Genomic DNA, 86,211 nt, shown 5'->3' on the forward strand with positions numbered 1-86,211 from the left:
AGGTATAACTACCGTAAATACCATGCCATTGCGCTTTAGCAGGCCAAACACCGGCACTTTACCTCCAGCCCCTCGGCCTCGCTTACCTTTGCGACTGCCACCGAAATAACTTTCATCAGCTTCGATCTCACCTTCTAATAATTCAAGGTGTTCACTATGCTCATAAATCAACGTCCTTAAACGTTGAAAATAGCCAATGGCTGTTTTCACATTCACACCAACTAAAGATGCTGCGGTGCGGGCTGTTACTCCCCCTACAAATAACTCAATTAATCGCTGTTGCTTGTACCAGCTCAATCGGCTTTTTCTCATGCTCAGATAATACCTTTTTAAGTATTATCTGGATCAGCCCCTTTTGTTTTTATCTGATCAATGGGGTTTCAGAATTGGGATCATCTTGATGGTGATGATTACCGCAATAGCTACATTGTCATCCATCGTTGGTATTAACCAAAAACGTCTTTTATTTAAAAGTGTCTTGTTCTTATCAATTCTGCGTTTGCTGATTCCTGTTTCCGTTATGTTCAGCGCAACACTTCAGGGACTGATGCAGTCTCAAAGAGATGAAGCGGTAATGGTATTGGAAAGTACCCAGAATGAAGTGGAGACGTTAACCAACCGTGAACAGGAACAATCCAAAGGCTGGTTTGATAACTTAAAGGGTAAACTGAATATAGAAGCGAAGCTTCAGCAGATAAGACAGCAAGCAGACCGTGCCGTGCATGCAGCAGTTTATCTACTTGCTGAATTTGTTTTATTGATGTTACTAATGCCAGTATTAACGCTTTGGTTACTCTTTAAAATAACAACGGCTTTATATCAAATAAAAGGTTAAAGCATTTTCTCTATAGCTTCTTCACGTTTATTCAGACTGTTAGTTAATTCGTTAAGCGTACCCAGTAACTCAAAAAATTCAGATGATGAAAGGTTTGTCTGGCAGGCAACTTTTGTCTGAACCTCTGCAATAAGTGGTTCAAGCTGTTTAGCTTTATCCGTTAGAAATAGGCGTACAACTCGTTCATCTTCATCTGTGCGAACTTTCTCTACTAATTCTGCTGCCTGAAGGCGCTTAATGATAGGAGATAATGTTCCCGAGTCTAATTTGAGCTGCCGCATAACATCTTTAATGGCGATGCCATCTTTTTCCCATAATACGACAAGAACAAGGTATTGGGGATAAGTCAGATCATACTCGTTCAATAAACTGCGATAAAAACGTGTGATGCTATTCGTAGCAGTGTATAAAGCAAAACACAGCTGATTATCGAGTCTCAAGTTATCAAAATTTGACATTCGTTGATTCCTTAATTTTTTGCTTATTACCATTGCTACGATGCAATAGAGGTACATTCGCAGGACGGTTAAATTGTTTATCGTACCAGTAAGTGCGTTAATTATAGAGTGTAACTCGAGCAACGCAAATCGGATTTATTCTCAGTTCTATAGTCATTTATAGAAAATTAAAAAACTGAATAAATGATATATAGTATCTTAGACTAATTATATTAATCGGAGTTGCGGGAGATTGATACGGATTTGTGCCTTGATATCTTCAACATTGGGTCGAAATACCAGAGGGAAAATTTCATGTTGTGCACCAGCAGAGATAAAGGGTTGTATTTCATAGCCTTCAAAAAAAAGTTCTGCTCTGGCCTGACAGACCTTTTTTATGCCGTCTCTGAAGGACTTATTATTGCTGGCTAACATCTCTGTATTAGCCAGTTTCCAGTTTAATGTCAGCCAATGTTGGTAACAACTCTCAGCTAATTTTTCTGCTGGTGCTGATAAATTCATTGCGCTGTGTGATTCTTTCTCTTTAGCAAAGGTTTGATTCAACACAATAACAGCAATAACGATTAAGGGAGCAAGGATAGCTGTATATCTCATAAATACCTCCCAAAAAATGATAAATGAGCGATGAGATAGTCAATAGCGAAATAGTAACACTAAAATGCTTGTGCGCAAGCATTTTAGTGTTGAAGTCGTTATGGATTGTTAGTTATTAATGATTTTAATTTCACGCTGAGGGAATGGAATTTCTATGTCGTTTTGTCTTAGTGTGTCCCAAATCATTAATAGTAGATCTGCACCGACACGGTTTGGTCCATCATCAATGCCTTCCATCCAGAACTCAACCAGAATATCGATACCTGAGTCAGCAAACCCTTTAATTTCAGCATCAGGCTTTTCTTCCAAAGGGATATCTTCACCACTGATGACTTGTGGATGACTGGCAACAGTGCGGCGAACTAAATCAAATAAAAGGTGTAGATCAGTCTTATAGGCGACCTGAAATTCTAAAGAGTAGCGTTGCTTGGTATTTTTATGGATCCAGTTGGTAAAACTTGTAGTGATGAATTGTTCATTTGGCACCATGATATCTTTGCCATCATAAGTTTCCAATGTAGTTGACCGCATATTGAGCTCACGAATAATGCCACGACGACCATCTTCCATTTCAACAAAGTCACCGACACTAAGAGAGCGATCTAGCAGGAGAATAATTCCGGAAATAAAATTTGATGCGATCGCCTGCAAGCCAAAGCCAAGTCCGACACCAAGCGCACCACCGAAAACAGCCAGTGCAGTGAGATTAATGCCCATTATCTGAAGTAATAATAAGAAAACAACAAAGAATAGAGCGACCTGAAAAAGTTTGGCAAAGACTTCTCTTGTACCTATATCCAAATCATGTTGATTTCGAATGATTTGTTGACCTGCATTATTTGAAAGTCGTCCCAACCAGAACAGGACAGACCCAAAAATCAGCACCCTGGCTACACCATAAGCTGAGATCTCGAAGTTACCAATTTGTAATGAGATGGTTTCAAGATAAGCCACCACTTCATCTAACCAGCCAAATATATGTAAGACTGCAATAGGTAAAATAAACCACAGTGCTAATTTTCTGAAAAGTTGTTTTTCTACGAATCGGGTAATGATGGTATAGAGCATAAATATGACTGCTAAACTCAAGCTGAGCTTCACGAGCCAGGCCTGACCAATAATAGCCATACTGATATCGGCTGCTATTGATAGTGAAAGGACCAGCATTAGCGGTAAGATCAATTCTCTCAGTCTATAAATTCCTTGCCGTACTTGGAGAATAGGTCCTTCAGTGGGCATTTGTCTGAGTAGGGGGGACAGGCTACGTAAAAACCGATTAATGGATAATCCGATGAGTATCGCCAATAGGATTAGGCCGATTTGTGAATAAAATTTTGGACTGCTTAACCAATGCATTAATTGTGTTAGAAATTGTTCAATGACAGTTTGGTAATGCTCGATATCCATGTGACGTTTTTCTTAATTATCTCGGACACAATGTATTTGACTGCTTCTGATAAGGCAAATTTAGCTACTGAACTTTCATACTTCATATCAGTCAGCAAAGTGAATAATTCACTCTAGGAACGCATTATGAATAGCGCATTTTCACTGAAGAATCGGATTGTCTTTATTACTGGAGCAAATAGAGGAATTGGTAAAGCCATCGCTGAAAGCTTACTCAATTATGGCGTAGAGAAAGTTTATCTTGCTGTCAGAGATCTGAGTTCAGTGGCTGATTTTGAAACTCGGTTTGTTGATCGTGTAACGCCTATATATCTCGATTTAAATGAACCTAATTCTATTTTTGCCGCTGCAGCCAATGCTCAGGATGTTGATGTTGTTATTAATAACGCTGGGATTTTGAATGGTTCAGATTCCTTGGCCACGTCAGCTATTGATTCTCTTCAGCATGAGTTTGATATTAATGTGTTTGGCTTAGTCAGAATGGCTCAGGCATTTGCGCCATTACTTAAGCAAAATGGTGGGGGAGCATTTGTACAATTAAATTCTGTTGCATCAATAAGAAGTGTCCCCGAGTTTGCGACTTATGCTGCATCAAAAGCAGCAGCTTATTCATTAACTCAAGCTATCAGACATGACTTGGGTAAACAACACACAGTTGTATTAAGTGTTCATCCCGGGCCTGTAGCAACTGATATGGCAAAGTCGATAGGTCTCGTTGATGCCGAACCTGCTACAGTCGTTGCTGAGGCTATTATCAGTGCATTAGAGGCGGGGGAACCTCATGTTTTTCCCGACAGTAAGGCAAAACAACTCTGGGCAGAGTATGAAAGTTTTGCCAGAAATGTGATTGAGAATATTTAATTACAGACAAAAAAAAGCCCCGTAAAACGAGGCTTTTTTTCTTTTCTGTAAACAAATGTCTTACAGAGCAGTAATGTTTTCTGCTTGAGGGCCTTTAGCACCTTGAGTTACAGTGAACTCAACACGTTGACCTTCATTCAGGGTTCTGAAACCGTCACCTTTGATTTGGCTGAAATGAGCAAAAACGTCTGGGCCAGACTCTTGTTCAATAAAACCAAAACCTTTAGCTTCGTTAAACCATTTAACAGTACCAGTAGTTGTAGACATAAATAATCCTAATTTCTTAATAAATAATTGAAGTCTCAAAAGGAGACTTTTGGTATAGCTGGAAGTGTGCAGAGTACTTATTAACAAACAGGACGAGCTACTGATGGTAATGCTTCGAAATGAAAAATAAATATTCAGATCAACTTTCAAGCTATGTTCAATGTATAGACAATATAGAGCGGTGTCAAAAATATTTTCATCTGTCAAGACAATCAGTGGATACTAATGATCTCAACGGTAGAACAAAAGGCACGGTCATATGCTGTCATTAGTAGTTTATGCTGCTATATATGACAGAATCATGAAAATGTTGAGCCTATTTCAGGGAGTGTAATTGATCACTAAGTTGTGTGTTATTATCAATTAGCTTGGAAGCTATAAGTTAATGTATTAACGTGACTTTTGTAGGAACGAAGCTCGACTTTATATGTTTCACATAAGGAGTTGGCTCACGGCAATGGAAATATTTCTTTCCAAATACCTAAAAAAACATCCATTATCAGCATGGGTGGCATTATTCTTGTGGCTTATTATTAGTGTCTGTGCCAGCTATCTTTTATTTTCTTTCTTTCATCACCAGGCAATTCAACGTTTTAGTTATGAATCACGTGATGTAGCCAATGCGATTACAGAGCGCATGCATGACTATGAGTTAGCACTACAAAGTGGTAAAGCATTATTTGATGCTAGTGATCAAGTGACAAGAAATGACTGGCGACAATTTGCTGATACGATTCAGTTACAAAAATACTTTCCTGGGATTCAAGCGCTTGGTTATTGTGAGATAGTGTCTTCTGAGTCTGTTGCTAAACATATTCAAATAATTCGTTCACAAGGTTTTCCTAATTACACTGTTAAAAGAACAGGGAAACATAAGCAATATAGTCCCATTATCTATATCGAACCTTTCGACTTGCGCAATAAACTTGCTTTAGGTTTTGATATGTTTTCTGACTCCGTGCGTCAAAAAGCCATGGATTTAGCCGTAGAGACTAATCAGGCCGCAACTACGGGAAGAGTTGCTTTGGCACAACAGGCAGAGCAAGCCGTTCAGTACGGGTTTCTAATGTATATACCTGTTTACCGTCACAATAAAGCGCTTAGTTCTGTAGATGATCGTGAGCGGGCATTGAAAGGATTTGTTTTCGGTAGTTTTAGAGTTGACGATCTGATGCAGGGTATTCTGGACTTTGGACAGGAGCAATTAGGTTTTGAAATCTATGATGTGGGTGAAAATGATGGAGGTTTACTTTATAACAATTCAGCTAGCGAACAGTCAGTGCTTTCAGATGGTGCTGACTACAAAAGATTCAAACAGACGTATGATTTAAATGTGGCGGGCAGACCCTGGCAGCTTATTGTTTATAGTCATCCCGATTTTTTGACTTTATCAGAACGTTATCTTCCTATTTTTATTGTCATTATCTTTAGCCTCTTTGGTGGATTTCTTTTCTATTTCATCTCTTTTTTATCAAGAGAGCGTGGTTATGCTCACCGAGAAGCTGTTAAAGCAAACCAACAAAAGAAAGCAATAACACAACATTTACAATTAGCAGCTAATGCAGCCAATCTGGGGTTGATGGAGTGGGACTTACATACGGACAAAGTGTATCTGGATAAAAGAATGCTCTCTATTTATGGATTGAAGCCGGATAAATTTCATGGATCTTATACAGAATGGCAGCAGACATTGCATCCAGATGATCGTGAGCGGGTATTGATGTCATTAGCCAAGGCTTCCCAGTTTGAAGAAAGGTTTGAACTCGCATTCAGAATCATTGTAAATAATGATATTCGTTATATTCATTCCAGTTTCTCCGTTGAACGTGATGCAATAGATAATCCTCTGAGTATTATTGGCTTTTCGGCTGATGTTACTGAAAGACATGATGTTGATGTTCAATTACGAGAAAAAAACTGGCGTATAGAAAGTCTATTAGAAGGGGCTAACTTAGGCAGTTGGGAGTGGAATATACAAACAGGTGATGCGATATATAACGAGCGCTGGGCAGAGATGATTGGTTATAAATTATCAGAGTTAATGCCTACCACGATTGATACCTGGAAAAAATACTGCCATCCAGATGATAGTCTTGCTGCAGAAGAACAGTTGCAACAACACTTTAAAGGTGAGACAGATTATTTTGAAATGACAATACGGATGCGTCGCAGAAATGGTTCCTGGAAATATATCTTTAGCAGAGGAAAGTTATTTTCCAGAACGGATGAAGGTTTGCCTCTCCTGATGTTTGGTACATCTCAGGATATCACTGAACAATGAACGACCATTAATTGATAGTGTTAGCATCATTTTCACCCGCCGAAAGCTATTGAGCAATGCGTCTCGACCCTTTATGTTGAATATAAAATATGTATTTTTATTGATGCTGGTTTTTCTACTGACTTCATGTGATCCATTCAGTCAACCGGAATCAATGATGGATGAATATCTGATTCGCCTCGCCAGAGTATTGGAGCAGGGCGTGCCTGTTTCAACATTGCCGACATTAACAAAATTACCGAGTAAAAAAGAGCGGACACTAAATATTCCAGAGATAGATGTAAATATGCTGGAATTTTTATCTTTATATGGCTGTGAGTTACAGGTCGTGGTGGCTGAACGCAACTCAATTTTAGGCCGTGTGATGTTACCTATAAACAGGCTTCGTTATGAGATTCGGTTTATACAGTCTGCCAAGCTATGTTTGGCGACTATTGATGACAGCAAAACAGCCGATATTCTTCAAAAAGCAATAGCGCAAAAAATAACTACTCTCCCGGCTGTTTTTTGGAATGCAATATGGTCAACGGAAGAAATAGAGCAACTGCTGACCTATTCAAAAGGCTATGTACCCGTTGATGCTACTTCGACTAATACAATAAAAACAGGTCTGCAGGATCTGCTTGAGTTAAAAAATCAGATCGACAATAAAACATTCGATATCAGTCTGGAGCAATTAGGGATAATACAACAGCAGTGGTTATATTCGCATGTAGCAGGGAAATTATTAAAAAGTGCCCAGTTACTAACGCTAAGACTAAATGAGGCAACAAGCATCATAGATGAAAGACTGAAGGCTAAACCTCTCTGTTACAAACAGCGTGTTACTCCTCAAGCCGAGATCGTACGATCATTTTTCTTTAATATTTATATCGCAAAAGTCCAACCTTACCTGGCGAAAGTGAGTCAGCAGGGGGAATCTATTTTCCCTCTTTTGAATAAGTTGGCTGCTCTACAAGGTGATAATGTGATATCTGATGAATTTCAACGCTACCAGCAACGATATTTAGATACTCAGTCACGCTTCAGTATCTGGCAAAAACTACATCAGGCAATTCAATTACACACTAAAGCCTGGCAACGATTATTAGAACAATGTGGAATGAGGCCTAGCGCTGGTTCATAGTGAATGAGCCATTACGATATTTTTACCAGCATGTTTGGCGGCGTACAGTAATTTATCTGCTTTACCGAGAGCCGTTAAAATACTAGTTTCTTCATTTTCTAGTTGGTAGACACCAATACTCACCGTAATATTAATGGAACGGCCATTGGTGAAATAGAAAATTTCAGATACTTTTTGACGTAATCGCTCAGCCAAAATACTTGCCTGTTTTAGTGTGGTTTCAGGAAGTAAAATGGCAAATTCTTCGCCGCCAATACGGCCAAAAATATCATAAGGACGTTTTGTTGCCTGGATACAGTGACTGAATAGCTTCAACACCTCATCGCCAACTTCATGACCATAAGCGTCATTAATATCTTTAAAATCATCAATATCCATCATCAGTAAACAGACATCGTGATTACTTCTTAAAGTACGTTGCAGTTCTTTATTACTTTCATTAATAAATGCCCGACGGTTCCAGGTTCCTGTTAAATCATCGGTATTGGCCAGGTGTTGCAGGTTTTTTGAGAGAATTTCAAGCTGTTGATTTTTCTCGAGTAGCTCTAAGTTTGATTCGACAATATTCTTAATCTGCAGCATTAACTTTTGTTGCTTTTCAGTATAAGTCGAGGTATCCGTATTCATGACACAAATTGTTCCGAACAACTCGCCATCCGACCAATGTAATGGATACCCCAGATAACTGATTAGTCCGTACTTAACTTCATAACTTTTGTTCCATAACGCATTCTTTCCAATATCAGTGATGTTCAATTTCTGATCTGTTTCCAGGACTATTTCGTTAAATATGCTTGTGCCTGGGGGGAGAAGTTCTCCTTGAGAAAAAGGGTTCTCCTTATTTTGATTTGTGGCATAGATTCGGAGTTGATTTTTTTCTGTATGGACTATGAGTGCAGCAGGAACGTGCATTAACTCTGCGAGAATATCCAGAATAGCCTGCCAATCTTTGAGCAAGTCTGATTCAACTGTTGGGTGCAAAGTTAATTTATTTGTCACGATAAGTCCTTGTGTTAATAACTAAATATTACAGCAGAAGTTATGTCTTCTGGAAATAAAAAACTTGATTTAATACTGATTGTCATGAGTGTCTGCTACTTAGCAGGCACTCTTCTTCATCATACATTCTTGACCTCCATCAATTTTATCCTTATTCCTCTTTATGACGACCAGCAATAAGAGTACGCTGATAGAAACTATCATTTTTATCAAATGTCAGGTCTAGTAAGTCAAACTAATGTCATCTAACTTAGCTAGTCTGCACTGATATACAAAGCAAGGAGTACTCTATGAATAACACATTGCCGGCTTCACCTCTTGATGTAAACGAACTGACTAATATTGATGCTTACTGGCGAGCCTGCAACTACCTTGCTGCCGGCATGATTTATCTACAAGATAATCCGCTACTGCGGGAACCACTCAAAGCTGAACATATTAAAAATCGACTGTTAGGACACTGGGGTGCTAGTCCGGCACTGAGTTTTACCTATGTACATCTGAATAGATTGATTAATAAATATGATCTGGATGCGATTTTTCTAGCAGGTCCTGGTCACGGTGCACCTGGTGTATTAGCCCCTGTATATCTGGAAGGCACCTATTCAGAGGTTTATCCCAATAAAAGTGAAGACATTGACGGTCTGAAACACTTTTTTAAATCATTCTCTTTTCCTGGTGGAATAGGTAGCCACTGCACACCAGAAACACCGGGCTCGATCCACGAAGGCGGAGAGCTGGGGTATAGCGTTTCTCATGCGTTTGGTGCGGCTTATGATAATCCGGATTTAGTTGTGGCAGTCATGGTCGGGGACGGTGAATCTGAAACAGGCCCGCTTGCGACGTCATGGCACTCAAATAAATTTCTTAATCCTAAGACGGATGGCGCTGTTTTACCTATCCTGAATTTAAATGGCTACAAAATAAATAATCCGACCATTTTGTCTCGTATTTCACATGAGGAAATTGAGCAGTTATTTCGTGGCTATGGCTGGACGCCACATTTTGTCGAAGGTGATGACCCTGAACTTATGCATCAAACCATGGCAAAAGTGATGGAAGAATGTGTGGTAGATATTCGCGAGACGCAACAACGAATCAGAGAGTCCGGTAGCGATGAAAGACCACGCTGGCCGATGATTATTCTACGGACACCTAAAGGCTGGACGGGGCCAAAAGAAGTTGATGGCCATAAGGTAGAAGGTTTCTGGCGTGCTCATCAAGTGCCATTAGGCGGTGTTAAAGAGAATCCTGAACATCTTGCCTTGTTAGAAAACTGGCTCAGAAGTTATGAACCTGAAAAATTGTTTACCGAAGATGGACAGCTACAGCCCGAGTTGAAAGCTTTGGCGCCAAAGGGCAATAAACGTATGAGTGCCAGCCGGCATACAAATGGTGGATTGATTAGAAAATCCCTGAAGATGCCTGACTTTCATGATTATGCGGTTTCTATTGATAAACCAGGCCAAAGTCTAGTCGAGAATACCCGGCCTCTTGGCCAGTTTCTTCGCGATATCATGAAGAAAAATATGACTAATTTTCGGGTATTTGGTCCAGATGAGAATAGCTCGAATAAGCTTGATAATATTTATGAAGTGAGCAAAAAAACATGGATGGCCGAATTATTACCTGAAGATCAGGATGGTGGTGAGCTCGCACGTGATGGGCGGGTTATGGAAATGTTATCCGAACACACACTCGAAGGTTGGCTGGAAGGCTATTTATTAACAGGTAGACACGGCTTTTTTGCCAGTTATGAAGCCTTTATTCATGTGATTGATTCAATGTTTAACCAGCATGCGAAATGGTTAGATATCTGTAATAACGTTGCTTGGCGAGCACCGATATCCTCTCTCAACTTATTAATTACATCTACTGTGTGGCGTCAGGATCATAATGGCTTTACTCATCAGGACCCGGGCTTTTTAGATGTTGTCCTGAATAAAAGTCCGAATGTTTGTCGCATTTACCTGCCGCCAGATGTGAATACCTTACTATCGGTAGCAGATCACTGTTTGAAAGCGAAAAATTATGTGAATGTGATTGTGGCCGATAAACAAAAGCATTTCCAATATCTGGATGTCGATGCGGCTATCAAACACTGTACGAAAGGTGTTGGCATCTGGGAGTGGGCAAGTTCAGATGACGGTGTTGAACCTGATGCCGTTGTCGTTGGCTGTGGTGATATTCCGACTCAAGAGGCATTGGCTGCCATCGATCTGATTCACCAATATTTTGATGATTTGAAGATTCGCTTTATCAATGTCGTCGACTTATTCAAACTCATCTCGGATAGTGAGCATCCTCATGGTCTGAGTGACAAAGACTTTGATAGCTTATTTACGAAAGATAAACCGGTGATCTTTAACTTCCACGGCTATCCATGGTTGATTCATCGTCTGATTTATCGTCGTACCAACCATACCAATTTCCATGTTCATGGTTACAACGAAAAAGGCAATATCAATACACCGCTTGAGTTAGCCATCCGTAATCAGATTGATCGCTTTACTATTGCCATGGATATCATTGATAGAGTGGATCGTCTGCAAAGCATCGGCGCTCATGCAAAACAACAACTACGCGATCATCAGATAAGCTGTAGCTTATATGCTTATGAACATGGCGTTGATAAGCCAGAGTTTGGTGATTGGAAGTGGGGTGATTTGTCAGCGATAAAAGAATAAAGTCATGACAAACCAACATGTCATTCTGGTACTTAACAGTGGTAGTTCGTCTGTTAAATATAAATTAATACAGCTTAATGATAAGGCTATTTTATTAGAAGGCCAGATCCAAGGAATTGGTGACTCTTCAGCCTTACACAGTGTTTATGTGGCGGATGAGTTGAATGATAACGTCAATCAGGCTGAGTCTGAGAAAGTAATAGCTGATCATCAAGCTGCTTTCGAAGCGGTTGCGGAAGATATGCAACGCTTTTTTCAGAAGTTTTCAACTATACAGTTAAAGGTGATAGCTCATCGGGTTGTTCATGGTGGTGCCATTTTTTTCGCGCCTGTTGAATTGAGTCGTGATGTTTTAAATAGCATCGAATCCTATCAACATCTGGCACCACAGCATTTACCCGGCAATATTGCAGGCATAAAAACCTGTCAGGAAATATTTTTTGATGTCAGGCAGTTTGCTGTTTTTGATACCGATTTTCATCAGACTATTCCCGAGCATATTTATCGTTATGCTGTACCAGATGACTGGTATAAAAACTATGGTGTGCGTCGTTATGGCTTTCATGGTTTGTCACATCAATATGTGGCTCAGCAGGCAGCACATTATCTGGACAAGCCTCTGAATGGACTTAATTTAATTTCCTTACACCTAGGAAATGGCGCTAGCGCCTGTGCCATAAAAAATGGTCAGAGTTTTGATACGTCTATGGGATTTACGCCTTTGCAGGGCTTGATGATGGGAAACCGCAGTGGCGATCTTGATGCTGCCGTTCCCTTATATATACAAGAGCAGACAGGTATTTCGGCTGAAGACTTAGAGCATCAGCTTAATTTTGAATCTGGTTTAGTGGCTATTACCGGCACACATGATATGGCTGTGATTCAACAACGAGCTGAGCAGGGTGATAAACAAGCAAGTTTGGCGATTCAAATGTATGTTCACCAACTTCGCCGTTATATCGGTGCTTATCTGCTGAGTTTGGGGAGAGTAGATGCTCTGATATTTACTGGTGGTATTGGTGAAAATGCATCGATGATTCGTGAACTGGCCTGTGATGAATTAGGCCGATATGGAGTAGTGATTAACTCAGAAGAGAATAAGCAAATTAAAAACGCGGTTTCAGCGATTCATCACCTGAGGAGTGATGTGCCTATTTTGGTGATAAAAACCGATGAAGAAAAACAGATCGCGACTAACGTTGCTGAACGCTTAGAGCGTTAAAAAGAAAAGGCATCCGTGGATGCCTTTATCAGAAAAACTAGTCGTAGCTGTAATGTTTACGCAGTGTTTTTGTGACTTTCCAGAAGCTTTTCAAACCAGCCGGAAATTCAACATAGTCACCAGCAACAACGGTAACAGGTGCTTCGCCATCTGGTGTAACAACGATTTCGCCTTCTAAAATATAGGCTTTTTCAGTTTCATCGAAGTCTAATCTGAACTCAGTAACAGGACAGTCCCAGATTTCCCAACCAGAAACACCTAATTCCTGCAAACGTGCTTCACTTGGGTTTTTTTCAATTATAATTTCAGGCATAGTGATCTCTAAAATATCAATGTTGATAGCTCAATCTCACAATTGAGTAAGCCGTTTTGCCACAAAGGCAGGCGAATAATAACAGAAAGCAACTAACAAGAAGGATTCTTGTCGCACTCATTAATAGGTTGATAACACTGTTCTTAATGGAAAGTGCAGTGCTCAGGAGGCGTGAAATGGATGCAAAAGTAATATCGCTTCTGGCGAATAAACCCGATACGCTGAATGGTCGCTTACAAGTTCTTCATGAATGTTTGCGACAGAGTTTGCCCCAGACAAAGCAGTCATCTTGCCTGCTTTATGATGAGAAAACAGATTTACTTAAGAAATTTTTGAGTAGTCATCATTTCACTAATGGCGGCTACGACGAATGTATTCATCTCAAATCCAATCAGGCTCTCTTTACATTATGTCAGCAAGAAGAGGGTAAGCTAGTCTCCTTTGATACTGACGACTCTATTTGGCGACATTTTCAACAAGACCCTGACAGTGTGACGGCATTTATCATTCCCATAAAACAAGCACAACGATTCATTGGTTTTGTTTGTTTTGAGACTGAGTTTCTAGCTGAAAACCTGAACGACACAGCAATAAATACTTTGATTTTATATGCTCAGTTTATATCCATGATGATCAATGAAGAATTCTCACTGGTTAATACTCTTCTGGCGACAGTGAGGGCTGCCAGAGATTTCACTGACTTCAGAGATTTTGAAACAGGATTACATCTTGATCGTATGGCCTGTTATGCCAGAATTATTGCCACTCATCTGGCTAAAAAGCATCGCTTGAGTGATGAATTTATTGAACATATGTATTTATTTGCCCGCTTGCATGATATAGGCAAGATTGGAATTTCAGACAGCATACTCAACAAACCGGGTCGTTTAGATGATGCTGAACGCAGCATTATGAAAACGCATGTTAGTAAGGGCGTTGATATGCTTGAGCAAGTGTTGCAGGACTACAATCTGGTTGATATGCGTGATACGGATATGATGCGCAATATTGTTGCTTGCCATCATGAGTATATTGATGGCTCGGGATATCCCAAAGGCTTGAAAGGGGATGATATTCCTCTTGAAGCCAGAATTGCGACTGTGGCAGATATCTTCGATGCTTTGACCTGTCATCGGCCATACAAAAAACCGTGGCCGCTGGAGGATGCAATTGCTGAACTGGAAAAAATGCAACAGGCGAACAAATTGGATGCTGAATGCGTTGCTGCTGTTAGAGAAAACAAAGCCGAGTTTGAAAAGATAATGAAGGAACTCTCTGATGACAAAAAGTAGTTATCACTTGAGAAAACTCTCAAGTGATAACTACTCAATACGATCTAAAATGTTAGCGTGGCTGCCATTTCATCATTGATTTTAACTAAGCAGATCAAATCTTTCTTCAACTTCCATTTACAATCAGACGTTACTGTCATGCCATCATATTGACCTGAAAAATGTCCGTCATCGTAGTTATAAGATAACTGGCCATCAATCACCACATTGCCGTTAATTAATACTTGGTGCTCAAAACTGATTTGATCAAAGCGGCCATAGACTTCCACTTGTTGTTCAGCACCAGCCGGACGATAGTACTGTTTGGGTGATGCAGAGGTGCAACCGAGTAATGTGGCGACAAGTGCTGCAATGATGATCTTTTTCATAAGTGATTCCAGTAAAAAGTAAATAAGCTTATTTATACTACAAAAAACTATTTTGTACGCCTAATGCCATTTACATCAGACTCAATAATAGCGTCAGAGTGAATAGAGAAATAACGGTAGAGAACATAATGGTTTGTGCTGTAATAAATGCATCCCGACGATAAAATTCTGCAAGCATAAAAGGCCCGGTACCTGTCGGTAATGCGGCCAGCAAGACGGCCATCATCGCTAAAGTCCTATCCATATCAAATACCCAGAATGCTAATACGGCGACAAGTAGTGGCTGGATGGCGAGTTTTGTAAATGTTAATACCCAGGCAATATATTTTTCATTGTCATTATCTTTTGCAGACTGAGAATGACTACTTGCCAGAAATAAACCTAAACTTACTAATGCGCATGGACTGGCGGAGTCAGAAAGCAGATTCAGGAAGGTTTCGACACTATTAGGTAAGATAAAACCTGAAGCTGCAATCATTACACCTGCGATAGGAGAGACAACCAAGGGATTGCGGAAAACAGCTAATAACACGCTTTTTAACCGTAAATGTAGCGCTTTCTCGGCTTGTAAACCAGTTTCGATTAACATGATAGCGATAGAAAATAAGATACAAACAACAATAATCGATGCGATAGTCGTGGGCACTTGGCTGGACGAACCAAACACCAAAAATAATAAGGGAAAACCAACATAGCCAGTATTAGAATAGGCTGCTGCCACACCATCGACACTGGCATCAGCTAAATGTTTACCCTGATGTAAGCGCCACAACAGAATAAGTATAAAAATGACCCCAGTACCAAGCAGGTAAACATTGATAAAAGCAGGGAGAAATAAAGCCTGCCAATGGCTATGTGCCATAATGTCAAATAATAAGGCAGGTAAGGCAAGCCAAACGACATAACGATTTAATTCACTGGCTGCAGTAGGGCCAAGCACACCGGTTTTTCTACTGATAAAACCTGCCGCAATCAGCCCGAAAATGGGTAACAGAATAGAAAGTGTATTGAGCATGAGAGATATAGCTTTGTATCGCAATACTCAATGATATCAGGATGATCGTTAGGTGCCTAATTAATAAGGCATAAGGAAAAGACAAAGGCAGATATGCTGAATAAAATCAGACGTTTTTTTATAAAGTTAATACTCTACGGTATGTTGGGCTGGTTGGTGTTAAGCCTACTTATCGTACTGCCTTTTCGTTGGCTAAATCCGCCAGTCAGTATGGTCATGTTGGAGCGTTGGCTGACTCATGATAACTACACGATTCAGCAAACCTGGCTGAATTGGGATCAGATTCCTAAAAAAGTGGCACTTGCGGTGATTACTTCCGAAGATCAGCGTTTCCCTTTGCATCAGGGCTTTGATGTTGATGCGATTATGAAAGCGCTTAATGAAGCTGAGGACGGCGGTCGATTACGCGGTGCAAGTACCATCAGTCAGCAAGTCGCTAAAAATATGTTTCTGTGGACTGGCAGAAGTTGGGTAAGAAAAGGTTTGGAAGTCTGGTTTACTTTTTTAATTGAGTTGACCTGGGGGAAACAACGCATCCTTGAGGTGTATTTGAATATTGCTGAGTGGGGCAAAGGTGTTTTCGGTATTGAGGCGGCCAGTGAATATCACTTTGGTAAACATGCATCACAACTGACAGATATGCAGGCGGCGTTATTAGCCTCCACTTTACCTAGCCCGTTGAAATATGATCCGGCGAGGCCAGCACGACATCTTATCGATAGAGCACATTGGAATTTAGCTCAGCAACGTAAATTAGGTGGTACAAACTGGTTAGCACCGATTTCAGAATAAAAAAAACCGCCAGTACTAGAAGGGGTACTGGCGGTACCGAGGACGAGAGAGTTATTTAAGCCAGACTTTCCAGCCTTTCTCTGCCATACACTCAATAAAGCCAACGGTAACCTGACTAAAATTACCGTTGATTGGGTGCTCTTTACTTAAACCATCTTTGCATACCCGACCTTCTGCGAATAATTGATCCGGACCTGCACCGGCTTTCCACCATGAACTCACACTGACTGCTTGTAATGGATCGGCAGGTAATGGGGCGGGCTCAATTTCAGTTTCTATTGTCTTTTCAGCGATAAACTGATCGGGAGTGCTTTTTGTATAGCTGCCATGGATAACAGCTTTATTTGCTGGGCTTCCTGTCTTGGCAGCTTCTTCATTCGCTTTATTATCTAAATCTAAAACAATCCAGCCATTTTCTTTTAAGCATTTTTTGGTTTGTGCTTCCGTATTGGTACTGGCTGCACACACATTTTTTTCTTGCTGAAAATCATGAGCTGTTGCACCGCGTTTATAACTGAACTTACCACAAGCAGTGAGTGACAGTCCCACTATAGAGAGTGAAACGATAGCAATAACCTTACTAATTTTTCGCTTTTGAAACATCGGTCTTCCCTTGATGACTCTTCAACATGGCTACAGGTTACCTGAACACGTCTGATCTGTTTCTACGCAATTTGACGTATTCAAGCTTCTAGGCCAGCTCACTAGTATTGCTCCTGACGCGAACATCACGTTTGCGACTTTTTCTTTTCTCGGATGGCTAACAGGGGCAATTAGAATGAAAATGAAACTCAACTCTCTCACCTACGCAGTGGCGCTTGCCAGTTCTGCATTGATGGCACCAAGCGTGTCACAAGCAGCCGGCACAATCACTTTTGGTGAAGATCAATATGTCAGCGTCGGTTTTGGCATGCGTGGCAGCTACACCAGTGCAGAAGATGGCGCTGATGATGGTGGTCGTTCAAATGACTTCAATCTGGACAGTGCCAGACTTTATGTTTCAGGTTCGTTGAACAAATACATCAAAGGTATGTTTAACACTGAAATGAACAGCGATGAATCAATGAAAATCATCGATGCTGCTGGTATTTTTCAATTTACGCCTGATGTAGCCATCTGGGCTGGTCGTTTCCTTTCTCCAAGTAGCCGCGCCAATATGGCTGGTCCTTATTACACCTCAGGTGATGGTTACTGGCAAAACATTGCAGCACGTTATGGTTGGAATGGCGGCACCATCGGTCGTGACGAAGGTGTGGCTCTAGTAGGTACTACTTTAGACCAGCGTCTTGCCTATTCATTTGGTGCTTTTGAAGCAGACAAAATCTTTTATTACAGCCTAGGTGAAGGTGCAGCAACTAAAACCGCTTTCAATGAAGGCGATGCAGCAGTCAAAGGCTTAAAAGCAAGTGATGACTTAATGTATGCCGGTCGCTTGCAATATAGCTTCTGGGATAAAGAGCCTGGTTATTACGGTACGGGTAACTACCTGGGACAAAAAGATATTTTCACCATTGGTATCTTTGGCCGCTCAAAACAAGACGGTGCCATTTCAACAACTGAAGTTGGTGACTACAGCCAATACGGTGCGGATTTGTTAATTGAGAAAAAACTGGCTGCTGGCGCCGTATCTTTTGAAGCCGCTTATTACGATTACGACACTGATGACGTGTTCAAGTCTGAGCAAGGCGATGCTTACGCGGTAGGTGCTGGTTATATCTTCAACCAAAAAGTCGGTTGGGGACAGTTCATGCCTTTTGTTCATTACCAAGACTTCGATGCAGATAACAAGGTTGAAACCAAGCGTACTGTGGATTCAACAATTAAGTGAAGGTGGTAAAAAACGGTTACGACCGCTGATGATTAATCATCCCACCGGACGTTTAATTTTTACCCCAGCCGATATTCGTAATGATGAACAATGGCTAATCTTGTTGCGTGAGGAGTCAGAAGCGGCACAGGTGGAAGCCTTGAAAGCCGTATTTAATCTCACCAAGCGTGAAGCAGAGGTATTGCACTGGGTCATTTTAGGTAAAACCGATAAGAGTATTGGCGAAATCCTTGGCACCAGTCCCAGAACGGTGAATAAACATATGGAACATGTGTTTGTTAAATTAGGCGTTGAGACCCGAACGGCTGCTGCTTCATTGGCTGTGACCAAGCTACATACCTTAAGCGGCCATGGTGAGAATAGCTAAAAGCCTAATGATTGCCTGTTCTGCTGTTGCGGCTGACCATTTTTGTCTCGCTTAGTTAGAAATGAAGCACAATCATACCAACTAAAAAAACGCGTTTTTTGCCTGGCTTAAAGTTAAATAAAATAGACTTGATCCATGTCATAACACAGTAACTTTCATAGTGTTATCGTAATACTTACTAGATGACTTTACAGTAGTTATTGCAAGGAGCGTTGACATGACAGGTATGATGAAAGCCGCCACCTTTATTGAAAAAGGTCGTATTGAAATTGTTGAGAAACCCATTCCTGATATTGGTGATAATGATGCCTTGCTTCGTATCACCACAACGACAATTTGTGGCACAGATATACACATTCTCAAAGGTGAATATCCCGTTGAGCAGGGATTAACGATTGGTCATGAACCGGTCGGTGTCATCGAAAAATTAGGTAAAAATGTCCAAGGTTATAAAGAAGGTCAACGTGTTATTGCCGGGGCAATTTGTCCCAGTTTTCAGTCTTATGCCTGCCAAGATGGTCTGCCATCACAAGATGGTGGTTGTCATAGCCATGGTTATAAGCCTATGGGCGGCTGGCGTTTTGGCAATACCATCGATGGCGCACAAGCTGAGTTTTTAGTCGTGCCGGATGCACAGGCCAATTTAGCCCCGGTGCCCTATGGTTTAACGGATGAACAAGTGTTGATGTGTCCCGACATTATGTCTACCGGCTTTGCTGGAGCAGAATCAGCAAATATAAAGATTGGTGATATTGTTGCAGTGTTTGCCCAAGGACCGATTGGTTTGTGTGCGACAGCAGGAGCCAGATTAAAAGGTGCCAGTCTGATAATTGCGATTGATGGCATTGATGAACGTTTATCTTATGCCCGACAGTTAGGGGCGGATATCACCTTGGATTATCGTAAAGTCGATATCATCTCTGAAATCATGAAAATCACTGGTGGCCGTGGTGTTGATGCGGTGATTGAAGCTTTGGGTACACAACAAACCTTTGAGTCAGCCTTACGTGTATTAAAACCGGGCGGGACTTTATCCAGTTTAGGTGTCTACTCAACTGATTTAACAATTCCACTAGATGCCTTCAGTGCCGGCCTCGGTGATCACAAAATCATCACTAGCTTATGTCCTGGTGGTAAAGAGCGTATGCGGCGATTGATGAACGTCATTGAATCCGATCGTGTTAACTTGCAGGATATGGTGACTCATCGCTATAAACTGGATGATATTGTGGATGCTTATGACCTATTTTCTCATCAACGTGATGGGGTACTAAAAGTAGCGATAACAATGTGATTTTTCGTTAATTCAGACACAGTTTCTACTATTCAAAACAAGCGTTTCAGCGTAGAGTACGCCTAACTTTTTTGAGGGTAGTATGATGACGCAATTTGCCACAGCCTTGATTGAATCGTTAGCGACTGGTCGGTCATTTTTATTACCTGATTTAGAAAACTTTCTTAACGATAATTACCGCTGCATCCGGTTACATGACGCGATGCAACTTGAGCTTGATTCGGGAGAGGCGTTCTTATTCGATTACGGTGTTGTCGTGTTCTGGGGTGTGACTGAAAACACCAAACAATCGTTAATGACAAAAATTCAGTCATTTATTGTCGATTTAAAAATGATACCTGACTTCGAACAGTACGCTTTTGATAGCAACACCGACACTATCAAAATGCATGCTGATAAAATCAGTTTTGCTAATGAAGACAGTATGGAACGCCTGGCGGTATCACATGCACTGGCACAATCAGTAAAACTGGCCGAATTTGAACGACTGGCGCAGGAAGTAATCCAGGCCCACGCACATATTCCAGTCTCATTGGCAAAAACAGGCAAAGTAGCAATGAGCAGAAAAGCTATTGCAAAATCACGTGGTGTATTGTTTGGTGCTCGGGGCGATATCCTATTGAACTACAGCTTGTTGGATACACCTGAATTTTTCTGGGATTATCCTGATCTTGAACCTTTATATACCATGGTTTCACGCTATTTGGATGTGGTTGCACGGATCAATGTATTAAATAAAAAGCTGGAAAGTATTCATGAATTATTGGATATGCTGGCCAATGAGCAGAATCACAAACATTCCTCAACCTTAGAGTGGATAATCATTATCCTCATCGCGCTGGAAATCGTACTATTCCTGCATTAAAAAAAGAGCCAGATCACTAACGATCTGGCTCTTTTAAGTATGGCTAGACTTTAAATCGGCCCATAAGAGCCATCATATTTTCAGAGAAGTTATTAATTTTTCTCGAAATTTCATCACCTGTTTTTGAGACCTGTTGAGCTGATTCAGTTTGTTCATTTAAGCCATGCAGGTTTTTACTGATATCTTCGGCAACGGCTGTTTGTTCTTCAGTCGCGGCTGCGGTTTGTATCGCCATATCGTTCACACGACGAGAGGAAGACCTGATTTCATTAAATACGGTAGACGCTTGTTGGAAAGTATTAGCCGTTTTATCAACATCAGTTTTACCTTGAGTAATGGCTGTTGAAAACTGATTAACCGAGTTTTGCAGCTGCGTAATAATCTGACTGATATCATCAGTGCTTTGTTGAGTTCTTGTTGCTAAAGAACGTACTTCATCAGCAACCACAGCAAAACCGCGACCATGATCACCTGCACGAGCGGCTTCAATAGCGGCGTTAAGCGCCAACAGGTTAGTCTGTTCCGCCACAGAACTAATCACTTCTAAAACCGACAGAATGCTGGTGGAATTTTGTTCCAGTTGCTGTGAGCAAGACAGAACCGTATCCATATCTTTAATCAGTTCTGATATACATTTGTTCGATTCTTCAACCACATGTATGCCCTTTATCGCCAGCTGTGAAGTTTGATCTGCTTCTGAGGCGGAGTTGGTTGCGACATTGGACATTTCTTTGTTGGCCAAGGTCATTTCATGTACAGCGCTGACGATGGATTCGGTAGATAAATTCAAGGTTTCGTTAATGCTTTTCGTTTTATTAGAGGAATCAGCCAATTGAATAGTGAGTGAACTGAGGCCCTTGACGTTATCCAGTATTGTTTTAATTAAGTCCTGTAATTTTTCAACAAAGCGATTAAAGGACTGCGACAAGTCTCCAAACTCATCTTTTGAGCTGGCATCCAGACGGGCAGTTAAATCGCCATCACCTGATGCAATCTCATCTATTCGTTTGACGAGAGCATTAATATCGTCAGTGAGTTTTTTCGGTACGATGTAACTGAAATACAATGCAACAATAATAATCGCCAGTACAACAATAATAGTGACAGTCATACTGCGTTTTAGATCGCTTTTTAATTGGGCGTCTAATACATGAAATTTATTGAGCAGGATTTCGCCTTTTTTATCCAGAATGGAACGGAGACTCTGAAATGCTTCTTCTTCCTGTTTCGCCAGTTCCTGCTGATTAGAGCTGTTGGACTCATTCACCATACGTTCCGTGGCGATATTCCAGTTTTTAAAGGCTGCTTCAAACGCCTCTTTACCATCAGAGACATCCGGATAGATTTTTGTATATTCTAAAAACTGTGAATATCGGTCATAAGCTTGCTGAATATTTTCTTGCCAGGCTTTGGTTTCTTCGGCTTTATCACCACGATGGGTAAGAAGGTTGATCGATGCGATTTTTGCCTGATGTAAATCTCTGTCAGCATTGAGAATTTTCTCATTGGCTGGCATAAATAATTCAGACTGTACCTCGATGGCGTGGTTTTGTTTACTCATCATCCATAAAAACATCGCAATAACGACGATAATGGTTAACCCCATGACAACAACAGGTATTGAACTTTTCGTTCTGATGCTTTGCAGGTTTATGTTCATTATTTTTATACCTAATTTGTGATTGAGCCATACATGCTATCGGCCTATACACCTTCAGGTTTAACGTAAATTAATAAATTCACATCCCGTATGCTAATGACCACTAATAAGATTTGCCATTTTGAGATAAGTGACGGCTATCTTTACTTCTAGAATACTTTTAGTTTGTTTAATTTCTGAGTAAAGGACAGATAATGATTAATGCATATGCTGCTATGAGTCCGGGGGAGGCACTCACGCCTTATTCGTTTGACCCAGGTACTTTAGGGGAGAATGAAGTAGAAATTACAGTTAAGTATTGTGGTATTTGTCACAGTGATATCAGCATGATTGATAATGACTGGGAGCTATCCAGTTACCCTCTTGTTGCTGGTCATGAAGTGGTGGGGGAAATTGCACAAATAGGTTCTGCAGTGAGTGGGTTTAAAGTAGGGCAGAAGGTGGGACTTGGTTGGATTTCCGACTTTTGTGAACAGTGTGATGAATGTCATACGGGTGATGAAAATTTATGTGCTGACTTAACTGGCACCATCGTCGGTCATCATGGTGGGTTTGCAGATAAAGTGAGAGCCAATGCGAATAGTGTCATTGCATTGCCTGAGGGCATAGATCTAAAAACCGCTGGACCATTACTTTGTGGCGGTATTACCGTTTTTAATCCACTAGTGCAATTTGGTATCAAACCTACAGATAAAGTCGCTGTTATCGGTATTGGCGGTCTGGGTCATATGGCATTGCAGTTTCTGAATGCATGGGGATGTGAGATCACGGCTTTTACCAGCGAGTCAAAAAAACAAGAAGCTATAGATATGGGGGCTCATTATGCGGTTAATTCACGTGATGAGGCTGAGTTATCTTCGCTTGCTGGGAAGTTTGATCTGATTTTATCGACAGTAAATGTCAAACTTGATTGGAATCTGTTTTTGAGTAAGTTGAAACCACGAGGACGCTTAGTTTTTGTAGGTGCAACTCTCGATCCATTAGATGTAATGGTGCCTAATCTCATTGAGGGACAAAAAACTATCTCAGGTTCTGACACAGGCAGTATCAAAACGATTTCTACGATGCTTAATTTTGCTCAGCGCCATGGCGTAAAACCAGTGATTGAACGTTATCCATTTGAAAAAATTAATGAAGCAATCGACAAGCTTCGTGAGGGTGATGTGCGTTATCGGATTGTGTTGGAATATTAAGTTAGTCGCATAATTCATAGCGGTTGAAGTAAGCCTGTTCAGATGGTTTTTGAGCAGGCTTATTATTTTATATTATCCAAGCGGTAAAAAACGCTTGTGGCTTGTTCTGGCATCAGCCTAAAATGGCGCACAATTTATCATCAACGGAGTTAATAATATGTCAGAACCAGTTTGGTTTAAAACCGCAGAAGCCACCGTCTTTGCCAGTGAAGATCAAGGTACGGATGCGATGCCTGAAATTTTGATTGGTAGCGTCAAAGGTCCAGCAGGTCATGCGTTTGCAAATTTAATGGGGCAAACAGAAGGGCATACACGTATGTTTGCGATTCGTGCGACCAATCAACAAGTAAAACCAGCAACAATGATTGTGCCTAAAGTTACTATTAAATCAAGTGCTTATGTTGAGTTGTTTGGTGGCCCAGTTCAATCAGCGGTGGCTGATGCGGTATTGGATAGCGTGATCGAAGGTGTTATTCCAAAAGAGCATGCAGAAGAATTATGTATTGTTGCTATGATCTGGATTGCTCCAGATGCGGCTGCGAATCCAGATGTGGATCGTAAAGATTTATACCGCACTAATTATGAAGCGATGAAGTTAGCGATTAAACGTGCGATGTCAGGTTCACCGACAATTGATGAATTGATTGCTAACCGCAACAGCATTCATCATGAAATGTATGACCCTGAAACCGGCGAGTCTCAGTGGTAATCGAACAGAGTTCATAATAAAAAAGCCAGACTTAAGTCTGGCTTTTTTATTTGTCTTCAATCAACAGGTAGTAAACCCAGCTTATTTCTATCCGGTAACCTTATATGATGTTCTTTACAGTGAACGATAAGCTTTTGTTCATATAATGGTGACCATCCCGCCTTATTACAGTCATAACAACGTTGGCATACAGATAAATGATAGTGGGGAATATAGATTCCTTCATTACGTTGTCTGCCCACCTGAAATTCAGCATCACACATCTGACAATGAGTGATTTCTTCAAATTCTTCGGCCATTGCGTCATCCTCTATTTTAGATCGTGCCTGTTTATTGACCAGAAAGCCGACGGCCATAGCTAATGGCGTAAGCTGAAGGCCGGGCAAGCAAAATAGGGTCTTCACTGGCTTCAATACCGTCAGTTAGCGCCAGTGGGTTGAACATGTTTTGTTTTGCAAACTGCTCATCGTTAGGGTCGATTGAGTCTATGGTTATTGTGCCTAATCTAACGGTTTGACGTGTTTCTGGCCAAACCACGGTCGGATCAGTCAGGTCATCGCCTTTTTCTGCTATTTGCAGTGCCAATGTTAACTCTACCTTGCCTTGTTGCAGACGTTTAGGCAATTCTTCAAATAAGTAGTTATTACCAGCTGCAGCGCGTTGTTCATCCGTTAAATATTCTGGGCCATTTAAAGGAATAATTTGATATCGACCATACTTAACCTCACCGTCTTTATTGGTGAATTTAAATGCATTTACCCCATAAAACGGTTGTGTTGCAAAGCTTACTGGGGCTGGTTTTGGGGGTTCTACGAACGTTTTAGCTGCAGGGTGGCTGGCAAGAAATTGCGTTATAGGTTTGGGTGTAGCGGCATCTGGTCCTGAAGTGGCTACCGCATTAATCAGGCCTAAAAAGTCTTCCGGTGTGGCAGCTGGAAAACGATTGACGGAGATGCTGACAATGTCGGTATAGCTATCATCGGCAAGTTGAAAGCGTATGGCGATACCTTTTGGGAATGAGCTTGGATTGGTATCGGCTATATCAGGAATGCCTGTTGTGTTAGAAAACCGTATGGTCACTGGTGTGGAAGCTGATTGCAAATGTTGAGCCATTGAGACAGATGATGCTTCTGAGCTGGGTGTAAACTCGCCCAAAACGACAACCCCCTTAGCATGATTCTTTCTGATACCAGGGTGTGGCCCTGCGATGGTAGTTAATGTATCAACCAGCTGTTCAACGACGGGTTTGTCAGTGTCATCACCTGCAACGGCTGAGGATAAAGGAAAAAAGACGAGGGAGGACATAAGGAAAGCATGTTTTAACATGTTGGATGAGATAGACATGAGCGTATTTCCATATATAAGTAAAACCGAAGAAGTTAAGTAAGTATGACTACAAAAACATAACAATAATTCTGATAAGCATAGATATCATGCACTAATAAGTCATAGAATAGGGCGTAGATAACATTGGATGTATGCCCGTGACTCAGAAACGTCAAGATCACAATATCAGCTTGTTTAAAGAAAATATTTATCAATCTATTATTGATTCAAGTTTTGATGCCATTATTTGTAAGACCTTGGATGGTACTATTCTTAGCTGGAACCCAGCCGCAGAAAGAATTTTTGGTTATACCGCCGATGAAATGATAGGCGAGTACATGATCAAAGTTTTTCCAGAAAATAAACTTCATGAAGAAGCCGAGATATTAAAAAAATTAGGTCGAGGTGAAGTAGTTGAGCATTTCCAGACAATTCGCAAGCATAAGTCTGGACGATTGATTGATGTCTCTGTCACAATTTCGCCGGTATTTGATGCGTTGGGCACTATTGTTGCTGCATCTCAGGTGGCCAGAGATATTACTGAGCAGGTGAAAGCGATTCGCCTCAGTCAGGAATGCCGTGCAATTGTCGAAACATCCGAAGACGCGATTTACAGTATTTCACTCGATGGTACGCTGACAAGCTGGAATATTGGTGCTGAACATATCTTTGGCTATACCGCTAAACAGATTCTCGGAAAGTCGATATCGATCCTTCACGATGACGACGATGAGCAGGCAGACTTCGTACTTGAGAACATTAAAGCGGGCAAAAGCCTGGAGCATTACAAGACCACCCGAAAAAATAAAGAAGGGAAAATCATTAACGTGTCTGAAACCGCTTCACCATTATTCGACCAAAATCATAATGTCATCGGTGGTTCTATCATTGCCAGAGATATCACGCATGATATCGAGACGCAGCAACTTATATGGAAACAAGCGAATTACGACAATCTGACAGGACTTGCCAACCGGGATTTATTTTTAAAATCATTGTCACATGAAATGGAAATGGTTCAAGACTCTATTTCACGCGATAACCTGGTGTTGTTATTCCTCGATTTAGATAATTTTAAAGACTTTAATGATAATTATGGTCATGATTTTGGTGATGAAGTACTGCGTCATGCAGCTGAAGTACTGACAAAAACCTGTCGTAATGCTGATTTGATTGCTCGCTACGCCGGCGATGAGTTTATTATTTTGTTGTCCGGTGAGTTTCCACAAAAAGATTTGAAACGCTTCCTCGACAGATTAATCAGTAAACTAAATGTGCCATATCCTATAAATGGTATCGATTGTCGTTTATCAGTAAGTATCGGCATTGTGCAGTATCCAAATGATGCCGATGCGATTTCAGATTTACTGAAAAAAGCAGATCAGGCGATGTATGCAGCAAAAGCCGCAGGTCGGAACCAATATCAGTATTATGTCGACGGTCATTCTACTAATGTGGTGCTTGATTAACCACGAAAGCGGCTATCTTGCTTTGCTTAAGTTTCAGAGCAGCGAATTGATTTAGACATTCCACACCGTTATTTCTATCGTCATGGTGCTGTCCGGCACTGTGGTGAAATATCGATTGTCATAACCTATAAATTAAATCTCACATAAGGGTTTTAATGAAACAAAAACAACTTATTATTGGTGGCGTGCTTGGCCTTGCCGTTGTCTCTGGCTATTTTTATGCCAATCATGCCAAACATGAGTTAGTGAAAGAACGCATTGATACAGAGCTAACCATGATGGATGGAACAAGTCCGGTGAAATATGGAGCACTACAAACCTCTTTGTTTTCAAATGCGGTGACATTAAAAAATGTCACGATAGATATGTCTGGTTTGCAAAACATGGCGGGTAATAATGCACCTAATGTGGTCAGTATTGAATCAGTCACTGTCGATAGTAAGGTCGGATTATCCTCACTGGAATCCTCCAAATTACCCGATCAGCTTGAAGTAAGTTTAAGCGGTATAGCAACAGAAGTGGATTTTAAGCTCTTAGCTGAGAGTAGTGTCAAACCAGTTGAGAAAGCGGTTTATCGAACCATAGATACCTTAACAGAAGGCAAACCGACAACGGATTTCTATCTGGAGTATGACTATTCCCCAGCAAAAGGTAATACACGACCATTTGTCGACATCAAGTTAAAATCCGAATTGAACAAAGTGGTGGGCATGGAAGTGAAGGCGGAAATAGAAAATATGCCGCTGGATCCTGTTGTATTGATGTTCGGCGGTATGCAAAGAGCACTGATACATCACTTTGAGCTGGTAATAAAAGACGAAGGTAAGACAACGGATCTGCTGATAGAAAATATGGCAAAGCAGATGAATATGAGCGAAGAGCAGTTTGAAGATGAGCTGACTAAGGAGCTGAAGAAAGACATCGAATATAGCCATCAATCCATCGAGAAAATGTTTTACAGTGCCGTTGAAGACTTTATCGATGATCGCCATGAATTCAAGATAGAGCTGACACCAAAAACGCCAATGACGATTGAAGATATTCAGCAAGTCGCTTTATTTGCAGCTGATAAAGACGAAATTGAGCGTGAGTTAAATCTTAAAATTAAGGGCAAATAAGTCTGGTTGTAAACGTCGTGGTCAAAATTGACCACGATGTTTATTGTTTTTTATCCATAGATGGACTTAGATGATCGGCAATAACAGGATCCAGTCCTGACATAAATTTCTCAATGCTCTGTGTGTAGGCATTGTCTCTGCCGATTTCTTCTAAGGTCTCATTATGAGTCATGTCCAGCTTAAGCAATTCAGCTTTACTGCCAGTATCATTCACTTTATCAACAAAGCGCGTTGAATTATCGCAGGCATAGGGTCGCTGAAGCGAACATACAACAAACATAGGCACTTCATCACCATCTACATAATTTATCGGTGATGCCTGTTGCCAGTATGTTGGTTGGTTGCCAAACGCTTTATCATAAAATTCAACGTGCTTATGCTGCATTAGCGAGACTAAATCCAATACCTGACTATCGATAATTAAACTGCCTAACCAGGGACGAAGTGAGTTCTGTTCGCTGAAGGTTTGCTTAGTTGTCAGCAATGCGAGCAAATGTGCGCCAGCTGAATGACCGAGCAAGATGGCTTTATCCGCATCGCCGCCCCATGACTCAGCCTGTTGTTGCACGGTTTTTAATGCCAAAGCCAGATCGTTAGCCTGGGTCACTGGATCGACCTCAGGGACTAAACGGTAATTGGCTGAAACAATAATAAATCCACGATTGAGCCAGCGATCAATCTTACTTTTGATTAAACCGGTAGCCCGTTTATCGCCAAACTGCCAGGCACCACCGTGAATTAAAAATAAAATGGGTGCATTGTCAGCATTGCCAGGTAAATAGACATCCATGGTTTGGAGTGGCGAGTCACCATAAGCCAGGTCACGAATCATATCGACGTGATTCTCTGCTGATAACAAAGGACGGGCCATCAGTAACAGCAATAATCCAGCGAAGATATTCAATTTCATCAGCTTATCCTTTATCAAATTGTTCAGCGGTTTATCCGGTAAATTTGTTTTATCTGAATCTGAGTTTCAGTTATCCTAGCAGCCATGATGAACATCAGAATTTTTTTATACAGCTTAATTATGATGATGGTGCTGCAGTCCAGCATTGTCGCTGCTGATGTGCATCATATTATTTTTGACGAACAAGATAATCATAGTCTTATCGATCCTATCGCTGATGATAGTCCGGATGCTGTGCATATCGATGCCGACCATCATCAATGTGGTCATAGTCACTGTGTACATTTTGTTGCTGTGCCGCATGTAGTCAATTTATCGCTGTCTTCATTCAAAGACGCTTTTTTCAGTCGTTACCAATACACGGCAAGATCGGGTTCTATCAGCTCGATGTACCGTCCTCCAAAAGCCTGATTCTGATCTAACACTTCCGCTCATCACCTATGCGTGATGAAAGAGTATTTATTTCAGGATTCATATCATGAAACCCATCTATACCTATGGGCAAACGCCTTTACTGCGTATGTGCCTTTATTGTGCTTTCAGTTTGTTTATTGTGTCGTTTCAGGCACATGCCGCAACAGACACCACATTGACATTAGCTGAAGCCATTAAAAAAACGCTGAATCAAAATCCCTCACTTAATGTCTTTCCAGTTCGTGAACAAGGCCTGCAAGCTGAGCGTGAAACAGCGCAGCTATCACCGGCTTATCGCGTTGGTGCTGAACTGGAAAACGTGGCTGGTACAGGTCAACTCAGCGGTACTAAGTCGGCAGAGCTCACGGTGTCTTTATCTTCTGTGCTGGAGCTTGGTGGCAAAAAACAAGCCAGGGTCACTGTGGTTGATCAAAAGCTGGCACTGACTCAAATTAAAAAACAGATTGCTTCGCTTGATTTATTAAGTACGGTCACCAAAAACTATATTCAGTTATTGATTGATAAGCAGCGAATACAGCTTGCTAAAGAAGAAGTCTCTCTTGCCCAAGCTACGGCTGATGAAGTGAATAAACGGGTCAGGGCAGCGATTGCGCCTAAGGCTGATTATGCCCGTGCGGTGGCTGCCGTTGAGCAGGCCAGATTAAATGTCTCACGTGTCGAGCAGCGAATGCATGCCCATAAAATGGCCTTAGCTAATTTATGGGGGGAGATGCAACCGCAATTTAATAAGGTAGCTGGTTCCTTGTTTGATTACGGCAGCAGCAGATCGTTTGAGTCACTGTTCGAACGAGTCAAAAATAATCCGTCGTTGGAATTTTTTGCTGCTGAAACACGTTTAAAAGAATCCGAAATTCGTTTGGCAAAAACTCAACAGCAGGCCGATATCGATTGGTCGGTTGGTATTCGGCGAAGTGCTGATATTGATGAATCTGCGTTGGTAGCAGGGTTTTCTGTGCCGTTATTTGCAGAAAAACGTGCTGAGTCAGCGGTGAAATCAGCATTGGCAGCAAGAAATGAAATAACGTTTCGCCAACAAGACTTCCTGCTGCGTATACATACGCAACTGTATCAGGCATACACCGCAAGGGAGCAGGCAATTACCTCGGCCACGACCTTGCGACAATCCATCATTCCACAGTTGGCCGACGCCTTAACTCAAACCAAAACAGCTTACCAACGGGGCCTGTATAGCTATCTCGATTTTCTCACAGCAAGACAAGAGCTGCTTAATGCCAAGCGTGCTCTGATAGAGGCGTCAGCTGATGCTTTATTGCTCGCGGCGGAAATTGAACAGCTGACAGCAGAACCGTTATTAATCGAACAAAATAATGTGGGTATAAGTAATGATTAAGCGATATCTAACCCTTCCTAACTTTTTAATGTTAATCGTGTTTTTTATGTGTGCGATGCTATCTGTTAAGGCTGTTTTTGCCGATGAAGATAAGCATGAACACGAACACGCTGGCCATCATGATGAAGAAGTCGCTCATATTGACGAGGACATGGCGTCATTAAATGCCATCTCCACAGCCATTGTCAGTAGTGGTGATATCAGCAAAACAATTACCTTATATGGTGATGTGACGTTGTCCCCTGAGCATACCAGCCATGTGACGGCACGTTTTGCTGGTCGTATAACCCGTGTGTATGTTGAGTATGGTGATACGGTCAAAAAAGGTCAGGTATTAGCCAGCATAGAATCAAATAGCAGTTTGCAGACCTACAATGTTACCGCGCCATTGTCAGGCAGTGTGATAGCCAAACATGCCAATGCCGGTGAAGTCGTCTCTGAGCAGACTCTGTTTACTATTACCGATACCTCCACTTTATGGGCTGAACTTAAGGTGTTTCCTTCTCAGGCGAGTCTGATTAAAGCAAAACAAACGGTGATTTTACAAAGTGATGATATGCAAACCCGTTCTGTTATTTCCCAGCTTCTGCCAAATACCAGTGGTGAGCCATTTAGGATTGCCAGAGTGAAATTCAAAAATCCTGATGATGATTGGTTTCCCGGCTTGTTAGTTAGTGCTCAGACCCTCGTCGATAAACGTGAAGTTAATGTACGGGTGCCGTTATCTGCACTGCAGCAATATGAAAACAAAACAGTCGTCTTTATCAAGGAGGGGGGCGTTTATAAATCTCAGCCAGTGGAACTGGGGCTTCAGGATAATCAATTTGTTGAAGTACTGTCAGGTCTGAATGCTGGTCAGCAAATAGTGACTGAAAACAGTTACCTGATAAAAGCGGATATTGAAAAAGACGGCGCTGAGCACAGCCACTAAACTCAAGGAGACGTTATGATTACTTCACTATTACGTTTCTCCATTGAGCGACGTGGTTTTATATTGTCATTAATTATCGTGCTGATGGCGGCGGGTGTCTGGAGTTATCAACACTTGCCCATTGATGCGGTACCAGATATCACCAATGTGCAGGTACAGATTAATACCAAAGCAGAAGGTTATTCGCCGTTAGAAACCGAACAGCGTATTACCTATCCCGTTGAACGTGCGTTGGCAGGTATTCCTCAACTGTCGTATACACGATCGATTTCTCGTTATGGTTTATCTCAGGTCACCGTGATCTTCAAAGAGGGCACAGATTTATATTTTGCCCGAAACCTGCTGAATAACCGCCTGGCCAGTATCAAAAATGAACTGCCCGATGGGCTGGAACCAGAAATGGGGCCAATTGCTTCCGGACTCGGTGAGATTTTTGTTTATACCGTTTCTGCTCAGCCAGAAGCACGACAAGAGAATGGCCAAGCTTATGATATGACCGCATTACGTGAAATACAGGACTGGATAATTCAGCCTCGTTTAATGCGAGTGCCGGGGATTACGGAGGTGAATACAGTAGGCGGTTATGCTAAGCAGTATCACATCCAGCCTGAGCCACAAAAAATGCTGGAGTTCGGTATCAGTTTTGGCGACATCCAGCAGGCATTAAAGGCAAATAATAGTAATCGTGGTGCTGGTTATATCGAGCGTTACGGGCAGCAATTGCTGGTACGTTCTCCGGGCCAGTTAAAAACCATCGACGATATTCAACAAGTGGTGGTAAAGCAGATGTCAGGCACACCCATCAAGATCATGGATATCGCTGATGTTGCCATTGGTAAAACCCTGAGAACCGGTGCCGCCACCCAGAATGGTCAGGAAACGGTGATGGGAACGGCAATGATGCTGATAGGGGAGAACTCACGTGAGGTTGCCAAACGGGTTGCTGCGGAGCTAAGCAAGATTCAAGCGACGCTACCCGACGGCGTTATTGCTGAAGCGGTATATGACAGAACCACCTTGGTCGATAAAGCCATTGCTACAGTGCAGAAAAACTTGCTGGAAGGCGCATTATTAGTCGTTGTGGTGTTGTTTTTATTACTGGGTAATATCCGCGCCGCACTCATCACTGCTGCCGTGATACCACTTGCCATGTTAGCAACCATTACCGGTATGGTTCAGGCCGGAATTTCAGCGAACCTGATGAGTCTTGGCGCATTGGATTTTGGCCTGATTGTCGATGGTGCAGTGATTATTGTGGAAAACAGCGTGCGGCGTTTATCGCTGGCCCAGTCTGGTCGTGATTCAGCCTTACCATTAAATGAACGCTTGGCTGTGGTATTTGATGCGACCAATGAGGTGATTCGGCCCAGCCTGTTTGGGGTATTGATTATTACATTGGTGTATATCCCCTTATTCACCTTGACTGGGGTAGAAGGCAAGATGTTTGAACCGATGGCATCAACAGTGGTGCTGGCCTTACTAGCAGCGATGCTGATGTCACTGACTCTCGTACCTGCAGCCGTGGCTGTGTTCATGAAAGGTAAAATCAAAGAAACTGAAATTCTGATTATTTCAGCAAGCAAATCGATTTACAGGCCGGTATTGATATGGAGTCTTAAGTTACGTTGGTTGCTGGTGGTTGCTGCACTTGTTTTGGTGGCTTGGTCGCTACTGCTGGCATCAAAGATGGGCACGGAGTTTATTCCTCAGCTCAATGAAGGCGATATCGCCTTACATGCATTACGCACCACAGGCACTAGTCTGCAGCAATCGATAGACATGCAGGAAGTTCTGGAAAAGCGGCTGAAACAGTTTCCACAGGTGGACAGAGTCTTTGCCAAAATCGGCACGCCAGAAGTGGCGACCGACCCGATGCCGCCGAATGTGGCTGACACTTTTCTGATACTAAAGCCAAGAAAAGACTGGCCCAATCCGTCATTGCCAAAGTCTGAACTCATCAAACAAATCGAGACAGCTGCAAAGGCCTTACCTGGCAATAACTATGAATTCACGCAACCGATCGAGATGCGCTTTAACGAGCTTATCTCAGGTGTCAGGGCGGATGTGGCCATTAAAGTATTTGGTGATGATTTGGAGAAACTCAAAACTTCAGCACAATCCATTTTAACTATTATCAGAGATATACCCGGCCAAGCAGATGCCAGACTGGAACAAGTCAGTGGTTTACCGATGGTGTCAGTGGAACCCAAACGCTTGGCACTTTCCCGTTATGGCCTCAGTGTAGATATCTTACAGACGATGTTAGCTACAGCTATTGGTGGTCAAGATGCGGGCTTAATCTATGGGGGGGATCGCCGTTTTAAACTGGTTATACGCTTAGCTGATGACCGGCGTCAGGACATTGCTAAACTTTCCGAGCTACCTGTGTCTTTGCCTTCAGGTACTTATGTGCCGTTATCCGAGGTGGCAACGATTAAACTTGTCGATGTGCCAAGTCAGATCTCGCGTGAAAATGCCAAACGACGTGTTGTGGTCACAGCTAATGTCAGAGATCGTGATCTGGGATCCTTTGTGCAGGAAGCTCAGCAAAAGCTCGATCAACAGCTGACATTGCCTGACGGATACTGGCTGGAGTTTGGTGGTACCTTTGAACAGTTAGCCTCGGCCAGTCAGCGTTTAGCCATTGTGGTTCCGGTGACTTTATTTGGCATTTTGTTATTACTGGTGACTATGCTGGGATCAATAAAGGATGCCGCTATTATCTTTACCGGTGTGCCGTTGGCATTAACGGGTGGCATTATGGCTTTACTGCTTAGGGATATGCCACTGTCTATTTCTGCGGCTGTTGGTTTTATTGCACTGTCTGGTATTGCTGTATTGAATGGTCTGGTGATGTTGTCATTTATTCGTGATCATTGGCAGCAAAACGGCGATCTCTATAAAGCAATTGTGGATGGGGCGATGTTACGTTTACGTCCGGTAATGATGACCGCTTTAGTGGCCAGTCTTGGTTTTGTTCCTATGGCACTCAATACGGGTACCGGCGCAGAGATACAACGGCCCCTAGCAACGGTGGTTATCGGCGGTATTGCGTCATCCACCATACTTACCCTTATTGTGTTACCGGCTTTATACCTATTGGTACATCACCGTAACCGCTAGATAAAAATACAATCAGGGCTGCATTGCTAGCCCTGATTGTATTATGGGAAAAAGTCCCGGTTTTACGCAGGCAAATATCGCTGGCGTAGTGTTTGTTCTCATCGTTAGAGTTGTTGTATGTCACTGACATATAACTAAAAAGGAGAGGGAAATGCAGCTACACCAATTTAATGATGAAAATATACACTGGCAGCGACTTGAGGTGTTCGACAACTTTCAATATTCGGTATTGGATATTGACCGCGACAACAAAGTGGTAGAGGTGCTATTTAAATTCGCAGCCAATGATCCCATCGTGTTACATCGTCACTGTGCGGTTAATCACACCTTTGTTATTCAGGGTGAGCACTGTCTGTATTCTGCTGATGGTACGTTGAAAGAAAAACGCCCAACGGGCTCATATAGCATAAGCCAACCTGATCCTGAACCACATAGAGAATGTGGTGGCGATGAAGATACAATAGTTTTATTCAGTATTCGTGGCACAGAAGGACCGACGTATGAAATCCTTGATGATGAGCAAAATATCCTGGCTGTTTTTACGATGAATGAATTTGAAGGACTCTATCAGGCACAACAATCTGCCTTATCAGTGTAATCTTTTTATGCCTCAATGAGGATTGTGATAAAAGGGCTGTTGTCATTGACGATAAATTGCTTTATTTCGCCAGCACAGTTTTATCCATCCATAGAGGAACAGAATATGAAAACGTTTATCCCATATTTTGCAGCTATGTTATTTAGCTGTTCAGTATTGGCAGATGATGTGGATATGGCCGGCCTGCAGCTTGGCATGAGCATTGACGAAGCTAAAGCTGCTTTACTGGATCACGGTGTTAATGCCAGTGTGATTGAGGAAGAAAAGCAATATTACACCTACAGTGATGGTGCAAAAACATATAAAACGCCAAGTTTTATTCATAGCCTTTCAGCTAATATTGTGGAGACTGAACACGGTGAGGCAAGAGCAGAAAGCTTTGAGTTGATATTCATGCCATTACCCAAAGCAGGCCGCTTAGTCGCCATTCATCGTGTAACTGAAAACCATATTAATCCCGTCACGGTAGCCGATTACCGTCAATCGCTTATCGAGCAATATGGGCAACCCTTTGATAATACCGGACCAATGGACTGGATTTTTCCACAAGGCAAACTTAACTGTTTGGGTGCCTCCAGCTCACAAATCACACCACCACGCACATTAAATGCCGATACCATCATGGGGCTGGTATTCAAAAAAGACGGTAATCGTTATCAAATCAATGATTTCCGCAATCCAGAAGTAAAAAGCCTGGATGAATGTGCAAATTGGATGAGTTTCCAATTTGGCACTATGGACGAACAGCCTGCTAGCAATATCACTGCGACCATGATCGACGTACCAGGCTGGATCAATGCATATGAAGCTGCTATGCAGTGGGTTGGTGAGTTAAAGCAGGAAGCCATCGATAGACGTAATAGTGGGAAGACCGGTCCACAATTATAGACGTGGTGGGGGGATTTCCTCTTTATAAGAGGATATTTGTCTGTTGAATTATTAAATAATAATGAATATCATTTGCATTTGTTAATTAAATGCAAATAGGTGAGTAATGATTGCAGTTATTTATGGTTCAACTACGGGTAATACTTCAGATGCAGCAGTAAAAATAGCAAAAATCTTTGGTGAAGATCAGGTTGAGTTATTTGATGTAAAAGATGTTGGGCTGGCGGCACTGGAGTTTTTTGACAATATCATTTTTGCTATCCCAACCTGGGATTACGGAGAAGTGCAAGCAGACTGGCAGGATGTATGGGACGAAATTGATGAAGTGGATTTCTCCAATAAAACGGTCGCTTTTTTGGGGATGGGCGATCAATTTGCTTATGCCGAGTGGTTTCAGGACGCAATGGGTATGTTGCATGACAAAGTGGTGGCTAGAGGCGCTAAAGTCATTGGTCACTGGCCCGTTGATGGCTATGAGTTTGATGCCTCAAAAGCCTTAACTGCAGACAAACAGTTTTTTGTCGGTTTGGCGCTGGATGAAGACTGCCAGCCCGAGTTGACTGAAAGCAGACTCAAGCAATGGTGTGAGCAACTCAAGTCAAGCTTGTTAAAAGCAGCATAATCTTGTTTCTGGACGGCTCTGGCTAAGAGCCGTCATTTAATTTACCTGAAGTTCGCAATCTCTGGCGAGTTCATCAGGCAAATTGTCTCGTAAAAAGTCGACCCAGCTACTGGTTTTTGCATCAAGATAAGCCCGTGATGGATAAAGGGCATAAACATTAAATAGCGTGCCACGATAATCGGGTAATACCCGTATCAAGGTGCCTGATGTTAATTCATCCGTCACATTAAATATAGGAACCATGCCTATTCCCATCCCATGCAGGATGGCTTCTTTCACGGTACTGCTGACGTTGACCTGAAACGGTGAGTTTTTGATCTCAATAATGGCATCACCCTGGTCTGAGCTCATCTCCCAGTGGTCTAATGGCATGACAGTAGACGCCATTTTTATACATTGGTGATTTTCGACCTCTGCAGGTGTTGTTGGCATACCATATTCCGCCAGGTAATCGGGCGACACACATAAAATACTATAGGTCTGACCAATGACCTTTGATATCAGACTGGAGTCAGATAGTTGTGGTGCCATGATGATCGAGACATCAATACCTTCCTCAATCAAATCAGGAATACGGTTTGCCAGTGTGATATCAAAAGAAACTGCTGGGTAAATCTCTCTGTAGGCAGTGACGGCTTTAACAATATATTTGTTTGCCAATGCTGGCATCGTGTGAAGTCTGAGCCGACCTACCGGATTCATCTGGGCATCACGTGCTTCCGCTTCTGCTTCTTCCACATTCGCTAATATCTGTTCACATCGCAGCAGGTAGCGTTGACCCGCTTCAGTTAGTGCTATCCGACGTGTGGTTCTGTGTAATAAACGGGTGCTAAGGTGTTGTTCTAATGCCGATATTGCACGCGAGACATTGGCAGAACTGGTTTCCAGTCTTTCTGCTGCTTTAGTAAAGCTGCCACTTTCAATAACCTGTAAAAAGGTTTTCATTGAATCAATCGTATCCATCTGTCACCTATTGTTACGAATTTTGTAACAATTATTAACATTAATTGCTGTTTATTGATAGATTGAACGCAAATAAAATAGCCTGCCATTTAACTTATAAAGCGTGTTTTGAGCAGACTGTGAAAACGTTATATCTCTTCTTCCCTTATATAGGATTGTTGCTGTTGTCAGCATGCATCAGCTCTGAAGGCATAGTGCCGCAGAGTGATGTGCCTGCAGATAGCTCGTATCAATTAAGTGAACATGTGCAAGAAATACAAGAAGATGCGGCGTGGCCAACAGATCAGTGGTGGCAATGTTTTCAGGATGAACAACTGAATCAATTAATGCAGATTGCCGTCAGCCAGAGTCCATCAGTGCAGGAAGCACAGGCGAGAATAAGAGTAGCTACGTCATTAGCGGCGCAGACAGACGCTGCTTTATCGCCAACAATTGATGCTGAGGGCCAAATCAATCGCAAACGCTGGCCGACAGATTATTTCTATGGGCCAGGTGAGTTGGGCGGTACAACCAGCTGGAATAATACGGGATTACTCAGCCTGCACTATGATCCGGATATCTGGCATAAAAATGCCATGCAAAGTGATGTGGCATTAAGTGAGATTAAAAAACAAACAGCAAAAAGCCAGATAGCGAAACTGAATATCGAATCGGCACTGATCTCATCGTATATTCAACTGTCTCTGAATAACGCCGAGCTGGATCTGGCTAAACAGGCTGTGAACAGCTATCAAGAGAAACTTGATGTAATAAAAGCCCAGTTAACCATGGGCCTGAATACAGAAGTGGCTGTGTATCAGGCTGAAACTCAGCTTGCCGATGCTGAAGCTAAATTCGAAGCTGTTAAGGATCATATCGTGACAGCGAAATATGCTATTGCAGCCTTATTAGGTAAAGGTCCGGCTTTCGCTGACAGCCTTAAACCACCGCACTTACAGCGAACAGAAGATGTGTCTTTACCCAGCCATATTCCAGCTGAATTACTTGGGCATCGCCCAGATGTGGTGGCGAGCCGTTGGTTAGTATTCAGTGCCAATAAACACATTAATATTGCCCATACTGCTTTTTATCCTAATATTAATCTGTCGGCCGCTATAGGTTTTATGGCCGTCAATGGCAGCATGTTAAGCGTCTTTAGTCATGACAAACTGACCTATGATGCGGGTCCAGCGATATCACTGCCGATTTTTGACGCAGGCAGAATTCGTGGTGAGTTATCCGAAGCGACAGCCAATTATGATATGGCAGTGGCTTTATACAAAAAAACCTTGAGTGAAGCGATGCAACAAATTGCAGACAGTGCTGTGTCATTAAAAAGTACATTGACACAATCAATGACATTGGCGTCTGCTATCAAGGCATCACATCAAGCCTATATGCATGCGAATGATGCCTATGACGTCGGGCTGACTGATTATTTACCTGTACTGGATGCCAGATTGGCCTGGTTACAACAACAGCTTTTTTCACAACAGCTTAATGCTCAGGCACTGCAATTCCGGGCTGATCTTATCATTGCATTGGGTGGTGGTCTGACGGCAGCTAATGATAGCCCACAGCAGGCTGCACTACAGTATCCGGCGACACCGTAAATGGCTTCCAACCTGACGTTGAGTCTAAAACAGGCAGCAAGGCAATGGCTGAATGAGGATGGCCTGACCTGGAATTTTATTATTCAGGGGCTGGTCGCTGTGTTTCTGACCTTATGGCTTGCCATGCGACTGGAATTACCACAACCCGCCGTAGCCTGTATAACGGTGATTATTGTGATACAGCCACAGAGTGGGCAGGTGCTGGTCAAAGGTTTATTCCGTTTTTTAGGTACCTTGATTGGCTGTGTTGCGATGCTCATTCTGGTCGCATTGATGGCGCAGGAACGCGTATTGTTTCTGTTAGCAGTGGCGATCTGGATTGGTCTTTGTGCTGCAGGGGCGATGGCATTTCGGGATTATCGTTCCTATGCTTTTGTACTGGCTGGTTATACAGCCACATTAATCGGCATTCCTGCTATACAAAACCCGGATATGGCATTTATGTTAGCGGTGTGGCGAGTACTGGAAATTAGTCTTGGTATCTTCGTTGCCACGATGATCAGTGCCACCTTATTTCCACAAACATCTGGTCAGGCCATTCAAAAAGCGGTTAGCCAACGCTTTGGTGATTTTGCTGATTTCATCATTAATAGTCTCGATAACCCTGATCAGCAAACACAATATGAAACGAAAATGATGACGTTTGCGACCCAGTCTGTTGGTCTAGAAAACCTTAGGTATGTCAGTAGTATAGAAGACTATTCTATTAAGTTACGTAAACAAAGGCTGGCACGGTTAAACCAGGAGTTTATGCAGTTAACGACACGTTATGCTGGTTTACATACGCTATTAAACCGCGTCAGACAGGATGCACCGACTTCTGTCATGGTGGCGATTGAACGCTGTTTAAAGATTGTTAAACAGACATTGGCGCCTGTGCGTCTGGCAACACTGACTTCACAACAGGCTTTAGATCTAGCAAAGCAGATTGGCTTCGCACAAACACAATTAAGACAGAAAATTCGTGAGGAGCGTGAGTTTCTACCTGGCCATATCAGTGAAGCTAATAAGCTTGATTTTGATACTGCTTGTGAGTTGATTTTTCGTCTGTTTGATGAAATGCGGGTGTATTGTGAAACGCAGTCAACGCTGGCTGCTGAACAACACCATTATGAACGACAGCGTATTACATTCAGCACTAAAGTGAATCCGGTTGGGGCGTTGATAACCGGATTAAGAACCAGTCTTATCGTACTGTTATTTGGTACATTTTGGATCGAAACGGCCTGGCCTAGTGGCAATACATTTGCCATGGTAGCTGTTGCGATTTCTGCTATTGTGACCACAACACCGAATCCGGCTAGATCAGCAAAACAAATTACCGTTGGAACTGTCGCAGCTGCCTTGGCTGGCTTTATTGTTAATCTTCTGCTCTTACCACATTTGGATGGCTTTGCCTTATTATGTTTTGCTTTGTTGCTGCCTTTGACCGTGGGGCTCTATCTTTCTACGAAACCAAAATATACTGGCTATGGTATGGGATTGCTTATCTTCTTTTGCTTGGGCGCTATTCCATTAAATCAAGCGGTTTATAATTCGTCAGCGACCTTAAATAATTATATTGCCTTAATACTGGCTCAGGGCATGGTTGCTGTTATTTTGACCGTGATTATTCCTGCTGATAATCGTTTTGTCTGGCAACGTCTTAATACGGAAATGCGTCATCAGATAAGTACTTTATTCCGTCGTCAGCGATCACAAAGACGCCATCAGTTTGAGAGTCAGACCCGGGACTTATTAAGTCAGTCCTATGGTTTTGCTGGTGATTCACCACTGCAATATAAAAAACTATTAAAAACCTGCTTCTCAGTTCAGATTGTCGGGCATGCATTGATGGAAATAGATGATGTTGAACAACGACTTTCAGTAGTAGGTGGTCTGAATGATGATTGGAAGTGGTATAAACAGAATTTGAATAAGGCATTGATTAGCGTGTTTGAAAAACCTACTGCAAATCATAGGGTGAGTGCATTAGGACAACTGGATAAAATGATAGGGTGGTTACAGCCTTATACCTCAGACATCGTGCATTTTGATGAATCCATTCCTAAGCAGATATTGAGTTATCTACACTTTATTCGAAATGTCTTGCTGGATAAAAACCTGTTTGCTCAGTCATTGGCTGCTGGAGTGGAGTCATGATGGATGTGATGCGTGAGTGGACTGTCTCAGGTGTGAGCTTTCCTGCCATGACTGGCCTGTTTGTTTTATGTTTAATCGTGATGTGGTTACTGGATATGTTGTTTGCCCGACTCGGTGTCTATCGCTATGTCTGGCACCCGGCAATGTTTAAACTGAGCGTGTTTGTCTGTTTATTTTGTTTCACTGCTTTTATGGTCTATCAATAGCATGAAGAAGTTTATAAGTTACCTCATCACCTTGTGTTTTTTTCTGGCTGCCGGTTTCCTGGCATACACCTTATGGCAGAAATATATGCATTCACCCTGGACAAGGGACGGCCGCGTGCGAGCCGAGATTATTAATGTCGCACCAGACGTGTCAGGTATCGTTACTGAAGTTGCTGTCAAAGATAATCAGGAAGTAAAAAAAGGCGATTTGCTGATGGCAGTCGATGCTGAGCGTTATGCCTTAGCGGTCAAAAATGCAGAAGCTGTCGTGGCTAACAAAAAGACACTTCTGGAAATGTATCAGGCGCAGGCCAAACGCCGACAAGCCATGGATAAACGTACTGTTTCCCGGGAAAGTAAGATTGATGCGGATCATCAATCCACTGCAGCATTGGCAGATTATCATTCGGCACTGGCTAAGTTAAACACCGCCAAACTGGATTTAAAAAGAACAAAAGTATATGCAAAAACAGATGGTTATGTGACAAACTTAAATGTATATGTAGGTGATTATGCGCATACCGGACAGGCGATGATGGCATTAATTGATAAACATTCGTTCTGGGTATATGGCTATTTTGAAGAGACAAAACTGGCTTTATTGAAAGTAAACGATCCTGTCGATATTGAGCTGTTGAATGGGCAAATACTGAAGGGGCACGTCGACAGTATTGCCAGAGGTATTTATGACAGTGATAACCCGGAGAGTCGTGACTTGGTGGCTAATGTGAACCCTACGTTTAACTGGGTCCGCCTTGAGCAGCGTATACCGGTGCGGATTGCTTTAGATGAGATTCCTGAGCAGACGCTGCTTGCTGCTGGTATGACCTGTACAGTGATTGTAAGAAATAATAAAGCGGATAAAGAGCCTGCTGTTACAGGCTCGATGTCGACGAATTAACTTAGAGACCGATAGAAAACATCGAGTCCAGATCATGTTTGCTATACACACGGAATGCCAACATGGTTTCTGTTTTTGTAATTGCTTCGATGTCTACAATTTTGTTTGTAACTAGTGTTGCCAGTTCATCATTATCTTTGACTCGGGCAATGGCTACCAAGTCATAATTACCACTGACAGAGTAGACTTCACTAATACCATCTACATCAGCCAGTGTTTCAGCGACGTCAGTGATTTTCGTTCGTTCGGTTTGAATTAAAATAAATGAGGTAATCATTAGGTTCTCCAGAGAATTATTGTTAGCTCTCGTTTATAAATAGGGGGATAACAGCCCCATCAGCGAATCACGTAGTCTAACAGGGACACTGCGGTTCGCTATCTCTTCATAACTGACAGCCTCACTTTTAGCAATGATGTCATCGAAGTGTTGGGTTAATTCTTTATTTAGGCTGTGCGAGAAAATCTCAATACCCAACTCATAATTCAGACGCAGACTTCGTGGATCAAGATTGGCTGATCCTACCAGTGAATAATGATCATCGATACACAATAACTTACTGTGGCAGAACGGCGCGGGTTGATAAAAGATTTCTACATTCCATGACAATAGCTCAGCCAGCATATTGCGATTGGCCCAATGCACGTATATAAGATTATTTTTGGCTGGTAATACAATGCGAATCCGAACTCCACGCATCGAGGCTGATTGTAATGATGTAATCATTTCCCGACTGGGAATAAAGTAGGGCGTCATAATATCCACGGTGTTTTTTGCCGCAGAAATAACGCTTTGCAGAGTTAATGATAAAGCATCCATGGCTTCATCAGGTGCTTCCGGAATCACCCGACAATGATAGCCACCCGGTTCTGGATCAGCTGCCGGGAAAGGACAATCCATTTTTGTTTGACTGGCAATCAACCAGTCATCATAAAAAATGTGGATTAAATCCTTAACAATGGGGCCCTTGAAGCTGAAATGAACATCGGTGATGCATCGGGCTTGCATAACAAGCTGACGATTCTCGTCGCTGATATTCATACCACCAGCAAAGGCCTGAGTATTATCAATAATCATCAGTTTGCGGTGGTTACGCATATTGATATAAATATTAGGTGGCAGAAGACGTGGTGGGGTGAACTTGACGACATCTATGCCCAGAGCTTTTAGACGTTTAGATGGTTTGTGCCAGGAATATAATTCGCCAATACCATCGATGATGACTTTGACTTCAACGCCACGTTTGACGGCGTCACTGAGCGCGTCAATAAACTCATTACCGGTTTTATCCGTCTTCAGAATATAGGTAGTCAGCAAAATGCGCTTTTCAGCTGACTTTATCGCGTTAATCATCATGGGATAGGCTTCATCACCATTATGAAGAATATTGATGGTATTACCTGCGGTAAGTTTGGTACCCGTAATCCTTTCACCAATACTATCCAAACCATGACCATTGATATGACTTATTGAACGTTTAGCAGAACCGGATTCAAAAGGAATTTTGAATAAACGACGTTTAAGATTGGTCGCCCGACTGCGAACCCGGTTAACACCGAATAAAAAGTAGGCTATTGGACCGCCATAGGGAATAAACAAACATGAGATGATCCATGCCAGGGCAGCACGATGATCACGCTTGTAGAGTAAAATATGGTAAACACTATAGGTCGCTGGGCCAGCATGTAGCAGAACTAACAATAAAATGTAGACGATATTCATGTTGATTACCTAATGATGACAGCAGTCATAGTAACGAACTCTTACTGAGAAAACGATTCACTTTGTTATGAAATACGTCATATGCTGATGATGTAAAGTGAATCAACACATTAGGGATGCTTTCTTGCAGGTAGATTCTGCTATGATGGTGCTATATCAGTTTTTATACCCAATTGATTTTACTGTAGTAATTCAGTAGAAGCGGGTATTGAGATGGAAGGGGGCACAGATAATGGAAGCACCGAAAATACCCAGTGATGAACAAGAACGTTTAGCTGCACTATTTTCGCTTGAACTGCTGGACTCAGAACCTGAAGCTGTTTTTGATAATCTCACTCAACTGGTCGCTGATATTTTTGATATACCTATCGTAGCGATTTCCTTGATTGATGAATCCCGTCAGTGGTTTAAATCGGTACAGGGCTTAGATGTTTGTGAAACCGAGCGTGATATCTCTTTTTGTGGCCATGCTATTTATCATAAAACACCATTGGTGATTGAGAATACAGCTGAGGATGAGCGGTTCAAAGATAATCCATTGGTAACAGGGCCACCACATATTGTTTTTTATGCTGGTGTGCCACTGCGTTACCGCTTCAATAACCATGAATTTCTGTTAGGCACTTTATGTATCATTGATCATAAGGTCAGAACATTAAGTGAACTCGAACTAAAACGCCTGCAGATGTTTGCTTATCAGGTGGAATCACTGATTGGACTTCGGTTGTCCAGTCGGCGGTTAGAACAGGCCAATAAAGTTAAATCAGCGTTTATGGCTAATATGACACACGAATTACGCAGCCCGATAGCCGGCGTCATTGGTATGTTGGATATCTTAAACCTCAGTGAGCTGACAACAACACAGCAACGGCATCTTGAATTAGCCAGTAAAAGCGCCAAATTACTGCTTAATATCATCAATGATATTCTCGACTTTTCCAAGCTTGAAGCTAATAAAGTTGAAGCTCGTGAAGACAAATTTGATCTGACAAAGTTGTTTGAAGACGTGTTTGAAACCTTCAGTTTGCGTGGTAAGGAAACTGATAAAAACTATCATCTGTCGCTAGACTGGAACACGGATTTAATGGTCGTCGGCGATGCTACCCGTTTAGAGCAAATCCTGCTAAATCTATTAAGCAATGCTGATAAATTTACACAACATGGTCATATCCAGCTTAAAGCCAGCCTTGTTGAACAGTCAGAAAAAGATATCACGCTGTCGTGTCAGGTGATTGATAGTGGTATCGGGATTAATGCCAATCAAATAGGTCGCTTATTTGAACCTTTAGAACAGCTGGATAACAGTTCATCAAAAAGTTATGGAGGCACAGGTTTAGGCTTAGCGATTGCAAAAAAACTTTGTGAGTTAATGGGGGGAGATATCAGCGTTAAAAGCGAGAGCGGTAAAGGCTCTTGTTTTAGCTTCACCATTAAGCTTAAACGTATCAGAGATACAGAATCTGAATTGACTAATACCAAACCTGACAGACAAACATCCAATAAATCGAGTTTGTCAGACATTCATGTTTTAATTGCTGATGATGACTTAACCAATCGCTCAGTAATAGAGTTTTTTCTCACAAGGTTAAATGTTCATTTTACGTCAGCTGAGAATGGTGTTCAGGTAAGCCAGTTGCTAACAGAGTTCGACTCTTATGAGCCAATAAAGCTGATTCTCATGGACTGTCAGATGCCGATGATGGATGGTTATGCTACCAGCCGACAAATCCGTGAAGGTAAACTAGGCAAGCAATATCAGGATATTCCCATTATTGCCCTAACTGCTAATGCCATGAAAGGTGACGAAGAAAAATGTTTATTAGCTGGTATGAGTGACTATATGACGAAACCGATTCAGTTTGATCAGTTATTCGACAAAATGGTGTATTGGTCGACACGAAAACATAAAATGTGATTTATATAAGTGGCTCAGTACCTCGCTGGCGTTCAACACAAGCCTGGAAAATATCGTCATGTACTTCATCAAGAGGGGTATCTACGGGATAAATATAAACACGATGGCCGATCGTTAATATATCTTTGCGTCCTTGTGTATCTTTGTAGATCGATTTTATTTTTTCCTCAAATGTGGTCCAGTCATCGCCTTCAGTTTGTCTGATTTTTTGTATCTCATAGGCTGTTCCAGCCTGGTACGCACAACTAGTTATGGTATTTCGCTCAAGATCATCTGCTATGGCTAATGATGACATCAGGCACAACATCATCAGGCAATAAAGGTATTTCATTTGTGACCTCCAAATGCGTTATCAGCATAGTGAGTAATTGATTCTAATAGAAAAGCAGAGAAGTTTGCTGTTTTTCCTCACTAAAAAATACGATCAGTGTTTGTCATAGATGGCTCTTATGTGATAACAAAGGAAGTGTGTTTTGACTCGGAGCGATTAGCATGAGTAGAGAAACAGAAAAAAGCATGGTTGTTCTCGCACGGCATCGTCTGAAATGGTTAAAAGTAGCCTTGGCCGGAAGGAATGCCGATTTAAATCTTGTTCAAAATACATTTCATCAGCTGACAGGCTTAACCAGCCTGCGATTTGTTCAGGATAATGGCCTCAGCGATGAAACGATAAGAGAGTTAGCCATCATTGATAATCTCGCTACGCTGAATGTGCAACAGCAGCATCCTGAAGTACTGGATAAGCTCTCTAAAGAAGCCCAGGAATTATCTAAATACTTGGATATGCCTGCGCGTGACTTATTAGATTTACTGTTTAAACATGGCGCACGCTTTCATAATCAGGATGCCATCTCGGTCGCGCTACATCGTGGTCTGATTAGTGATATTCATCATGAAGCTGAAGCTTATGCACGTTTGCAAGCCAGGGAGTGTCGGGGGGAAGTTTAAATTTCTGCTATTAATGATTGACAAGCAAAGACGACCGGTCGCATTATGCAGTCATGAGCACTCAAAAAGACATTAAAAAAGAACAAATCCTTAATCATGGCATTCAGTTGCTGATGCGTAATGGCTATCACGGTACGGGTATCAAATTAATATTAGATACCGTGCAGGTGCCTAAAGGCTCGTTCTATAGCTATTTTGAAAGTAAAGAAAATTTTACTTCAGAAGCTATCAGTCATTACATCGCACCATTTATTTCGCGACTGCAATTTTTTCTAAATAAAACAGAATTAAATGGGCATCAGGCAGTCAAAGCCTACTTTGAATCACTTATCAAAGATCTGGAACAGTCAGATTACAGCGGTGGTTGTTTATTAGGCGATATGATGGGTGAAATCAGCAGTGCAAGTGAGTTATGTCGGCAGACATTGTTAGCTTCTGTGAATGACTATTGCCAACTCATTGCACAAGGGCTGAATGAAGCTCAGCAACAAGGCATTGTTCGACAGGATATGACAGCGGATGTAATGGCAAAACTGTTATTTGATCACTGGCAAGGCGCGTTACTACATATGAAAATTGAAAAGTCGACACAGCCATTAAAACGCTGCATGTCGCAATTGCTTGATGATTATTTTGTTCAACACTAAGTGTTGATTTTTTTGGGCGTCTATTAAAGACGATCGGTCATTTTTAACGAGGTAAAGAACCATGAATAAATATATTATTGAACGTGAAATTCCAGGTGCAGGTGAATTAAGTGATAATGAACTTGACCAGATAAGTGACAAATCCTGTTCTATTCTGAAAGATATGGGAACTGGCATTGAGTGGGTAGAAAGCTATGTCACCGATAATAAAGTGTATTGTGTTTACAAAGCTGAAAATAAAGATTTAATTATGCGTCATGCTGAACAAGGTGGTTTTCCAGCGAATGCAATCTCAGAAGTTAAAAATATGATAAGACCAAAATTCTGAGATAAGAAGACCCCTGATTGAAGGGAGAGAGAAATGAAAAACAAAACAAAAGCCTATATAACGGGCATCAGCGTTCTGTTCAGTGCCATTATGGCACTGAACGTATATGCAGATGACTATCCGTTAAAACAAGTCTCAGAAGGCATTTATTACCATCAAGGTGCACAAGAGGATGCCGATCAACATAATAAAGGCGAAATAGCGAATACGGGTTTTATTATGGGCGACAAGTGTATTGCTGTCGTGGATAGCGGGGGTAGCTATCTTGAGGGCAAAGCCTTACTTGGAGCCATTCGTGAAAAAAGTGACTTACCTATTTGTTATGTGATTAACACTCACGCACATCCGGATCATTTTTTAGGTAATGCTGCATTTAAAGATACCGGAGCTACGTTTATTGGTAACGCTAAAATGCCAGCAGCTATCGAAGCCCGAAAATCATTTTATGAAACACGTTTTCAAGAGATTCTTGGTAAGTATTTCAAAGGTACAGAGTTTATTGAACCGACGCTTCTAGTCAGTGTGGATAAGCCCATCACCATTGATTTAGGTGATCGTGAGTTAGTGCTAAACAGTTATCCCACCTCACATACCGATAATGATCTGACTGTTTTGGATAAAAAGACTAAGACCTTATGGGCGGGGGATTTATTATTTGTTAAACGTATTCCAGCACTTGATGGCAGTATCAATGGCTGGCTGGCGACGATTAAAAAATTAGAAGCCATGAAGTTAAACGCCGTTATTCCTGGTCACGGTCCTGCCCAATATAAGGACTGGCACCAAGCTTTTGATGCTGAAGAGCATTATTTTTTGACTATTCGTGAGCAAATCAGAGCCATTATTAATGATATGGGGACGATTACAGAAGCTACAGACTCTGTTGGCTTGAGTGAGAAAGGTAAATGGCTACTGTTTGATGATTACAACAAACGCAATGTGACTGCGGCGTTTACAGAATTGGAATGGGAATAAACAATGAAAAATTTATTTAATATTATCGCGATCAGCGGCTTGATGTTCTCTTTTATGATGCCGTCGATAACGCGAGCTGATGACCAACCTGAAGAACAATGGGAAACATTAAAAGAGATTTATTTTGAAAATAAAACGATTTTAGAAGATGCCGATGACTGGTTAGTGATAGAAGCGCCAAAGAGAGCAGAAGACGCGGCTATTGTTCCCGTTCATTTTTATTCGAAACGTCCACAAACAGATTCATCCTATATCAAAAGCCTGCAGATTTTTATTGATAATAACCCAATGCCATATTCGGCTAACTTTCATTTGTCACCGACATTGGAAAGCGTTGACATTTCCACTCGTATGCGTATCGATCAATACACGTATATTCGTGCTGTAGCAGAAATGAATGACGGCAGTTTGCACATGGTGAAACGCTTTGTGAAAGCCTCGGGTGGCTGTAGTGCACCAGCGGGAAAAGATCAGGCTGCTGCGATGGCGAGATTGGGTAAAATGCAGATTCGTTATCGTGATGGTGGCTCTGATGAAGCTAATCCTGTTCAGATTGTGATAAGTCACCCTAACAATAGTGGTTTGCAGATGGACTTAAAAACCCGTGGTTATATTCCAGCACATTATGTGGAGAAAATGGTTATTACACTTGATGATAAAGTGTTAATGGACGTTGATACCGGCATATCAATTAGCGAAGATCCCAGTATTCGTTTCGTTTTGCCCAAAGGAAAAGCTGGACACGGTTTGCTAAAAGCAGTCGTGACTGACAATCAAAAACAGATCTATACGATAGAAAAACAAATTTAGTTCCCTCCTGACTGACAAGGACGTCAATCACTAAATGGGTATTTCCAGTTGATTTGTTCTGTAGGCAGCATTTGCGTCACGCTTAAGCAAATCAACTAAGTATTCGTTTTGTATTTATTACCTAAAGGAAAAGCTGGACACGGTTTGCTAAAAGCAGTCGTGACTGACAATCAAAAACAGATCTATACGATAGAAAAACAAATTTAGTTCCCTCCTGACTGACAAGGACGTCAATCACTAAATGGGTATTTCCAGTTGATTTGCTCTGTAGGCATCATTTGCGTCACGTTTAAGCAAATCAACCCAATATTCGTTTTGTTTTGCCCAAAGGAAAAGCTGGACACGGTTTGCTAAAAGCGGTCGTGACTGACAATCAAAAACAGATCTATACGATAGAAAAACAATTTTAGTTCCCTCCTGACTGACAAGGACGTCAATCACTAAATGGATATTTCCAGTTGATTTGCTCTGTGGGCATCATTTGCGTCACGCTTAAGCGAATCAATCCAGTTGGATCACTGGGTTGCCCGATAACTACATAACGCCTGCCCGATTCGGTATAGCCTATCCCTTGCGTTTGTTTAAACTCAGTAATCGGACTGCTATTACGTAGTGTAAATGGAAGAAGCTCATCTTCCTCATCAGCAGGCTTAAAAGGCGGCACTGTTTCCGGACGTTGCCGGAGGCCTACAAAAATTTCTTCACCACTTGGCAGAATGAGTATATTCCAGTGGTACAAGGTCATAACAGTATTAGCAGCACGAGTCATTTTTTAGCAAGTTAGCGGCAGTGAGATAAAAAATAGACCTGACAGTCTTCAGGCTTGAGTGGGGGACTATGATAATAGCCCTGAAATATATCACAGCCCATTTCAGCTAACGCTTCGCGTTGTTCTATAGTTTCTACATACTCGGCCACAACAGAGACTTGCTGAGCCTTTCCCAAGTTGCTGATAGTGCGAATGATATCGGCATTGGTTGTATTAGTCAGCACATCACGTGTGATGGAGCCATCAATCTTAATTGCATTGACTTTAAAACGACGCATATACAGAAGAGATGAATAACCCATGCCAAAGTCATCCATCGCTAAATGAATGCCTATATCACTGATTTCTTGTAATATTTTTTCGACTTGCTTGGAATCAGAAATCTCAGATGATTCGGTGATTTCCAGTTCAATGTCTTGAGGATTAAGTCCGTACTTAGCAACACAGTTCGCTAAAAAAAACGGTAATGCATCATCATTTAATTGCAGGGGGGAGATGTTGATGGCCATAGTTAGATCCTGATGGCCCATAGCATTCCATTTTGCTTTAGTGATGCAACATTGTTCAAATACCCACTGATCTAATTGAGAAATATCTCCGCTATCTTCAGCCAACATAACCAGCATAGCAGGTGAGACAAACCCATATCTTGGATGTGTCCAGCGCACCAGTGCTTCCACGCCAATAATGTGGCCTACACGATTGTGCTTTGGCTGGTAAACAACAGTTAATTCATTATGATAAATAGCCTGACGTAAGTCATACATTAGATCTCTGGCAATCATGCCGACTTTATCTTGTCTGCTGATAATCTGTTGTTTGGCATGACCGCTATTAATGATTGTGTGAGTAGCTTCTTCGAAAGCCAGACGCTCTTGTTGTTGCCTATAAAGTTCTGCTTTACGAACAAAGGGGAGATAAAGCAGGGTACTAATCACAATTTCCAGTAATTGCAAAGCAACACCGTACCATGACCCTGTGAGTAACCATGCAGATAAAAGCGGTGGCGTTGTCCATGTCACACTGGATGGGTTCACCACACTAATGAAGCCTGATTGAAAAGCCAATAATGAGATGCCCATTAATAATAACGGCACCATCAAAAAAGGAATTAAATAGCGTGGATTGAGAACAATGGGTAAACCATAAATTAAAATATCGTTGATATTAAACAGGCTGGGAATCAAGGAAATTTTAGCTACTTTGTTTTGCACCCCTTGGCGGATAGTGAGCAAAATAGCAATAATTAAACCTAAGGTTGCACCAGACCCACCTATCAAAACAAAATTTTGGAAAATGGGGCGACTAACCCAATCTGCACTGAACACTGTAGAGGCACTAATAAAAAATGGGCCTTGTTGATTTGGGTCAATAGCGAGACCGCCATGAATACCAATAAACCACAAGCCTTGATTCACCAGTACTGCCAGTGTGCTTAATATCCAGGCACCATAACCATCTTTCTGTGCCCAGTGCGTAATTACACTGTATACACTAGGAAAATCGGGCAGTGCAGCAATAAACGCTGCTAATAAAAAAAAGAAAACCCCGACCAGAACTATGGTCGGAGTTAAGCGCATGGCATTATAAAATGCAGTATCAGATTCGACAGATAGGTGTAGTAAGTCCAGTAAACGTTTATGGGTTAACCAGGAAATTAATTCAGCCGTCGCAATACCTAAAATAATAGCAAGCACCATGGCTTCCAGACTAAAGGCGATAGCGGAATAACCAAGTAATGAAATGAATATAATAAAGTTAATAGCGGCACTAATGGCGACCATTAATGGGGTAGGTGCATCACTTTTAGTGGCGTTATTGCTATTTAATCGGTAGACCAGCTGCACAGAAATAATGGCTGTTAGAGCCAACGCATAAAAGTTAAATGTTGCCTCACCTATCTGGCCTAGTGGAGCTTTCCAGTTATCACCCAGCCAGTCATTCATAAAGCCTTGAAAAAAAGTGCTAGGGAAATTAACCAATAAGTCTATGGTGACACGGAGAAATATTAATGGAAGCAACGAAACAAAACTATTTCGCGTTGCTACTATCCATAACAGCATTCGATGCTTCAATATGTATCTCCTAAAGCTAGTTTTAAAATTTGCCAAATTAAAACATAGTCACAGAAACGAAGCTGTGCACGTGCTCATAAATTTATAAAAATCATTACTTAAACACGAAAACTTAATCTTGTGGTTAATCTTTAGATAAATGTATCACAAGTGTCTACATTACCGCTGTCATAACCTGTTTTAAACCATTTAACCCGTTGCGCTGAGCTGCCATGAGTAAATGCATCCGGCCTGACAACGCCTGTTGCCTGTTTTTGTAAAGTATCATCCCCGATAGCACTTGCTGCGGTTAAGCCTTCTTCCAGATCACCAGCTTCCAGCAAGTGTCTTGATTTATTCGCATAATGTGCCCAAATACCAGCAAAGCAATCGGCTTGTAACTCTTGCTTAACTGAGAGTTTATTCCATTGCACCTGACTCATTTTATTTCGTGCTGCGTTGACTTGTTGTGAGATGCCCAATAAGTTTTGGATATGATGACCAACCTCATGAGCAATGACATAAGCCTGAGCAAAATCACCAGGCGCTTTGAATTGATTTTGTAGCTGGTCATAAAAACTCAGGTCTATGTAAACCTGTTGATCAGCAGGGCAGTAAAATGGACCCATTGCGGCCTGTGCTGTACCACAAGCCGAGTTCACTACGCCACGAAATAAAACCAGTTTGGGAGGGGTGTAACGTTGACCATTCTCTTTAAAAATCGCTGACCAGGTATCTTCGGTATCGGCGAGGATGACGGAGACAAAATCGACACGCTCTTTTTCTTCAGCACTTTCCTGTAGAGGTTCAGATGATGTGACGGTTGGTGCCGAAGAGGGCATACCCAGAAGCGATAGTAGTGCAGGTAAATTCCCTGTTAATGTAGCAAAGACAACAATACCTATCACCAAAATAGCTGTGCCTTTAAAACCAAGTAACCGAAACACGGCTGGCAACAAACGGATTATGCCGCCTGAGCCACCACGAATCCCTGAAACACGCTGATTACGACGATCATCAATATTGCTACTTCTTCGGTTACCACGCCATTTCATTTTGTGTCCTCAGCAAAAGGGAACAGAGCTTAGATAGTGTCGATATTACGGCATTTCGGATATTGACTACAGCCCCAGAAAAACTGACCTGCATTGTCACCTTTTCTGCTTTGGCGTTTTACCATTTTATGACCACAGCGCGAGCACAGCGTCACGTCCATATTTTTACGTTCAACGAGCTGTTTTACATGAGCCACGTGTTCTCTGTTTGTTTTTAGACTACGTGAAAGACGGCCTGATTCAATTTGAGAAATAACGGATTCTTTCTCTCTCAATGTCAGCACAGGATTCGTTTTAGACTTGATATAGCGGACATAGCCAAGACCATAAGTGACATTGTCCGGCATGGCTGTTTTAAAGTGACTATCACCGATGAAGACGATAACGGAAAACACCTGTTCGTCTGCTAAGTTGAGCAATGTCTGAAGTGTTTTAAGATGTTTATGATTTTGATGCAGTGGGTTCTGAAAGCGGTATTTATGTTTGTAGAGTTGCTGGGTCCAGTTTTTCTGTGCAGGGTTGCCAAATATCCAGCCACGGATGTTTTTGGTCTCAACCACAAAAACGCCATAGACCGAGACGATAATGTGATCAATCTGAGTAGTGCCATCTTCGCTGGGCAGAGTGACATTTTTGATTAAATGATAATGCTCTTTGTCTAATTGCCATCGGGCGATAACATTAACCATAAATTCACCCATGATGCTTTTAAACCAGGCTGAGCGAAAAATAGCCAGACATAAAACTAACGGGATGAAATACCAGAAAGACAGTAAAGACGAGAAGAGCGGAGTGAAGTCCATTTCAGCACCTTGGGTTGAGTCGCCAAGATCATACAATGCACAACAATTTAACGGGAAACAAGTACTGAAAATAAAAAGAGGAGTTTTTCTTGGTGGGTGCTGAGGGGTTCGAACCCCCGACCCTCGCCTTGTAAGGGCGATGCTCTCCCAGCTGAGCTAAGCACCCCAAGAAAGCGTGGCATTCTACAACATCTTTTTCATATTTGCTCGAAAAAAATGAAGAAATTTTTATCTTTGTTTTGGATGCTTTTTAAGCAGATTAACTAAGTTATTGATTCACCATTTAAAGCCTGATTAAAACCATTTTTTCCAACGAAACAAAAACAATAATAAAACGGCCACCACACAGAGAATAACGATGACATCCGTAAAGGCATGACTGTCATTGGCACCGGGAATACCACCCACATTAATACCCAATAACCCTGTGACAAACCCTAAAGGCAGAAAGACGGCTGCAATCACCGATAACACATACATACGGGAATTAAGTTGCTCAGAGGTTTTGCTATGCAGTTCTTCCTGAACCAGCACAGCACGCTCACGAACCGCGTCCAGGTTCTCAATATAACGGATGAGATTGTCACTGATTTCATGGATCTGGATACGATCATAATCAGATAACCAGGAGATCTTTTCCAGCGTCAGACGAGCCAGGGCATCTCGTTCCGGTGCTAAATAGCGACGCATTTTAATCACTTGACGTCGTAAATGTGCAATATCGTTGTGTAAGTTTTCCGTATCGTCTACTAAAACGGCATCTTCGTAGTCGGCGATAACATCTTCGAAACCGGCAACCGTATCAGACATACCATCCACCGTCAGATCCACTAACGAAATGAGAAACTCAGCACTGTTTTTAGGGCCATTACCTTTGCTCAGTAATTTATCCAGTTCTGCAGCAGAGTAGGACATTTCACGTCTGGTAGTGACGATAATACGAGTATCAATCCACATGCGAATTGAAATCAAATCGTCGGAACGGGCATCCTCATAATGATTAATACCCCGTAAAGACATCAGCAAACCATCATTAATGGAGGTCGTACGAGGTCGCGTTTCTTCCTCTAATAAGGCATTAGCGATCACATTATCCAGACCAGACTGCTCAAGTAACCAACGTTCAGCATCAGGGTGGGTATAGTCAAAATGTAGCCAGAGAAGGCCATCTTCAGCCTGCCATTGCGGCAGATCACTCTCACTGATACGGACACTTCCACCCTTACCATTGAGTAAATGGGCATAGGCTAAACCTGATGGATTGGACATGACAATAACGTTCCCATGCAATTAAAAAATTTTGAGCTTAGCATAACAGGAGTAAGGCATTGCCAGTATTTCAGATAGATAAATGACTCATCCGATCTCAATAGGAATCGTCACTCAAGCGCAAACTGGTATCCAGTCCGAGCCTTGAAAAATAAGCCGTTTAATTCTCAAGAAACAGTTATTGCTCGAAGGCCCGAGCTGGATGCCAGAACAACTCTGGCATGACAGAGCGTATTTAGCGTAGTGTTCTGCTGAACAGATTTAATGCCAGTTGGTAGCCAATTTGTGCCGTTTGAGCATCGTAACGACCACCATCACCTTCATCACGCATAAATGCATGTTCGGCATTAAACTCATGCCAGGTGAAGCTAATATCGGTTGCTCTTAATTCTTGATAGATTTTTAATAAACCATCAGCAGGCACATGGTTATCCTGTTTACCCCAAATCATTAATAACTCGCCTTTGATGTCATCCAGACGTTCCATACTGTGTTGGCCTGGTTTGTTTGGGATTTTCTGAATGTGTAAATCAGTCGCGTAGAAACAAGCTGTGCCTTTGACTTCAGGTTGTAAAGCAGCACGGAATGCTAAGTGGCCACCAATACAGTAGCCCATGGCACCAATATGACCGTTACACCAAGGTTGGGTTTTTACAAACTCAATCATTGCAGCATTATCAGAGTCATAACCCTGAACATCTTTAGCTTCTTTATCAGCATTACCTTTGTCACGGCCAGCATCGTCATAACCTAATACTGTGCCAATAGGGTTCAGCTCATGAAAGACTTCAGGCACCAATACGGCATAACCATGGCTTGCCATTAGTCTGGCAGCACGTTCAATGGGGCCGGTTTGTTGGAAGATTTCAGAATAGAACAAAATGACTGGGTAACTACCTTCACCAACAGGGCGGTGGATGTATGTACGCATAACGCCAGTGGGAGTATCAAGGTCGACAAAGTGGCTTTGAATTTTCATATTAGGCTCGCTAGATTGCTTGAATGTCTGAAGAATGAAAGGACGCTATTGTACAAGAACTCACTTGGTTCATCATGGCTGTATTTATCCGTAAATTTTAAAGGGGTATTTATTACCTGAATAATAATGCTGTATTCAGACTGAAAAAATGGAAAATAGTTAATATTTAAAAAAAACAGGGTAAAAACCTCCCAAAGCGGCTAAGCAGGGATTCATTTTTTATAAATGGTTTAATCTTCGTAATTTTAGGATTTTTTCCTATATTTACTCAATACGATGCGTAGTAAATTTACCTTACCTTATGTGAATTTTTGTGAAGATGCTCGCAGAGTTTACCCAGAACATGTGACTAGCAATCTTACTGCAAACCATCAATAAACATAAGGTATGCACCGTTTGGCAACTTATGTAGTAAGGGGAGCAGGCAATTGAGTAATATAGCTCTATATCATGAATCAGAAGTCAATATTCTGGGTAATCTCAATGCAAAACGAGATTCAATCGTCACCGATCTTTATCGTGCACACAATAGCTGGTTATTAGGCTGGTTACGTAAGAAACTTGGTTGCAGTTTCGATGCAGCTGATTTAATGCAAGATACCTTTTCTAAAATTCTGCAAAAAGACGATCTATCGGGTATCAAAGAACCCCGAGCCTATCTCACCACGGTAGCCCATGGCTTAATGGTTAATCATGTCCGTCGTCGAGATATTGAAAGAGCCTATCTCGATGCCTTAGAAAATATGCCTGAAGTCGACGTACCTTCCCCTGAATCAGTCAATATTATGGTGGAGACCTTAGCCAAAATAGATGAAATGCTCGATGGCTTACCTGCTCGGGTTCGTAGCGCCTTTCTATGGTGTCAGCTCGAAGGACTTTCACACGCAGAAATTGCATCGAGATTATCAGTTTCAGTCAGCTCAGTTAGACAGTACATTGCTAAGGCATTGCTACATTGTTTAAACATGAATAGTTAAAACTTTTTTTCATGGCCCGTTCTAATAAAGATGCTATCTATGAAGCGACCAACTGGTTTGTTGAGCTGACTTCTGGTGAAACCACAGATGCAGACCGGAAAGAATGGCAAAGATGGCTAAATGCCTCCTCAGAAAACAGGCACGCATGGGAACAAGTTGAAGCTATCACCAACTGTTTTATGGGGCTGGATTCAAAAACCAGTATCACCGTATTAAATCGTCCGATTGATACCAAAGACATCAAATCACAGGAACGTCGCCAAGTCATTAAAACCCTCAGTCTCATGCTGGCTGCTGGATCGGCAGGGTGGTATGGCTATAAACAAAAGCCCTGGTATCTATTAATGTCAGATTATTCAACGGCAGTAGGTGAAATTAAACGTCTCACCTTAGCCGATGGCAGTCTACTTGTTTTAAATACTGACACCAAGGTAGCTATTGATTTTAGTGACCAAGCTAGAACAATCAGGTTACTGCAGGGTGAAATCTACATTGAAACGGCACAGGAGCAAGACCGGAATTATCGTCCTTTCAATGTAATTACTGATCACGGTACTGTCACCGCATTAGGCACTAAATTTAGCACTCGACTTAAGTCTAAACACAGCTCTGTCCAAGCCCAAACCAGAGAAACCTAAAAAGGTTGAGAAGCCAAAGCAAGAGAAACTCGTGGTGAAACCTAAGGTTGCTGAGAAGGTTGAAGTGGTTGAAACTCCGACTGAAGTAGTAGACGCTCCCAGCGCCGAGGTGTCAGAAAACCCATCGACAAGTTCTGCGGAAAGCAGTGAGACAGCATCCAATACCAATGCCACAGGTTCAGGCACCAATCCTGATGAAAAAAATCAGGGTGGTACCGCTGAAGTGGATCGCAATATGGCATGGAAAGGCTATGGACAACTGCTTTATGCGATGGTCTCTAAAAATAAAAACTATCCGCAACTAGCGATTCGCCGTCACCTTGAAGGGACTGTGATGGTGAGTGTGCGTTTTGAAAAAGGCCGGATGGTTGGCATTAGTGTGGTCGGTCAGGGAAGTGGCCATACAGTATTAGATAGAGCAGCGCATGAAATGGTGGAAAAGGCCGTAAACGCCTTGCCTGTGCGTGGTAACTTATCAGGTAAATCCTTCAGCGTTGTTGTCCCTGTTAACTTTCGTTTAACAGATTAAAGCACTTGCTAAAACTGACACCCTAAAATTAGACGGTTTTTATCATGGCTATAGTGATGTATAGCGCCATTGAAGATATGATAAAGTGTGTCACACCTGTTATGGAAACCCAGCGTTACAGAATCTCTGAATCAACATGACCATTGAGGGTCGTTGATTAACGCAATAGTCGAAATTATTCATATTTCATACTACCTATTGTCACCAGCCTGACGCGGGTTATGCGAGCACTTTTGATAGTGATCTTGCAATTCAAAATCATGTATTTTTAAGGGTTTAGAATGTCGAAAATTATTTATACCAAAGTAGATGAATCACCTGCGTCAGCAACATACTCCTTGTTGCCTATTATTCGTGCTTTTACTGCCGATGCGAATATTGATATTGAAAGCCGGGATATTTCACTCGCAGGACGTATCATTGCTAACTTTCCAGATAATCTAAGCGACGAACAAAAAATTCCTGACCATTTAGCACAATTGGGCGCTTTAACTCAGGACCCGGCCACCAACATCATCAAGCTGCCAAACATCTCTGCCTCTATACCGCAGTTGAAAAATGCGATTAAAGAATTACAATCAAAAGGTTACGACCTGCCTGATTATCCGGAAGTACCTAAAAATCCAGCCGAACAAGCGATTAAAGATCGTTATGCCAAAGTGTTAGGTTCTGCTGTGAACCCGGTGTTACGTGAAGGTAATTCCGATCGTCGGGCACCGGCAGCAGTCAAAAATTATGCACGTAAAAACCCGCATAGCATGGGGGAGTGGAAAGCAACTTCAGCTACTGATATTGCACATATGGATGCGGATGATTTTTATGGTAGTGAATTATCAGTGACATCGCTACAGGCAGATGACTTTAAAGTCAGCTTTATCGATAAAGCTGGCAATGAAACGGTGCTGAAAAAATCGATTCCGGTGTTGGCTGGCGAAGTGGTCGATGCCACACGTATGCGTGCAAAAAGTCTGCAAGCGTTTTATGCCAATGCTATAGCTAAAGCAAAACAAGAAAACGTATTACTTTCTCTACACTTAAAAGCCACCATGATGAAGGTGTCAGATCCTTTGATGTTTGGTTTTGCCGTCAAAGTCTTTTTCAAAGACTTAATCGAAAAACACAGTGCCTTATTTGATGAGCTGGGTGTCGACTTTAATAATGGTTTAGGTGATTTATACAGCCGACTTGCCAAGGTCGACGATGCTACCAGACAAGCTGTCGAAGCTGATATTGAAGCGGTCTATGCCAGCCAGCCAGATGTGGCAATGGTGGACTCGAATAAAGGTATTACTAACTTCCATGTCCCGTCTGATGTGATTGTGGATGCCTCCATCCCGGCGATGATTCGCGCCGGTGGCAAAATGTGGAATAAAAAAGGCGAGCAGCAAGATACTCTGGCGATGATTCCAGATCGCTGTTATGCCGGTGTTTACAAAACAGTGGTTGATGACTGTAAACAAAAAGGTGCTTTGGATCCGGTGACTATGGGAACGGTGCCAAATGTCGGCCTGATGGCACAAAAAGCTGAAGAATATGGCTCACATGATAAAACCTTCCAGGCGAAAGCAGATGGCAAAATTATTGTCACCAACCAACAGGCTGAAACGGTATTTGAGTTTGATGTGGAAGCAGGCGATATCTTCCGTATGTGTCAGACCAAAGATGAGCCGATTCGTGACTGGGTTAAATTAGCCGTTAGCCGTGCGCGTTTATCAGACACACCGGCCATTTTCTGGTTGGATGAAAAGCGGGCACATGATGCTGAGTTGATTAAAAAAGTGAATGCGTATTTACCTGAACACGATACCAGCGGCCTGGATATTCGAATTCTGAATCCAGAAGTTGCCACCCAACTTTCTCTAGACAGAATCCGTGCTGGTAAAGATACGATCTCTGTGACCGGTAACGTATTACGTGATTACAACACCGATTTATTCCCGATTCTGGAATTAGGCACTTCGGCGAAAATGTTATCGGTAGTGCCATTAATGCAAGGTGGCGGTTTATTTGAAACCGGTGCCGGCGGTACAGCACCGAAACTATTGGACCAACTGATTGATGAAAATCACCTGAGCTGGGATTCCTTAGGGGAATTAATGGCACTGGCGGCCTCGCTGGAACATCTTGCCAATACGCAAGACAATGCAAAAGCTAAAGTGTTAGCCGATACGCTGGATGCTGCGACAGGTAAATTGCTGCAGGAAAATAAATCACCAAAAGATAAAACTGGTGAATTAGATAACCGTGGTAGTCATTTCTATTTAGCGATGTATTGGGCTGAGGCATTAGCTGAACAGACAGATAATGCCGAGTTAAAAGCCGTATTTACGCCGATTGCTGAAGCTCTGATAGAAAATGAAATCAAGATTGTGGGTGAATTAAATACTGTGCAGGGCAAAGCCGTTGATATGGGCGGTTACTATATGCCTGATGACGATAGGATGAACGCGATTATGCGCCCAAGTGCAACATTAAATACGATTTTGTCTCAGCTTGTTTAAGTCAGGTTCTTCAATAAAAAAAAGCCCCAGTTTTGGGGCTTTTTTTGTTTTATAGAATAGATGACCTCGTCATTCCAGCGTAGGCTGCAATCGAATCTGGGCTTAATTGGAACCGTCATTCCAGCGCAGGCTGGAGTCCAGTCCGGGCCATGAAAAAATAAGCCGTTTTAGTTTCAAAAAACAGCTATTGTTCGAAGGCCCGAACTGGATGCCAGAAGAGCTCTGGCATGACGCTGAAGTCGCGGATCTATGACTATTCAAAACAGGTGACCCTGTCATTACAACAGATGCTGGAATCCATTCCGAGTTTAATAGGAACCGTCATTCCAGCGCAGGCTGGAATCTAGTCCGCGCTATAAAAAAATAAACTGTTTTAAACGTCAAAAAGCAGCTATTGTTTGAAGGCCCGAACTGGATGCAGCATCCCTGCATGGCAGTAATTTTGCCGCTTGAGGTTATTAATAACGGCGATAATAATAGTGATGGTTGTCGTATTGATGTTTTCTGTGATCGTGCTCTATGGCTCTGCGATATTGTCGATATGCACGTGCTTGTTGCTCACGGTATCTGGCCTCTATACGTGCCATTTTTTGTTTGTATTTCCAGTACTTTTTATTGTAGTGCTTATCATGATGATAATGGTGGGAGTTATCATGGTACCGGTTTGACGTGACCTTGGTGTTTACAGCATAACCCAAGGCACCGCCGAGCGCCGCGCCCACAATAGCGCCATTTTTACCACCTACCTGGTGACCGACGACCGCTCCTATAGTGCCGCCGATGACGGCTTTGACGGCATTGTTATCTGCCATGGCTGTTCCTGACATCAGTGTTAATGTCAGCAGTAAAACTATTAAGCTCTTCATATCTACCTCCTGATTATTGGTATTCACTTTGGTAAATAAAGTGAAAAAAGCCAGATATCAGTATTGTTGTTTAACAACGTTGTATTACTGTGATGTCAGGATGAGTTATAACAATCAGGAAGTTAAGCCATGGTTAACAAATGTAAATTTCTATTAACTCATATTGTGAAGGAAGTGGCTGTCGATTTGTTGTTGGATAGTAAACCATTCTTGCTCAAGGTGTTTTTCACCCATAACGCTGCCTTGAATAACAAAAAATTTCAGCGAGCTGATGCCGATGGTTTCAAATATTGTTTTAGATAATTTTGTAAAAAATCTGGTTGATTGCCATCAAGCAAGCCGCCTGCTGATATAGCGATATAAACGGGGCGATCAGCCAGCGTTCCTATTTTTCCTTCCGATGTGGCGGTAAAAGTTTTTCCTATTCTGACCACATGATCTACCCAGGCTTTCAGGCAGGAAGGAATGGTAAAGTTATGCATCGGCGTTGCGATGATAAGGACATCAGCTGATCGTAACTGCTCAATAAGCGTGTCGGATAAAACCAGACTGGCAGACATTGCATCATCATTATGACGAGACCGCAGACTTTCGGCATAATCTGTATCAATATGTGGCAAGTCATAGGCATTTAAGATTTGCACATTGGTTTCAGCGTGATAAGTCTTCTGATACGTTTGTAAAATCATATCTGCCAGTTGATTGCTGATGGATAATTCTCTATTGCTGGCTCTGATAAGTAAGATATTCATACAAGTTGGCTCAGTCTGTTTCTAAAACGTATGGCTTGCGTCAGTAGACCCTGCCGAAAATAAAATTTCTGGGCGAGGGCCATGGATAAACCGGTATCTAAAACAAATTCATCACATTCATGATGTTTGGCTATTTCCATTACTGCCCGTAATAAACGTGCACCGTAGCCAGCAGATCGTTGGGATTCACTGATGACTAAGTCATCGACATAAAGATACCGGCCATAAAGCAGGTTTTCTTGTATTCGGTATCCTGCCAAGCCAATGATGTCGTCTGCTTCTATCATGGCTAATAAGACATAGTTCTGCAGCTGCTGACGTTGTATTTGTTCAATAAACTGTTTTTCATCAAGTAAGTGTGGTCTTAACTGTTTCATGACTGGATAGGCCATGTGAAAGTCATGTTTATCTGTTAATGGCTTTATCTGCATAACTAATTTAATCCAGCTTTGTTTAGGCCATAAATGACATCTGCAGAACCCGGTTCTACTTGAAACGCTACGCCTAAGCGATTCCAACCATTAATTAAAATAATGAGAAAGCTGAGATCTGATATCTCTTTGTCGGGAAGCACCTCCTGGACTTGTTGATAGATTTGGTCAGAGACACCTTTTGCAGCAAGATGAGTGAGTGTTTCAGTCCATAATAAGGCGGCTTTTTCGCGTTCACTGAATAATGGTGATTCATGCCAAATAGCAATGTGATGAAGTCTTAACTCTCGCTCACCTGTTATTTTGGCTTGTTTAATATGCATATCCAGACAAAAGGCACAGCCATTGAGTTGTGATGCTCTGATAGTAACAATGTCATTGAATTCTTTTGCTGTTTTATTCTTTTTTAGAAACAAATTGAAATTCATATATTTAGAATATAAATCAGCTGATAATTCAGGATAGTTCAGTCGTTGTGACATAAGGTTTCTCTCTGTTGTAAAGTGCAGAGAAATAATCGCAATATATGGCGTTGGCATACAGAGCCATATTTGACGTTTTAACCTAGGCCATAAATCAGCAACTTTATCAGAGCGTAAGTATCAAGCCGATAACAAATGACTCAACAAGCAAAACCACTACTAACTCTCGACAAGATAACGTCTGAACCCATTCATCTTCAGATATCTCAACGTCTTAAACAAGCTATTGCCGATGGTAAGTTAGAACATGGCGAACGCTTGCCATCGACGCGAGTGTTAGCCAGTCAGCTGAATGTCGCCAGAGGGACAGTGGAAAATGCTTACGCTTTGTTAATGGGAGAAGGCTTACTTATTACAAAGGGACAGGCGGGCACGTTTATCAATGTTTCTTTTAATAACTCAGCTAAGACAAAACCCGCTCGAGCAAAGCAAACGAAATTTATTAATAACTCTAAAAGAGCGGTTACAAAACAAGAAAACACTTTTTTGTTTCAGCCAGGCTGTCCGGCATATGATGCTTTTCCCAGAAAGACCTGGGCAAGGTTGGTGTCATCTCAGGTCAGACAGCAGTCATACAAAGAGTTATCGCATTCTGATGCAATGGGGTATTTACCACTCCGGCAAGCTTTAGCCAACTATCTGCGTTTGTCACGTGGCGTCAACTGTGAAGCAGAACAAATCATTATCACGGCAGGCTATCAAGGTGCTTTAGATTTACTGATAAAAAGTTTGTCACTGGCTGGACATGATGTCTGTATGGAAGATCCGGGATACTTGTTTGCCTCCAGGTTATTACGTGCTTCTGGTGTCAATATTATTCCAGTGCCTGTTGATAATGATGGGCTGGATATCAATAAAGCCAGGCTGTTAACAGAGAATCCTAATCTAATTATTGTGACGCCATCTCACCAAAGTCCGCTTGGCATGTCTCTATCACCAGAGAGGCGGGTCGGGTTATTAGAGTGGGCTAAACAAAGCGGTTCGTGGATTTTGGAAGATGATTATGATGGTGAATTTCGTTATTCAGGCTATCCATTACCGGCATTAAAAAGCCTGGATGATGCCGAGCAAGTCATTTATGCCGGTAGTTTTAGTAAAACGTTATTTCCTGCCCTTAGACTGGGGTATATGGTGTTACCTACACCATTGGTTGAGATTGCCGAAAAATATGCATCACTGTCTTATCAATCTTTACCACTGCTATCACAGCAAGTTGTGACAGCCTTTATGGCAGAAGGGCATTTTGCTATGCATTTAAAGAAAATGCGTGAGTTATATGCTGAGCGATGTGAGCTGACAGCCAATGCACTGACTACTATCTTAGGTGATTATCTGCAGGTCAGTACTTATAAAAATGGTATGCATTTTGTGACTGATGTGCATACTCAGCAAAATGATAAACAGATTGCAGAGCAATTCAATGCCCGGGGATTTGCTATCCAGGCCTTATCAAACTGGACGACTGAAGTGATATACAACGGTCTTATCATTGGTTTTACCAATGTCAGTAATAAAACCGTAGCAGAGCAAACGGCAGTAAAGTTAAGGCAATGTTTTACTCGCTAAAAAGCTGTTGTATCAAAACTATTGCTAACACTTAATCCACAATATTCTTTTGTAGCAGATCGGTGACTATTTCAGGGACAAATGTGCGTTTAATAGTGATGGCATAAAAGTGTTCATAGACATTAGGTAATATTTGGTATTCGGACAAATTACCACTGGATATTTCATCTTTAACGACGACGGCGGGTAGGGCAGTGATGGCGCCTGTATCACGAACCAGAAGTCTTAACATCGCCATATCATCCGCTTCAGCAATAATATCGGGCTCATAACCAAGCGTTGCACAATAGGCATCAAAAGCCGAACGAATTTCGGTGATTTTGGTGGGCAGAACCCATTTCAGTTTTTCATAACCTTGTGGAAAGGTTTTTTGGGGATTTTGTTGTGCTGGTCCGATAATCGATACCGATTGTCTCGATACCAACTGACTCTGCCATATCGCATCATCATTTTGTTGACTGACAGAACGATTAGTCAGTACCAGATCCAGTTCATGACTGGTGAGGCCGTTTAATAAATTGGTCATACCACGGGTGGTCAGCGTGAAACTGACATTAGGCTGTTGTAGTAACGGGCTGATGAAGCTTTCCGTGAAGTTTCTGGATAAGGTTGTCAACACACCAATATTAATGTGTTTTTGGGTGGCAGTGCCGCCTTTATTAATAAATGACTGTAGTTCTTCACCTGTCGTAAAAATTTCATCGGCATAAGTCAGCACTTTTTTGCCTATATCGGTTAATAACAATTGTCTGCCGGCACGTTCAAACAATCTGACGTCCATTGTGGTTTCCAGCTGTTTGATTTGTTGTGACAGTGCGGACTGTGAGACATGGCATTCTTCAGCCGTTTTAGTGATACTGCCAGACAGGGCTACACGCCAGAAGTAATAGAGATGATGATAGTTGATTTTTGCCATGGTTAAGTAAAACTTATCTATTTGTTAATAAATATCTATTTTATTTATATTAAAGCATTTGCCATACTTTCACCATCTTAAGGAGGAATGTGTGTGAATCTTGATCTGACAACCGTTTTCCCATTACTTATTCCATTAACTTTGTCCATAGCTGGTCTATTCACTGGCTTGAGTCGTATCAGTGATAACACTCGTCAGACTATGCTGAAATTTATTTCACTGGCGGTGATTATCTCTGCAGTCATTATTAGCTTTGGTCATATTGAGGTAACTGAAAATCCACAAGCCTTATTAGCTATGAGTAATGTGAACCTGATGGTGTTATTGCTGGTGTGTTTTATGACGATTGTGCTGGTGAAGTTTTCCCAGCGTTATCTATTTGCCGAAAAAAATACCCACCGTTACTGGCGTTGGTTGTTTCTGAGTCTGACTTCTGTGTCAGTGGTGATTGTCAGTAATCATTTATTGATCTTCTGGTTAGGCTGGGTATCAATCAGTTTATGTTTTCACCGTCTATTATTGTTTTATCCAGATAGACCCCGTGCTGTCCTTGCTGCCCATAAAAAATTCATTCTGGCCAGAGTGGCTGAACTAGCTCTGCTGGTAGCGATTGTTCTGTTATATACACAACTGGGTACTTTTTACCTGAGTGACATAACGCACTATTACCTGACATCTGCGTCAGCTTCTGAGCTTAGTTTGGCAGAAAAAGTAGCGGCGATAATGCTTGCTATCACAGCATTAATTAAATGTGCCCAATTACCGCTTCATGGCTGGTTAATCCAGGTGGTAGAAGCGCCGACACCCATCAGTGCTTTATTACATGCTGGTATTATCAATCTGGGTGGTTTTTTATTACTTAGTTTTGCACCATTATTTACATTCAGTATCGCTGCTCAGTGGCTGATTTTGATTGTTGCTGGTTTGAGCACATTGCTCAGTGCCTTAGTGATGATGACTCGCATCAGCGTCAAAGTGAAACTGGCCTGGTCGACTTGTGCTCAGATGGGATTAATGCTTATTGAATGTGCTTTGGGTCTATACGAGTTGGCAATGCTCCACTTGATTTCTCACTCACTCTATAAAGCGTATATGTTCCTCGGTGCCGGTGATGTGCTTCAGGAATATAGTCTTAAGCAATTAGCACCTCAGAAAAACGTTACCTTTATTTCTGCGTTGTCGAGTTTGTTACTGGTGATTCTAAGTACCGCCAGTATTGTCTATTTCACCAGTTATAGCGGCCCTTTAAGTGTCTGGTTATTAGTGAATACCGCCTTGGCTTTATATCTGGTGTCTGCTGTCAGAAATGGCACTATCCTGCAGTTTTTAACATCGTGCCTGACAGTGTTATTACTGATTGGCTTTTATATGGGGGGAAAAATCATGCTGAGCTGGGTGATGCCAACATTGCCTGCAAGTGTGATGTTTGATGCCATGGATATTTGGCTGTCTATTTTATTTCTTGCCTTATTTGTTTTAGCTGTGCAGGTGCGTGTATTCCCACAAGCTAAAGCGACACAAATCTTATATCGATGGTTATTTTCAGGTCTGTATTTAGATGAGTTAATGACCCGACTGACATTGTTTCTGTGGCCTATTACCTTACGACCCGAACCCTACTTTGAAAACAATAAGCAGACGCTTACTAAGGAGTCCACGCCATGAATAAGGTCGATGCCAAATTAACCGAACTGAGTGCTGATCATGCTGCTGCTATCAACAAGGCAAGCTCACTGATTGCTCCAAGCTGGCCACTAGATCGTTTTATTGCTGTGAATGCATTATGGGAGTTTCGTGATCAGCCTATTGAAACTGCTTCAGCCAGAGTAGGGGCATTACAAGGTGTGAAAGCCACCATGTCAGCCGAGTATTATTTAGACTTATTTAAGCAGGGTGAAATAACTGAAGCAGCATTACAAAAGTCGGCAAAATCTTATGGTGTCGATCTCTCAGTCGATCAGTTAAAAGCCACATTACTTCAAGCAGAGCCTGAAGCGGCTTTAAGTATTGCTGAAATTGCTGATTTGAGTCGTGATCATCACAGAATGCGCTGGCAGGACGAGATTGTGCATCAAGTCAGTCAGTTTTGTGGTGAGTATGTTAATCAGGAGCCAGAGAGTTTAGATGCACTTTACTCAGCATGGCTCGAATTTACACGCCATGATTATGGTATGTCATTGCTGATGGGCGAGAAAAAGCTGCGTCATGCTTTTACTGAATTACCCGATAATATTGAAAGTCTGTTCGCTGAAGCGGTCATTGAATTGGAACTCTCGCCTGAGGCTCTGGAGTTATACGCGCATAAATTATTAATGTGTATTAATGGCTGGGCTAGTTACTTTGCATGGCAACGTTGGGAAAGCCAACTCAATAACCAACAGACGGCTTGCGTTGAAGCTTTACTCGCTATCAGAATTGCATGGGACTTAATTATCTGGCGTCAACTGAAAAGTAAGGCTGGTCAAGTTGAATTCAAGGCTTTGAAACAGCAGTGGTCCTTGCAAAAAGAGGCGTTAAACTCTTGTATTGCCGAGCACCATGACTATGCACGTCATTATTGGATTTGGGCGTATGCCGCAGAGCTGACTTATCAACAAGATTTACAAACAACCTTAATTAAACCTGCCCAACCGCTCAGTAAGTCGCCATCCTTACAAGCTGTATTCTGCATTGATGTACGTTCGGAACGTATGAGAAGATCATTGGAATTACAAAGCGAGGGCATTCAGACAATCGGCTTTGCTGGCTTTTTTGGATTACCTATTAGTTACCAACCCGCCAACACTCAGGCGAGTCGTCCACAACTGCCGGGTTTAATCGCGCCATCAGTGCAGGTTAGTGAAAAGACAGCAGATCAGAAGAAGCTGACAAAAGTCAGTAATGCAAGTACCTGGAAAAACTGGGCAAGTTCACCTGTTTCATCATTCACGATGGTGGAAACCATGGGCTGGAGCTATGCCTATAAACTAATTAAAGATAATTTCTTTAGTAAAAAGAAAGAAAAATTACTTAATGAGTTCAGCCACCATCAGGATTGGCAATTAAGCAGAAATCGCGCTGAATTAAGCCTGGATGAAAAAGTGTCGATGGCGTCTGGTGTGCTGACCGGAATGGGGCTGACCAAGGTTTTTGCGCCAACCGTTTTATTATTAGGCCATGGTAGTGAAACACGGAATAACCTACATGCATCAGGTCTTGACTGTGGTGCTTGTGGCGGTCAAAGCGGCGAAGTCAATGTCCGTGTCTTATCTGGTTTATTGAATGATCCCGCGGTGAGGCAGGGACTTAAACAATCAGGTATTGATATTCCAGAAACAACACGATTTATTGCTGGGCTACATAACACTACTACCGATGAGATTGTCTGTTTTGAGCCGTTAAATAATGACAATATTGAAAGCTGGTTAAAGCAGGCAGCGAAGCATACTCGTCGTGAACGTGCTCAAACAATGGATGCGGCTTTAAAACAACTTGATGATAACGCCTTAGAGCAATCACTTAAAGATAGAGCAAAAGACTGGTCAGAAGTACGTCCTGAATGGGGCTTAGCCAATAATGCGGCATTTATCGTGGCGCCTCGTCAATATACACGGGCACTTGATTTAGATGGTCGTACTTTTTTACATGATTATGACTGGCAGACGGATACTGACTTTGCCTTATTAGAGCAAATCATGACGGCACCTATGATTGTGACGCAATGGATTAATATGCAATACAACTTGTCAGTTACTGACAACACCTTCTTTGGTAGTGGTAATAAGTTATTACACAATGCCGTGAATCAGCATGTCGGTGTGTTTGAGGGAAATGGCGGTGACTTGCGTATTGGTTTACCGATGCAGTCAATTCATGACGGTGAAAACTGGCGTCATCATCCGGTTAGATTGAGTGTATATATTGCTGCTCCCAAACAAGCGATTGAAAAGGTGATGGCTAAACATAAAGCAGTACGTGATCTTGTCGACAACGGTTGGTTATTTATATTGCAGTGGTCCGATAATGATGAAATAACATGCTATCAGAACGGTCATTGGCATAACTAGATCTTTCAAACGGCGATTATTTTTGACGCATTACGGCTAACTTGAGTAGTGCAGCCACTGACATCGCATCAATGATGTCGCCGTTCATTGCCATATCTATGGCTGTGTCGACAGGGACTTTTATCAACTCGATATCTTCTGTTTCTTCAAGATCTTGCTTACCAGCGGTCAGCTCAGTTGCCAGAAAAATATAGGCTTTTTCATCTGTCACAGAGTTAGATGTTCGTAGTTCCATTAATGGCTGCCAGTGAGCGGCAGTGAATCCTGTTTCTTCCTTGAGTTCACGTTTAGCCGCTTCAAGCGGAGGCTCGTCTAACGGACCACCTCCTTCGGGAATTTCGATAGTGGTTTCATTGTTCGGGTAGCGACTTTGTTTTACTAGCCAGGTGTTATCGTCTTCATCAATGGCGACGACACCAATTGCCCGGGATTTGAAATGAACAACGCCATAGATGCCTTCTGAGCCATTGGGTCTGATGACTTCTTCATGACGAATTTGAATCCACGGATTGTCATAGACTATCTGTTGTGATTTTTGTCTCCAGCCACCAATTTTTGTTTTTGTCATATTTTGGGAATTTAATTTATAAAAAATGTAAAAATAGTACTTTAGTACAATAGTTTTTTACTTGCAGAGAGAATAAAATTTAGATAATCATATATAAGGAAGGCTTAAATGCGTATATCTAAACTTGCCATGGTCGGAGTGGCCGCTCTAAGTGTTAATCAGTTAGCTTATGCTGATGCTGTTGAAATAGACGCAATGTCTCTTCTTAATCAATACAACCTTATTACCAGTGGTAATGTCATCAGTACCTCTGAAATAGATGGTAACGCATTAATCGGTGGTAATGTCACTGGAGGCATGTATAACATGCATGCAACCTCCAATGCAGTCGTTCCTTCTCTGACTGTTGGTGGTGACCTTAATGGTGGTGTGCAAACAAAAGGCAAGGGCGTTAACATCGGTGGCAATGTATCAGGCTCGCTTAATATTAACGATGGTGGCGATGTTTATGTGCAGTCTGTCTCCGGCACGGTGCAAAATAGCGCTAACGGCCATGGCTCAACCTCAGTCGTTGGCAATATTTCAGGCACGGTAAGTACTAATGGTGGTAACACTACTTATGGTGGTGTTAATACAGGCACTGCTGCTGCTAACGGTGGTGGTAATGTTTATAACCAACCTGTGTCAGTGCCATTTGACCCAGCTGCTGCAGCGGCAAATGCGGTTAATACATTAGGCCAGTTTTCAAACCAGTTAGCAGGTACTGATTTCAATAGTGACTACACTATCTCTCCTAGTGGCAAAGTGACTTTTACTGCCACACCAAATACAGATGGACTGGCTGTGTTTAATATTAACGATGGCGAGAGCTTTTTCGATAGTGTTAAAGAGTTTTCATTTAATCTAGGCAGTGCTACCAGTATTTTGTTTAATGTCTTTGATGACGCGCTTTCTGAATACGATATTAGTGTGAATTTCCTGGCAAACTCAGCAGTTGATTTAGCCGATATGATGTTATGGAATTTTGTTGATGCAGACAGTCTTCATATCACATCACAATTCGGCGGTAGTATTTTAGCACTGGGTACGGATGTCGTTACTCATGGCAATATTGAAGGTACATTAGCTGCTAGAAGCCTGAACCAAAATGCTGAAATTCACTCACAACCTTCTGGTTTTATACCTCCATCAGCCGTGCCAGTCCCGGCAGCTGCATTTTTGTTTGCGCCAGCTTTACTTGGTTTCTTAGGTCTGCGCCGCAAAGCTAACGCATTGAAAGCAGCTGCTTAAGTAAGCAACGTAGTTCATATTAAAAAAGCCACCTTAACGGTGGCTTTTTTTATCAAGCATTTTTCTCAATGTTTATTTTTGTCTGCTTAATGTGGCACAGCCTGCGGTTGCATGTTCCCATGTTTCCACATAACAAGTGCCAATGGTGTTGTCATCAAGAATACGACCATGCACAAACCCATGGCTTGGTGTTGAAACCCAGGTGAATGATTTGTTATCTGGATAGATAACGCCAAAAAAGTTTTTAGTCCCGTCAGCATAAGTAAATGTGCCGCGAAAACGGCGATCCTGCTGTTCTGTAATAGTGACTGTTTTATCATCCCAGGTTTTATAACCTTTTTCATCTGATACCGTCAGATTGACGCCACTCCAGGTGCCGACCAGATTAGGGATCTGTTTCGCTTTGATTTCAGTGTTGTAATAGTAATAAGCGATTCCCGCCGTATTCACTAAAACGAGTAACCACAATAAGAATTGTGAAGAGGCATTACCGGATTGTTTTTTTATCATTCTATTTCTCTCTTTAGGTGAAAAGTAATAACTACGAACATCATAATAAAGTAAATCTAAGCTCGACTTTTGACGTTTCACTTAATGATTACGCATCAAATAAAAACATCTTATTTTTAGAATCTTGCCGAAACTGGCGGGGTGACAGACCAAATTGTGCTTTAAACGCCCGACTAAAGTGGGCCATATTATTAAATCCGGATTCCAATGCGATTTCGGTAATAGTGCGATGCATAAACTGCCGGCTGTTTAATTTCCGATAAACACTGTTGAGTCGTTGCTGGGTGACGTACCGCATTAACGAGGTATGCTCAGCCTGAAGGAGATTATTGATGTAACGCACTGACAGACCAACAGCCTCAGATATCATTTTTGGTGATAAATCATGATAGTGGCAGTGTTGATTGATATACCGTTTCACATGAAATAAAGTTGAGCTTTGTGTGTTGGATAGCTGAACTGATTTAGGCTCCAGTTGATTCAATGATAAGGTCAGTAAATCAACCAGTGGATCGTGCAGAGAATGAAAGGTGTTGCAATCCAGTATGTCCAGCTGCTGTGTCAAAGATTGAATACAGGAGGCAGTAATAGCCGCTGTGCCTGATTTAGTAGATATTTTCTTTGCTGTCAGATTACCTATATGGCTGATCCGTTGTCTGAAATAGTCTCGGGGCAGCGATATAATCACTTTTGAAACGGCCTGTGGCATGGTAATACGATGCCACTGTGTTGCATCGTACAAGGTCATATCGCCTTTTTCTAAAAAGACTTCGCGGCCGTCTTGTTCGAGTTTGTACTTTCCTTTAGTGACTAAGACAGCAAAATAACAATCCTGACTGATATTCGTTGGTTCTCTTGATAAACGCTCTATCTGAAGTGAGTGGGTTTTAATAGGCGAAAAGCGCACACCATTTGACCATGGATATATCGCCATTTCATTAAATACAGGCTCATCATTAAACGGGGTGACATCGACATTGGCGTACTCACGACCAATCACTTCTTTTAACCAATCCAGCCGGTGTGAATGTGGTTGATCATCAGTACAAAAGCGCTGCCCATGTAGTTGGTAAAGGCTAGTATTCATGCTTCTCTCTCTTATATTGCCCATCGCTCTATCAGTCATGTTATTGCGCCTTTTGAGTCAAGACGTCATTTTTTATAAGTGGATAATAACACAGAAAAAAATAGAGATTTCAGGAGAGAAATATGCAGAATAAAACAGATAATAACGTGAATATAGTTATGCTCAGAGGGGCCTGTTTATGGATTCTGATGGCATTAGTTCTTGCGTGGTGTATCGTGGGCTTATACAACCAACTTGGATTCTTACAGGAACTAATACCTGGCTCACCTAAGCGTGTGTTACAGGCACACCTGGATTTTCTTATTATGACTGCGTTGATTTTGGGGTATTACGCTGTCAAAGTCCCTTTACCATGGCATGTTCGTTGGGCAATGGTCGTGGGCGCTTTCACCAACTCAAGCCTGTTTCTGATGTATGCCTTGTTTCCCGTTTTAGATCCTTTACATGATGTATTTAACCCTGCGGTAACTGGAGCAGGGGTGTTTAATATCTATTTGTATACCAGTTTATTGATGACCAGTTATGGCTTTGGTAAAGGGGCAGTGATTATTTTGAAATCAACTTTTACAGAAAAAACAGAATAACGGTGAGTCTATTAATATTGGCAGTTTATATCTTGAACAAGTATTGACGCAGTGTGAGTAAAGTCACTGACATTTCTGATAATCAGTGACTTTTCTTACCGCCATTTCGACTAGTACTGTGGTTGTCTTTTTTTCCACGGCCAGAGCCGGATTTATTACCACCACCAGATGTTTTATTGACTGTTGCCCAGGCAATTCTTTCGGCTTCTTTTTCTGAAACACCCTGTTCTTTGTAACTTTCTTCTATATGTTCGGCTTTGCGTTTTTGTTTGTCGGTATATTTTTCTTTACTGCCTTGTGTCATGACTTACTTCCATTAAAAACTAAACAATTTTACTGAAGCTGACATTGGAGGTAATTGATCGTTTCTGTGAGATCAGGTCCTGTATTTGTCGTGATCATGGCGCGTTACCAAAAACTCAAGACCAGCACCAATATCTTCCTCGCCACAGGCAGCCATATCATCAGGACTACCGGCCAGCGCTTCCTGATGCGTTAATATCAAATCTCATTGTTCGTTAACAGACTTACTGTCACTGTCTTGCGAATTATCAGGATGGAGTATTGAGTTTTTCTGCATGGCAATATCCTGTGGTGATTGAATGTTCTGTATTAACGTCTGACATCGATATGATTTGTACAGACGACATTTATAAGACTAATTAGCCCATTTCATCATGACCACAGCCATGCGGATTAGTTGTCATAACCAAATAAATGTTGTTGTTTTATTTTCTCAGCAACTACTTCGGGGACCATAGACTCCCATCCTTGTTGCTTATCCATGATCATTTTTAATACATCAGGTGAGAAGATAGGTAAATAGGCCTCAGTAAACTCATCGAGTTGTTGCACGTGTTCACCATGCTTCAGATATTCATAGAGGTAGGATTGTTTAGCATCGACTTCAAGATTATCTACCTTATACAAAGTATTGGTCTGCGTATCCTTGTATGGATAGATATAGAGTTTGACATTGTGTTTGAACAGGCGCCCAAAGCCTTCAAGAATACCGCCTTGTAAATGGCTGTAATATTTATCATTAAATAACTCGGCGAGACTGTGGGCTCCCATTGTTAAGCCGATACGGCGATCGGTATATCGGGAAAGGTAGGTCGCTAATCGATAATACTCTGGATAGTCGGAAATCAAGACGGTGTGTCCAGTTGCCTCCAGCACATCAGCACGGCTGATAAAGTCCTCCAGATCAATACTGTCGTTTTCACCTTGCAGATTATGCATGGTGATTTCCATGATAGAAATGGTGTCTTCGGGCAAGGCTTTATTATCTGCATCAAACTGTTTTCGTGCTGAGTTGAGCATATCAATATTCACGTGAGTGACAGGTCTAAAACGACCGCGTTCGACCAGCACATTTTTCTTACGCAGATGTTCAGATGGTTGCAGTACTTTACCGTCTGCAGAGAACATAGCTGCATCGCTTAAACCAAGCTGTACCAGACGTAAACTGATGACGCGATTATCGACATGTAAAAAGGCGTCACCGTGCATATCGACCATATCCACTTCAATCCGATCAGTCGTCAGATTATCCAGCAATGATTTCACTAATAGATCCGGGCTTTGATAATAGTGGAAAGCACCATAAACCAGATTGACGCCGATAATGCCGAGTGCTTCTTGCTGTAATGAGTTTTCATTATCCAGCATACGAACATGAATAATAATCTCGCTTGGTGCGGCGTGGGGCTCTGTTTGAAAACGCACTCCCAACCAGCCATGGCATTCATTGGTGCCGTGATAGTTACGGGCGGACACGGTATCGGCAAATGCAAAAAACGCCGTGGTATCACCGCGTTGTTCACTTAATCGTTCAATATTCAGCTTATATTCGAGGTCAAGCATATCCTCAAGCCGTTCACGACAAACGTAGCGGGGGGCTTTACCGTAGATATCATCACTGACTTTCATGTCATAGGCTGAAATGCTTTTTGCAATGGTCCCAGCTGCACCACCCACTCTGAAAAAACAGCGGACAACTTCCTGTCCGGCGCCAATTTCTGCAAATGAGCCATAACGGTTATTATCAAGATTCACTTCGAGTGCTTTTGCACCTGGGGATAGAATTTTGTGTTCCATAACTGACCTTCGAGTGCGGGTGAGAATAAGACGATATCTATTGTGTCTATGAACAAGCAGACTTATGGCGTAAATGACTTTGTTATCTGAAAGCCAAGGCCTAACCTAAGTAGATAAACATCATCACTTAAGCCATTTTTCACATAATTAGTGAAAGTATTCAACCTTGATAAGTTTATGAAGACATTATTAATCGATGAATCTATTTCGATTAAGCATAGTTTGAATAAGTGAGAGTCAGTTTTGCATTTCAGCGAGACGTTCTTCGACGGGTATTTGAGCCAGCACTCTGGCAGTAGTTGGATATAGCTTCCGGCTAAAATTCACTACAAAATTGAGACGTTTTATTATGATGAACAAAACCAGCATCAGGCACAGCATTTTTGTGTGTAAAATACCTAACAAGCTGAATTTGCCTTACTGTTTATCCGATGATGCGAAATAAATCCATGAGTAATACATCCATCAAAATCCGACTTCATCATCATGACAATATTGCATTTGGGCCGGGTAAGGCTGATCTGCTTGATGCAATAAAAGAATATGGTTCTATATCTGCTGCTGGCCGCAGTATGGGAATGTCATATAAACGTGCCTGGGATTTGGTTCAGACCATGAACCAGAGTTTCAAACAGCCGCTTGTTACTACATCGAAAGGTGGCAATCAAAAAGGCGGAGCAGTTGTGACTGACTTGGGCGAAACCGTCTTGCTTCAATACCGTGAAGCGCAAAAAATGGCTGATATAGCAACAGCTGAACAGCTAAAAATCCTGTCTAAGCTGCTTTCAAAATAAGACTACTTCCTTAACGTTTGTTTTTATATTCCGATATGTTTTGAGAAATATATCTGATATTATCTGCCATATTCCGGTAGGTGTTTCTATTTTGTGTTCAGCCAATCAGGCTGCAATAGCAAATTTTTATAGCTATCGATATGTTTTGTTATATATATCGGAGAAAGAATGAAAAAGTGGTTCCCAATATCAGCATCTAGTTTGTTAACGTTGCTAACTGTTAACTCGGCACTGGCGGAAAGCTTTGAGCTTGGCAAAATCGAGATCGTGTCAGAATCACCATTGCCAGGTATTGCTGATGCAACTGTAGATGCAAAGGCGATGCGTGAAGAAAACCGAGAAACAGTTGATGAAGCCTTGGATCGTTTGCCTGGCATCACAGTGTCACAAAATGGTGGCAGAAATGAGGCTATGGTCAATGTAAGAGGGTTTGATTTACGTCAGGTGCCTGTATTAGTGGACGGTATACCTGTCTATGTCCCTTATGATGGTTATGTCGATTTAGCTCGCTCTACGACATTCGATTTATCTGAAATCAATGTGTCCAAAAGTTTTAGTTCACCGTTACTGGGGGCTAATACATTAGGAGGGGCTATTAACCTTGTTAGTCGTCGTCCAGTTGAACAACTTGAAGGGGAAGTAGGGGCAGGATATAACACTGGTGATCACACCAATAGTGAAGGTAAGCGTAGTTGGATTAATATTGGTAGCAACCAAGGTGTTTGGTATGGGCAATTAAGTGCCAGTTATTTGCAGCAAGACAGTTTTTCAGTATCCGATGATTTTGACGGGGCTGAAAATAACTCAGGCCAAGGTTCAGGTGTTCGTGATAACGCTTACCGTAAAGATAGCAAGGTAAACATTAAGCTCGGATTAACGCCAAATGACACGGATGAGTATGCTGTTGGTTATATCAATCAGGATGGCGAAAAAGGCACACCACCATCGACGATAAGTTCGAAACCACGTTATTGGCAATGGCCATATTGGGATAAAGACAGTATCTATTTCTTAAGCACTACATCGTTGTCCGATAGCAGTTATATCAAAACACGTTTATATCGCGATACCTTTAAAAACCAGCTTTCCAGTTATGATGATAATAGCTATAGCAGTCAAACTAGGCGCTCTGCTTTCAATAGCATTTATGATGACACAACTTATGGCGGCAGCATTGAATATGGAAAAACATTGGGACGTCATCAAGTAAAGCTGGCTGCCCATTACAAACTTGATGAGCACAAAGAGCATGATAAAGGTGAACCTGAAGCAAAGTTTCGGGATAGAACAATGTCGTACGGCATTGAAGACACCATCAAAATGACTGACAAACTAAATCTGGTCCTTGGTGCGAGTTATGACACCCGGAAAATTATTGAAGCCTACAAATATGATAGTGACTTAAGTGGATTTGAATATTTCAGTCATGATAAAAATCAGGCGTTCAACCCACAGATTGGTTTGTTTGCGAAACTGGATGAGAAAAATGATGCTCGGGTGACACTGTCTCAGAAATCCCGTTTTGCCACAATTAAAGATCGCTACAGTGGTAGCTTTGGTTCACGCTTGCCAAATCCTGATTTAAAGCCAGAGCGTGCCACAACGATGGAGTTAGGCTGGAATCATAAACTGGATGATTTTGGTCGCATTCAATCGACAGTTTTTTATAGCCATATTAAAGATTTAATTCAGTCTGCAGCACTGACTGCTGCCGAGTTAGCTGCTCATCCAGATCTTGATTCTGATGCCACACAAAATCGTAATATTGGCGAAGTGGATGCAAAAGGGCTCGAAATAGCTGCGGACTTTTGGTTTAGCCAGTGGGAATTTGGTGGTAATTACAGTTATTTAGACCGTAATAACAGAAGTTCAAATGCCCGTTTACTGGATACGCCACGTCATAAACTGTTTATCTATGCCAACTGGACAATATCGCAAGCTTTAAGTCTTGGTGTCACCACGCAGTATGAAAGTGAACGCTACAACGCCACAGATGCCTCACGTCAATCAGCGGGCTTCACTGTCTCTGGATTAAGAGCGACATATAAGACGTCATCTGGAATAACAACAAGACTGGGCGTGGAAAATATCTTTGATAAATATTACAGCTATGATGAAGGTTTCCCAGAGTCGGGCAGAACGTATTACGCCAATATGAGCTATCAGTTCTAATGGGTGTGAAAATGTTGAGAAAATTATACGTTTTAATAGGCTTATGCTTGCCAGCTAGTCATGTCGACGCTGACATATTGAATATCATGACCAGTTATCCTCAGCCAGTGGTATCAGCATTTCAGCAAGCTTTTGAAGAGACTTATCCTGATGTTGAGTTAACTTTTTTCTGGCGTCGACCTGATGATGCCTTGAATACATTACTGCAAAATAATGCAGAGGATGTTGATGTGATTTGGATGCCATCTGTCACCACATTCAAATCACTGGCTGACCATCAATTATTACAAGCAATCAATATCGACCTCACCGGTTTACCGCAAGCCATTGGTCATATGCCAATTTCAGATCCTCATCATCGATATCTAGCCTTTGAGATTGCAGGTTATGGAATATTTATTGATAAACAATCACTAGAAAAGGAAAAACGCTCAATACCACAAACATGGACTGATTTAACTGCTCCAGCATGGCAAGGGGAAATAGCTTTACCTGTGCCGTCAAAAGTGGGGTTTGCTCCTATGCTGATTGATCAGTTAATTCAAGCTGAAGGTTGGGAAAAGGGCTGGATTACTTGGCAGAAAATAGCCGCTAATAGCAAACTTATCAGCCAAAACGCACCTTTTATGACCGAGCGTGTGCAAACCGGTGAAGTCAGAGCGGTGCTTGTGATGGATTTTTTTGCGTTTACTTCCATGCAGCAAACAGGGAATTACCAATTTATATATCCCAAACAGACAGCATTTAACCCAGCTCATATCGGCATCACGATAAATAGTAAACATACTGAACTTGCAGCTAAGTTCGTTGAATTTATGTTATCTGAGCAGGGCCAAGCTGTTTTGTTGGCACCGGATGTCAAACGTTTACCTGTGCGTGAAGCCTTATATGATGCTAATCATATGATGGTGAATCCATTCAAGCAGATCTCAACACAAGCTTATGATTACCAACTTGGTAGTGCTCGTCGTGGATATATCAGCATGATTTTTGATGCTGCTATCAGCGATATTCATCCATTTTTGGTGAAAGCCTGGACGTTAGTGAACGACCTGAAACAACAAAAGTTGAATGATGCTGCTGCCAAGCAATTGGTGTTAATTCAACAACAGCTTGAGTTATGGCCGATTACGCAAGCAGATAATACGTCCGAAATGGTAAAAGCATGTGAAACAAGCCAGCAAAATACTCTGTGCATGCAAGAGCATCATCGTATTCGTGTGCTATTAGAGACTCAATATCAGCAAGCAATCCAACAGCTTGAAACATTACGTTTTGAAAGTGAAACTCACTCGTGATTAGAGTTTTGGTGATGCTGATTTTGTTGATGCCACAGTCAACATCTTGGGCTGATGACAGTCCATATACAGAAAATCGTCACCGTTTGGCTTTAAAGCAATCGATGAAGACAATGACGGCTGACCAATTTGCTGAATTTAGCCAGGGAAGACGTTTATTTGAACAAATGTGGGTGATTGCGCCGTCATTAGATGATGATATTGATGGCTTAGGTCCACTATATAACAGTATCTCTTGTTTACAATGCCATCCAGCAAATGGCCGTGGTCATGCCCCAGATAAACCCGAGCAAAAACTGGATGCGATGTTAGTGCGCTTGAGTCAGCTGGATAAGAAAGGGAATATCATCACACCACATCCCGTCTATGGAGAACAATTACAGGATAAGGCCGTACCAAGTGTCAAAGCTGAAGGACATGTGAGTATGGCATATCGCTATTTTAATGTGACTCTGAAAGATGGTACGGCAGTGCCTATGCGTGAACCCAAGGTGATGTTATCTCAAGCTGCATATACTGATTTTTCTGATGTACTGACCTCTGCACGAATTGGCCCAGCGTTGATTGGGATGGGGTTTATTAATGCGATACCTGCCGAGCAAATTATTGCTAATGCTGATCCTGATGATCTTAATGGCGATGGTATCTCGGGACGAGTTAACTGGATTAAAGACTCTATGACAGGGCTAACTCATATTGGCCGGTTTGGTTATAAAGCCAATGTGGCGTCTTTGAAAGCACAAGTTGTTAATGCTTTTCATGGTGATTTAGGCATAACGTCTTCTATTCATCCAAAAGAAAACTGTACTTTAGTTCAGAGTGACTGTTTGAAAGCCCTGAGTGGAGGAGAACCAGAACTCAGAGAAGCACAGCTCAATGCCGTCACTGTTTATATGCAATTACTGGCAATCCCCAAGCCTTTGTCCATTGATAATGAGCAATTATTGCTTGGTCAACAGATGTTTAATAAATCAAATTGTCTGGCTTGCCACCATGCCAAATTTACTACCAGCAAAGAGACAAAACCTCAGCAGCTAGCTTCAACGACTATCAGTCCTTATAGTGATTTTTTATTGCATGATATGGGCGAGGGACTCGCTGATGGTAGGCCGGACCAAGGTGCCACAGGCAGAGAATGGCGTACAACGCCACTATGGGCAATAGGGCTATCAAAGATAGTGAATAGTCATGCGAACTATCTACATGATGGCCGAGCCAGAACGTTGCTTGAAGCCATTTTATGGCATGGTGGTGAAGCACAAGCCAGTCAGCAGGCGGTAATAAACATGTCTTCAGAACAACGGGAAGCCTTACTGAATTATCTTCAGCGCTTGTAATCTGAAAATCTTAATATTAGTTTAACGCGTCCTGTGTTACATTGCGCGCCTTTGCAATAAGCCATCAAGCACATGACCTCTACAGATACATCATCACCTTCTTATTCATTGCCTTGGGTGATTTTTGCCCTCGCGGTTGGTGGCTTTTGTATTGGCACCACGGAATTTGTGGCGATGGGACTGATTCAGGAAATCGCTGCTGATCTTAAGGTGTCGATTCCGTCTGCCGGGCATTTCATTACGGCTTATGCTTTAGGGGTGACTGTCGGTGCACCAGCCTTGGCTATTCTGGGCGCTAAGTTACCTCGTAAAACCTTATTGCTGGGTTTGATGGTGTTTTATGGTCTGGCTAATGCGATGACGGCATTTGCCGATAGTCCGATAACCATGTTGCTCAGTCGCTTTATTGCTGGCTTACCTCATGGGGCCTATTTTGGTATTGCGTCATTGGTTGCGGCTGATTTAGCGGGGCAACATCGCCGGGCAACAGCGATTGCTCAAGTAATGATGGGCTTAACCATAGCCAATGTAATCGGCGTACCGTTTGCTACCTGGCTGGGGCAGTCTTTCGGCTGGCGAACTGGCTTTGAGTTTTCAGCGATGATTGCACTGGCGACCATTCTAGCCATCAGCTTTTTTGTACCGCGTATTGATGCACATCCATCTGCCAGTTTTCGCAGTGAGCTGGCGGGGTTTAAAAACATCAATATGTGGCTGACATTAGCTATAGGTGCAATTGGTTTTGGTGGTATGTTTTCTGTTTACAGTTATGCATCACCCATTCTGACGGAATATACCGGTGCCAGTATAAAAGTCGTGCCTATCGCCCTAGCAGTATTTGGTACAGGCATGGTCATTGGTGGGCTTGTGGCAGGCTGGTTGGCTGATAAACATTTGAATAAAACGATTGTTGCCGTTTTAGTCAGCTCATCGATTGCATTCATTATTGCTGGTCTCAGTATGACGCAGCTTTATTCAGCGATAGCGGCCATGTTCCTAATCGGTTTTACCGTAACAGGCTTAGCAGGTGTATTACAGATTCGGCTAATTGATGTGGCCGGTGAGTCACAAGCCTTAGCCGCATCACTTAACCATTCGGCATTTAATGTTGCTAATGCTTTAGGCGCCTTTTTAGGTGGCTTTGTACTTAGTCAGCAAATGGGCTGGATTGCGCCAGTTTGGGTGGGTTTATTGTTAAGTTTATCCGGCCTTGTGGTGTTTAAAGTAGCGCTTAGCGTTGAAGCCCGAACAATTTAATAAATGCAGCTATTGTTAAACAGGGTTTATCAGATAGTGTTAGTGAATTTGAATGCCATTTTTCGATAATAACAATTCGAAGTCATGGCCGGGAACGGGCTTGGAAAACCAGTAGCCTTGAGCATAATCGCAGCCAACCGATTTCAAAAAGTTTAACTGTGCTTCGTTTTCAACGCCTTCAGCAATGACTTTAATTTTCAACTTATGCGCCATCACAACAATGGCTTCACACATAACCTGATCATCTAGATTGATATGAATATTCTGGATAAAAGTGCGATCAATTTTTAAATAATCAACATTCAGCTTTTTTAAGTAAGCTAATGAAGAATATCCCGTACCAAAATTATCAAGTGAAATTTCAATCCCCGCATGTTTTAACATGCCTAATCGTTGTTCGGTCAACGAGCCTTCATTCATCATCACCCCTTCAGTAATTTCCAGGGAAATCGCCTTATTGCTAAGTGCCTTTTGTGATAAAAAATCTATCCATTCTTCCAGATCACAAGATTCGTTTTGAAACTGTTTAGGCGATATATTGATGCTGAGCTGAAAGTTTTCTATATATTTTTCCTGCCAGGATTTCACTTGAGATGCACTCTGGCGAAATACCCAGTCGCCTAACTCACAGATCAGTCCAATATCTTCGGCTATAGGGATAAACTCATCCGGGCTGATGAACCCGAGTTCTGGATGTGTCCATCTAAGTAAAGACTCCGCTTTATCAATCATGCCTGTTTCAAGGTTAACTATGGGCTGATAATGTATTGAGAACTGGTCTGAACCCATTGAGTTTCGTAGATGTTTTACGATCTCTGTTTTATTAAGGGCATGCTGAGCCATGGAAACATCGAAAAAAGAAAATTTGTTACGACCAGAGAATTTTGCATGATACATAGCCTGATCAGCGTGCTTGAGTAATTCTTGAGTTGATTCACCGTGCTCAGGGTATAAAGCAATGCCAATACTAAATGAGAAATACAGTCTTTCTTCACCTAAAATAAACGGTGATGCCATAGCATCGAGAAGTTTTTGTGCGACAGTACTCGCATCGTCTACTGAGGTGATGTCGAGCAGGCAGACGGTAAATTCATCTCCTCCCAACCTGGCTATCAGATCATCTTCACGAATACATGTTTTTAAGCGTAATGCCGTTTCTTTTATGACGGCATCACCGACATCATGGCCCAAGGTGTCATTGATATCTTTAAAGTTATCAAGATCAAGAAACAAAATAGCGCATAATTGGTTGTCTTGCCTGGCAATGGAAAGAGTGTCTTCCAGGCGTTCCATAAACGCACGCCGATTAGGTAAATCAGTTAAAGGATCGTTATATGTCAGTCTGCAAATAGCTTCCTCTGCAGCTTTACGTTCGGTGATATCGGCAAATATTGAACAATAATGTGTGATTTCACCAGCACTATTGGTAATAGCATTAATAGTTATCCATTCGAGAAATAACTCTCCATCTTTACGTTTATTCCAAATCTCACCGCTCCATTTCTTATCACGAGAAAGTGCAGTCCACATCTCTTGATAAAACTGTTTATCGTGCTTACCTGAACTGAGAACTCTCGGATTTTTTCCAACAATATCATCTTCCTCGAAGCCTGTGATTTCAGTGAAGGCGGTATTGACGGCCATGATCTTATTGTCATGACTCGTTATTGTCATTGCCACTGAGCTATGAAAGAAAGCAGATGAAGTGATGTTAATGAGATCAGTGTTATCTGATTCTTTAGAGTTATCTGATACTGCGTTGAAGAGGTTGTCCAAACTGCTAAGTCTTAGTGGACATTGCTCCTTGGCGAGGCAAATCAAATGGAGATGAAATAATCTCATATTGTTCGTTGAGTAAAACGATATTCACGTCAGGATTGATACGACGTAATTTATGAATAGTACATTCAGGCATCTGGCTGAGAAAGTACGTATCAGCAATTACCACATCAACTAAATTCGTTTTGAATAATGAGAGCGCTTTTTCACAATCCTCAGCGATAAGATAATTGCTGATATTAGTGCCGAGAACATTCTGAACTTTATGTTCTAAATTTTCATTTTTACCTAAGTATAGAACGTTGAACTTCGTCTTACCGAAGTTGCTGGGATGTCGGATTGATGCCATAACTTTAATACTCAATTAGTCTGTTAGCTGATGATTTCTTTATCGTGTTGGGGTAATGATGTGTATTTAAATTTAGGGGCTGATCCAGATAATACTTAAAAAGGTATTATCTGAGCATGAGAAAAAGCCGATTGAGCTGGTACAAGCAACAGCGATTAATTG

Annotated in this window: 83 protein-coding genes and 1 tRNA gene; 47 read left to right on the plus strand and 37 right to left on the minus strand. The window is 41.9% G+C overall.

Translation table 11 applies throughout. The annotated features are described in order from the left end of the window. On the minus strand, positions 1–312 hold a 312-nt coding region (locus BM232_RS10915), incomplete at its 3' end, for a transposase (RefSeq protein ID WP_143092283.1). 43 nt (positions 313–355) lie between these two features. Here BM232_RS10915 and BM232_RS10920 point away from each other — a divergent pair. Further along, the gene (locus BM232_RS10920; protein ID WP_177207312.1) at positions 356–835 is read left to right on the plus strand and encodes a hypothetical protein; all 480 of its coding nucleotides are present in this window, start codon (positions 356–358) and stop codon (positions 833–835) included. On the opposite strand, the gene BM232_RS10925 is transcribed toward BM232_RS10920, so the two are convergent. The 3 genes from BM232_RS10925 to BM232_RS10935 form a co-directional block, all read right to left on the minus strand. Then, the gene (locus tag BM232_RS10925; RefSeq protein WP_091714587.1) at positions 832–1,293 is read right to left on the minus strand and encodes a MarR family winged helix-turn-helix transcriptional regulator; all 462 of its coding nucleotides are present in this window, start codon (positions 1,291–1,293) and stop codon (positions 832–834) included. The genes BM232_RS10920 and BM232_RS10925 overlap by 4 nt on opposite strands. Positions 1,294–1,500: 207 nt before the next feature. Next, positions 1,501–1,887 (minus strand): hypothetical protein, encoded by a 387-nt coding sequence (locus BM232_RS10930; RefSeq protein WP_091714590.1) that lies wholly within the window; start codon positions 1,885–1,887, stop codon positions 1,501–1,503. Positions 1,888–1,995: 108 nt separating this feature from the next. Next, positions 1,996–3,294: a mechanosensitive ion channel family protein gene (locus BM232_RS10935; RefSeq protein WP_091714592.1), complete on the minus strand. Its 1,299-nt coding sequence runs from the start codon at positions 3,292–3,294 to the stop codon at positions 1,996–1,998. 126 nt (positions 3,295–3,420) lie between these two features. Between BM232_RS10935 and BM232_RS10940 the strand changes: the two genes are divergently transcribed. Beyond that, positions 3,421–4,155: an SDR family oxidoreductase gene (locus BM232_RS10940; protein WP_091714594.1), complete on the plus strand. Its 735-nt coding sequence runs from the start codon at positions 3,421–3,423 to the stop codon at positions 4,153–4,155. Positions 4,156–4,215: 60 nt separating this feature from the next. Here BM232_RS10940 and BM232_RS10945 read toward each other — a convergent pair whose 3' ends face one another. After that, positions 4,216–4,422: a cold-shock protein gene (locus tag BM232_RS10945; RefSeq protein ID WP_007145321.1), complete on the minus strand. Its 207-nt coding sequence runs from the start codon at positions 4,420–4,422 to the stop codon at positions 4,216–4,218. Positions 4,423–4,879: 457 nt separating this feature from the next. Here BM232_RS10945 and BM232_RS10950 point away from each other — a divergent pair, with 457 nt between their 5' ends. Next, entirely contained in the window at positions 4,880–6,703 is a 1,824-nt protein-coding gene (locus BM232_RS10950) for a CHASE domain-containing protein (RefSeq protein WP_177207313.1), read from the plus strand. Between the two features lie 73 nt (positions 6,704–6,776). Continuing rightward, positions 6,777–7,829, plus strand: a complete 1,053-nt coding sequence (locus BM232_RS10955) for a DUF3080 domain-containing protein (protein WP_091714600.1) — start codon at positions 6,777–6,779, stop codon at positions 7,827–7,829. On the opposite strand, the gene BM232_RS10960 is transcribed toward BM232_RS10955, so the two are convergent. Next, positions 7,824–8,828, minus strand: coding sequence for a sensor domain-containing diguanylate cyclase (locus BM232_RS10960; RefSeq protein ID WP_091714602.1), 1,005 nt, complete (start codon positions 8,826–8,828; stop codon positions 7,824–7,826). The two genes, BM232_RS10955 and BM232_RS10960, sit on opposite strands and share 6 nt — an antisense overlap. Before the next feature lie 290 nt (positions 8,829–9,118). Here BM232_RS10960 and BM232_RS10965 point away from each other — a divergent pair, with 290 nt between their 5' ends. Next, the gene (locus BM232_RS10965) at positions 9,119–11,515 is read left to right on the plus strand and encodes a phosphoketolase family protein (protein ID WP_091714605.1); all 2,397 of its coding nucleotides are present in this window, start codon (positions 9,119–9,121) and stop codon (positions 11,513–11,515) included. Between the two features lie 4 nt (positions 11,516–11,519). Beyond that, positions 11,520–12,737, plus strand: a complete 1,218-nt coding sequence (locus BM232_RS10970) for an acetate/propionate family kinase (protein ID WP_091714607.1) — start codon at positions 11,520–11,522, stop codon at positions 12,735–12,737. A gap of 37 nt (positions 12,738–12,774) precedes the next feature. Here BM232_RS10970 and BM232_RS10975 read toward each other — a convergent pair whose 3' ends face one another. Then, on the minus strand, positions 12,775–13,050 hold the full coding sequence (locus BM232_RS10975) for a cupin domain-containing protein (protein WP_091714610.1): 276 nt from the start codon (positions 13,048–13,050) through the stop codon (positions 12,775–12,777). Between the two features lie 176 nt (positions 13,051–13,226). On the opposite strand from BM232_RS10975, the gene BM232_RS10980 reads away from it, so the two are divergent. Continuing rightward, on the plus strand, positions 13,227–14,342 hold the full coding sequence (locus BM232_RS10980) for an HD-GYP domain-containing protein (protein ID WP_177207314.1): 1,116 nt from the start codon (positions 13,227–13,229) through the stop codon (positions 14,340–14,342). A gap of 44 nt (positions 14,343–14,386) precedes the next feature. Here BM232_RS10980 and BM232_RS10985 read toward each other — a convergent pair whose 3' ends face one another. Then, complete coding sequence (locus BM232_RS10985) at positions 14,387–14,710, minus strand: hypothetical protein (protein ID WP_091714616.1); 324 nt, start codon at positions 14,708–14,710, stop codon at positions 14,387–14,389. A 70-nt stretch (positions 14,711–14,780) separates the two neighbouring features. After that, positions 14,781–15,725 (minus strand): AEC family transporter, encoded by a 945-nt coding sequence (locus BM232_RS10990; protein ID WP_091714618.1) that lies wholly within the window; start codon positions 15,723–15,725, stop codon positions 14,781–14,783. Positions 15,726–15,818: 93 nt separating this feature from the next. Here BM232_RS10990 and mtgA point away from each other — a divergent pair, with 93 nt between their 5' ends. Continuing rightward, on the plus strand, positions 15,819–16,517 hold the full coding sequence (gene mtgA, locus BM232_RS10995; protein ID WP_091714620.1) for a monofunctional biosynthetic peptidoglycan transglycosylase: 699 nt from the start codon (positions 15,819–15,821) through the stop codon (positions 16,515–16,517). 51 nt (positions 16,518–16,568) lie between these two features. Here mtgA and BM232_RS11000 read toward each other — a convergent pair whose 3' ends face one another. Beyond that, positions 16,569–17,120 carry a hypothetical protein gene (locus tag BM232_RS11000; RefSeq protein ID WP_091714622.1) on the minus strand — a complete coding sequence of 184 codons (552 nt, stop codon included), beginning with the start codon at positions 17,118–17,120 and terminating at the stop codon, positions 16,569–16,571. 175 nt (positions 17,121–17,295) lie between these two features. Here BM232_RS11000 and BM232_RS11005 point away from each other — a divergent pair, with 175 nt between their 5' ends. The 4 genes from BM232_RS11005 (at position 17,296) to BM232_RS11020 (ending at position 20,871) form a co-directional block, all read left to right on the plus strand. Next, positions 17,296–18,345 carry a porin gene (locus BM232_RS11005; protein ID WP_245752920.1) on the plus strand — a complete coding sequence of 350 codons (1,050 nt, stop codon included), beginning with the start codon at positions 17,296–17,298 and terminating at the stop codon, positions 18,343–18,345. After that, complete coding sequence (locus BM232_RS11010) at positions 18,308–18,712, plus strand: helix-turn-helix transcriptional regulator (protein ID WP_245752922.1); 405 nt, start codon at positions 18,308–18,310, stop codon at positions 18,710–18,712. The genes BM232_RS11005 and BM232_RS11010 overlap by 38 nt, the downstream gene beginning before the upstream one ends. A gap of 217 nt (positions 18,713–18,929) precedes the next feature. Beyond that, the gene (locus tag BM232_RS11015; protein WP_091714624.1) at positions 18,930–20,006 is read left to right on the plus strand and encodes an NAD(P)-dependent alcohol dehydrogenase; all 1,077 of its coding nucleotides are present in this window, start codon (positions 18,930–18,932) and stop codon (positions 20,004–20,006) included. An 82-nt stretch (positions 20,007–20,088) separates the two neighbouring features. Continuing rightward, entirely contained in the window at positions 20,089–20,871 is a 783-nt protein-coding gene (locus BM232_RS11020) for an RMD1 family protein (RefSeq protein ID WP_218153337.1), read from the plus strand. Between the two features lie 43 nt (positions 20,872–20,914). Here the strand turns inward: BM232_RS11020 and BM232_RS11025 are convergent, their stop codons facing one another. Continuing rightward, positions 20,915–22,531 (minus strand): methyl-accepting chemotaxis protein, encoded by a 1,617-nt coding sequence (locus BM232_RS11025; protein ID WP_091714626.1) that lies wholly within the window; start codon positions 22,529–22,531, stop codon positions 20,915–20,917. A 194-nt stretch (positions 22,532–22,725) separates the two neighbouring features. Here BM232_RS11025 and ahr point away from each other — a divergent pair, with 194 nt between their 5' ends. After that, positions 22,726–23,724, plus strand: a complete 999-nt coding sequence (gene ahr, locus BM232_RS11030) for an NADPH-dependent aldehyde reductase Ahr (protein WP_091714628.1) — start codon at positions 22,726–22,728, stop codon at positions 23,722–23,724. Between the two features lie 157 nt (positions 23,725–23,881). Then, the gene (gene fae, locus BM232_RS11035; RefSeq protein WP_091714631.1) at positions 23,882–24,433 is read left to right on the plus strand and encodes a formaldehyde-activating enzyme; all 552 of its coding nucleotides are present in this window, start codon (positions 23,882–23,884) and stop codon (positions 24,431–24,433) included. Positions 24,434–24,489: 56 nt separating this feature from the next. Here the strand turns inward: fae and BM232_RS11040 are convergent, their stop codons facing one another. Both BM232_RS11040 and BM232_RS11045 read right to left on the minus strand, forming a co-directional pair. Beyond that, positions 24,490–24,732: a hypothetical protein gene (locus tag BM232_RS11040; protein WP_091714634.1), complete on the minus strand. Its 243-nt coding sequence runs from the start codon at positions 24,730–24,732 to the stop codon at positions 24,490–24,492. 31 nt (positions 24,733–24,763) lie between these two features. After that, the gene (locus tag BM232_RS11045; protein ID WP_091714637.1) at positions 24,764–25,777 is read right to left on the minus strand and encodes a catalase family peroxidase; all 1,014 of its coding nucleotides are present in this window, start codon (positions 25,775–25,777) and stop codon (positions 24,764–24,766) included. Positions 25,778–25,917: 140 nt separating this feature from the next. On the opposite strand from BM232_RS11045, the gene BM232_RS11050 reads away from it, so the two are divergent. Both BM232_RS11050 and BM232_RS11055 read left to right on the plus strand, forming a co-directional pair. Continuing rightward, positions 25,918–27,228, plus strand: a complete 1,311-nt coding sequence (locus BM232_RS11050; RefSeq protein ID WP_177207315.1) for a PAS domain S-box protein — start codon at positions 25,918–25,920, stop codon at positions 27,226–27,228. Between the two features lie 155 nt (positions 27,229–27,383). Next, positions 27,384–28,346, plus strand: coding sequence for a hypothetical protein (locus tag BM232_RS11055; RefSeq protein WP_091714641.1), 963 nt, complete (start codon positions 27,384–27,386; stop codon positions 28,344–28,346). A 40-nt stretch (positions 28,347–28,386) separates the two neighbouring features. On the opposite strand, the gene BM232_RS11060 is transcribed toward BM232_RS11055, so the two are convergent. Next, positions 28,387–29,256 carry an alpha/beta hydrolase gene (locus tag BM232_RS11060; RefSeq protein ID WP_091714644.1) on the minus strand — a complete coding sequence of 290 codons (870 nt, stop codon included), beginning with the start codon at positions 29,254–29,256 and terminating at the stop codon, positions 28,387–28,389. 87 nt (positions 29,257–29,343) lie between these two features. Between BM232_RS11060 and BM232_RS11065 the strand changes: the two genes are divergently transcribed. The 7 genes from BM232_RS11065 to fldB all read left to right on the plus strand — a co-directional run bounded on the left by BM232_RS11065 (position 29,344) and on the right by fldB (position 37,204). Further along, the gene (locus BM232_RS11065; protein WP_091714646.1) at positions 29,344–29,667 is read left to right on the plus strand and encodes a hypothetical protein; all 324 of its coding nucleotides are present in this window, start codon (positions 29,344–29,346) and stop codon (positions 29,665–29,667) included. 67 nt (positions 29,668–29,734) lie between these two features. Then, the gene (locus BM232_RS11070) at positions 29,735–31,042 is read left to right on the plus strand and encodes a TolC family protein (RefSeq protein ID WP_091714648.1); all 1,308 of its coding nucleotides are present in this window, start codon (positions 29,735–29,737) and stop codon (positions 31,040–31,042) included. Then, the gene (locus BM232_RS11075) at positions 31,035–31,973 is read left to right on the plus strand and encodes an efflux RND transporter periplasmic adaptor subunit (protein WP_091714650.1); all 939 of its coding nucleotides are present in this window, start codon (positions 31,035–31,037) and stop codon (positions 31,971–31,973) included. Before BM232_RS11070 ends, BM232_RS11075 begins: the two co-directional genes overlap by 8 nt. Positions 31,974–31,988: 15 nt before the next feature. After that, positions 31,989–35,096, plus strand: coding sequence for an efflux RND transporter permease subunit (locus BM232_RS11080; RefSeq protein ID WP_091714653.1), 3,108 nt, complete (start codon positions 31,989–31,991; stop codon positions 35,094–35,096). A gap of 151 nt (positions 35,097–35,247) precedes the next feature. Beyond that, positions 35,248–35,694 (plus strand): cupin domain-containing protein, encoded by a 447-nt coding sequence (locus tag BM232_RS11085; protein ID WP_091714656.1) that lies wholly within the window; start codon positions 35,248–35,250, stop codon positions 35,692–35,694. Between the two features lie 105 nt (positions 35,695–35,799). Beyond that, positions 35,800–36,582, plus strand: a complete 783-nt coding sequence (locus tag BM232_RS11090; RefSeq protein ID WP_091714660.1) for a hypothetical protein — start codon at positions 35,800–35,802, stop codon at positions 36,580–36,582. Between the two features lie 106 nt (positions 36,583–36,688). Further along, positions 36,689–37,204, plus strand: a complete 516-nt coding sequence (fldB, locus tag BM232_RS11095; protein ID WP_091714662.1) for a flavodoxin FldB — start codon at positions 36,689–36,691, stop codon at positions 37,202–37,204. 36 nt (positions 37,205–37,240) lie between these two features. On the opposite strand, the gene BM232_RS11100 is transcribed toward fldB, so the two are convergent. Next, positions 37,241–38,167 (minus strand): LysR family transcriptional regulator, encoded by a 927-nt coding sequence (locus BM232_RS11100; protein WP_091714665.1) that lies wholly within the window; start codon positions 38,165–38,167, stop codon positions 37,241–37,243. 119 nt (positions 38,168–38,286) lie between these two features. Here BM232_RS11100 and BM232_RS11105 point away from each other — a divergent pair, with 119 nt between their 5' ends. The 4 genes from BM232_RS11105 to BM232_RS11120 are packed head-to-tail and all read left to right on the plus strand — an operon-like array spanning position 38,287 to position 43,008. After that, entirely contained in the window at positions 38,287–39,759 is a 1,473-nt protein-coding gene (locus BM232_RS11105) for an efflux transporter outer membrane subunit (RefSeq protein WP_177207316.1), read from the plus strand. After that, positions 39,760–41,901 (plus strand): FUSC family protein, encoded by a 2,142-nt coding sequence (locus tag BM232_RS11110; protein ID WP_091714669.1) that lies wholly within the window; start codon positions 39,760–39,762, stop codon positions 41,899–41,901. After that, entirely contained in the window at positions 41,898–42,107 is a 210-nt protein-coding gene (locus BM232_RS11115) for a DUF1656 domain-containing protein (protein WP_091714672.1), read from the plus strand. The genes BM232_RS11110 and BM232_RS11115 overlap by 4 nt, the downstream gene beginning before the upstream one ends. 1 nt (position 42,108) lies before the next feature. Next, a complete protein-coding gene (locus BM232_RS11120; RefSeq protein ID WP_091714674.1) occupies positions 42,109–43,008 on the plus strand; it encodes an efflux RND transporter periplasmic adaptor subunit in 900 nt (299 codons plus the stop codon). Between the two features lies 1 nt (position 43,009). Here BM232_RS11120 and BM232_RS11125 read toward each other — a convergent pair whose 3' ends face one another. Together BM232_RS11125 and BM232_RS11130 are read right to left on the minus strand one after the other, a co-directional pair. Then, entirely contained in the window at positions 43,010–43,285 is a 276-nt protein-coding gene (locus BM232_RS11125) for an Lrp/AsnC family transcriptional regulator (protein ID WP_091714676.1), read from the minus strand. A gap of 33 nt (positions 43,286–43,318) precedes the next feature. Further along, positions 43,319–44,728, minus strand: coding sequence for a phospholipase D-like domain-containing protein (locus tag BM232_RS11130; RefSeq protein WP_091714678.1), 1,410 nt, complete (start codon positions 44,726–44,728; stop codon positions 43,319–43,321). Between the two features lie 232 nt (positions 44,729–44,960). Between BM232_RS11130 and BM232_RS11135 the strand changes: the two genes are divergently transcribed. Continuing rightward, a complete protein-coding gene (locus tag BM232_RS11135; RefSeq protein ID WP_091714680.1) occupies positions 44,961–46,643 on the plus strand; it encodes a GAF domain-containing hybrid sensor histidine kinase/response regulator in 1,683 nt (560 codons plus the stop codon). 1 nt (position 46,644) lies between these two features. Here BM232_RS11135 and BM232_RS11140 read toward each other — a convergent pair whose 3' ends face one another. Then, entirely contained in the window at positions 46,645–46,974 is a 330-nt protein-coding gene (locus BM232_RS11140; RefSeq protein WP_091714682.1) for a hypothetical protein, read from the minus strand. Positions 46,975–47,135: 161 nt separating this feature from the next. On the opposite strand from BM232_RS11140, the gene BM232_RS11145 reads away from it, so the two are divergent. The 5 genes from BM232_RS11145 (at position 47,136) to BM232_RS11165 (ending at position 50,351) form a co-directional block, all read left to right on the plus strand. Then, positions 47,136–47,591, plus strand: a complete 456-nt coding sequence (locus BM232_RS11145) for a hypothetical protein (protein ID WP_091714684.1) — start codon at positions 47,136–47,138, stop codon at positions 47,589–47,591. A 53-nt stretch (positions 47,592–47,644) separates the two neighbouring features. Then, positions 47,645–48,238 carry a TetR/AcrR family transcriptional regulator gene (locus tag BM232_RS11150; RefSeq protein ID WP_091714687.1) on the plus strand — a complete coding sequence of 198 codons (594 nt, stop codon included), beginning with the start codon at positions 47,645–47,647 and terminating at the stop codon, positions 48,236–48,238. Positions 48,239–48,299: 61 nt separating this feature from the next. Further along, the gene (locus BM232_RS11155; RefSeq protein ID WP_091714689.1) at positions 48,300–48,566 is read left to right on the plus strand and encodes a DUF4242 domain-containing protein; all 267 of its coding nucleotides are present in this window, start codon (positions 48,300–48,302) and stop codon (positions 48,564–48,566) included. Between the two features lie 33 nt (positions 48,567–48,599). Then, the gene (locus tag BM232_RS11160) at positions 48,600–49,541 is read left to right on the plus strand and encodes a quinoprotein relay system zinc metallohydrolase 2 (protein WP_091714692.1); all 942 of its coding nucleotides are present in this window, start codon (positions 48,600–48,602) and stop codon (positions 49,539–49,541) included. A 3-nt stretch (positions 49,542–49,544) separates the two neighbouring features. Continuing rightward, the gene (locus BM232_RS11165) at positions 49,545–50,351 is read left to right on the plus strand and encodes a quinoprotein dehydrogenase-associated SoxYZ-like carrier (protein ID WP_245752924.1); all 807 of its coding nucleotides are present in this window, start codon (positions 49,545–49,547) and stop codon (positions 50,349–50,351) included. A 433-nt stretch (positions 50,352–50,784) separates the two neighbouring features. On the opposite strand, the gene BM232_RS11175 is transcribed toward BM232_RS11165, so the two are convergent. The 7 genes from BM232_RS11175 to BM232_RS11205 form a co-directional block, all read right to left on the minus strand. After that, complete coding sequence (locus BM232_RS11175) at positions 50,785–51,120, minus strand: hypothetical protein (RefSeq protein WP_091714696.1); 336 nt, start codon at positions 51,118–51,120, stop codon at positions 50,785–50,787. 11 nt (positions 51,121–51,131) lie between these two features. Next, positions 51,132–53,183 carry an EAL domain-containing protein gene (locus tag BM232_RS11180; RefSeq protein ID WP_245752925.1) on the minus strand — a complete coding sequence of 684 codons (2,052 nt, stop codon included), beginning with the start codon at positions 53,181–53,183 and terminating at the stop codon, positions 51,132–51,134. 143 nt (positions 53,184–53,326) lie between these two features. Continuing rightward, positions 53,327–54,229, minus strand: coding sequence for a KPN_02809 family neutral zinc metallopeptidase (gene ypfJ / locus BM232_RS11185; protein ID WP_091714700.1), 903 nt, complete (start codon positions 54,227–54,229; stop codon positions 53,327–53,329). Between the two features lie 29 nt (positions 54,230–54,258). Further along, a complete protein-coding gene (locus BM232_RS11190) occupies positions 54,259–55,032 on the minus strand; it encodes a nuclease-related domain-containing protein (protein ID WP_091714703.1) in 774 nt (257 codons plus the stop codon). A 90-nt stretch (positions 55,033–55,122) separates the two neighbouring features. Further along, positions 55,123–55,198 (minus strand) — tRNA-Val (locus tag BM232_RS11195). Positions 55,199–55,326: 128 nt separating this feature from the next. Further along, positions 55,327–56,301, minus strand: a complete 975-nt coding sequence (locus BM232_RS11200; protein ID WP_091714704.1) for a zinc transporter ZntB — start codon at positions 56,299–56,301, stop codon at positions 55,327–55,329. 235 nt (positions 56,302–56,536) lie between these two features. Then, positions 56,537–57,280: a dienelactone hydrolase family protein gene (locus BM232_RS11205; protein WP_091714706.1), complete on the minus strand. Its 744-nt coding sequence runs from the start codon at positions 57,278–57,280 to the stop codon at positions 56,537–56,539. Between the two features lie 428 nt (positions 57,281–57,708). Here BM232_RS11205 and BM232_RS11210 point away from each other — a divergent pair, with 428 nt between their 5' ends. The 4 genes from BM232_RS11210 to BM232_RS11225 all read left to right on the plus strand — a co-directional run bounded on the left by BM232_RS11210 (position 57,709) and on the right by BM232_RS11225 (position 61,925). Further along, positions 57,709–58,257: a sigma-70 family RNA polymerase sigma factor gene (locus tag BM232_RS11210; protein ID WP_091714708.1), complete on the plus strand. Its 549-nt coding sequence runs from the start codon at positions 57,709–57,711 to the stop codon at positions 58,255–58,257. A gap of 11 nt (positions 58,258–58,268) precedes the next feature. Further along, positions 58,269–58,895, plus strand: a complete 627-nt coding sequence (locus BM232_RS11215; protein WP_245752927.1) for a FecR domain-containing protein — start codon at positions 58,269–58,271, stop codon at positions 58,893–58,895. A gap of 34 nt (positions 58,896–58,929) precedes the next feature. After that, positions 58,930–59,424, plus strand: coding sequence for an energy transducer TonB (locus tag BM232_RS11220; RefSeq protein ID WP_245752929.1), 495 nt, complete (start codon positions 58,930–58,932; stop codon positions 59,422–59,424). 281 nt (positions 59,425–59,705) lie between these two features. Beyond that, complete coding sequence (locus BM232_RS11225; protein WP_091714711.1) at positions 59,706–61,925, plus strand: NADP-dependent isocitrate dehydrogenase; 2,220 nt, start codon at positions 59,706–59,708, stop codon at positions 61,923–61,925. Between the two features lie 458 nt (positions 61,926–62,383). On the opposite strand, the gene BM232_RS11230 is transcribed toward BM232_RS11225, so the two are convergent. The 4 genes from BM232_RS11230 to BM232_RS11245 all read right to left on the minus strand — a co-directional run bounded on the left by BM232_RS11230 (position 62,384) and on the right by BM232_RS11245 (position 64,513). After that, on the minus strand, positions 62,384–62,791 hold the full coding sequence (locus BM232_RS11230) for a YMGG-like glycine zipper-containing protein (RefSeq protein WP_091714714.1): 408 nt from the start codon (positions 62,789–62,791) through the stop codon (positions 62,384–62,386). A gap of 260 nt (positions 62,792–63,051) precedes the next feature. Then, a complete protein-coding gene (locus BM232_RS11235; protein WP_091714716.1) occupies positions 63,052–63,543 on the minus strand; it encodes an FMN-dependent NADH-azoreductase in 492 nt (163 codons plus the stop codon). Beyond that, entirely contained in the window at positions 63,540–63,974 is a 435-nt protein-coding gene (locus BM232_RS11240; protein ID WP_091714719.1) for a GNAT family N-acetyltransferase, read from the minus strand. Before BM232_RS11240 ends, BM232_RS11235 begins: the two co-directional genes overlap by 4 nt. Before the next feature lie 2 nt (positions 63,975–63,976). After that, positions 63,977–64,513 (minus strand): carboxymuconolactone decarboxylase family protein, encoded by a 537-nt coding sequence (locus BM232_RS11245; RefSeq protein ID WP_218153338.1) that lies wholly within the window; start codon positions 64,511–64,513, stop codon positions 63,977–63,979. A 78-nt stretch (positions 64,514–64,591) separates the two neighbouring features. Between BM232_RS11245 and pdxR the strand changes: the two genes are divergently transcribed. Beyond that, positions 64,592–66,022 (plus strand): MocR-like pyridoxine biosynthesis transcription factor PdxR, encoded by a 1,431-nt coding sequence (gene pdxR, locus BM232_RS11250; protein ID WP_091714723.1) that lies wholly within the window; start codon positions 64,592–64,594, stop codon positions 66,020–66,022. A gap of 31 nt (positions 66,023–66,053) precedes the next feature. On the opposite strand, the gene BM232_RS11255 is transcribed toward pdxR, so the two are convergent. Further along, complete coding sequence (locus BM232_RS11255; protein WP_091714724.1) at positions 66,054–66,938, minus strand: LysR family transcriptional regulator; 885 nt, start codon at positions 66,936–66,938, stop codon at positions 66,054–66,056. A gap of 93 nt (positions 66,939–67,031) precedes the next feature. Between BM232_RS11255 and BM232_RS11260 the strand changes: the two genes are divergently transcribed. Together BM232_RS11260 and BM232_RS11265 are read left to right on the plus strand one after the other, a co-directional pair. Next, entirely contained in the window at positions 67,032–68,603 is a 1,572-nt protein-coding gene (locus tag BM232_RS11260) for an NADH-quinone oxidoreductase subunit L (protein WP_177207317.1), read from the plus strand. Next, positions 68,600–70,984, plus strand: coding sequence for a YbcC family protein (locus BM232_RS11265; protein WP_091714729.1), 2,385 nt, complete (start codon positions 68,600–68,602; stop codon positions 70,982–70,984). The genes BM232_RS11260 and BM232_RS11265 overlap by 4 nt, the downstream gene beginning before the upstream one ends. A gap of 16 nt (positions 70,985–71,000) precedes the next feature. On the opposite strand, the gene BM232_RS11270 is transcribed toward BM232_RS11265, so the two are convergent. Next, a complete protein-coding gene (locus BM232_RS11270) occupies positions 71,001–71,552 on the minus strand; it encodes an NUDIX domain-containing protein (protein WP_091714731.1) in 552 nt (183 codons plus the stop codon). Positions 71,553–71,660: 108 nt separating this feature from the next. Between BM232_RS11270 and BM232_RS11275 the strand changes: the two genes are divergently transcribed. After that, positions 71,661–72,782 (plus strand): choice-of-anchor A family protein, encoded by a 1,122-nt coding sequence (locus BM232_RS11275; RefSeq protein WP_091714734.1) that lies wholly within the window; start codon positions 71,661–71,663, stop codon positions 72,780–72,782. A 72-nt stretch (positions 72,783–72,854) separates the two neighbouring features. Here the strand turns inward: BM232_RS11275 and BM232_RS11280 are convergent, their stop codons facing one another. Continuing rightward, complete coding sequence (locus BM232_RS11280) at positions 72,855–73,292, minus strand: hypothetical protein (protein WP_091714736.1); 438 nt, start codon at positions 73,290–73,292, stop codon at positions 72,855–72,857. A gap of 88 nt (positions 73,293–73,380) precedes the next feature. Next, the gene (locus BM232_RS11285; protein ID WP_091714739.1) at positions 73,381–74,418 is read right to left on the minus strand and encodes a helix-turn-helix domain-containing protein; all 1,038 of its coding nucleotides are present in this window, start codon (positions 74,416–74,418) and stop codon (positions 73,381–73,383) included. 83 nt (positions 74,419–74,501) lie between these two features. On the opposite strand from BM232_RS11285, the gene BM232_RS11290 reads away from it, so the two are divergent. Continuing rightward, positions 74,502–74,963: a hypothetical protein gene (locus tag BM232_RS11290; protein ID WP_091714741.1), complete on the plus strand. Its 462-nt coding sequence runs from the start codon at positions 74,502–74,504 to the stop codon at positions 74,961–74,963. Between the two features lie 82 nt (positions 74,964–75,045). Here BM232_RS11290 and BM232_RS11295 read toward each other — a convergent pair whose 3' ends face one another. Together BM232_RS11295 and BM232_RS11300 are read right to left on the minus strand one after the other, a co-directional pair. Continuing rightward, positions 75,046–75,267: a plasmid stabilization protein gene (locus BM232_RS11295; protein WP_091714744.1), complete on the minus strand. Its 222-nt coding sequence runs from the start codon at positions 75,265–75,267 to the stop codon at positions 75,046–75,048. 392 nt (positions 75,268–75,659) lie between these two features. Next, the gene (locus BM232_RS11300) at positions 75,660–77,063 is read right to left on the minus strand and encodes a nicotinate-nucleotide adenylyltransferase (RefSeq protein WP_091714746.1); all 1,404 of its coding nucleotides are present in this window, start codon (positions 77,061–77,063) and stop codon (positions 75,660–75,662) included. Between the two features lie 449 nt (positions 77,064–77,512). Between BM232_RS11300 and BM232_RS11305 the strand changes: the two genes are divergently transcribed. The 5 genes from BM232_RS11305 (at position 77,513) to BM232_RS11325 (ending at position 83,921) form a co-directional block, all read left to right on the plus strand. After that, positions 77,513–77,857 carry a winged helix-turn-helix domain-containing protein gene (locus BM232_RS11305; protein ID WP_091714748.1) on the plus strand — a complete coding sequence of 115 codons (345 nt, stop codon included), beginning with the start codon at positions 77,513–77,515 and terminating at the stop codon, positions 77,855–77,857. A gap of 168 nt (positions 77,858–78,025) precedes the next feature. Continuing rightward, the gene (locus BM232_RS11310) at positions 78,026–80,029 is read left to right on the plus strand and encodes a TonB-dependent receptor plug domain-containing protein (protein ID WP_091714750.1); all 2,004 of its coding nucleotides are present in this window, start codon (positions 78,026–78,028) and stop codon (positions 80,027–80,029) included. An 11-nt stretch (positions 80,030–80,040) separates the two neighbouring features. Continuing rightward, positions 80,041–81,327 carry an ABC transporter substrate-binding protein gene (locus BM232_RS11315; RefSeq protein ID WP_177207318.1) on the plus strand — a complete coding sequence of 429 codons (1,287 nt, stop codon included), beginning with the start codon at positions 80,041–80,043 and terminating at the stop codon, positions 81,325–81,327. A 29-nt stretch (positions 81,328–81,356) separates the two neighbouring features. After that, the gene (locus tag BM232_RS11320) at positions 81,357–82,664 is read left to right on the plus strand and encodes a di-heme oxidoreductase family protein (RefSeq protein ID WP_177207319.1); all 1,308 of its coding nucleotides are present in this window, start codon (positions 81,357–81,359) and stop codon (positions 82,662–82,664) included. Between the two features lie 72 nt (positions 82,665–82,736). After that, on the plus strand, positions 82,737–83,921 hold the full coding sequence (locus BM232_RS11325) for an MFS transporter (RefSeq protein WP_091714759.1): 1,185 nt from the start codon (positions 82,737–82,739) through the stop codon (positions 83,919–83,921). Between the two features lie 39 nt (positions 83,922–83,960). Here BM232_RS11325 and BM232_RS11330 read toward each other — a convergent pair whose 3' ends face one another. Beyond that, positions 83,961–85,763, minus strand: coding sequence for a putative bifunctional diguanylate cyclase/phosphodiesterase (locus BM232_RS11330; RefSeq protein WP_091714762.1), 1,803 nt, complete (start codon positions 85,761–85,763; stop codon positions 83,961–83,963). Further along, complete coding sequence (locus tag BM232_RS11335; RefSeq protein ID WP_091714765.1) at positions 85,702–86,049, minus strand: response regulator transcription factor; 348 nt, start codon at positions 86,047–86,049, stop codon at positions 85,702–85,704. Before BM232_RS11335 ends, BM232_RS11330 begins: the two co-directional genes overlap by 62 nt. Positions 86,050–86,211: the final 162 nt, after the last annotated feature.

Source organism: Methylophaga sulfidovorans, from assembly GCF_900114205.1.
GTDB lineage: Bacteria > Pseudomonadota > Gammaproteobacteria > Nitrosococcales > Methylophagaceae > Methylophaga > Methylophaga sulfidovorans.

Bases quoted from the DNA above. Each gene is read 5' to 3' on its own strand.
- BM232_RS10925 (WP_091714587.1), bottom strand. From the start codon at position 1,293: ATGTCAAATTTTGATAACTTGAGACTCGATAATCAGCTGTGTTTTGCT.
- BM232_RS10930 (WP_091714590.1), bottom strand. From the start codon at position 1,887: ATGAGATATACAGCTATCCTTGCTCCCTTAATCGTTATTGCTGTTATT.
- BM232_RS10935 (WP_091714592.1), bottom strand. From the start codon at position 3,294: ATGGATATCGAGCATTACCAAACTGTCATTGAACAATTTCTAACACAA.
- BM232_RS10940 (WP_091714594.1), top strand. From the start codon at position 3,421: ATGAATAGCGCATTTTCACTGAAGAATCGGATTGTCTTTATTACTGGA.
- BM232_RS10945 (WP_007145321.1), bottom strand. From the start codon at position 4,422: ATGTCTACAACTACTGGTACTGTTAAATGGTTTAACGAAGCTAAAGGT.
- BM232_RS10950 (WP_177207313.1), top strand. From the start codon at position 4,880: ATGGAAATATTTCTTTCCAAATACCTAAAAAAACATCCATTATCAGCA.
- BM232_RS10955 (WP_091714600.1), top strand. From the start codon at position 6,777: ATGTTGAATATAAAATATGTATTTTTATTGATGCTGGTTTTTCTACTG.
- BM232_RS10965 (WP_091714605.1), top strand. From the start codon at position 9,119: ATGAATAACACATTGCCGGCTTCACCTCTTGATGTAAACGAACTGACT.
- BM232_RS10970 (WP_091714607.1), top strand. From the start codon at position 11,520: ATGACAAACCAACATGTCATTCTGGTACTTAACAGTGGTAGTTCGTCT.
- BM232_RS10975 (WP_091714610.1), bottom strand. From the start codon at position 13,050: ATGCCTGAAATTATAATTGAAAAAAACCCAAGTGAAGCACGTTTGCAG.
- BM232_RS10980 (WP_177207314.1), top strand. From the start codon at position 13,227: ATGGATGCAAAAGTAATATCGCTTCTGGCGAATAAACCCGATACGCTG.
- BM232_RS10985 (WP_091714616.1), bottom strand. From the start codon at position 14,710: ATGAAAAAGATCATCATTGCAGCACTTGTCGCCACATTACTCGGTTGC.
- BM232_RS10990 (WP_091714618.1), bottom strand. From the start codon at position 15,725: ATGCTCAATACACTTTCTATTCTGTTACCCATTTTCGGGCTGATTGCG.
- mtgA (WP_091714620.1), top strand. From the start codon at position 15,819: ATGCTGAATAAAATCAGACGTTTTTTTATAAAGTTAATACTCTACGGT.
- BM232_RS11000 (WP_091714622.1), bottom strand. From the start codon at position 17,120: ATGTTTCAAAAGCGAAAAATTAGTAAGGTTATTGCTATCGTTTCACTC.
- BM232_RS11005 (WP_245752920.1), top strand. From the start codon at position 17,296: ATGAAAATGAAACTCAACTCTCTCACCTACGCAGTGGCGCTTGCCAGT.
- BM232_RS11015 (WP_091714624.1), top strand. From the start codon at position 18,930: ATGACAGGTATGATGAAAGCCGCCACCTTTATTGAAAAAGGTCGTATT.
- BM232_RS11020 (WP_218153337.1), top strand. From the start codon at position 20,089: ATGATGACGCAATTTGCCACAGCCTTGATTGAATCGTTAGCGACTGGT.
- BM232_RS11025 (WP_091714626.1), bottom strand. From the start codon at position 22,531: ATGAACATAAACCTGCAAAGCATCAGAACGAAAAGTTCAATACCTGTT.
- ahr (WP_091714628.1), top strand. From the start codon at position 22,726: ATGATTAATGCATATGCTGCTATGAGTCCGGGGGAGGCACTCACGCCT.
- fae (WP_091714631.1), top strand. From the start codon at position 23,882: ATGTCAGAACCAGTTTGGTTTAAAACCGCAGAAGCCACCGTCTTTGCC.
- BM232_RS11040 (WP_091714634.1), bottom strand. From the start codon at position 24,732: ATGGCCGAAGAATTTGAAGAAATCACTCATTGTCAGATGTGTGATGCT.
- BM232_RS11045 (WP_091714637.1), bottom strand. From the start codon at position 25,777: ATGTCTATCTCATCCAACATGTTAAAACATGCTTTCCTTATGTCCTCC.
- BM232_RS11055 (WP_091714641.1), top strand. From the start codon at position 27,384: ATGAAACAAAAACAACTTATTATTGGTGGCGTGCTTGGCCTTGCCGTT.
- BM232_RS11060 (WP_091714644.1), bottom strand. From the start codon at position 29,256: ATGAAATTGAATATCTTCGCTGGATTATTGCTGTTACTGATGGCCCGT.
- BM232_RS11065 (WP_091714646.1), top strand. From the start codon at position 29,344: ATGAACATCAGAATTTTTTTATACAGCTTAATTATGATGATGGTGCTG.
- BM232_RS11070 (WP_091714648.1), top strand. From the start codon at position 29,735: ATGAAACCCATCTATACCTATGGGCAAACGCCTTTACTGCGTATGTGC.
- BM232_RS11075 (WP_091714650.1), top strand. From the start codon at position 31,035: ATGATTAAGCGATATCTAACCCTTCCTAACTTTTTAATGTTAATCGTG.
- BM232_RS11080 (WP_091714653.1), top strand. From the start codon at position 31,989: ATGATTACTTCACTATTACGTTTCTCCATTGAGCGACGTGGTTTTATA.
- BM232_RS11085 (WP_091714656.1), top strand. From the start codon at position 35,248: ATGCAGCTACACCAATTTAATGATGAAAATATACACTGGCAGCGACTT.
- BM232_RS11090 (WP_091714660.1), top strand. From the start codon at position 35,800: ATGAAAACGTTTATCCCATATTTTGCAGCTATGTTATTTAGCTGTTCA.
- fldB (WP_091714662.1), top strand. From the start codon at position 36,689: ATGATTGCAGTTATTTATGGTTCAACTACGGGTAATACTTCAGATGCA.
- BM232_RS11100 (WP_091714665.1), bottom strand. From the start codon at position 38,167: ATGGATACGATTGATTCAATGAAAACCTTTTTACAGGTTATTGAAAGT.
- BM232_RS11110 (WP_091714669.1), top strand. From the start codon at position 39,760: ATGGCTTCCAACCTGACGTTGAGTCTAAAACAGGCAGCAAGGCAATGG.
- BM232_RS11115 (WP_091714672.1), top strand. From the start codon at position 41,898: ATGATGGATGTGATGCGTGAGTGGACTGTCTCAGGTGTGAGCTTTCCT.
- BM232_RS11120 (WP_091714674.1), top strand. From the start codon at position 42,109: ATGAAGAAGTTTATAAGTTACCTCATCACCTTGTGTTTTTTTCTGGCT.
- BM232_RS11125 (WP_091714676.1), bottom strand. From the start codon at position 43,285: ATGATTACCTCATTTATTTTAATTCAAACCGAACGAACGAAAATCACT.
- BM232_RS11130 (WP_091714678.1), bottom strand. From the start codon at position 44,728: ATGAATATCGTCTACATTTTATTGTTAGTTCTGCTACATGCTGGCCCA.
- BM232_RS11135 (WP_091714680.1), top strand. From the start codon at position 44,961: ATGGAAGCACCGAAAATACCCAGTGATGAACAAGAACGTTTAGCTGCA.
- BM232_RS11140 (WP_091714682.1), bottom strand. From the start codon at position 46,974: ATGAAATACCTTTATTGCCTGATGATGTTGTGCCTGATGTCATCATTA.
- BM232_RS11145 (WP_091714684.1), top strand. From the start codon at position 47,136: ATGAGTAGAGAAACAGAAAAAAGCATGGTTGTTCTCGCACGGCATCGT.
- BM232_RS11150 (WP_091714687.1), top strand. From the start codon at position 47,645: ATGAGCACTCAAAAAGACATTAAAAAAGAACAAATCCTTAATCATGGC.
- BM232_RS11155 (WP_091714689.1), top strand. From the start codon at position 48,300: ATGAATAAATATATTATTGAACGTGAAATTCCAGGTGCAGGTGAATTA.
- BM232_RS11160 (WP_091714692.1), top strand. From the start codon at position 48,600: ATGAAAAACAAAACAAAAGCCTATATAACGGGCATCAGCGTTCTGTTC.
- BM232_RS11165 (WP_245752924.1), top strand. From the start codon at position 49,545: ATGAAAAATTTATTTAATATTATCGCGATCAGCGGCTTGATGTTCTCT.
- BM232_RS11175 (WP_091714696.1), bottom strand. From the start codon at position 51,120: ATGACTCGTGCTGCTAATACTGTTATGACCTTGTACCACTGGAATATA.
- BM232_RS11180 (WP_245752925.1), bottom strand. From the start codon at position 53,183: ATGCTGTTATGGATAGTAGCAACGCGAAATAGTTTTGTTTCGTTGCTT.
- ypfJ (WP_091714700.1), bottom strand. From the start codon at position 54,229: ATGAAATGGCGTGGTAACCGAAGAAGTAGCAATATTGATGATCGTCGT.
- BM232_RS11190 (WP_091714703.1), bottom strand. From the start codon at position 55,032: ATGGACTTCACTCCGCTCTTCTCGTCTTTACTGTCTTTCTGGTATTTC.
- BM232_RS11200 (WP_091714704.1), bottom strand. From the start codon at position 56,301: ATGTCCAATCCATCAGGTTTAGCCTATGCCCATTTACTCAATGGTAAG.
- BM232_RS11205 (WP_091714706.1), bottom strand. From the start codon at position 57,280: ATGAAAATTCAAAGCCACTTTGTCGACCTTGATACTCCCACTGGCGTT.
- BM232_RS11215 (WP_245752927.1), top strand. From the start codon at position 58,269: ATGGCCCGTTCTAATAAAGATGCTATCTATGAAGCGACCAACTGGTTT.
- BM232_RS11225 (WP_091714711.1), top strand. From the start codon at position 59,706: ATGTCGAAAATTATTTATACCAAAGTAGATGAATCACCTGCGTCAGCA.
- BM232_RS11230 (WP_091714714.1), bottom strand. From the start codon at position 62,791: ATGAAGAGCTTAATAGTTTTACTGCTGACATTAACACTGATGTCAGGA.
- BM232_RS11235 (WP_091714716.1), bottom strand. From the start codon at position 63,543: ATGAATATCTTACTTATCAGAGCCAGCAATAGAGAATTATCCATCAGC.
- BM232_RS11240 (WP_091714719.1), bottom strand. From the start codon at position 63,974: ATGCAGATAAAGCCATTAACAGATAAACATGACTTTCACATGGCCTAT.
- BM232_RS11245 (WP_218153338.1), bottom strand. From the start codon at position 64,513: ATGCCAACGCCATATATTGCGATTATTTCTCTGCACTTTACAACAGAG.
- pdxR (WP_091714723.1), top strand. From the start codon at position 64,592: ATGACTCAACAAGCAAAACCACTACTAACTCTCGACAAGATAACGTCT.
- BM232_RS11255 (WP_091714724.1), bottom strand. From the start codon at position 66,938: ATGGCAAAAATCAACTATCATCATCTCTATTACTTCTGGCGTGTAGCC.
- BM232_RS11265 (WP_091714729.1), top strand. From the start codon at position 68,600: ATGAATAAGGTCGATGCCAAATTAACCGAACTGAGTGCTGATCATGCT.
- BM232_RS11270 (WP_091714731.1), bottom strand. From the start codon at position 71,552: ATGACAAAAACAAAAATTGGTGGCTGGAGACAAAAATCACAACAGATA.
- BM232_RS11275 (WP_091714734.1), top strand. From the start codon at position 71,661: ATGCGTATATCTAAACTTGCCATGGTCGGAGTGGCCGCTCTAAGTGTT.
- BM232_RS11280 (WP_091714736.1), bottom strand. From the start codon at position 73,292: ATGATAAAAAAACAATCCGGTAATGCCTCTTCACAATTCTTATTGTGG.
- BM232_RS11285 (WP_091714739.1), bottom strand. From the start codon at position 74,418: ATGACTGATAGAGCGATGGGCAATATAAGAGAGAGAAGCATGAATACT.
- BM232_RS11290 (WP_091714741.1), top strand. From the start codon at position 74,502: ATGCAGAATAAAACAGATAATAACGTGAATATAGTTATGCTCAGAGGG.
- BM232_RS11295 (WP_091714744.1), bottom strand. From the start codon at position 75,267: ATGACACAAGGCAGTAAAGAAAAATATACCGACAAACAAAAACGCAAA.
- BM232_RS11300 (WP_091714746.1), bottom strand. From the start codon at position 77,063: ATGGAACACAAAATTCTATCCCCAGGTGCAAAAGCACTCGAAGTGAAT.
- BM232_RS11305 (WP_091714748.1), top strand. From the start codon at position 77,513: ATGAGTAATACATCCATCAAAATCCGACTTCATCATCATGACAATATT.
- BM232_RS11310 (WP_091714750.1), top strand. From the start codon at position 78,026: ATGAAAAAGTGGTTCCCAATATCAGCATCTAGTTTGTTAACGTTGCTA.
- BM232_RS11315 (WP_177207318.1), top strand. From the start codon at position 80,041: ATGTTGAGAAAATTATACGTTTTAATAGGCTTATGCTTGCCAGCTAGT.
- BM232_RS11320 (WP_177207319.1), top strand. From the start codon at position 81,357: ATGCCACAGTCAACATCTTGGGCTGATGACAGTCCATATACAGAAAAT.
- BM232_RS11325 (WP_091714759.1), top strand. From the start codon at position 82,737: ATGACCTCTACAGATACATCATCACCTTCTTATTCATTGCCTTGGGTG.
- BM232_RS11330 (WP_091714762.1), bottom strand. From the start codon at position 85,763: ATGAGATTATTTCATCTCCATTTGATTTGCCTCGCCAAGGAGCAATGT.
- BM232_RS11335 (WP_091714765.1), bottom strand. From the start codon at position 86,049: ATGGCATCAATCCGACATCCCAGCAACTTCGGTAAGACGAAGTTCAAC.